At 67.4% G+C, this 115,343-nt stretch carries 103 protein-coding genes and 2 tRNA genes (2 of these 105 running past the window's edge); 28 read left to right on the forward strand and 77 right to left on the reverse strand.

The annotated features are described in order from the left end of the window. From METY_RS01065 to METY_RS01155, 19 genes are all read right to left on the reverse strand, one after another. On the reverse strand, window positions 1-622 hold the 5' portion of the coding sequence (locus tag METY_RS01065; protein WP_200819567.1) for an AMP-binding protein. It extends 992 nt beyond the left edge of the window; the window shows 622 of its 1,614 coding nt (coding positions 1-622); its start codon is at window positions 620-622; the stop codon falls past the left edge of the window. Window positions 623-660: 38 nt separating this feature from the next. Then, the gene (locus METY_RS01070) at window positions 661-1,164 is read right to left on the reverse strand and encodes an RNA pyrophosphohydrolase (RefSeq protein WP_103119544.1); all 504 of its coding nucleotides are present in this window, start codon (window positions 1,162-1,164) and stop codon (window positions 661-663) included. 7 nt (window positions 1,165-1,171) lie between these two features. Further along, window positions 1,172-2,359, reverse strand: coding sequence for a divergent polysaccharide deacetylase family protein (locus tag METY_RS01075; protein WP_103119545.1), 1,188 nt, complete (start codon window positions 2,357-2,359; stop codon window positions 1,172-1,174). Between the two features lie 122 nt (window positions 2,360-2,481). Then, entirely contained in the window at window positions 2,482-3,810 is a 1,329-nt protein-coding gene (locus METY_RS01080) for a S41 family peptidase (RefSeq protein ID WP_103119752.1), read from the reverse strand. Beyond that, the gene (locus tag METY_RS01085) at window positions 3,810-5,129 is read right to left on the reverse strand and encodes a murein hydrolase activator EnvC family protein (RefSeq protein WP_103119546.1); all 1,320 of its coding nucleotides are present in this window, start codon (window positions 5,127-5,129) and stop codon (window positions 3,810-3,812) included. Before METY_RS01085 ends, METY_RS01080 begins: the two co-directional genes overlap by 1 nt. Before the next feature lie 89 nt (window positions 5,130-5,218). After that, a complete protein-coding gene (gene rlmH / locus METY_RS01090) occupies window positions 5,219-5,701 on the reverse strand; it encodes a 23S rRNA (pseudouridine(1915)-N(3))-methyltransferase RlmH (protein WP_103119547.1) in 483 nt (160 codons plus the stop codon). Window positions 5,702-5,714: 13 nt separating this feature from the next. Next, entirely contained in the window at window positions 5,715-6,095 is a 381-nt protein-coding gene (rsfS, locus tag METY_RS01095) for a ribosome silencing factor (protein WP_244593466.1), read from the reverse strand. A 151-nt stretch (window positions 6,096-6,246) separates the two neighbouring features. Continuing rightward, window positions 6,247-6,816, reverse strand: coding sequence for a nicotinate-nucleotide adenylyltransferase (locus tag METY_RS01100; RefSeq protein ID WP_103119548.1), 570 nt, complete (start codon window positions 6,814-6,816; stop codon window positions 6,247-6,249). Between the two features lie 65 nt (window positions 6,817-6,881). Next, a complete protein-coding gene (locus tag METY_RS01105; RefSeq protein WP_103119549.1) occupies window positions 6,882-8,165 on the reverse strand; it encodes a glutamate-5-semialdehyde dehydrogenase in 1,284 nt (427 codons plus the stop codon). A 197-nt stretch (window positions 8,166-8,362) separates the two neighbouring features. Continuing rightward, window positions 8,363-9,487, reverse strand: a complete 1,125-nt coding sequence (proB, locus tag METY_RS01110) for a glutamate 5-kinase (protein WP_103119550.1) — start codon at window positions 9,485-9,487, stop codon at window positions 8,363-8,365. After that, complete coding sequence (locus METY_RS01115) at window positions 9,484-9,873, reverse strand: type II toxin-antitoxin system VapC family toxin (protein WP_244593485.1); 390 nt, start codon at window positions 9,871-9,873, stop codon at window positions 9,484-9,486. Before METY_RS01115 ends, proB begins: the two co-directional genes overlap by 4 nt. Window positions 9,874-9,878: 5 nt before the next feature. Further along, entirely contained in the window at window positions 9,879-10,154 is a 276-nt protein-coding gene (locus tag METY_RS01120; protein WP_103119552.1) for a type II toxin-antitoxin system VapB family antitoxin, read from the reverse strand. A gap of 41 nt (window positions 10,155-10,195) precedes the next feature. Beyond that, entirely contained in the window at window positions 10,196-11,242 is a 1,047-nt protein-coding gene (obgE, locus tag METY_RS01125) for a GTPase ObgE (RefSeq protein WP_103119754.1), read from the reverse strand. Between the two features lie 235 nt (window positions 11,243-11,477). After that, complete coding sequence (locus tag METY_RS01130) at window positions 11,478-12,017, reverse strand: DUF3833 family protein (RefSeq protein ID WP_103119553.1); 540 nt, start codon at window positions 12,015-12,017, stop codon at window positions 11,478-11,480. A gap of 69 nt (window positions 12,018-12,086) precedes the next feature. Next, complete coding sequence (locus tag METY_RS01135) at window positions 12,087-13,205, reverse strand: GNAT family N-acetyltransferase (RefSeq protein WP_103119554.1); 1,119 nt, start codon at window positions 13,203-13,205, stop codon at window positions 12,087-12,089. Window positions 13,206-13,337: 132 nt separating this feature from the next. Then, a complete protein-coding gene (rpmA, locus tag METY_RS01140; RefSeq protein ID WP_103119555.1) occupies window positions 13,338-13,613 on the reverse strand; it encodes a 50S ribosomal protein L27 in 276 nt (91 codons plus the stop codon). Window positions 13,614-13,638: 25 nt separating this feature from the next. After that, window positions 13,639-13,962: a 50S ribosomal protein L21 gene (rplU, locus tag METY_RS01145; RefSeq protein WP_103119556.1), complete on the reverse strand. Its 324-nt coding sequence runs from the start codon at window positions 13,960-13,962 to the stop codon at window positions 13,639-13,641. 192 nt (window positions 13,963-14,154) lie between these two features. Then, window positions 14,155-14,514 carry a hypothetical protein gene (locus METY_RS01150; RefSeq protein WP_103119557.1) on the reverse strand — a complete coding sequence of 120 codons (360 nt, stop codon included), beginning with the start codon at window positions 14,512-14,514 and terminating at the stop codon, window positions 14,155-14,157. Window positions 14,515-14,565: 51 nt separating this feature from the next. Then, on the reverse strand, window positions 14,566-15,255 hold the full coding sequence (locus METY_RS01155) for a TIGR02117 family protein (protein WP_103119558.1): 690 nt from the start codon (window positions 15,253-15,255) through the stop codon (window positions 14,566-14,568). Window positions 15,256-15,365: 110 nt separating this feature from the next. Here METY_RS01155 and METY_RS01160 point away from each other — a divergent pair. Then, window positions 15,366-15,440: transfer RNA gene (locus tag METY_RS01160), tRNA-Gly, on the forward strand. 255 nt (window positions 15,441-15,695) lie between these two features. Here the strand turns inward: METY_RS01160 and METY_RS21335 are convergent. The 7 genes from METY_RS21335 to METY_RS01195 all read right to left on the reverse strand — a co-directional run bounded on the left by METY_RS21335 (window position 15,696) and on the right by METY_RS01195 (window position 23,589). Then, on the reverse strand, window positions 15,696-16,127 hold the full coding sequence (locus METY_RS21335) for a DUF6527 family protein (protein WP_346433145.1): 432 nt from the start codon (window positions 16,125-16,127) through the stop codon (window positions 15,696-15,698). Continuing rightward, on the reverse strand, window positions 16,055-17,452 hold the full coding sequence (locus METY_RS01170; RefSeq protein ID WP_103119559.1) for a ThiF family adenylyltransferase: 1,398 nt from the start codon (window positions 17,450-17,452) through the stop codon (window positions 16,055-16,057). The genes METY_RS21335 and METY_RS01170 overlap by 73 nt, the downstream gene beginning before the upstream one ends. A 1-nt stretch (window position 17,453) precedes the next feature. Next, window positions 17,454-18,320 (reverse strand): multiubiquitin domain-containing protein, encoded by an 867-nt coding sequence (locus tag METY_RS01175; RefSeq protein ID WP_103119560.1) that lies wholly within the window; start codon window positions 18,318-18,320, stop codon window positions 17,454-17,456. A gap of 85 nt (window positions 18,321-18,405) precedes the next feature. Beyond that, window positions 18,406-21,762 (reverse strand): ATP-dependent helicase, encoded by a 3,357-nt coding sequence (locus METY_RS01180; RefSeq protein WP_103119561.1) that lies wholly within the window; start codon window positions 21,760-21,762, stop codon window positions 18,406-18,408. A 3-nt stretch (window positions 21,763-21,765) separates the two neighbouring features. After that, window positions 21,766-22,368 (reverse strand): hypothetical protein, encoded by a 603-nt coding sequence (locus METY_RS01185; protein ID WP_146035635.1) that lies wholly within the window; start codon window positions 22,366-22,368, stop codon window positions 21,766-21,768. After that, window positions 22,314-22,976 carry a hypothetical protein gene (locus METY_RS01190; protein ID WP_103119563.1) on the reverse strand — a complete coding sequence of 221 codons (663 nt, stop codon included), beginning with the start codon at window positions 22,974-22,976 and terminating at the stop codon, window positions 22,314-22,316. Before METY_RS01190 ends, METY_RS01185 begins: the two co-directional genes overlap by 55 nt. 346 nt (window positions 22,977-23,322) lie before the next feature. After that, window positions 23,323-23,589, reverse strand: coding sequence for a helix-turn-helix domain-containing protein (locus METY_RS01195; protein WP_103119564.1), 267 nt, complete (start codon window positions 23,587-23,589; stop codon window positions 23,323-23,325). A 111-nt stretch (window positions 23,590-23,700) separates the two neighbouring features. Between METY_RS01195 and METY_RS01200 the strand changes: the two genes are divergently transcribed. Both METY_RS01200 and METY_RS01205 read left to right on the forward strand, forming a co-directional pair. After that, window positions 23,701-24,435, forward strand: coding sequence for a hypothetical protein (locus METY_RS01200; protein WP_103119565.1), 735 nt, complete (start codon window positions 23,701-23,703; stop codon window positions 24,433-24,435). A 151-nt stretch (window positions 24,436-24,586) separates the two neighbouring features. Next, window positions 24,587-25,036: a hypothetical protein gene (locus METY_RS01205; protein WP_146035636.1), complete on the forward strand. Its 450-nt coding sequence runs from the start codon at window positions 24,587-24,589 to the stop codon at window positions 25,034-25,036. 231 nt (window positions 25,037-25,267) lie between these two features. Here the strand turns inward: METY_RS01205 and METY_RS01210 are convergent, their stop codons facing one another. From METY_RS01210 to METY_RS01265, 15 genes are all read right to left on the reverse strand, one after another. Then, a complete protein-coding gene (locus tag METY_RS01210; RefSeq protein ID WP_103119567.1) occupies window positions 25,268-25,468 on the reverse strand; it encodes a hypothetical protein in 201 nt (66 codons plus the stop codon). A gap of 1 nt (window position 25,469) precedes the next feature. Then, entirely contained in the window at window positions 25,470-26,696 is a 1,227-nt protein-coding gene (locus METY_RS01215) for a tyrosine-type recombinase/integrase (protein ID WP_146035637.1), read from the reverse strand. A gap of 348 nt (window positions 26,697-27,044) precedes the next feature. Then, complete coding sequence (locus tag METY_RS01220) at window positions 27,045-28,838, reverse strand: virulence-associated E family protein (protein ID WP_146035638.1); 1,794 nt, start codon at window positions 28,836-28,838, stop codon at window positions 27,045-27,047. Between the two features lie 12 nt (window positions 28,839-28,850). Continuing rightward, window positions 28,851-29,216: a hypothetical protein gene (locus METY_RS01225; protein ID WP_103119570.1), complete on the reverse strand. Its 366-nt coding sequence runs from the start codon at window positions 29,214-29,216 to the stop codon at window positions 28,851-28,853. Continuing rightward, the gene (locus METY_RS20750; protein ID WP_146035639.1) at window positions 29,216-29,461 is read right to left on the reverse strand and encodes a helix-turn-helix transcriptional regulator; all 246 of its coding nucleotides are present in this window, start codon (window positions 29,459-29,461) and stop codon (window positions 29,216-29,218) included. Before METY_RS20750 ends, METY_RS01225 begins: the two co-directional genes overlap by 1 nt. A gap of 41 nt (window positions 29,462-29,502) precedes the next feature. After that, complete coding sequence (locus METY_RS20755; RefSeq protein ID WP_146035640.1) at window positions 29,503-30,408, reverse strand: hypothetical protein; 906 nt, start codon at window positions 30,406-30,408, stop codon at window positions 29,503-29,505. 249 nt (window positions 30,409-30,657) lie between these two features. Continuing rightward, window positions 30,658-31,869, reverse strand: coding sequence for an HNH endonuclease (locus METY_RS01230; protein WP_103119571.1), 1,212 nt, complete (start codon window positions 31,867-31,869; stop codon window positions 30,658-30,660). Between the two features lie 213 nt (window positions 31,870-32,082). Further along, window positions 32,083-34,764: an RNA-binding domain-containing protein gene (locus METY_RS01235; RefSeq protein ID WP_146035641.1), complete on the reverse strand. Its 2,682-nt coding sequence runs from the start codon at window positions 34,762-34,764 to the stop codon at window positions 32,083-32,085. 302 nt (window positions 34,765-35,066) lie between these two features. Beyond that, window positions 35,067-35,225, reverse strand: coding sequence for a hypothetical protein (locus METY_RS20985; RefSeq protein ID WP_160147279.1), 159 nt, complete (start codon window positions 35,223-35,225; stop codon window positions 35,067-35,069). A 414-nt stretch (window positions 35,226-35,639) separates the two neighbouring features. Continuing rightward, window positions 35,640-36,500, reverse strand: coding sequence for a transglutaminase-like domain-containing protein (locus tag METY_RS01240; RefSeq protein ID WP_103119573.1), 861 nt, complete (start codon window positions 36,498-36,500; stop codon window positions 35,640-35,642). Window positions 36,501-36,634: 134 nt separating this feature from the next. After that, window positions 36,635-38,128 carry a carboxypeptidase M32 gene (locus METY_RS01245; protein WP_103119574.1) on the reverse strand — a complete coding sequence of 498 codons (1,494 nt, stop codon included), beginning with the start codon at window positions 38,126-38,128 and terminating at the stop codon, window positions 36,635-36,637. Window positions 38,129-38,401: 273 nt separating this feature from the next. After that, the gene (gene addA, locus METY_RS01250; RefSeq protein WP_103119575.1) at window positions 38,402-41,788 is read right to left on the reverse strand and encodes a double-strand break repair helicase AddA; all 3,387 of its coding nucleotides are present in this window, start codon (window positions 41,786-41,788) and stop codon (window positions 38,402-38,404) included. After that, complete coding sequence (addB, locus tag METY_RS01255; RefSeq protein ID WP_103119576.1) at window positions 41,785-44,877, reverse strand: double-strand break repair protein AddB; 3,093 nt, start codon at window positions 44,875-44,877, stop codon at window positions 41,785-41,787. The genes addA and addB overlap by 4 nt, the downstream gene beginning before the upstream one ends. 47 nt (window positions 44,878-44,924) lie before the next feature. Then, on the reverse strand, window positions 44,925-46,001 hold the full coding sequence (locus METY_RS01260; RefSeq protein ID WP_103119577.1) for an ATP-binding cassette domain-containing protein: 1,077 nt from the start codon (window positions 45,999-46,001) through the stop codon (window positions 44,925-44,927). 4 nt (window positions 46,002-46,005) lie between these two features. Then, a complete protein-coding gene (locus tag METY_RS01265; protein ID WP_103119578.1) occupies window positions 46,006-46,878 on the reverse strand; it encodes an undecaprenyl-diphosphate phosphatase in 873 nt (290 codons plus the stop codon). A 157-nt stretch (window positions 46,879-47,035) separates the two neighbouring features. Here METY_RS01265 and METY_RS01270 point away from each other — a divergent pair, with 157 nt between their 5' ends. From METY_RS01270 to METY_RS01290, 5 genes are all read left to right on the forward strand, one after another. Continuing rightward, window positions 47,036-47,728, forward strand: a complete 693-nt coding sequence (locus METY_RS01270) for a glutathione S-transferase family protein (protein WP_103119579.1) — start codon at window positions 47,036-47,038, stop codon at window positions 47,726-47,728. Window positions 47,729-47,897: 169 nt separating this feature from the next. Beyond that, window positions 47,898-49,031, forward strand: coding sequence for a tRNA epoxyqueuosine(34) reductase QueG (gene queG / locus METY_RS01275; RefSeq protein ID WP_103119580.1), 1,134 nt, complete (start codon window positions 47,898-47,900; stop codon window positions 49,029-49,031). Further along, window positions 49,028-49,888: an SDR family oxidoreductase gene (locus METY_RS01280; protein WP_103119581.1), complete on the forward strand. Its 861-nt coding sequence runs from the start codon at window positions 49,028-49,030 to the stop codon at window positions 49,886-49,888. Before queG ends, METY_RS01280 begins: the two co-directional genes overlap by 4 nt. A 137-nt stretch (window positions 49,889-50,025) precedes the next feature. Continuing rightward, the gene (locus METY_RS01285; protein WP_103119756.1) at window positions 50,026-50,418 is read left to right on the forward strand and encodes an MAPEG family protein; all 393 of its coding nucleotides are present in this window, start codon (window positions 50,026-50,028) and stop codon (window positions 50,416-50,418) included. Window positions 50,419-50,495: 77 nt separating this feature from the next. Next, window positions 50,496-51,944 carry an acetamidase/formamidase family protein gene (locus tag METY_RS01290; RefSeq protein ID WP_103119582.1) on the forward strand — a complete coding sequence of 483 codons (1,449 nt, stop codon included), beginning with the start codon at window positions 50,496-50,498 and terminating at the stop codon, window positions 51,942-51,944. Between the two features lie 43 nt (window positions 51,945-51,987). Here METY_RS01290 and METY_RS01295 read toward each other — a convergent pair whose 3' ends face one another. From METY_RS01295 to METY_RS01305, 3 genes are all read right to left on the reverse strand, one after another. Beyond that, window positions 51,988-52,737 carry a glucose 1-dehydrogenase gene (locus tag METY_RS01295; RefSeq protein ID WP_103119583.1) on the reverse strand — a complete coding sequence of 250 codons (750 nt, stop codon included), beginning with the start codon at window positions 52,735-52,737 and terminating at the stop codon, window positions 51,988-51,990. A gap of 92 nt (window positions 52,738-52,829) precedes the next feature. Further along, window positions 52,830-53,120, reverse strand: coding sequence for an ArsR/SmtB family transcription factor (locus METY_RS01300; RefSeq protein WP_103119584.1), 291 nt, complete (start codon window positions 53,118-53,120; stop codon window positions 52,830-52,832). A gap of 75 nt (window positions 53,121-53,195) precedes the next feature. Further along, window positions 53,196-53,585 carry a YybH family protein gene (locus tag METY_RS01305; RefSeq protein ID WP_160147280.1) on the reverse strand — a complete coding sequence of 130 codons (390 nt, stop codon included), beginning with the start codon at window positions 53,583-53,585 and terminating at the stop codon, window positions 53,196-53,198. A gap of 257 nt (window positions 53,586-53,842) precedes the next feature. Here METY_RS01305 and lepA point away from each other — a divergent pair, with 257 nt between their 5' ends. Beyond that, window positions 53,843-55,648, forward strand: a complete 1,806-nt coding sequence (gene lepA, locus METY_RS01310; RefSeq protein ID WP_103119757.1) for a translation elongation factor 4 — start codon at window positions 53,843-53,845, stop codon at window positions 55,646-55,648. 15 nt (window positions 55,649-55,663) lie between these two features. On the opposite strand, the gene METY_RS01315 is transcribed toward lepA, so the two are convergent. From METY_RS01315 to METY_RS01345, 7 genes are all read right to left on the reverse strand, one after another. Beyond that, a complete protein-coding gene (locus METY_RS01315) occupies window positions 55,664-56,923 on the reverse strand; it encodes a GGDEF domain-containing protein (RefSeq protein ID WP_103119586.1) in 1,260 nt (419 codons plus the stop codon). Window positions 56,924-57,004: 81 nt separating this feature from the next. Continuing rightward, window positions 57,005-57,454, reverse strand: coding sequence for a very short patch repair endonuclease (locus METY_RS01320; protein WP_244593468.1), 450 nt, complete (start codon window positions 57,452-57,454; stop codon window positions 57,005-57,007). Continuing rightward, a complete protein-coding gene (locus METY_RS01325) occupies window positions 57,451-58,605 on the reverse strand; it encodes a DNA cytosine methyltransferase (protein ID WP_103119588.1) in 1,155 nt (384 codons plus the stop codon). The genes METY_RS01320 and METY_RS01325 overlap by 4 nt, the downstream gene beginning before the upstream one ends. 52 nt (window positions 58,606-58,657) lie before the next feature. Continuing rightward, window positions 58,658-58,849 carry a YegP family protein gene (locus tag METY_RS01330; protein WP_103119589.1) on the reverse strand — a complete coding sequence of 64 codons (192 nt, stop codon included), beginning with the start codon at window positions 58,847-58,849 and terminating at the stop codon, window positions 58,658-58,660. Between the two features lie 85 nt (window positions 58,850-58,934). Further along, window positions 58,935-62,186, reverse strand: a complete 3,252-nt coding sequence (locus tag METY_RS01335) for an error-prone DNA polymerase (RefSeq protein WP_103119590.1) — start codon at window positions 62,184-62,186, stop codon at window positions 58,935-58,937. Further along, window positions 62,183-63,736, reverse strand: a complete 1,554-nt coding sequence (locus tag METY_RS01340) for a Y-family DNA polymerase (protein WP_103119591.1) — start codon at window positions 63,734-63,736, stop codon at window positions 62,183-62,185. The genes METY_RS01335 and METY_RS01340 overlap by 4 nt, the downstream gene beginning before the upstream one ends. Then, window positions 63,657-64,508, reverse strand: a complete 852-nt coding sequence (locus tag METY_RS01345; RefSeq protein ID WP_103119592.1) for an ImuA family protein — start codon at window positions 64,506-64,508, stop codon at window positions 63,657-63,659. The genes METY_RS01340 and METY_RS01345 overlap by 80 nt, the downstream gene beginning before the upstream one ends. A 190-nt stretch (window positions 64,509-64,698) precedes the next feature. On the opposite strand from METY_RS01345, the gene METY_RS01350 reads away from it, so the two are divergent. Then, the gene (locus METY_RS01350; protein WP_103119593.1) at window positions 64,699-65,943 is read left to right on the forward strand and encodes a putative DNA modification/repair radical SAM protein; all 1,245 of its coding nucleotides are present in this window, start codon (window positions 64,699-64,701) and stop codon (window positions 65,941-65,943) included. After that, on the forward strand, window positions 65,940-67,382 hold the full coding sequence (locus tag METY_RS01355) for a UdgX family uracil-DNA binding protein (protein ID WP_103119594.1): 1,443 nt from the start codon (window positions 65,940-65,942) through the stop codon (window positions 67,380-67,382). The genes METY_RS01350 and METY_RS01355 overlap by 4 nt, the downstream gene beginning before the upstream one ends. On the opposite strand, the gene METY_RS01360 is transcribed toward METY_RS01355, so the two are convergent. Together METY_RS01360 and METY_RS01365 are read right to left on the reverse strand one after the other, a co-directional pair. Beyond that, window positions 67,361-68,599 carry an MFS transporter gene (locus tag METY_RS01360; RefSeq protein ID WP_103119595.1) on the reverse strand — a complete coding sequence of 413 codons (1,239 nt, stop codon included), beginning with the start codon at window positions 68,597-68,599 and terminating at the stop codon, window positions 67,361-67,363. The two genes, METY_RS01355 and METY_RS01360, sit on opposite strands and share 22 nt — an antisense overlap. Window positions 68,600-68,900: 301 nt before the next feature. Further along, on the reverse strand, window positions 68,901-69,653 hold the full coding sequence (locus METY_RS01365) for a DUF3750 domain-containing protein (RefSeq protein WP_103119596.1): 753 nt from the start codon (window positions 69,651-69,653) through the stop codon (window positions 68,901-68,903). A 159-nt stretch (window positions 69,654-69,812) separates the two neighbouring features. Between METY_RS01365 and METY_RS01370 the strand changes: the two genes are divergently transcribed. Further along, window positions 69,813-70,139, forward strand: coding sequence for an MliC family protein (locus METY_RS01370; protein ID WP_160147281.1), 327 nt, complete (start codon window positions 69,813-69,815; stop codon window positions 70,137-70,139). A gap of 18 nt (window positions 70,140-70,157) precedes the next feature. On the opposite strand, the gene METY_RS01375 is transcribed toward METY_RS01370, so the two are convergent. Then, on the reverse strand, window positions 70,158-71,267 hold the full coding sequence (locus tag METY_RS01375; protein WP_103119598.1) for a GGDEF domain-containing protein: 1,110 nt from the start codon (window positions 71,265-71,267) through the stop codon (window positions 70,158-70,160). Between the two features lie 327 nt (window positions 71,268-71,594). Here METY_RS01375 and METY_RS01380 point away from each other — a divergent pair, with 327 nt between their 5' ends. The 3 genes from METY_RS01380 to METY_RS01390 all read left to right on the forward strand — a co-directional run bounded on the left by METY_RS01380 (window position 71,595) and on the right by METY_RS01390 (window position 74,751). Further along, window positions 71,595-72,113: a MarR family winged helix-turn-helix transcriptional regulator gene (locus tag METY_RS01380; RefSeq protein WP_103119599.1), complete on the forward strand. Its 519-nt coding sequence runs from the start codon at window positions 71,595-71,597 to the stop codon at window positions 72,111-72,113. A 45-nt stretch (window positions 72,114-72,158) separates the two neighbouring features. Further along, window positions 72,159-73,235 carry a hypothetical protein gene (locus METY_RS01385; protein ID WP_103119600.1) on the forward strand — a complete coding sequence of 359 codons (1,077 nt, stop codon included), beginning with the start codon at window positions 72,159-72,161 and terminating at the stop codon, window positions 73,233-73,235. A 247-nt stretch (window positions 73,236-73,482) separates the two neighbouring features. After that, entirely contained in the window at window positions 73,483-74,751 is a 1,269-nt protein-coding gene (locus METY_RS01390) for a polysaccharide pyruvyl transferase family protein (RefSeq protein WP_160147282.1), read from the forward strand. Between the two features lie 52 nt (window positions 74,752-74,803). Here METY_RS01390 and METY_RS01395 read toward each other — a convergent pair whose 3' ends face one another. The 5 genes from METY_RS01395 to METY_RS21715 all read right to left on the reverse strand — a co-directional run bounded on the left by METY_RS01395 (window position 74,804) and on the right by METY_RS21715 (window position 80,723). Continuing rightward, window positions 74,804-76,360 (reverse strand): polysaccharide pyruvyl transferase family protein, encoded by a 1,557-nt coding sequence (locus tag METY_RS01395; RefSeq protein WP_103119602.1) that lies wholly within the window; start codon window positions 76,358-76,360, stop codon window positions 74,804-74,806. A 635-nt stretch (window positions 76,361-76,995) separates the two neighbouring features. Beyond that, a complete protein-coding gene (locus METY_RS01405; RefSeq protein ID WP_103119604.1) occupies window positions 76,996-77,880 on the reverse strand; it encodes a XamI family restriction endonuclease in 885 nt (294 codons plus the stop codon). Further along, a complete protein-coding gene (locus METY_RS21710; RefSeq protein WP_103119605.1) occupies window positions 77,852-79,030 on the reverse strand; it encodes a DNA cytosine methyltransferase in 1,179 nt (392 codons plus the stop codon). Before METY_RS21710 ends, METY_RS01405 begins: the two co-directional genes overlap by 29 nt. A gap of 387 nt (window positions 79,031-79,417) precedes the next feature. Next, window positions 79,418-80,212: a recombinase family protein gene (locus METY_RS01415; RefSeq protein WP_346433146.1), complete on the reverse strand. Its 795-nt coding sequence runs from the start codon at window positions 80,210-80,212 to the stop codon at window positions 79,418-79,420. A gap of 304 nt (window positions 80,213-80,516) precedes the next feature. Continuing rightward, entirely contained in the window at window positions 80,517-80,723 is a 207-nt protein-coding gene (locus tag METY_RS21715) for a hypothetical protein (protein WP_444849064.1), read from the reverse strand. On the opposite strand from METY_RS21715, the gene METY_RS01420 reads away from it, so the two are divergent. Both METY_RS01420 and METY_RS21720 read left to right on the forward strand, forming a co-directional pair. Further along, window positions 80,628-80,825 (forward strand): helix-turn-helix domain-containing protein, encoded by a 198-nt coding sequence (locus tag METY_RS01420; protein ID WP_444849063.1) that lies wholly within the window; start codon window positions 80,628-80,630, stop codon window positions 80,823-80,825. The two genes, METY_RS21715 and METY_RS01420, sit on opposite strands and share 96 nt — an antisense overlap. Window positions 80,826-80,899: 74 nt before the next feature. Then, window positions 80,900-81,169: a helix-turn-helix domain-containing protein gene (locus METY_RS21720; RefSeq protein ID WP_160147283.1), complete on the forward strand. Its 270-nt coding sequence runs from the start codon at window positions 80,900-80,902 to the stop codon at window positions 81,167-81,169. Window positions 81,170-81,544: 375 nt separating this feature from the next. On the opposite strand, the gene METY_RS01430 is transcribed toward METY_RS21720, so the two are convergent. Together METY_RS01430 and METY_RS01435 are read right to left on the reverse strand one after the other, a co-directional pair. Continuing rightward, window positions 81,545-83,218 carry a site-specific integrase gene (locus METY_RS01430; protein ID WP_160147284.1) on the reverse strand — a complete coding sequence of 558 codons (1,674 nt, stop codon included), beginning with the start codon at window positions 83,216-83,218 and terminating at the stop codon, window positions 81,545-81,547. Window positions 83,219-83,321: 103 nt separating this feature from the next. After that, window positions 83,322-83,397 (reverse strand) — tRNA-Ala (locus METY_RS01435). 179 nt (window positions 83,398-83,576) lie between these two features. On the opposite strand from METY_RS01435, the gene METY_RS01440 reads away from it, so the two are divergent. Both METY_RS01440 and METY_RS01445 read left to right on the forward strand, forming a co-directional pair. Further along, complete coding sequence (locus METY_RS01440; protein ID WP_103119610.1) at window positions 83,577-83,867, forward strand: YggT family protein; 291 nt, start codon at window positions 83,577-83,579, stop codon at window positions 83,865-83,867. Next, window positions 83,864-84,184, forward strand: a complete 321-nt coding sequence (locus METY_RS01445; RefSeq protein ID WP_200819568.1) for a DUF167 family protein — start codon at window positions 83,864-83,866, stop codon at window positions 84,182-84,184. Before METY_RS01440 ends, METY_RS01445 begins: the two co-directional genes overlap by 4 nt. Before the next feature lie 29 nt (window positions 84,185-84,213). Here METY_RS01445 and ppa read toward each other — a convergent pair whose 3' ends face one another. Together ppa and METY_RS01455 are read right to left on the reverse strand one after the other, a co-directional pair. Further along, window positions 84,214-84,747 carry an inorganic diphosphatase gene (ppa, locus tag METY_RS01450; protein ID WP_103119612.1) on the reverse strand — a complete coding sequence of 178 codons (534 nt, stop codon included), beginning with the start codon at window positions 84,745-84,747 and terminating at the stop codon, window positions 84,214-84,216. Window positions 84,748-84,863: 116 nt separating this feature from the next. Continuing rightward, a complete protein-coding gene (locus tag METY_RS01455; protein WP_020187863.1) occupies window positions 84,864-85,370 on the reverse strand; it encodes a GNAT family N-acetyltransferase in 507 nt (168 codons plus the stop codon). A gap of 153 nt (window positions 85,371-85,523) precedes the next feature. Between METY_RS01455 and trmD the strand changes: the two genes are divergently transcribed. Beyond that, window positions 85,524-86,243, forward strand: a complete 720-nt coding sequence (trmD, locus tag METY_RS01460; protein ID WP_103119613.1) for a tRNA (guanosine(37)-N1)-methyltransferase TrmD — start codon at window positions 85,524-85,526, stop codon at window positions 86,241-86,243. Between the two features lie 73 nt (window positions 86,244-86,316). Then, entirely contained in the window at window positions 86,317-86,736 is a 420-nt protein-coding gene (gene rplS / locus METY_RS01465) for a 50S ribosomal protein L19 (RefSeq protein ID WP_020187861.1), read from the forward strand. 239 nt (window positions 86,737-86,975) lie between these two features. On the opposite strand, the gene METY_RS01470 is transcribed toward rplS, so the two are convergent. From METY_RS01470 to METY_RS01480, 3 genes are all read right to left on the reverse strand, one after another. Then, a complete protein-coding gene (locus METY_RS01470) occupies window positions 86,976-87,434 on the reverse strand; it encodes a hypothetical protein (RefSeq protein ID WP_103119614.1) in 459 nt (152 codons plus the stop codon). A 31-nt stretch (window positions 87,435-87,465) separates the two neighbouring features. Beyond that, window positions 87,466-88,695 carry a 23S rRNA (adenine(2503)-C(2))-methyltransferase RlmN gene (gene rlmN, locus METY_RS01475; protein WP_103119615.1) on the reverse strand — a complete coding sequence of 410 codons (1,230 nt, stop codon included), beginning with the start codon at window positions 88,693-88,695 and terminating at the stop codon, window positions 87,466-87,468. A 91-nt stretch (window positions 88,696-88,786) separates the two neighbouring features. After that, window positions 88,787-89,422: a TetR/AcrR family transcriptional regulator gene (locus tag METY_RS01480; RefSeq protein WP_103119616.1), complete on the reverse strand. Its 636-nt coding sequence runs from the start codon at window positions 89,420-89,422 to the stop codon at window positions 88,787-88,789. A gap of 869 nt (window positions 89,423-90,291) precedes the next feature. Between METY_RS01480 and METY_RS01485 the strand changes: the two genes are divergently transcribed. Both METY_RS01485 and METY_RS01490 read left to right on the forward strand, forming a co-directional pair. Beyond that, window positions 90,292-91,548: an HlyD family secretion protein gene (locus tag METY_RS01485; protein ID WP_103119617.1), complete on the forward strand. Its 1,257-nt coding sequence runs from the start codon at window positions 90,292-90,294 to the stop codon at window positions 91,546-91,548. Window positions 91,549-91,577: 29 nt separating this feature from the next. Beyond that, on the forward strand, window positions 91,578-93,245 hold the full coding sequence (locus METY_RS01490; protein WP_244593469.1) for a DHA2 family efflux MFS transporter permease subunit: 1,668 nt from the start codon (window positions 91,578-91,580) through the stop codon (window positions 93,243-93,245). 7 nt (window positions 93,246-93,252) lie between these two features. On the opposite strand, the gene METY_RS01495 is transcribed toward METY_RS01490, so the two are convergent. From METY_RS01495 to METY_RS01505, 3 genes are read right to left on the reverse strand one after another with little or no spacing between them, the layout of a single operon-like run. Further along, window positions 93,253-93,729 (reverse strand): hypothetical protein, encoded by a 477-nt coding sequence (locus METY_RS01495; protein WP_103119618.1) that lies wholly within the window; start codon window positions 93,727-93,729, stop codon window positions 93,253-93,255. A gap of 46 nt (window positions 93,730-93,775) precedes the next feature. Further along, window positions 93,776-95,056 carry an NAD(P)/FAD-dependent oxidoreductase gene (locus tag METY_RS01500; protein ID WP_103119619.1) on the reverse strand — a complete coding sequence of 427 codons (1,281 nt, stop codon included), beginning with the start codon at window positions 95,054-95,056 and terminating at the stop codon, window positions 93,776-93,778. A gap of 10 nt (window positions 95,057-95,066) precedes the next feature. Further along, window positions 95,067-96,467 (reverse strand): glutamine synthetase family protein, encoded by a 1,401-nt coding sequence (locus METY_RS01505; RefSeq protein ID WP_103119620.1) that lies wholly within the window; start codon window positions 96,465-96,467, stop codon window positions 95,067-95,069. Between the two features lie 392 nt (window positions 96,468-96,859). Here METY_RS01505 and METY_RS01510 point away from each other — a divergent pair, with 392 nt between their 5' ends. The 5 genes from METY_RS01510 to METY_RS01530 all read left to right on the forward strand — a co-directional run bounded on the left by METY_RS01510 (window position 96,860) and on the right by METY_RS01530 (window position 102,476). Continuing rightward, a complete protein-coding gene (locus METY_RS01510) occupies window positions 96,860-97,966 on the forward strand; it encodes a polyamine ABC transporter substrate-binding protein (protein WP_103119621.1) in 1,107 nt (368 codons plus the stop codon). A gap of 207 nt (window positions 97,967-98,173) precedes the next feature. Next, window positions 98,174-99,334 (forward strand): ABC transporter ATP-binding protein, encoded by a 1,161-nt coding sequence (locus METY_RS01515; protein WP_103119759.1) that lies wholly within the window; start codon window positions 98,174-98,176, stop codon window positions 99,332-99,334. Between the two features lie 10 nt (window positions 99,335-99,344). Continuing rightward, a complete protein-coding gene (locus tag METY_RS01520; protein ID WP_103119622.1) occupies window positions 99,345-100,277 on the forward strand; it encodes an ABC transporter permease in 933 nt (310 codons plus the stop codon). Further along, on the forward strand, window positions 100,274-101,095 hold the full coding sequence (locus METY_RS01525) for an ABC transporter permease (RefSeq protein ID WP_103119623.1): 822 nt from the start codon (window positions 100,274-100,276) through the stop codon (window positions 101,093-101,095). Before METY_RS01520 ends, METY_RS01525 begins: the two co-directional genes overlap by 4 nt. A 283-nt stretch (window positions 101,096-101,378) precedes the next feature. Continuing rightward, window positions 101,379-102,476, forward strand: a complete 1,098-nt coding sequence (locus METY_RS01530) for a glycosyltransferase family 32 protein (protein WP_103119624.1) — start codon at window positions 101,379-101,381, stop codon at window positions 102,474-102,476. Window positions 102,477-102,550: 74 nt separating this feature from the next. Here the strand turns inward: METY_RS01530 and METY_RS01535 are convergent, their stop codons facing one another. The 8 genes from METY_RS01535 to METY_RS01570 all read right to left on the reverse strand — a co-directional run. After that, window positions 102,551-103,648 (reverse strand): polysaccharide pyruvyl transferase family protein, encoded by a 1,098-nt coding sequence (locus METY_RS01535; RefSeq protein WP_103119625.1) that lies wholly within the window; start codon window positions 103,646-103,648, stop codon window positions 102,551-102,553. Between the two features lie 122 nt (window positions 103,649-103,770). Further along, a complete protein-coding gene (locus METY_RS01540; protein WP_103119626.1) occupies window positions 103,771-104,835 on the reverse strand; it encodes a polysaccharide pyruvyl transferase family protein in 1,065 nt (354 codons plus the stop codon). Window positions 104,836-105,129: 294 nt separating this feature from the next. After that, a complete protein-coding gene (locus METY_RS01545; RefSeq protein ID WP_103119627.1) occupies window positions 105,130-108,234 on the reverse strand; it encodes an efflux RND transporter permease subunit in 3,105 nt (1,034 codons plus the stop codon). Continuing rightward, on the reverse strand, window positions 108,231-109,316 hold the full coding sequence (locus tag METY_RS01550; RefSeq protein WP_103119628.1) for an efflux RND transporter periplasmic adaptor subunit: 1,086 nt from the start codon (window positions 109,314-109,316) through the stop codon (window positions 108,231-108,233). Before METY_RS01550 ends, METY_RS01545 begins: the two co-directional genes overlap by 4 nt. A gap of 509 nt (window positions 109,317-109,825) precedes the next feature. After that, entirely contained in the window at window positions 109,826-110,410 is a 585-nt protein-coding gene (locus tag METY_RS01555) for a TetR/AcrR family transcriptional regulator (RefSeq protein WP_103119629.1), read from the reverse strand. A gap of 119 nt (window positions 110,411-110,529) precedes the next feature. Then, entirely contained in the window at window positions 110,530-111,753 is a 1,224-nt protein-coding gene (locus METY_RS01560) for a M20/M25/M40 family metallo-hydrolase (RefSeq protein ID WP_244593470.1), read from the reverse strand. A gap of 2 nt (window positions 111,754-111,755) precedes the next feature. Further along, complete coding sequence (locus tag METY_RS01565) at window positions 111,756-113,528, reverse strand: hydantoinase B/oxoprolinase family protein (protein ID WP_103119631.1); 1,773 nt, start codon at window positions 113,526-113,528, stop codon at window positions 111,756-111,758. After that, window positions 113,525-115,343: the 3' portion of a hydantoinase/oxoprolinase family protein gene (locus METY_RS01570; protein ID WP_103119632.1), read on the reverse strand. 275 nt of this gene lie beyond the right edge of the window; the window shows 1,819 of its 2,094 coding nt (coding positions 276-2,094); the start codon falls outside the window, past its right edge; its stop codon occupies window positions 113,525-113,527. The genes METY_RS01565 and METY_RS01570 overlap by 4 nt, the downstream gene beginning before the upstream one ends.

A 115,343-nucleotide genomic window follows, 5' to 3' on the forward strand; every position in this document is an offset into this window, starting at 1 on the left:
CCCGGCCGGCGTGCAGCGCGCCCTTGGCCGCGCCGGTCGTGCCGGAGGTGTAGATCATCAGCGCGGGCGCTTCGGGTCCGAGCTCGACCTCCGGCGCCGTCCCACCCTCAGCGAGCAGGGCCTCGTAGCCGAGCGCGTCGCCGTCGGCGCCATCGACGCAGACCACGATCTCGAGCGCCGGAGCGGGCGTCGCCATGCCGGCCAGCCGCTCGATTCCGGCCGCCGTGGTGACGACGGCCTTGGCGCCGGCGTCGGTCAGGCGGTGCGCCAGCGCGTCCGGCCCGAAGGCGAGCGCGAGCGGCATGGCGATGCCGCCGAGCCGGGAGATCGCCACATGGGCGACGATCGCCTCCGCCCCTTGCGGCAGCATCACCCCGACTCGATCGCCCCGCATGACGCCGCGCGCGGCGAGGCCTGCGGCGAGCGCATGCGACGCCGCGCGGATCTCGCCGTAGGTGGTCGGGGCGAGCGCCTCGCCGGGCCGTTTGACGAGCACCGCGACGCGGTCGGGCTCGTCGATCGCCCAGCGGTCGCAGATGGCTTCTGCGATGCTGAAGCGCGCCGGCAGGTTCCAGTCGAAGGCGGCGCGGAGCCGGTCGTAGTCCCTGATTTCCGGCAGCAGCACGGCGTCCCCGCCGAGCCGCGCCGGTTCTCCGCCGCTCACGCGTCGGACGCCTTGACGACCGGCGCGAAGGCCTTGAGCACCTCGTCGTAGACGCCGCGCTTGAACGGCACGATCAGCTCCGGCAGTTCGGCCAAATCGGCCCACCGCCAGTCCGAGAACTCGGCCTTGTGGCCGCCGGGCGAGGCCACGTTGATCTCGGCGTCGGGCCCGGTGAAGCGAAAGGCGAACCAACGCTGCGTCTGGCCGCGGTAGCGCCCGGAGCGGGTGCGCGCCAGCACCTCCGGCGGGAAGTCGTAGGCGTACCACGCGGGGGACTCGGCGATCAGCTCGACCGACGACACGCCGGTCTCCTCGTAGAGCTCGCGCTTCGCGGCCGTCAGCGGCTCCTCGCCCCGGTCGATGCCCCCCTGGGGCATCTGCCACTCGTAGGCGCGGACCTTGGGCTCGACGTCGCCTCCCTTGCGCCGGCCGATGAAGACCTGGCCTCCCGCGTTGACGAGCATGATGCCGACGCAGCGGCGGTAGGGGAGATCGGTCATGGGCGGGTCACGATCGGGTCTGCGCGCCGCCGGCGGCGCTGACGGGGACGAGCGCGACGCCGCGCTCCGCCAGGCCCGCCCGCCAGATGTCTACGCGTTTCAGGAGCAGGGGCGACAGCGTGGCCCACCCGACGGCGACCTTTCCCGAACGCGCTTCGCGTTCGAGGCGGGCGAGCGCCACGTCCACGCCCTCCGCGTCGGACTCGGCGTCGACCACGACGGCGGGACGGGCGAAGGGCAACCCCGCTTGGCCGGCGATCGGCGAGGCCTTGTCGGCGCGATTGGGCGCGCCGCCGATGAACATCAGCCCGCGCCGGGCGAGCTCCACGAAGATCGGCTGCAGCGCCGGCTCGGTCTCGAGGAAGCGGGCGCCGGCGAGGGGGGCCAAGCCGACATAGCCTTCGGCGCGGCCAAGGGACCAGCGCAGCCGCTCGAGGTTGGCGGAGGCCGGCAGATTGGTCAGCAGCGTCTGCGGGCCGGGGTCGTTGGCCGGGTAGTCGAACGGCTCCATCGGCGCCTGGAGCAGCACCTCGCGGCCGCCCCCGCGCGCCTTGGCGACGAGATCGGCGACGTCCGACCCATAGGGCGAAAACGCGACCGACACCTCCGCCGGCAAGGCCGCCAGCGCCTGCAGCGTCGCCTCCCGGCCGACGCCCAGTCCGCCGACGACCAGAGCGACCCGCGCGCCATCGCGCGCCTCCGCGCCGCGGGCGTAGGCGTCGAGCGGCCGCCGGCCGTCGGCCGCGACGCGCGGCAGCCCGCCGTAGCGGCTGTCCTCCAGAAGCGCCTTGTCGATCTCGCCCGGGGCCGCCCGCGCGCCGCTCTGGGCCGTGCGCCCGTCCTCCGCGCCGGGCACCCGAATGATGACCGGGCCGCTCTTCGGCATGGGATCGCCGGGCCGCACGATCGGCACTCCGTCGCGGGACGTCTCTTCCGGCTTCGTCGCGGCATGGGCTTCGGGGGCCGCGGCCTCCGGGGCGGCCGCGCCGCGCCGCTCGATCGCCGCCGTCACGACGGGCTGGCCGCCGAGCGGGTCGGTCACGACGATCGCCCAGACGCCGCCGAAGGCCAGGATCGCGAGGGCTGCGGCCGCCACCGCCGCCGCCGGGTCGACGCGCGGACGCCGACGCGCGGCCGCGGCCCGCGTCTTCGCCAGTCTGCCCTCAACGGGCTTTTCGAGATCGTCGTGGGTCATCGCCCCGGATCGCTGCGCGCCGTCCCGGTTGGCGCGCTGCGAATCATAGCGGATTCGTGACGCGGCCGCCTCAGGCTTTCGCCGGAGACGGCCGCGGAAGATGAGGGTCTTTGGGAAGACCGTCAGTTGGCGCTGGAGGACTTCGCCGCCGGCGGGAAGTTGGCGTTGCTCTGGATGCCGCGCAGCAGGTCGAGCGCGTAGTTGAGCTGCTTGTCGTCCTTCTTGTCGGCCGGAACATAGGCCGACGAGCCGGACGCCTCGTCGTCGCCGTTCTTCAGGTGGCCCTTCAGGCCGGCCTCGCCCTTGGTCTCGTCCTTGCCCTTCACGTCGTCGGGGATCTCCTGGACGCTCTCGATGTCCGGGACGATGCCCTTGGCCTGGATCGACTTGCCCGAGGGCGTGTAGTAGCGCGCGGTCGTCAGGCGGATCGCGCCGTTGCCGCCGAGCGGGATGATGGTCTGAACCGAGCCCTTGCCGAAGGAGCGGGTGCCGAGCACCGTCGCGCGGCGGTGGTCCTGCAGCGCGCCGGCCACGATCTCGGAGGCCGAGGCCGAGCCGCCGTTCACCAGCACGATGATCGGCTTGCCCTTGGCGAGGTCGCCGGAGCGCGCGTTGAACCGCTGCGATTCGTCGGGGTTGCGGCCGCGGGTGGACACGATCTCGCCGCGCTCCAAGAACGCGTCGGAGACCGCGATCGCCTGGTCGAGCAGGCCGCCCGGGTTGTTGCGCAGGTCGAGCACGTAGCCCTTGAGCTTGTCCTTGCCGATCTTCTGGTCGAAGTCCTCAAGCGCCTTCTTCAGGCCCTCGAAGGTCTGCTGATTGAACTGGCTGACGCGGATGTAGCCGATGTCGTCGCCCTCGACGTTGAACTTCACCGAACGGATCCGGATGACGTCGCGGACGATCTTGATCTTGACCGGCTCGGCGGCGCCTTCGCGCTGCACCGTCAGCTCGATCGGCGTGTTGACCGGCCCGCGCATCTTCTCCACGGCCTGGTTCAGGCTGAGGCCCTGGATCGACTTGCCGTCGAGCTCGGTGATGATGTCCTTGGCGCGGACGCCGGCGCGCGCGGCGGGCGTGTCGTCGATCGCGCCTTCGACGCGAATCTGGTTCTCGAACATCTGCACTTCGATGCCGAGGCCGCCGAACTCGCCGGAGGTCTGCGTCTGCATGTCCTTGAACGCCTTGGCGTCCATGAAGCTCGAATGGGGATCGAGCCCGGAGAGCATGCCGTTGACGGCCGATTCGATCAGCTTGGCGTCGTCCGGCTTCTCGACGTAGTCCGAGCGCACGCGCTCGAACACGTCGCCGAACAGGTTGAGCTGCCGGTAGGTGTCAGCGTTGCCTGCCGCTTCCGCGGCGGAGCCGAAGAACGCCCGCGGCTGAAGCGCCATGCCCGCCGCGGAGGCGCCGAGGACGGCTCCGAGCAGGACCAGGGAAACCTTTCGCATCATCCGCCTACCTTTTCGCCTGGGACGCCGGCCCACCATGGGGTCGGGTCGATCGAGCCGCCGTCCTTGCGGAACTCGACATATAGCACGGATTTCTGAGCTCCGGCTGCGGCGGTCGGCGTCGCTCCGGAAGGATCCCCGCTCATCACGGCCACCGGTTCGCCCGCGAGGACGAACTGCTTGAGCCCGACAGTGATCCGCTCCATTCCCGCAAGAAGGATATGATAGCCGCCGCCGGCGTCGAGGATCAAGAGTTGCCCGTAGGAGCGGAACGGCCCTGCGTAAACCACCCAGCCGTCCGCGGGCGCCGTGACCGGCGCGCCGGGCCGGGCGGCGAGCGAAAGCCCCTGTTCCGCGCCGCCGGCGCCGTTCGGCCGGCCGAAATCGCGCAGCTTCTGACCCGCCACCGGCAGCGGCAGCATGCCGCGCGTCTCCGCGAAGGGCAGCGCCGGCGCGAGCCGCGTGGCGTCGTGGAGAGCCGCGAGATCGACCTTGCGCCGCGTCTCGTCCCCTGCCGGGCGACCGGCCGCCGCCGCGGCCTGCGCCGCCTCGGCCGCCGCGCGCGCGCCGGCGACCTCCTGCTCGACGCGGGCGACCAGCTCCTCGAGATCCTTCACGTCGCGGGCGATCGCCTGCGCCCTGGCGGTCTCGCCCGCGAGATCGGTCTCGCGGGCGCCGAGGCGGCGCTGGCGCTCGTCCATGAGCGCGGCGAGGCGCGCGCGTTCGCGTCCGAGGTCGGCGAGTTCGCCGGCCAGCTCGTCGCGCTCGTCGGTCATCATGGCCTTGAGCCGGGACATCTCGCGCAGGTCCGAGCCGAGCGATTCGGCCTCCGCGCGCATGTCCGGCACCACAGCGCCCAGCAGGATCGCGGAGCGCACCGCCTCCAAGGCGTCGTTGGGGCGCACCAGCAACGCGGGGGGCGGCTGCCGCCCCATCCGCTGCAGGGCGGCGATCACCTCCGCGAGCACGTCGCGCCGCGCGAGCAGCGAGGCTTTCAGCTGCCGTTCCGATTCGGCCATCTCGGCGATGCGCGTCTCGCGCTCGGCGACCTGAGGCTCGCGCTGCCGAATGGCGCCGGCGGCGTCGATCAGGGCGGCCTGCAGCTTGCCGCGCTCGCCCTTCAGCGCCTCGATCTCGGCTGCGATGCGCTGACGCTCCTCGTCGGCCGCCCGCAGCGCGTCGCGCTTCTCGTCGAGGGCCTTGCGCTGGTCCTCGGAGACGGCCGGCGGCGGCCGGTCCTGGGCGCGCGCGAACGCCCCCGACGCCGCGGCCAAGGCGGCGCCGAGCCCGAGCGCGCGGAGAAGGCGAAGTCGGCTCATGGGAGGATTTGAGCGGCCTGAGGCTTAAGGTTTCGCTAACCACACCTGCCGGGTTTTCGGCCGGCCCGCAACGGGGCCGCCGTCGCGGCTCAGGAGCGATGGTAGGGATGGCCCGCGAGAATGGTCGCGGCGCGGTAGAGCTGTTCGGCGAGCAGCAGGCGCACGATCTGGTGCGGCCAGGTCATCGCTCCGAAGGCGAGCTTCGCCGCGGAGCGCGCCAGAAACTCCTCGGCCAGCCCGTCCGCTCCGCCGATCACGAAGGCCACCCCCGCCGCGCCGTCGTCCCGCCGGCGGCCGAGGTCTGCGGCGAAGGCCTCGCTGGTGGGCGACCTGCCGCCCTCGTCCAGCGCGTAGATCAAAAGTTCGGGATCGAGCGCGGCGGCGAGCGCCGCGGCTTCGTCCCGCTTGCGGTCGTCCGGCCTGCGGGCGCGGCTCTCGTCGAGTTCCACGATCTCCGGCGCCGAAAGCGCGATCCCGCGGCCGACCTGGCCCGCGCGCTCGACATAACGGCTCACGAGCTCGCGTTCCGGTCCGGCCTTCAGCCGGCCGACGGCCGCAATGACGAGACGCATCGCGGCGCGGCGGTCAGGACGCCGAGACTTCGACCGGGCGGTCGGCGGACCACATTTTCTCGAGGTTGTAGAAGGCGCGGACCTCCGGACGGAAGACGTGAATGATCACGTCGCCGGCGTCGATCAGCACCCAGTCGCAATGGGGCAGCCCCTCGACCAGGGCCTTGCCGTGCCCCTGGGCGCGGAGCTCCTCGACGAGCTTGTCGGCGATCGAGCCTACATGCCGGTTCGAGCGACCGGTGGCGATCACCATCTCGTCGGCCAGCGCGGATTTTCCGCGCAGGTCGATGACTACGGTGTCTTCCGCCTTGTTGTCGTCGAGCACATCGAGGATGAGGTGAAGCAGCGCCGGGTTCGCCGCATCGGGCGTTCCGCCGCCGATATGAGGCGCCATCAACGGCGTCTCCTTCAGCGCTATGGTGGACAGGGGTCTTCGCCTTCCGTCAGCCGTCCTCTTAAGCCGGAGGCTTCTCCGACCGCTTCCACATTAACGGTTTCGCAGGCACTTTTTCAACCGCCTGAGCCGAGGAAAGCGCCCGCAGCGTTCACGAATCGTGTCGGGCGCCGCGCAGCGCGGTGGACGACAGCGGCGAACGGGGGCCGTGCAGGAAGGTCCAGGCCGGCGGCGGCGAGCCGGCGAGTTCGGCCGCGGCGGCCTCCGGAACGCGCCGTCCCGCCATTCGGGCGGCCGCCCGGGCGCGGATTGCGGAAAGCGTCGCGCCGGGGCGGTCGACCACGGCGATCGGGACGGTGGCCGCGATCGCGCGCCAGCGCTCCCACATGTGAAACGTCTCGAGGCTGTCGGCTCCCATGATCCACACAAAGGCCACGCCCGTGGCCCGGCGGGCGAGATGCGCGATCGTGTCGTGGGTGAAGCGGGCGCCGAGCGCGTCCTCGAAACCGGTGGCGACGATGCGCGGATGGCGCGCGACCGCCTGGGCCGCCGCCACGCGCTCCCCCACCGGCGGCAATTTTGCGTTGTCCTTCAGCGGATTGCCGGGCGTCACCAACCACCACACCCGGTCGAGCCTCAGCCGCTTCATGGCGGTGAGCGTCGCTAGCCGATGGCCCGCGTGCGCCGGATTGAACGAGCCGCCGAACAGGCCGATTCGCATGCCCGGAGCGTGCGGCGGCAGCGCCGGCGTGCCGACGCGACCCGCCGCGCCCCGGGCCCTGCGGTTCACGGACGAGTCTGGCCCGTCCCGCGGACGCGGTAGTTGAAGGTCGTCAGTTGCTCCAGCCCCACCGGCCCGCGGGCGTGCAGGCGGCCGGTCGCGATGCCGATCTCGGCCCCGAAGCCGAATTCGCCGCCGTCCGCGAACTGGGTCGAGGCGTTGTGCAGCACGATCGCGCTGTCGACCTCGGCCAGGAAGCGCGCCGCCTCCGCCTCATCGGCCGTGACGATCGCGTCGGTGTGGTGCGAACCGTAGGCGTCGATGTGCGTGAGCGCGCCCTCGAGGCCGTCGACCACCCGCACCGCGATGATCGCGTCGAGGAACTCGGTGCGCCAGTCCTCGTCGGTCGCCGGGGTCACGCGCGGATCGACCAGCCGGGTCTCCGCGTCGCCGCGCACCGCGCAGCCGGCGTCGAGCAGGTCCGTCACCAACGGCGCCAGGTGGCTGGCGGCGACGGCGCGATCGACCAGCAGCGTCTCGGCGGCTCCGCAGACGCCCGTGCGGCGCATCTTTGCGTTCATCAGGATCGACCGCGCCATGGCGAGGTCCGCGCCGGCCGCGACGAAGACATGGTTGTTGCCGTCGAGGTGGGCGAACACCGGCACCCGCGCCTCCGCCTGCACGCGGGCGACGAGGCCCTTGCCGCCGCGGGGCACTATGACGTCAATGTTGCCGTCGAGGCCAGCGAGCATGGAGCCGACCGCCGCGCGGTCGCGCGTCGGCACGAGTTGGACCGCGTCCTCAGGCAGGCCGGCCTCGGCGAGGCCGAAGGCGAGCGCCGCTTGGATCGTGGCCGAGGAGCGGAAGCTGTCCGTGCCGCCGCGCAGGATCGCGGCGTTGCCGGCCTTGAGGCACAACGCGCCGGCGTCGGCGGTGACGTTGGGGCGGCTCTCGTAGATCACGCCGATGACGCCGAGCGGCGTGCGCACGCGCTCGATCGCGAGGCCGTTCGGCCGCGTCCAGGCGGCCGTCGTCTCGCCGACGGGGTCGGCCAGCGCCGCGACGGCTTCGAGGCCGTCGGCCATGCCCTTGATCCGGGCCGGGGTGAGCGTCAGCCGGTCGAGGAAGGACGCGGCGACCCCGGACGCCCGGGCGGCCGCGAGGTCCGCCTCGTTCGCGGTGAGGATCTGGCGCTCGGTCGCGAACAGGCGGCGCGCCGCGGCCTTGAGGGCTTCGTCCTTCGCCGGTCGGGCTGCGAGCGCGAGCGTCTTCGCGGCGGCGCGGGCGCTCCGGCCCACCTCCAGCATGATGGCGTCGATCTCGATGAGCCGTTCGGCGGCGGCGGACATGACTGCACCTCCAAGGGAACGCGCCCTTTAGCGCGTTTCGGAAGCCGCGTCATTATGCGGCGAGCGCTGAACGGACCTGCATGCGTTCCCAAGCCATTCGCGCGTCATGGTCCGGCTTGACCGGACCATCCATGTCGGGCGTCGCGCTCGACGCCGCCGGTGGGTCCTCCGGTCAAGCCGGAGGACGACGGCGCGCTTTACGCCCCCGTCAGGACGAGATCGTCGCGGTGGATGATGGCCGGCCGTCCCTTGAAGCCGAGCACCTGCTCGATCTCGGCGGTCGGCTTGCCGCGCAGGCGGTTCGCGTCGCCGGAGTCGTAGGACACCAGACCGCGCGCTACCTCGACGCCGTCCGGCGCGCGCACGATCACCGCCTCGCCGCGCGAAAAATGTCCGTCCACTCGGACGACGCCGGCTGGGAGCAACGAACGCCCGCGGTTCAGCGCCGAGGCCGCGCCGGCGTCGACATGAATCTCGCCGCGCGGCGAGAGCACGCCGGCGATCCAGCGCTTGCGGGACTGGGCCGGATTGTCGTGCGGCAGGAACCAGGTGCACCGGCCGCCCTGCTCCACCACCGACAGCGGGCTGTCGACCTTGCCCGAGGCGATCATCATGTGGATGCCGGCGCCGGTCGCGATCCGGGCGGCCTCGACCTTGGTGCGCATCCCGCCGCGTGAAAACTCCGACGCCGCGCCGCCTGCGATCGACTCCACCGAGGCGGTCACGCGCTCGACGATCGGGATCAGCGTGGCGGTCGGGTCCTGGGCGGGGGGCGCCGTGTAGAGGCCGTCGATGTCGGACAGCAGCACCAGGCAGTCTGCGCTCGCCATCGACGCGACCCGGGCCGCCAGACGGTCGTTGTCGCCGTAGCGGATCTCTGAGGTCGCGACGGTGTCGTTTTCGTTCACGACCGGGATGGCCTTCAGCGCCAGCAGGCGGGCGAGCGTGGCGCGCGCGTTGAGGTAGCGCCGACGCTCCTCGGTGTCCCCGAGGGTGAGCAGAAGTTGACCTGCGGTTAGCCTGTGGTCGCCCAGAACCTCGGACCAGGCGCGGGCCAGAGCGATCTGTCCCACCGCGGCGGCGGCCTGGCTGTCCTCCAGCCGGAGCGCGCCGCGCGGCAGCCCGAGCACCGTGCGGCCGAGCGCGATCGCCCCCGAGGACACCACGATCACCTCCGCGCCGCGGGCGGCGTGGCGCGCGAGATCGGCCGCGAGGCTTTCGAGCCAGGAGCGCTTGAGCGCCCCCGCGACCTGATCGACGAGCAGCGCCGAGCCGATCTTGACGACGATGCGGTTGAAGGAGGCGAGCGAGGGAGCGGTCACGGGCGGTACGCAGGCTCGATGTCGGTGTGGACGAAGTCGTCGCCCTTGAAGAGCAAAGGCGCGTTATGAAACTTCGCGATCGCATAGCTCATGCAATCGCCGAAGTTGAGCTTGGCGGGATGGCCGCGGCCACGGCCATATCTCTGGAAGGCTTCGGCGGCCAGTCGGTAGTGGTCCGCCGTGAACGCGACGACCGTCACCGCCGGATTGGAGGCGATGTCGTCGATGAAGCGATCGGCGCCGTCCGACATCAGCGATTGAAGAACGATCCGGGTCTCGAGAAGGGTCGGAGCGCCGACGAGCGCCTCGGCCACGCCTATGACCTGCGCGAACGCTTCCCCTTCCGACTCGTTCTTCGCAATCGCGACGAGAGCCGACGAGTCCACCGCGATCAACGCGGAAGACCTTGCTCGTCGTACATGTCGTTCATCACGTCCTCGACCGAGACGCCCGGCTTCATGTTGGCTTTGGCGCGCCGGGCCGCGGCGCGTAGGGCGTCGATGTTGGCCTTCTGCGTAGCGGTCACTTGCGAAGCGTCCCGGAATTTCGCGCCATGCGCGCGAAGGGCGTCAAGCACGACCTCCGCGACCGGCTTGCCGGTGATATCCGCGACGTTTCGAGCGATTTCATAAGCCTCATCGCTCCGAACGTTCAGCTGCCGGGCCATGCTAGCTCTCCCTTACCGGGAGCTAGCCTACACCCGCGCCGTTACGGCCGCCACGCCTCCGCCGCGATCTGCGGCATGGCTTCGGCGGCCTCGACGCCCTTGGCCTCGTCGATCACGCCGAGCAGCTGGCGCAGCGTCGCCTCGATCGCCTCGCCGGACTGGGCGGACAGCACGACCGGGGTCGTCTTCGCCGCGCGCTTGAGCCGCTGGAGCTGCTGCTTGCGAAGTTCGGGCGAGAGCGCGTCGGCCTTGGACAGCGCGACGATCTCGGGCTTGTCGGTCAGCCCGCCGCCATAGGCCTCGAGCTCCGCCCGCACCACCTTGTAGGCGTCGCCCGCGTGCTCGGAGGTCCCGTCCACCAGATGCAGCAGCACGCGGCAGCGCTCGACGTGGCCGAGGAAGCGGTCGCCGAGGCCGACGCCCTCGTGCGCGCCCTCGATCAGACCCGGAATGTCGGCCATCACGAACTCGCGGCCGTCGACGCCGACCACCCCGAGGTTCGGGTGCAGCGTGGTGAAGGGATAGTCCGCGATCTTCGGCTTCGCGGCGGAGACGGCTGCGAGGAAGGTGGACTTGCCGGCGTTCGGCAGGCCGACGAGGCCCGCGTCTGCGATCAGCTTCAGCCGCAGCCAGATCCAGCGCTCTTCGCCCTCCTGGCCGGGGTTCGCCCGGCGGGGCGCCTGATTGGTCGAGGTGGTGAAATAGGCGTTGCCGAAGCCGCCGTTTCCGCCCTTGGCGAGCACGTAGCGCTGGCCGACCTCAGTGAAGTCGAAGAGCAGCGTCTCCTCGTCCTCGTCCAGGATCTGGGTGCCCACCGGCACCTTCATGATCACGTCCGCCCCGTTCGCGCCGGTGCGGTTCTTGCCCATCCCGTGGACGCCGGTCTTGGCCTTAAAGTGTTGCTTGAAGCGGTAGTCGATCAGGGTGTTGAGGCCCTGTACGCACTCCACGATGACGCTGCCGCCGCGACCGCCGTCGCCGCCGTCAGGACCGCCGAACTCGATGAACTTCTCGCGCCGGAACGAGACGCAGCCCGCGCCCCCGTCGCCGGAACGCACATAGACTTTGGCCTGGTCGAGGAATTTCATGAACGTCGCTTCGTCGTCTGGCGTGTCAGGCGCGCGAGGGCTCGCGACAAACGCCTCATGCCCGCTTTTGGCGGGCGTCCACGACTTGAGCGTCGCGTTCGACGTCAGGGGAGGCTCGTGGACGTCCGCCAAAAGCGGGCATGGCGGCGTGCGGCCGTGCGCGGCAGCCGGCCACCGGCCAAACTGCTTTCGCGCAGGCTCTAGCACATTTCGCGCGCAAGCGAACGTCCGAAGGTCAGCGGCGCGGGGCGGCCATGCGGATGGCGATGTCCACCGTGCCGATGGGCACGCCGAGCTTGGACACGCGGGCCTTGTTCTCGACCGCGCCGGGGCCGCGCAGCACCAGCGTATCCTCGAAATGCACCTGCGCCGTGCTTCCGCCGGTCTTGAGCTTCACGTCGTAAGAGAGCCGCAAGGTGTTGCCGCTCTCTACGCCCGTCGCGACGCCCACCACGTCGTCGCGACGGCCCTCGTAGCGGCCGGGACCGACGCGGCGGAAGCGCCAGACGTGGCGCTCGGTCTCGCCATCGGCGTAGGCGATGTCCTCGGCGAGCTCGAGCCCCTGCGCGGTGCGGCGGCCGTTGAAAACCACCTTGAACGGCCGGGTCGAGCCGGTGAGCGTGTTGCGGAACACGCCCCGCCCCGTCCCCCGGCCGGCGAAGGTCCGCTCGAGCGCGAAGGCGGGGCCCGAACCATCTTCGCCGGCGACCTTCGGCGCGCCGGCGCAGGCGGTGAGACCGAGCGGAAGGGCGAGAGCGGCAAGGAGACGGCGCATGGACGATGCCTCCGGCGACGGGACGGTCGACGTGGATACGTCGTTCCCGCCGCCGCGGATGCCGCGCCTTCAGCCCCCGAACGCCCGGACGTCCGCCGCGGCCCACTCCCGGAACGAGAGGAAGGTGTCGCGATCGAGGCGGAAGCGGTCCGCCGCCAGCGAGCCGCCGGACGCCGGCCGCACCAGAGTCGAGCCCTCCCACTGGAATCCGCAGCGGATCAGCACCTGGCGCGAGGCCCAATCGCTCGCCCGGCAATTGGCGCGCGCGGCTTTGGCGCCGCCGCCGAGGAAGGCCGCCTCGAGCGTCGCCCGCGCCGCCTCCACCATCAGCCCGCGGCCACGGTGGGCCGCGCCGAGCCAGAAGCCGAGCTCGACCACGCCCGGCTCGACCGACCGCCAGCCGACGCCGCCCACCACCGTGCGCTCCTCCTTGAGCCGCAGGATCAGGCTGAGGTTGGTCGGCCGCATCTCGCGCGCCGCCCGCAGGACGAACGCCTGGGCTTCCGCCGTGAGGGCGAGTTCGGCGAAGGGCGCGGTGGCGAGGCCGATCGGCGCCTCGGCGGCCCGCGCGATCTCGGCGACGTCCGCGCGCGTGGGCATGCGCAGGCTGAGGCGCGGGGTCTCGATCGCCGGCTGGCCGTTTGTCCAGGCGGCGCGTTCAAGCGTCGAGGTGGCGAGCCGCACGGTCGCGCCGCGCGCCTTCGAAAACGCATCGGTCTCGCCGGTCGGCCGGAACCCGAGCCGCGCCAGAAGCCGCCCCGAGGCGGGATTGTCGAGCATATGCCCAGCGTCGATCGTCGCGAGGTCTGTCGCGGCGAAGGCGAAGTCGAGGAAGGCCCGCACCGCCAGCCGGCCGACCCCGCGGCCCTGGAACGGCGCGGCCAGCCAATAGCCGAGCTCCGGCGTCGCCCCGGAGGCGTCGATCGCGACGACGCCTCCGAGCGCGCCGTCCACCGAAACGCCGGCCGCGAGCATGTCGCGGCGGTCGGCGACGCTTTTCAGCCAGGCCTCGGCGTCGTCGAGACCGTAGGGATGGGGGACCTGCGTGAGGTTTCGGGCGACGGCGAAGTCGCCCAAGGCCGCGGCGATCGCCGGGGCGTCGTTCAGGGTCAGGCGGCGGAGGCGGACGATCGTCTCCGCGGTGGTACAGTCTTCGAGCAACAGACCTTCATCGAACAGCATCGACATCGAACCGGACCTTCCGAAACGGCGACGGGGGAGAACGGTCGCCCGTCTCCCCCGTCGGTCCGGACCTATTCGGTCCTGTCGTGATCCGCCGGGGGTCTTGGGCCCGGCGGGAAGCGTCGCTTCAACCCGCCGTCATTCCGCAGCTTCGGCCGCCTGGGCGGCAGTGACGTTCACGTAAGTGCGGCCGTTGGCTTTCGATACGAACAGCACTTGGCCTTCGACGGTCGCGAACAGGGTGTGGTCCTTGCCCATGCCGACGTTGACGCCCGGATGCCACTTGGTGCCGCGCTGACGCACGAGGATGTTGCCCGGAATGACGCGCTCGCCGCCGAACTTCTTCACGCCGAGGCGCCGGCCTTCGGAGTCGCGGCCGTTGCGGGAGGAGCCGCCTGCCTTCTTGTGAGCCATCGGAGTTCTCCTTTTCTCGAGCCGGTCAGTTCTTGGAGGCGCCGGTCAGGCCGACGATCTTGACGATCGTATGGTCCTGACGGTGGCCGCGCTTGCGCTTCGAGTTCTGGCGGCGGCGCTTCTTGAAGGCGATGACCTTCGCGCCGCGCGCGTGCTCGACGATTTCGGCCGCGACCGAGGCGCCCGAGACGAAGGGCGCGCCGAACGTCACGTCGTCGCCCGAACCGATGAAGAGAATCTCGCCAAAATTCACTGTGGAGCCGGCCTCGCCCTCGAGCTTGCCGACCGTGATCACGTCGCCTTCGGCGACCCGGTGCTGCTTGCCGCCGGTCTTGATGACTGCGAACATCGTTTCAAAGTCCCGTGTTCATAACGCGCTCCCGAGGCGGAATGCCCTTGGCGCGGCTTTTTGTCAGTCTGGGTCGTGTCGCCCAAACGGAATGGCGCGGATGAGAGGTCCCACCGCGCCAGCGCGTGTCTCTACAGCGGGAGCGGGCTTCCGGTCAACCGCGAAGGCGCGTCGCGGAGCCCCGTTCCGCTATCAAGACGCGGGCTCCATCGTCCGCGGCCGCAGCGGCGCCCGCCCGTGCGCCTGTTTGATGTCGGCGATCTCGTCAAGCATGACGCGCAGAGCCCGGAGGGCGCGGTCCTCCTCGGGCGTCAGCTTGCCCTTCGGCTCGAAGTGAGTGACCAGCACGGCCAGCGCGTCGCCGATGCGGCCGAGCTGGCGGCCGTAGCTGCCGACCGTGTCGATCACCTCGGCCTCCACCTCCGGCGCCTTCGACAGGCCCATGTTGACGGTGAACAGGCTGAAGCTGTTGCCGACCATGTTGAAGGCCGACGTGAAGATGCGAAACGCCTGAGTGACGTCGCCCCCGAGCGGCATCCGAAACGTCGCCATGAGTCCCTCCCCCGCAGGAAGGCTCCATCTCACGCCCATGGGGCGGCGACGTCAAAGCCCCTTCATCAGCGGGGCCGCGAACGGCGTCCAGGCGCCGACCGGGACCCCGCCCGCGCGCAGCATCTCCCCGGCCCAAACGTTGCAGGTGCGGACCGGCGAGAACGCGCCGACGGCCGCGAAGTAGGCGTCGCCGTAGCCCTGCGTCGCTCCCGCCAGAGGCTGGACGCGCCCTTCGGCGTCGCGGGCGAACGAGGCCTCGATCCGCGCCGTCATGGCGGCGTAGAGCGGCGCGGCGATTTCGACGGTCCGGACGTTGGCGCTCTCCGCGCGGATGCGCGCGACGGGCAGGACGTGCATCACCGTCAGGTCGAAGGCGAGCGCCCGCGCCATCGCGCCGACCGAGAGGTCGCTCAGCGCGCCGATCTCCGTGTAGGCGGCGCGCGAGCCCCAGCCGAAGGCGACCCAAGGCGCGGCGCGGCCAGGCGCGGCGATGGGGGACGCGTCGAGTAGAGGCCGCCAGTCCTTCGACGGATCGACAGTCGGGAGCACGAGATCGACGTGGTAGCCGTTGTCGACGACGAAGATCGTGACCCGTCGGCCGGCCATGGCCGTCGCCAAGGAGCCTAAGGGGATCGACCCGGTCGCAGCGGCGGCGAGATAGAGCAGCCCCGCCGCGGCGAGAGCCTCGACCAGACCGAGCAGCCCCGCCACGATCGTCCGCGCCGCGCGCGCTCCGTCCACAGGCCTCTCCGCGGTTCAAAAAAAGCGATGTTACCCGCCTTGCATTCCTCCGGCGGCTGCGGCATAGGAAGCGCCTCGTCGGCGGCAGCGTCGACGGTCGACGAAAGCGGGCGGGCGTAGCTCAGGGGTAGAGCACAACCTTGCCAAGGTTGGGGTCGTGGGTTCGAATCCCATCGCCCGCTCCAGTCGACCAAACGACGAAAGCCGCGGGTAGCTCCGCGGCTTTCGTCGTTTTTGGCGGTTGGCGGCGGGGAAGGTTCGAGAGGAACATTAGAGCCGCGGTTACGCCTCGGTTACAGACCACCGGCGGACAACACCATTATAGGGTTGCGCGCCTTCGAGATCGTCATGGAGCGGTCTTGACCCGGTGCAGACCTTCCGCCCTGCCTATTCGAATGTCCGCTCGGGAGGCGAAGCGGCCCCGGAAGCGGCGGCATGCGCTAGGATCTCGGCCTGCCATCCTTGCACCAGTCGATGCGGCCGTGCCTGATCCAAAAATGGCACCCGCAGTCGTTCTGTTGATGGACGGACGGCTTGACGGTCGGGCGGCCGAACCAGTCCAGGGCGATCTCCCATCGCGGTCTACGCTTCTGGCTTAGCGAAAGCGGGATCGTCGCTCCGCACCCGCCGGGGCATTTCAGGCAAGCCCATTTCTCGAATCCGCCGTCGACCACGTGCACGACCTCGCCGGGCCTGAGCTCGGGTTCGGACGGATACGACCGTGCCCGGCTCGCCAAGAAATCGAACTCGATGAAGCCGAAGCGCCGCAACGTCCTCGCAATGAACCTCTTCAACATTGCTAGCCGATCCTGTGCAGGAAGGGCGCCACGTCGGCCCGGCCCCAAATCTTCGGGGTCGCGCACTGCTCGCATTCCTGCCGAGGCGAGCAGGTCGTGGTTCGCTCCTCGATTGCGTCGAAGCGGCGGCGGCGTTCGGGCTTCATCCCCTCATCGCCGCGGAAGGCTGTCAGGGCATGGAGCAATTCATTGACGGCCATGCAGGCTGTTTCCGTGGTGAAGGTCACGACGACCGGCGCGGGGTCGCCGCCTCCGGAGACGTAGGCCTCCGCCTTCCGGCGCTCGAACTCGTCGGGGCCGGTGCGGCGCAGGGCTTCGTCGCGCGCTCGCACGGGATCGATCAGTCCACGGCAGAGCAGGCAGGGCGTCCCAGACGCCACCACGGTCACGCGGCCGGCCATCTCGTAGGGCCGGTCCTTGCTCTTCGGGATGATCCGGACGCCCATGTCGATGACCGGTATGCCGTAGTAATACGCCAGCCTGTTGAGGAAGAGCCGGCCATCGTGATCGTCCGTGCAGCCGAAGATCACGTCGCATGAGCGCATGGCATCGCGCACGTCCGCATCGCCGACCCATCCACGGAAGGTGGCGACCTGCACTCCGATCTCGGCCCCGCGGATCTCGCGGGCCAGGACGTCGACCTTCGACGCCTTCGCCCTGACGTCGTCGAGACGCGAGCCGTGGACGCGATTGAGGTTCGTCAGCTCGATCGTGTCGTCGTCGACCAGGAGGAGATGGCCGATCCCGAGCCGCGCCAGCAACATGGCGGTCGGGCTTCCGGTGCCGCCGCACCCCACGATCCCGACGCGCAGGCTGCGAACGAGCGGGTTAAAGGCCGGGCCGAACAGGCGGGCCTGACGATCCAGCACCTCCTCGACAGGCATCGCCCCGACGCCGTGAAGGATGAGCTTGCGCCCCGAGACCAGGACCCGCTCGCACGCCTCGGAGCGGTCGGGGCTCGTCCAATGCCGCGCGCAGATCGAGCCGTCGCCGCCCATGACGACGCTGGCGAAGCCGTGCCCATCGCCGGAGCGGTTCGAGACAATCCTGAGGAGGTCCTTCTCGTTGCGGTCGTCCTGGTCCGAGAAAAAGGCCGTGCTTCCGGGATGGGTGTGGGCGATGCCCAGGACCAGGCCGCGCTCCTCAGCATTTTTGAGGAGTCGGACGAAAGACCGCGTTGACCAGGTGACGTGAACGCCGGAGGCGGAGACGCGATCCTCGTCAGGCACCGGAACCACCTCATGGGAGACCAGCCGTCGCCTGCGCAGGCCGGTCCAGGGGTCCGACGCGATGTCGGCCACGCCGAAGAGAACGTAAGCCGCGGCCTCGGCGCCGTCGGCCGAGGAGAGAAGCGCGCGAAGCTCGGCTTCGTGCCCCTCGATGAGGATCATGTCGATCATGTCAGGCCGCCTCCGCGAGGGCGCGCTCGATGCGCTTGACCATCGTGTGGATGCCATCGATCCCGGGCCGCCACGTGTTGTTGTGCCGCGACCAGCGCTGCCAGATCTGGCCGCGGAAGGGGTGCTGCTGATCGGCCGCGCGCGGATACCTGTTCGCGCCCCGCAGCTTGAGCCACGGCAGGCAGTAGAACATGTCGGGCGGGCAGTCCGGATATCCCGGCGGCAGAACCACCAGGATATCGGCGGAGGCGGCGTCGAACTTGCCGTCCGGCAGCGCGATGCCCTTCAGCACCACGCCCGCCTGACCCGGCTGGCTGCCGTCCTCGTAGGCGATGCCGCGACCCTCGAGATAGGCGACGTCGCGCGGGGGCAACACGATCGAGAGGCCCTCGGTCGTCTGCGCGATCGCGGTGAAGAACTTCTCGACGCCCGCCTTCGACAGGTCGACCAGGTCGCCGTCGCGGATGAGAAGATCCTCGCCGCCCCGGATCTCCTGATAGACGTCGTGGGTGCGAGGGTCGACGCCGGCGTTCTTCTTAAGGACCAACCCGCTGATCAGGTTGGGACCCCATTCGCCCTCGCGATCGTCGATCTTGAAGCGGAAGGAGCGATCGGTCCGGAAGACCAGGACCTTCTCGGCTCCCTTGGCGCGGAGATCGAACAGCTCTTCCTGGCGCAGGGTCTCCAGCGCGCCGTCCGGAAGCAGGGCGATCGCCAGGTGCTCGTCGACGGGCCGGGCGCCGGCCGCCTCCAGGATCTGGCGCCCGGTCACGATCGGATCGGGGATTGCGATGCGGCGGAAGTCGAGCTCGGCGTTGCCGATCAGGATCTCGAAGTGGGGCGAAGGGGGGTGGGTGGAGTGGTTCATGACGACCTCGTCTCGATGTCTGGGCGGCGGATGCCGACCCTTCCATTCGAGTAGCGAAGCGAGCTGGGCGGATTCGGTAATCGCCCTAAAAAGAATCCTCCGATGTGCAGACGAAATAGTATTGGCAGGTCGGGCATTCCCTTCCCGGCGAGGGAGTGAAGTCGCCTTTCTCTATGCCCGCGATGGCGTCGGAATAGTCCGAGACCGCCTTCCCGCCCTTCGTCGGGACGATCGGCACCCTGCCGGCCTTAGCCGGGTAAAAGGCTTCAAGGTCGATCCTGCGGCCCGGGAACGCCTGCGCGGCGGCGACGCCCATCAAGGCCCACTCGGCCTTCTCCTCCTCAGACTTCGACTTGCGACCGGTCTTCAGCCGCTGCGCCACGACGCCGGAGGCCGTTTCCAGAACTCGGTCCGGCCGCAACGTGATCGTCTTGCCGCCCAACGCGGCAGTCCATTCCGTGCCCACGTCCTCACCCTCTACCAAAGCCGACACCGAGCCTTCCACCATCCGTCTCGCCTCGGCGCGGTAGAGCGGCTCGAAACCATGCTTGGGGCCGTGTTCGGCCCAGATCGCCTCCAGCTGCTCGATCGCGGCGGCAGCGGTCACGGTCCGACCCTTCCGACGTTCCTCGAAGATCCATCGGACGGTTTGCCTGACACAGCCATGGAACCGGAGATAAGCGCTGTCCTCCTCGCCGCCGCGAAGGCCATCGAGCACCTCGTAGCGATACCGGGCCGGGCACTTCATGTAGATATCGAGATGCCGGCCCTGATGGATTTCCTGCGGGACCGTGGGAGACATCGGCTCGGACCGCTTGCTCCCTGTGGCGGTCGCCACGGTTCGCGATGCGGGCAGCACTCCGGGCATCCGCTCCAGGAACTTGGAAGGGTTGCAGGTCTGGCTCTCTGTGTAGCGCGCCGCGCTGCTGATCGACATCACGTCGCGGGCTCGCGACAGGGCGACGAAGAAGAGGCATTCCGTCTCGGCGTCGTGCTGGTCCTTCGATATTTCCAACCGTTCCATCCCGACCGGCGCGGGGCAACGCTGCGGGCGTTTGGGCCCCGGCACCGTGCGCGTCGCGACCTGCGGGAGGTGAACGGCGCGGAACTCCAGGCCCTTCGAGGCGTGCACCGTCATCATACGGACCGCGGGGATGCCGCTGGCCTCGGGCGGCACGATCCGGAATTGCCGGTCGTCGTCGAGCCTCTCCAGCCTGCGGATATCGTCAAGCAGCTTGCGTCGACCAGCGACCGACCGGTTGGCGTCGTAGTGCTCGCGGCAGAACTTGAGCAACTGGTAGATGGCGACGAGGCGCTGCTGGGAGCGGACGTCGCCGACTTCCAGTATGGGACGAAGGTAGTCGCTGGATTCGAGGAGATAGTGGCTGAGCAGGTGCCAGGCGCTCGTCTTCCACTCGACGCCGTCGAGGTGCCGCGCCAGGAGCTTCAACGCCTCGGAGCTCGCTTCGCTAAGGCCCGGAACCTCGTCCGCTTTCGCGCAGGCCGCGATGACCTCCTGACCCGTCTCCCGCGCATGCCGCAGCAACGCCACGGCGTCGGACCTCGACACGCCGTATTGGGGGAACCGGGCGACGCGGACCAACCCGACACCGCCTCGATCGCTACCCAGCGAGACCAGCGAGAGCAGGTCGCGAATCTCCGGTCGCTCGAAGAGGTCGCCGAGATAGAGGACCGGAACGCCGAGATCCTGAAGCGCCCGGCCGAACCTTGCCAGGCACAGATGGGTCGTGGCGAGGATTGCCTGATCCTCGTAACCGATGCCATCGCCCTTCAGCCGCTCGATCTGATCGCGTATCGCCGTGGCTTCTGAGGCCAGGTCGGGCGCATGGAGGAGATCGACGAAGCCGACCCTGCCACGCTTCGCCCTCCAGGTCGCCGCCGGCTTCGGGGCAGCCGCCATCTCTGCCCCGAAGCGTGCGAAGGCCCGAACCACCGTCTCGCATGATCGGTAATTGGTCTTTAGCTGCCGGCGCTGGGCCCCGGTGTATCGGTCGGTGAACCCCATCGCATTCTGGGGGGCGGCGCCGCGAAAGCGATAGATCGACTGCCGAGGGTCGGCGACGACCCAGAGACGCTTGCCGCTCTCGGTGATTTGGTCGAGCAGCTCGGTGCTGGCGAAGTTGACGTCCTGATACTCGTCCACCAGCACATGGCGATGCTTGGCCATGACGGTCGCGCGGACCTCGGGCCTCTCTCGCAGCAGCAGGACCGAGCGATAGACGAGGTCGCCGAAATCGACACTGCCGTCTGCTGCCAAGGTGCGTTGGTAGATCTCGTAGACCTCGCCGACCTCCACGGCCTTCTCGGCCCGCTCAATGTCCTGGGCGGTCGTCGCGGCGGCGAGCGCGGCACGTGCGGCCGCAAGGTAGTCATGGTCGGAGATCATCTCGTCCTTGGCCCGGGAGATCGCGCGTAGGATCGGGCGAAGTTCAAGCGTCGGGTCCCACAGGTTCTGGAAATGGTCGAGCCGGAGCTCGCCGAGCACGCTTTCCAGCAGCGCCAACTGTCCGGATTCGTCGAGGACCTTGAAATCGGCAGGCAGGCCTGCAGCGTGGCAGTGCAGCCGAAGCAGTTCAAGACCGTAGGCGTGGAAGGTCCCGACCCAGATTAGGGGCGCGGCGACAGCATCCACCCTCTCGACCCTCTCGATCATCTCGGCCGCGGCCTTGTTCGAGAACGTCAGCGCGAGGATCGACGACGGCGGCTCGCTTCGGGCGAGCAAGTGCTTGATCCGCGAGATCAAGGTCCGCGTCTTGCCCGTCCCCGGACCCGCGTCGAGGATCAGGGGACGCTCGTCCCATTCGGCCGCCTCGCGCTGCTCGGGGTCCAGATCGAACGTGACGGCCGACCTATCCTCAGCCTCCTTCGGTGGCGTCAGCGGAGGCAGGAGCAACGCCCGGATGGCCTGCATCCGAACAAACTCGACGGGCAAGCCGAGGTCGTTCGCGATGGACGAGGGGCGCTCCTTTCCCTCGAAAAGCCACTTGCGAAGCTTGTCCGCGGGCAGCAGGAACTCCTGCGCGAAGATGTCCGCTTGGACTTCCTGCCGCTCGCGGGGGGAGTAGGCGACAACACGGTCGCTTCCCGTCTCGATCGGCTGACCGCCGAACCCTGCCTCGGTCGATCGGATCATGAAGGCGGTTTCGTCGTGAAGGACGAAATGACCGAGTTCGTGAGCCGCCACGACGGCGCGTTGGCGGCCATCGAGATTGGCGGCCAGCCGAACGAAGCCGTCGTCCCTTTCCAGCGCCCCGAGGACGCCGACGCCGTATACCGTCCCCGGTTCGAAGTTGTCGGTCTGCAATCCGGCCTGTTTCAGACCCTGCGCCACCAACTCCGCCGCCGCGTCGGACGATGCCTTGTTCCTGGCCTCCGCGTGCCGCTGGCGCGCCTTGAGACGAACATCGCGCCAGACGTCCATGCCCTATTCCTCGTCTTCCTTGAGCCAGAAGGCTTTCGCCTCGTCGGTCATCTCGGAGGCTTCGATCGCCTCTTGCCAGCTGCGCTTCCGACCCTCCCTCGGGCCGTTCGCAGCCTTGAAGGCGGCAACGGCCGGCGGCTCGCTGGAGGCCCTGGCGACGTCCAGCATCCACCGAGCCACCAGGCCGAGCTTCTCCGCGCCGACGCGGGCGAAGCGCTTTGGAATGCTTGCCGGTTCGATCCGCCCGGCGTTGATGTCCGAGACGATCGACCGCGGAACGGTCATCGCGTCCGCGAGGTCCCGCAACGACATCCCGGCACCCTGCGCGACCGCCCTCAGGGTGGGCATCGGCCTCGGCGCTGCCTCGACGGCGGCCTGCGGGCGGATGGAGGCCAACAATTCCATGTCGGCGATCTCGACCGCATGGCTGCGGATCTCGTTCGCGTATTGGGGATAGCGGTTGGTCCACTCCTTCAGGACTTTCGGCGTGACTACGTCGACGGCCTGGTGAAATTGAAAAATCACCTCATCGAGCTCCTCGGAAGAGGTTGTCATTTGCTTGCTCCCAACAATTCGAAAATGTCCGCTCTTATCCGATCGACCCACGTCTTGATCGTTTGAGGGCTTTTTCCGAGCAACACGGCGATGCTCTCGTCCGGATCGGACGAGGTATACTTGAAGCCGTTGAGGTGAAGTGCGAACGCCTTTCGATGGAGCGGGTCCAACCGCTCCAGGATGTCGGCGGCAATTGCCAACTGCTCCGGACTGAGCCGCGTGCTGTCGGCCGGGTCGAAGGTGCGGCCGGTTTCGTCATCCTCGACGGGAAACTGCTCGACCCATTCCTTCTCGCGAAGCGACGGGCGCAGACGGTCGGTGAGCCGTTCCCTTAGCTTCTTGTAGAAGCCTTTTTCAAACCCTACCCCATCCTTCGAGGTGGGATCCAGCAGGGCCTCGTTGAGCTTCCCGATGACTTCCTCGATGATCTCCGAGCCGCCATCCAGGAGATCGCGTCGGACACGTTGGCGCAGGTATCTCCGAGCCCGGCCTTGGAGATGCTCAAGGAGCCTTCCCCTGGTCCGTTCGGTATCGGGTCCGGCCATCTCCCGAAAGGCCGCGACGATCTCGACGGCCTTGCGGCGATCGAGGTGCCCGTCCTCGCTCAGCGACCGCCATTCGTCCCACTTCCCGGCATCCTGCCCTGTTAAGTCGTTCAATAGACACCCCCCTGGTCAAGCGGCGTCCTGTTGCAGTAGCGATGCAACGACAAGCCATTCGGTAGTTGTTCGCAAAATTATTGTTTGAACGGGAGATTCGCGCAATCGGAGCTCCCGGGCGCGATGCCGCCACCGTGGCGTGGGCGTAAGCTTCATCGATGCCAGTCGAGCGAGGATCGCGGTAGCTGATACGGCCAGCGCTTCACGGCGCTTGTTCGCTTAATAGAGTATGACATCAGGATGTTGTGGCCGCCGGACCGACCTTTTTTATCTTAACGGCAGCTGTCGGGCTCCAAGCGCATTCGAGTGGTTTTGCCCGAAGGTCCGCTGATGGCACATTTCACCTTCAAGCGCTTGTCATGCCTGGATTTACCTTGGAAGGCCCGCCTTCCGCCGCCTGCATCAGCGCGTAGGGGTCAGCGCCGATTGCGCGGGCAAACTCGACAAACTCCGCTGCATCCAGCCGCCTCTCACCGAGCTCGACCTTTGAAATAAAGGTTTGACGCTGCCCCACGCGACGGCCCACCTCTGCCTGGGTGATACCAGCGGCCTTCCGGGCCTGGACCAGCGAGGCCACCATCCTTTGGTACAAATCGGATCGAATGGAGGTCAAGGAGGTGACGCCGGTCGTTAAACCGACCCCTCAATGACACCCGAAATTTGAGTACCCCAAAACCGGGTATTCAATCACTCTGCCTCGACGTTCCAGCGATTCGAGGCGGCCGTGAAGGAGCAGTATGTCGGCGACATCAACGACTACCGAAAGTACGCCCTTCTCCGCGTCCTAGCCGCCGGTGGACGTCACCGGGTTGGCGTTTGCTGGATGATGACGCCTTCGGACGGCAGCGCGGATGGGAACGTCCTCTCCTATCTCACCAAGCCTGAGCGATTTCGCGCCTTCGATTCCGACCTCTTCGATCTCCTTCGCTCCACTGTTAACGACGTTGGCGGCCGCCGCCTCTCCGCGATCGAGGCAGGGGAAGCCATCCCCAGCGCGACCTACTACAACGCCCAACTCCCGCGCGAGCGCGAGGCTCGGTCCGCATATTGGCGGAATTGCCTGGCCTCGTTTCGGGACCGAGACCTCGTGTTTCTGGACCCGGACAACGGGCTTGCAGTCGCCTCGACGGCCAAAGGCCGGAAGAACTCGGACAAGTATATTTTCCTCGACGAGGTCGCCGCGTTTTACACGGCTGGTCAGTCGCTGCTGATCTATCAGCACTATCCGAGGATTGACCGGGTCAGCTTCGCCGCGGCTTGCGCCAGCAGCCTAAGAGCGATCGCTTCTGACGCCGAGGTCTGGCGCTTCAGCACCGCTCACGTGCTCTTCCTTCTACTCCTTCGACCTGACGCGCCCGCCAGCTTCATGATCGCAGTCAAGGAAGCGGCGTCGCGTTGGCCTGCGGCGTTCATTCATGGCGCAAAGATGACCCCGGCCCGGGGTAAGGCCGGCCCATAATTGATCTGACGTTTTTCAGATGATTTACTTTTCGTTTATTGGAGTCGGTATGATGTATAAACGCTGGGTCGCACTCGCTTCCGCACTTTTGACTTCAGCTTGCAATCCTTCCAATCGAACGGCGACGCTTGAGAGCGCAGCGGCTGGAGCAATGCGCACCGCGGGTCCCGGCGATACGGTTTTGGATTTTCGGCTCTCAAGGCCCCTTCCGAACGCCTTCGGTGGCGCGGACATTTTCGGCCGCACGACGAGCGCCGGACGTGTCGTGGTTCGTTTCCTCGGCGTGGAGGGCGGACGAGCGGCGCTCGAGCGCTCCGACCTCATGATCGAAACCAACGCTACGACGATGAACCAGACGCCACTCGTCGTGCCGCACGCATCGCGCACGACGGTGGCGGGAATGGTCGACGGAAGGCCCGTGTCCGGCGTGGCGACCTCGACCGACTACGCGGTGGTCGGACCGCGGCCGACGGCGCAGATCGCCACCGCCCGAACGCCGATCCGTTTGATGCTTGCCGCGGGCCAGAGCGTCCCCGTCGAAGGCCGCACGCTTCGAATCCTCCAGGTTCAGGCTAACTCAGTGACCTATCGCATCGACTGAGATGTTGGGTAGACGACCCGGGAATATTTTGCAGGCCGGTTCGGGTCCCCCGTCATATCGCGCTGACCCTGCATGGGGGGAGGGTTGCGGCATGCCGCCGGGAGGGGGGGCCTGCGCAGCGCGGGAGCGCGCCACCAGGGCGCCCGCGCTGTGGCGCGGCCCCTGACCCGCCCAGGCACCCCGGCGGCCGTCCGCGTACTACGGGAGCCCCGACGCGGGGCCCCTGGCGGCTTAAGTGCCGGCGTGTAGCACCGGATGCACGGTGATCATGTAGCCGTCGGTCTCGCACGCGCCGAACTCTGCGAGCGCCTCGACCAGCTCGCCCGGAGCGATGCCAGAGATCAGCGCCGCCTCTTCCATGGCAAGGACGTCGAGCGACCCGGTCGCGCAGCACCGGACCTCAAGCAGCAGGTCCGCGGATCGATCCGCCACTTCACCCATAGACCTGCTCGAGCGCGGTGATCGCCGCCGCCCCTCCCCTCACCGCCTGGGTGTAGTGGCCGAGCGTCACGGTCGGGTTCGCGTGTCCCGCGATCTGCGCGACGAGCCCGACCTCGATGCCCTGGGCCTGCAGCGTCGAGATGAACGAATGTCGCGCCGAGTGCGGCGTTACGTACGGCAGCTTCAGGCGTTCGAAGGTCGGCTCCCAATAGCGCTTTCGGAAGTTCTGGTAGAGCAGCGGCCCTCCACCGCCCAGCCGAGGCTTCGGCCAAGGCTGGAGACGTCCAGGGCCGGGAAACACCCGGTGCAGCTCCTTGTCCTTCCGCGGGCACCGCAGCCGCCAGGCGAGCAGCAGCTCACGCAACGTTGCGCCCATAGGGATCTCGCGCGTGCCGGCCTCGGTCTTCGCCATCTCCGTCAGCGACCCGTCACGCTCCTGGATGCGGCGGATGCGAATGACGTTCTTGTCGAAATCGACCTCCTCCCACAGGAGACCCAATTGCTCGCTCGGCCGCGTTCCGGCGAGGAACGGGAAGGCGTAGTAGATGCCGAACTCGTCGTCGCGTGCAGCCTGGATCACGTCGCGGATCAGTTCGCTGGTGAGAATGGCCTTCTTCGGCTTGTGGCGGGCCCGAGAGAGGCCGGTCGGCATCGTCGGCGCACGGACTTTAAAGTCCTCCTCAGCGAGCGCCAGGATCGACTTCAGGTGGGCCTTGGCGCGGTTGGCGGTGTAGACGCCGCACTGGTCCACGACGCTCCGGTGCCAGATCCGGATTGCCGCGGTGGTGATCTCGTTCAGCTTCACCTCGCCGAGCATCTGAACGAAGGTCGCGCCCTTGGGCTTCACCTTGGCCGCAGTGTACTCCGCGCGTTCTCGGGGCGTACCCACCAGCACGGGCCCACGAATGACGGCGCAGACGACCTCGTAGCCCTTGAGCGTCGTCGCCTTCACGTTCCCCTCGCGATCGGCGAGCCAGTGAGTGATCGCCTCCCCGATCGTCGGTACGGTGCGCTCGTCCACGTAAACACCCTCGGCGACTTGCATCTGCAAAGCCCGCTGCCGAACCTCGGCGTCACGCTTGCGCTCGAAAAACTCCTGACGGCGGCGACCTCCGTTCGGGTCGAGATAGTTCAGCACGTAGCGATCTTGGATCACGATCGCCCCGCTCTTGAGCTTCCGCTTGCGCATCCGCTTCGTGAGACTAACGGAGAAGTTCATGAGGTTGATCCTGTCGAACAAGGACTGGATTAATACGAAAACACGCCGAAGTAACCCGCGCAATTAATCGCCGACCGGCCTGCAGATAGTGCAAAATATCGCGAGATGTAACCGACAACGTAACCACGGCCGCGCCAAACTTTCGAAGCCAAAGAGATGTTTAAACTCGGGGCTATTCGGATTCGGCGCTCACCGAGGTTGAAATCGTAACCGTGGCGGGGTGGCGGGTGTGGCGTGGTACAGCCGCGTGCGCCCGGCCATACCGCGTCAGCAGCCCGGCCAACACCGCAGGACTACCAGCTGCCCGGCAGCTCCTGCGGTCCATGCCACACCCGCCACCCCGCCACGCTAGTAGGGGGGTGATTGGCGTATCGTGTCATCCTGATGGTCTTGGCGTTTTGGGCGAAGATAGCCGCGAACCGTCTGGTGGCCTTGCCGGAATTTGCCGGCCTCCCATCCGAGTTTTTTCATCACCATCGATAGGCGCTTCGTCTGGTGTTGAGCTTGGCGGTCGGGCGGAATCTCTAGAACTTCGCGCAATAAATGCACGGTGGCGACGCGCGCCGTCTCACCTTGCGCGATTCCGTTCACTGCCGAGAGCATCTCGATCCAAGGATCTTCCTCCAAGCGGCCCTCCTGTTCGGCGGCGGCCGCCGCCCAAAGCTCCCGCGGCAATTGGATTGACGCGCCGTTCGCTTCTGAGACTGCCGCTTCGGCCCAAAGTTGGTCGCGGTCTCGCTCCAGCGCGACCAGATCAATGGCGCTGGTTTGAACCGGCCAAAATCGCCGATTGCCTGTTTGGTCGCGGAGATATTTGCTCTCATTGGTCGTACCCACCAGGATCGACTGGCGAAGTCGTAGCTCGACAAACCGCCCGTAGGCTGGTCGGCTACGGTCAAGCGACCGTGAGGCGAAATTTTTAATCTTGTTAACCTCCGCTTTGCTCATACCTTCAACTTCACCCAGTTCGTAGATCCAGACGCCCTCAAGCAGCTCCATCTGAGTCTTCGAATCCTGCGTAAGAATTTCCTGATCCGAATGGTTGTCTGGGCCAGCAAGTATTTTCAGGCTCGACGACTTTCCCGTTCCCTGGGGGCCTTCAAGCACCACGATCTGGTCGAACTTGACGCCTGGACGCCTGACGCGGCGCACCGCTGCGATGAGCATGATCGAGCCGATCGCCGCATTCAGCGGCGTGTCATCCGCGCCCAGATAGGTGACGAGCCAACGGTTCAGCCGGGGCTCTCCATCCCACTCCAGCGACTGAAGCATCTCCAGAATGGGATGGAACCTATTCTCGAGGCAGAGCAAATGAACCGCTGCGTAAATGTTGTCGGGATGGGGATCAAAACCGAATAATTCGATGACAAGACTCCGAATAACCACACAAACATCGTCACCGATCTGACCCTCATATTCTTCAACAAGCTTGCCGTTCACAAGCTTCCTGTGGCGAAATTGATCAAAACTGAAACTCAGTCCGGTCCGTCGCAAAGCGACGACAGTGTTGCGGAACGTGGATCTCGGCACTTTTCCACGGAGATCGGGCCATCCGTCGGCGCACGCGGCCCGGGCCGCACGTGCCTGTTTAAACGCGTAGGCAGCCTGATTCCGCTTCTCCCGAATTGATTCAGAAACGCCCAGCTGTGGGTTGAGCAGAACGCCCGCGATAAACTCATCGGAACAGCCGGCACGGACGAGTGCGCACGCGACGTGGAACACTGCCTCGCTCCGCGAGGGGAAACGCGCCCCCGGGGATCCCATTGGTAAGTCGGGGTCGTCGCCATTCTCGATGATCGTACGTGTCTCGGCGGGCACGTCGGCTGGGATCTGATCCAATGAGACCAACTCGATTGCGGAAGGAGACCCCGGCACCGCCGCGATTGCTCCTTTTGGGCCGGCCGGCCCTGGATCGTCAGCCGGAAAGTCTTTTATTTCATACAGTCGGCTCCAATCGACCTCCACAAGCTTTGCTAAAGCCGGCTCCCGGCCTGCCTTCCGTTTTGTCGCATTTGGAAGGTTGATCGTGCCCGGTAACCGCATAATGCGGTCAACGTTATGGCATTTGTCGCCGCCAAGATTCTTCGCGATGACCTGATTACACCGCTCCGCCCGATCGAAATCAGACGACGGCGAGTTCAATAACCAGAACGCCTAGTAGCCGCCCCCTGACATCACAATCGCCGTAGGAGGAGGTTCGTAAGCCTCGATGCGCCGCCGGGCGGAGAGGTCATCGACATCGACGTGTAATGCTATGATTTCAACCACGTCGCCCTTCTTGGCTTTGGCGTTTCTCAGTCCTGAACGTAGTTCGTTGACGTGAAAGTATATGTTAGCCTCTCCTTGCTGCTCATTGATCCAATCTGCAAGCTCTTCTTCCTGGTCTTTCTTGAAACTCGCCGCATGAAGCTTACCGTCCGGCGGGATTGCTACAACGTGCCAGGGTCCGTCCGGCTGCATTTTTTGGAGGAAGCGGAAAGCCTCGTCGGTGTCCGGTTGAAGATCGAAGTAATCATCCATCACACTCCTCCTCGACGGGAGGCGTTGATGAACGCCACGACTTCGGACAGCCGTACCAGCCGACGAGAGTTGAACGGCGCGTAGCTCGGCAGCGCGCCCCGTTTTATTGCTCGCTGGATCTGCCAATATGGGAGGCCGAGCGCGGTGGCCGCTTCGGCGATTGTGATCAGTTTTTCAAGCTTCGGTCGCTCTATCTGCGAAAAAAGGGGATTGTGTGCGTTATTAGTTTCAAATTTCGCCGACATAGGGAGCTCCTCTGGTTTGAGGCTCCTTGTCCGCGGAAAACTTACCTGAGGCCCGCCACCCCCCGGGGGCGCCGAGTCTGCTCGAACTCAGTACGACTGAGTGGCGGCAGTACGGCGGGCGTAAGAAGAGGGTGTCGCAGCATTTTCTTTATAGCGCCCTCGCCGAGTTTTATGAAATTGTCGCCGATGTCTTCGCCCGATGCGACCCTTCCACTGCTGTCCTTCACGTCGGGAATAAGTCGCGCAAACCAGTCTTTAGGGTATGGTCCCCATGGCGCGAGACGCTCGCGGCGTATATCAACACACAAAGATCGCAAACTTTCGACCGCAATTCCACGAAACTCCGGCGTAAGCGATGGCGCGTTTGCTCTTATCCAGTGCGCGTACCAATGTTTTTGAACTTCAACACTTTTAGTCATGCCGGCTAACGCTTGTTTTATCGTTACCCCGCCTGCTTCACCTGTAAGCGATAGCATGCAGTAGCGTTCATACAGCGCGTGTAACCGAGCCCAGGCGGTAATAAACAATTGGGTCATCTTACGTTGAGCAATCGCGTCGGCTGCGATCTGCAATACGTCCATCCGGTCCATGACGTTCGCCGCGGTGTGCGCCGGTACCTTTAAGCTCTCCGGAACTAAAATACCGATTTCGTAGGCGAGTCCGGCCCACAGCTCGCGAGTCATCGAGCCCACAGGCGCATGAATGTAAAATGCTGCACCATAGTCAAACTTAGTTTGCATTGGATTATCGACGAGGCCGTAAGTGAGATAGTTCAGCCGAACCCGCTCGTATGCGCTATCATCAAGAAGTTCGAAACCTTCGAGATTTCTTTGAATTTCGCGAAATCTTTTTTCAATTTCGATCCAGTCAATAGCATTATCTTCAGACGATCTATTGCGATCTAACTCATTCTCACTTTGCTTCGATTTATATGATCTGCAACGCAAGGTATGTTCTCCAATTAATTGGTTATATCGGTCCTCAGAGGAGCACCATCCGCCCTCCCACGTCCATGTAGCCGCACTACCGTGAAAAGAACGGATATTAGCGACGCGGTGCATAGCCAGGCATACGAGCGGAAATAGCGCGGTCTTGAATACCGAACCAGAATTTACATAGAATGGAGTGCCCTCTTAGCAAGATCATCACCGCCGCTTCACACGTTCGCAATCGTCTCTTGCAACAGCAAGTCCGATTTATGCGCGGCCATCGGCGACCCACTCCTTCAGCTCATGCAGTGTATATGGGTCAAGAGGGCTCGCACTCTTTCTGTGTGCCCGCCGATGACAAGTTGGGCACAGCACAAGGAGATGCTCCGGTAACGTCGTTCGCTTTCCTATTGCCAAAGGCGTAGGGTGGTGAACGTCAAACATCGCGCCGTCCTTGTGGGTGAAGCCGCAGGCCTCACACGTGATCGCCCCATAGCGCATTCGGTTTTGATGCTTGACTTCTCTGGCTAACCTTCGATCTCGTTCGACGGCCAGCTGTTGCTTTAGCACCCGCGCGCCTTCTTCCGCTCCGGACGCCGGTATCGTAGGGAGCCGCGCGGTCACCAGTCTGGGCTTTCCCGAGTCATAGAAATTTCCGGGAAGCGGGAGACCCACGCGCTCAACTGGCAACCCATGTAGCGCTGCCCAGAGCTGCTTCATTGCCTGTTCGGGATGTACAATGCCATCTTGCGAGCCACCGAGGATGGTGCGGTCTGCGAAACCGAGATCTTCGACAAGGCGAGGCGCCCCGGCGAAACGCCACACATCGTGGAGCGCTATAGCCACCGGCCATTGCGCTAATCGGCCGACCTCCTCCGGGTCTGTGATCAGGGTGCTTGTTAATCCGTATACAAGGGCTAGCCGGGCGACATTGAGCACCCTACCCTCGTATCCTTTTTGGACGTTTTTGCCGCCACCGATGGTGATGACGTAAGGGCGTGTCGTTGCCCGTTTAGCCGCGCCGGCCGCCACCTGAAAGTAGCTCTTATCGTTAATAGTGCCGCGCGCACCGAAACACAGTACGTGAGAGCTGAGCGGACCGAAAACAGCTTTAACGCCTATAATTTCATCAGAACCCGAAACTACATCGGCCAGCCGTTCAAGCGCCTCCGAACTCGGGGCGCCTCCGCTGGTCTCGATGATTCGGCGCAGGCGCGCCTCGTTCGCGGGCCCAACGTCGCCCGCGGGCTTGTAGCCGGAAATGCGGGGCCGCCCCAACAAGTCCATGACGTACGAGATATTCTGCATGCGATATTCGACGGAGCCACTCGACCGTCCCGCCAGCGGACCGGCGAGAAGACGCCGACGATGCTCTGATTTTGAATAAGGGGTGCCGGCAAGCTCGAGTAGTACCATTTCCGAATAGGCTTTGACCGCGGCGTCAAGCTCCGCATCTGTCCACTCCATCTCATCCGCCATCTTTCCACCCTTCCGCTAAGGGGCGACACGCTTACTTCGCGCTACAAAATGCATCGCTCGACCCAGAATGGCGATCTGAATGATGGTAGATCCGATGGTCTTTGTTGTATCTCGATGGGCTTGCTACTCACGTCGTTTGGTGAGCTCACCACCATGACATCAAGCACGACTTCCGCGCACAATATGATAGCAGCTAATTGCGTCGGCTGAATGTTACGCGACCAGCCGGGCTCCTCGATGGGCAAGGTCAAGGCGTGCCCGCGCGAGCTCGTCAAAGACCGACGACTGTGTCAGACCATAATCTCTCAGCTGTCTCTCTAACCGTACCAAGCGGCCTAATTGCCTGTTGAGGATATGGCAGGCTGTTGTGTCGATTACCGAGCGGCCCTCGACATCACTCCACCAAGCTTGAAGTGCAACAATGCCTACGCGGACCAGATCGACTAAGGCCACATCGGACTCCGCTAACTTCCATATACCGTCGAAAACGTTGAGCTTGTCACCGCTCCTTGGATTTAGGCGGTCGAGAGCAACAATGTATTCGCGAGCATAGCCAAATCTATGTGAATTCAATTCATCGAATTGGCGCTTCTCCAACCGGAGACGAGAAAATTTCTTTGATATTCTTTCTACAGCGCCGATTGCCAGCTCCGCGACTCTTGCGTAATCACCTCGCTCCTTGGCAATGCTAATCAGTTCCGAACAGGCGCGAATATGGGCGTAAAGCGGGACATCATGAGCCCTATCGTTTGAGGACCAGGACGAAACCATGTCGAGGAGAACCTGCCAGTCCTTCAACTCAATTTTTGTGTTTATTGCGTCGGCCATTAGCTCCGGCCTTGTACAACCGAGGCGTCTGGCGGCATCAAACTCGCGGTCCGCGTCGGCGGTGCGTGGCGGAGACTGCCGAAGAAGAGCTTGGCCGAGAACATTGGCCACATCTCCGCTTTTTGGGAATTTCGTCCGGAGTTCTTGAGCTACACGCAGTGCTTCGTCCGCCCGGCCAACGTTCCATCCAGCCACGACCCTCCGGATTCCAGCCCCAATTGACCGGTTGTCAGTATTACTTCGCTCCTGCGCCCTGGCGCAGGCCTGCTCGACAGAAGCAGCTTGTGACCCAAGATGTGACCGGAGGAGCTCCGTAACTGCAGATAGATCGCTTGGCGCAAAGATAACAGAATCGCCGCTTTCCTTGGTCGATGTTGATATTAAATGATAGGACTGCAGATCCGAAACACGGTCCCGCACCACTTTGGGTGTCACCTCCAGTATGCTTGCCAGATCATTGACGCTGGTCTCGCCTAACAACAAAACGGCATAAAGAAGCCGGCCCTGCGAACCTCCTAGGCGGCTTATCTCACGCTGAAATGCAAATCTCCGAACCTCCTCACCCTCTTGCCCCTTCCATGTCTCGATCGCAGTAGCGAGATTTTCGCCCAATTTCACCAATCGCACGACCGAAGCTGCAAACAAGGGCGACCCTGACGTCGCGACATAAAGGTCTTCCATATTCTTCCCGGAAATGCCCGCGATCTCAAAAACCTCACAAATATTACTAACAAATCTACTAAAACTTTCATACTCAAGCCCAGCGATCTTTACTACAGCAGTAGGCGGCATGCCCTGGTCTATTCGGGATGTCATCAGAATACGGCTGCACGGAATGTCGCGACCCACCGTCCTGAGAGCTAGGCCGTTCAAGGCTGCAACCATCTCCTTTTGCTCGTCTGGTGCAAGCGAATCAATGTCGTCGATTATGAGCAGGCACGTATAATTCTGAAATGCATCGACCACGCGGTCTGCAAGTTCGTCCAGCGAGGGCTCGTCGATATCAGGCGAGATTTGGTGCGAAAGAGTCTGAAGTATCGCCTCGTAAAGTTCCTCAAGATTGCCAAAATCAACACGGCTCGCTTGGATAAGATGCCCCCGCAAAGCCGAATACGTCCTCTGCTTGGCAGTGAGCCATATAACCCATTCGATCTCACCACCGCCGCTTGCAACCACCTCCTCAGCGAGGCGGTACGCGACGGAGGTCTTACCGAGTCCTCCGATCCCGGTAACAAGACGCACGGGGCTTCTCGGGTCCGAGAGCCAGCTCCTTAACGACGCCAGTACGTCCGTACGGCCGACGAACTCAACGAGGTCGGGATCCCGCGCGGGTAGAGCCGAAACCACTGCAGGACGGTTGCGTCCACCCGGCGCTTCTGGTGGCGAACGGTCCGCATGAAGAAATTGCCAATCTTCACTCGTAGCCGAGGCGGGACGACATTCATCGCGGATGCGGACGTATGTTTCCTCATTGAAACAACGCTTTCCGTTCGGTTTTTCCGGTCCCATCTTCTTGAATCTAACTGGCGCAACCCGAGCGGGTCGACGAGGCACGAGCATAAGGGCTAACCGTGCTGTACCAACTTGTGTGGACATTTCAAAAAACCGGAATGAGCACTCGATGCTATTCCCCGTATAGCTTTCTAGACGCCTGTTAAAATCTCCGAGATCAAAATCGCCAATACAATTTTTAATGCGGCTGCTTCCCTTATCCGAAACACCAAACAAAATGTATCCGCCGTACGAATTGTGGAATGCGACCACATCTTTTATAATGTCGCCTATCTCTGATTTGTGAAGTTTTCTGTCCTCGTCAGTTGGCTTGTTTGGGAGGCAAGGCAACTTCTCCTTGTAGTCCCAAAGCTGCGACTCGTAATCGTGTGGCTTTCCTGACGGCAACAGCTCAGCTACGATTTCATCATCGAGTTTTAAGTCGTCGACCCACAAACGTAATTTAGCTACGAGCGATACCTGCGCATTGGCTAATTTCGACGTCGCAGGCTTGCTCGACTTCTGATGCGCACGTAACGCCATTACAATTGGTTCCCGTCGACCGAAATCGCTCACTGAGGACGTCCCCGCCGCATATCGGTGTTCAGTGCGCCAAGCGGGTCTCTCAATCTCGATAGCAGCACAATCGAGCCGGCTGGTGAAGCGCTTGGTGGATGCAGCCCGCGTATCGGGGGGACAAAGGCCCCGACTGCTACCGCACGCGCCGGCAAACGGGCGTGGAGGCTGCGGAGGTAATCGAGCTAATTACCATCGAAGTCTCCTGCGGCCGTCGGCGAGCCGTTAACATCAAAGTGCGTTATCGAAAGGCTGCTAGCCGAGTTTGAGCATGGCCGAGCGCGGTCGCAAAAGGAGTAGGATTACACCTGCGCCGCTCGGATCACGCCCACCACCTCGGACAGCCTCACGAGCTTCCGACTGTTGAAGGGCGCGAAAGCTGGCACCACGCCGGCTTTCACCGCTCGGCGGAGAGCGTAGTGCTGGATGCCCAGTTGTCGGGCCGCCTCCTGAACCGTCAAGAGGGGCTCTGGCGGCGGGCCACATCTACGGGCTCGTTACTTTGGACGCTCTTCGTCATATCGACTCTCCCTCGCTAGCTTCGGAGAAATCGATCGCGCGCTGAGCACCCGCAGAGTTTACGGGAGGTTGTGGGCTAGAAGCGGCGGTTACGCTCACAGCCCTCTTCTGCTGTCCGAAGCGTGGCGCGGCCTGGCGCTCGGGTGCAAATCGAACCTGCCGCTGTTTTGAACTGTGGCGTTACGTCTCGTCCTGGCATCGGCCCTAACGCCTTCCACCCGCGAGAATATTCTCGATTGCCAAGGTTGGGGTCGTGGGTTCGAATCCCATCGCCCGCTCCAGTCGACGTCAAGCGCATGAAAAAGGCCCGCCTCGCGCGGGCCTTTCGCGTTTCCGGGCCTCCGGCCTAGCTCTCGTCAGATCTGGCGGCCGTTGAGGTTCGGGTCCTGGGTGCTGATCGCGTCCGTGGTCCGCGGTTCGGGCTCCGGCTGGCCGTCGGCGCGGTCGATCCAGATGCGGATCGGCCCCGGCTGCATGTTGCCGAAGGGCGTCGCGAAGGCGATCTCGGCGGCGTCGCGGCCGACGCCGATGCGCACGAGCCCGTCGAGCGCCGCCTGGCGCGTGCCGTCGAACAGCCACCATCGGCCGTCGAGATAGGCCTCGAACACGGCGTGGAAATCGGACGGCGACAGGCCGAAGGCGTAGCAGCTGACGAGCCGCGCCGGGATGCCCAGCGCGCGGCAGAAGGCGATGCCGAGATGGGCGAAGTCGCGGCAGACGCCCGCGCGCTGCACCAGGATCTCCGTCGCCGTGGTCTCGGAGTCGCTCGAGCCGCGGACGTAGTCGATGTTCTGGTAGATCCAGCTGCAGATCGCGCTGACGCGCATGTGACCACGCGGGAAGTCCCCGAACTCGCGGAGGGCGAAGGCGGCCAGGCGATCGGACGGCACAAACCGGCTCGGCAGCAGATAGGGGAGAATTTCGAGCGGCAGGTCGCGGATGTCGGTCTCCTGCACCGTCGTCGGATCCGCGCGGTGGACGTCGAGGTCGACCTCGGCCTCGTAGGCGAGCGAAAACTCGCCGGGCGAGGCCAGCGCGCGGACGTAGCGGTTGCCGACGTCGGGCGCGACATAGCTGAGCTGCTCGACCTGGGGCGAGAACGACAGCCGGTCGACCAGCCCGACGTGGCGCGGGAGCTGCGCCACCTCGACGTTGAAGATGAACACCGTCTCGTCGACGATCTTGTAGGCGAGCTCGCAGCCGAGCTTGAACTTCATGGCGGTCTCCGTGGCGCCGGGGGCGGGCAAGGCTCCCGGCGGCGGGAGGACCCCGAGGCGGCGAGAGAGCGCGCGCCTAACGCGCGAGCGGAGCGCTGGTTCCGGGGCCCCCGGAACGCGCTCCGCCGCTGGCCTCAGCCCTCGTCGAGGTAGCGGCGCTTGAGGTGCGCCTTGAACACGCCCGCGTCGAGCGGGCGGCCCGTCGCGCGGGTGAGGAGCTCGTCGGTCTCGTAGAGCGAGCCATGGGCGTGGACGTTGGCGCGCAGCCACGCCACGATCGGGCCGAAGTCGCCGCGCCCGATCGCAGGCAGGATGTCGGGCTCGGCCGTCCGCGCGGCGTCGAACAGCTGGGCGGCCGTCATGGCGCCCAGCGTGTAGGTCGGGAAGTAGCCCCAGCCGCCGGAGGGCCAGTGGATGTCCTGCAGGCAGCCGACCTTGTCGCTCGGCGGCGTGACCCCGAGCAGCGCCCTCATGCCGTCGTTCCAGGCGGCCGGGAGGTCGGCCAGCGGCAGGTCGTCGGCGATCAAGGCCTTCTCCAGCCGGTAGCGCAGGATGACGTGTGCGGGATAGGTGACCTCGTCGGCGTCGACCCGGATGAAGCCGCGGCTGACGCGGGTGTAGCGCCGCCACAGCGCGTCCGCCTCCCAGGCCGGGCCGGAGCCGCCGAAGGTCTCGCGCATCAGGGGCGCGGCGAAGGCCACGAACTCCTTGCTGCGGCAGGCCTGCATCTCGATCAGCAGCGACTGGCTTTCGTGCACGCTCATGCCGCGGGCCGCGCTCACGGGCTGGCCGAGATAGGCCTGCGGCCGGCCCTGCTCGTAGAGCGCGTGCCCGGTCTCGTGCAGCACGCCCATCAGCGCGCTCGCGAAGTCCGATTCGTCGTAGCGCGTGGTGATGCGGACGTCGTTGTCGGCGCCGCCGCAGAACGGGTGGGTAGAGACGTCGAGCCGTCCGCGCTCGAAGTCGTAGCCGAGCGCGGCCATCATGCGGAGACCAAGCGCCCGCTGCTTGTCCACCGGGAAGGGTCCTTGCGGCGCCTCGTCCTTCGGTCGGCGCGCCTGCGCCGCGATCACCTCGTCGGCGAAGCCCGGCAGGAAGGCCGCGAGGTCGTCGAACAGCGCGTCGATCTTGGCCGCGCGCCCCCCCGGCTCGTAATCGTTCAGCAGCGCGTCGTAGTCGCCGAGGCCGAGCGCCTCGCCCTTGGCGCGGGCGGCCTCGCGCTGCAGCCGCAGCACCTCGGCGAGATAGGGCAACAGGCCGGCGAAATCGGATTCCTCGCGCGCCTGGCGCCAGCGCATCTCGCAGGCCGAGGTCGCCTTGCTGGAGGCCTCGACCAGATCCGCCGGCAGCGCGGTGTCTTGGGCGTAGACCCGGCCGATCTCGCGCAGGTTCGCCTTCTCCCACGGCCCGAGCCGGTCGTCGTTCGCCGCGGCCTCCAGCCACTCCTTGACGCGGGGGTCCGTCGCCATGCCGTGCCGCAGCACGTCGAGCAGCGCGACGCTGTCCGCCCGCGTCTCGGCGGCGCCCTTCGGCATCACGGCGGCGTTGTCCCAGTGCAGGATGCCGAGGGCGTTCGACAGCGCGGAGACGCGGCCGAAATGGGCGGAGAGCTCGGAATAGGCGGTCATCGGCGGGAGAACGTCCAGTTTCGCGGCGGGAGGCTCATCCAGAGCAAGCCTCGCCGCCGGGTCAAGGGGATAGGGCGCGCCGGACGCGAGACGGGCTGGGCTACCAGTAATCCCGGCGTCTTCGAGAACGAGTAGCCCATGCACCGGCCTTGAGGCTGGCTCAGACGCATCCCGTTTCGGGAGGGATGGCCGACCTCCGTGCTCACTCTTGGCGCGCCGCGTTTCTGGGTCCCGGCTCAAAGCCGGGCGCGGCGAGGGCGGGACTCCGACAGGTCACCCGCCGAGCACGTCCAGCCGGGGCGCGGCGGTCCACAGGATCGCGGCTTTCACCGGTCGGTCCGGCCAGATCTCGGCGAGCAGTTCGGCGTAGGCGGCGAGCTGGGCGGCGTATCCGGGTGGGATCGCGCCCGGCGGCGGCGGACGGCGGTCGGTCTTGTAGTCGACGACCAGGATCTCGGCGTCGGTGACGGAGAGACGATCAATGCGGCCGGAGACGGCGCGGCCGTCCCGGAGCCGGCCGACGATCGGGACCTCGCCACGGCCGGCGCCGGAGAACACCGCCGCGAAGGCGGCATCGCCGACGACGGCGAGGGCCGCCGAAACGCACTCAGCCTTGAGCGCGTCGTCGAGCCCCGGCGCGCGCTGGCTGAGCCGCGCCGCAGCCTCGGACCTGCGCTCCGGCGCGACCTCGGGGAGCGTCTTCAGCAGGCGGTGGAGCAGCACGCCGCGGGCGCGGGCGGCCTCCGCGCCGGGGCCGGCGGGCGCGGGGCCCGCGTCGTCCTCGGCGACCAGGGCCGACGGCGAGAGCGGCGGACCAGGCGCCTCCTCGTAGCCGGCGGGCGCGAACAGCCAGTCCGGCGGCCGGTCGTCCGCGGACGCCTTCTTCTCATCGGTCCCAGCGGCGGCGGCAAGCGGGCCGCCGCTCGCGAGCCGGTAGAGCGTCCCGCCCTCCGGAAGCTCGACCGTCTCCACGCCCTCGGCCGCGGCGAGGCCTTCGCGGACGAGGTCGTACCAGGCGCCCTCGGGTCGCGTACGTCCCGAGTCGTGTCCGCAGACGATCAGCCGGTCCTTCGCCCGCGTCATGGCGACGTAGAGCAGCCGGCGGTGCTCGGCCTCGGCTTCGGCGCGGACCTGCGCGCGGGCGGAGGCGAGCGCGGGCGGGTCGTCCTCCTTGCGCCCGGCCCAGACCGGGATCTTCGGGGCGCCGTGGCCGGCGCCCGCGCGCGCAACGTCGATCAGCGCGGAGCCACGGCCCGAGGCCGCGCCGCCGCAGGTGTCGGCCAGCACCACGAGCCCGGCCTCGAGGCCCTTGGCGCCGTGCACCGTCATCACCCGCACCTCGCCCGAGGACACGTCGAGATCGCGCTTGATCTCGGCCGGCGCCGCCCGCATCCAGCCCAGGAAGCCGGCGAGCGTCGGGGCGTGGGTGGACGAGTGGTCCTGCGCGAGGTCGAGGAAGGCGTCGAGCGGGTCGTCGACCTCGTGGCCGAGCCGGGCACGGTAGGCTTTGCGGGCGCCGCCGCGGGCGATCAGGTCGGCGTAGAAGGCGAAGGGCGTGCGGCCGGCGGCCTCGTGGGCGAGCACGGCCAGGCGCTCATGCGCCGCCCGCGCCCGCGGAGGCCCGTCCGCCAGCGCATCACGCAACCGCGCCCCGCCCCGGCCGGGCGCGATCGCCAGCAGGTCGTCGTCGGTGAGGCCGAACAGCGGGCTCTTCAGTGCGCAGGCGAGCGCGAGATCGTCGTCCGGCGTCGTCAGAGCGTCGCCGAGCGCCAGAAGGTCCATGACCGCGATGTGCTCACCGACGATCAGCCGGTCAGCGCCCGCCACCGGGACGCCTCTGCTTTTCAACGCCCGCAGCACCGCCTCGAACAGCGCCTTGCGCTGGCGGACGAGCACGAGGATCTCGCCCGCGGGCGTCTCGCCCGACGCGATCGCGCGCGAGATCTCCTCGGCGATCCTGTCGGCGAGGCGCACCACGGCGCTCGCCGGCCTGACGGCGTCGAACGGCGCGTCCCAAGCCTCGTCCGCATGCGCCGCCGGCGCGGCGGCGACCAGCGGCCAGAGCTCGACGGAGCCCGGCGCGCCCGTGCGCGTCGTCGAATGCGCGGTGCCCGCCGCGTCCGACGACAGGCCCTTGCGCGCGCTCTCCAACGCGAACACGGCGTCGACGCCGGCGAGGACGGCGGGCGTGGAGCGAAAGCTCTCCTGCAGCCGCACGTCGTCGAAGCGGAGGTCGACGGCCTCATGTCCACGAGTGTAGGCGCTGCGGACCTCGCCGAAGATCGCAGGCTCCGCGCCCTGGAAAGAGAAGATCGACTGCTTCTCGTCGCCGACCGCGAACACCGTGCGCGTCGCGCCGCCGCGCGCCCCGGCGCCGGCGAGGAATTCCTCGGTCAGCCGCCGGACGATCTCCCACTGCGCCGGGGCGGTGTCCTGCGCCTCGTCGACCAGCACATGGTCGAGCCCGCCGTCGAGCTTGAACAGCACCCAGGCCGACTCCGTGCGGGCCAGCAGGTTGCGGGTCTTCGCGATCAGGTCGTCGTAGTCGAGCAGCGCCTCGGCCGACTTGGCGCGGGCGTATTCGGCTGCGGTGGCCTCGGCGAGCGTGAGCAACGCGCGGGTGCGGGCGACGATCCGCGCCGCCGCGCGGCGCGGCAGCAGGGCGGCAAGCCGCTCGCGCTCGCCGTCGAGCAAGATCGCAAGGTCGGGAAAGGCGGCGCGAGTGGCCTTGGTGACGAACCGGTTCGGCGCCCGCGGCTGGCCCGTCGCCGTAAGAAACACGGAGAGATAGGCCTCCCGCCGCTCGCCCTCGTCGCCGGCGGCGACCGCCTTGAGGAAGCAGGTCGCGAGATTGGCGTCGGTGGTCGAGCCGTCCGCCAGCGCGCGGGCGATGGCCGGCCATTCCTCGGCCGGCAGGCCGGCGCCGAGGATCGCGGCCTCCAGCGCCTCCGCGTCCTCGTCGCCGGAGAGTTCGAAGGTTCCGGCCAGCGCGCGGGCCGCGCCCTCCGGGTCCCCGACCGCGGGGTCGTCGAACAGGCGGCGCAGGTCGTCTCGGCCCGCGACCGCCTCAGCCACGGCGTCGTCGATGGTCTGCGCGGCGACGCGCGGCACCAGATGGGCCAGCGCCGCGCCGACCGGGCCTTGCGGATCGCGCGCCGCGCGGGCCAGCACCCGGGCGCGGGCGCGGGCCATCATCTCGGCCTGGTCGCGCTCGTCGATCTCGGCGAAGCCGGCGGGCACGTTGGCCTCGAACGGGAACTGGCGTAGCAGGCGGCCGCAGAAGGCGTGGATGGTGTAGATCTTTAGCCCGCCCGGCGTCTCCAGCGCCTGGGCGAACAGCCGGCGGGCGCGGGCGAGATGGGCCCGCGACGGCCGAGCGCCTTCGAGGCCCGCCACCTCCGTCGCCAGCGCCTCGTCCGGCATGGTGGCCCAGCCGCGCAGGCGCTCCACCACCCGGTTCTGCATGTTGGCGGCCGCCGCCTTGGTGAAGGTGAGGCAGAGAATGCGCGCAGGGTCCGCCCCGGCCAGCAGCAGACGGACCACGCGCTGCACCAGCACGTAGGTCTTCCCCGAGCCGGCGTTGGCCGAGACCCAGGCCGAGGCGCGCGGGTTCGACGCCAGCGCCTGCCGCTCAAGCGTCGCGGCGCTCGGACCGCTCATTCCCCATCTCCTTCCCCATCCGAGGCGCCGCCGGTGGCGGACCACTCCTTCACCCGCGCGAGGTGGGCGTAGGGGCCTTCCGGGCGCGACAGGAAGGTGGGATGGGACAGCGAGCGGTAAGGCTCGGCCTCGTCCTCGAAGCGATCCACGACCTGCCGGAATCGCGTGAGCGCCTTGGCCGCGACGTCGGCGAGCGGCTCGTCCTTGGCCCGTACGTCGACGACCTCGCCGGCGGGATCGCGGCCAGTGAGACGGACCAGCGCGAGTCCGCTCGGCGTCCCGCCGTTGGGCGCGGCGTCGGCGAAGCCGCCGACGGCGAGCAGCGCGGCCTCCAGCGGCAGCTGCGGCGCGAAGCCCGCGAGCACCTGCTTCACCGAGGCGGCGCGGCCGGTCTTGTAGTCGAGGATCGCGAAGCTCCCGTCGTTCAGCGCGTCGATCCGGTCGGCGCGTGCGGTCAGCGCGAACTCGCGGCCCATGCGCGTCGTGAAGCGGTGGGCGGCGGTCTGCTCCACCAGCGTGCGCGCCACGAAGGGCGCGCGCGCCCGCTCGAAGCCCAGGAACCAGTCGACGATGCGGGCGTAGCGCGGCCACCACAGCAGACGCGCGTCGTCGCGCTCCAGCAGGGCGCCGAAGGCGGCCTCCCCGAAGCGCAGCAACGCGGGCCGGGCTTCCGGATCCGCCGCCGTAAGGCCGCTGCGGGCGAAGGCCTCCAACGCGGCATGAATGACGTCGCCCAGTTCGCGCGCGCCGGGTTCGGGCCCCACGGGGCCGAGCTCGTCCAGCCGGAGCACGGAGCGGGCGTAGAGCGAATAGGGATCGCGCAGCCAGGTCTCGACGGCGGTGACGCTGATCTGGAGCGGGCGCAGCTCGAGCTTCGGGCGCGGCTCCGGCGGCCGAGGCGCGGCCTCGCGCGGGGCCTCGTCGAGCATCTCCGCCAGCCGCGTCAGCCGCGCGCCCCGGGCCTTGGCGGCGGCGTGGGCCGCGGGCGCGGCCACAGCGGCGAGCCGCTGCAGCCAGCGCGACGGGATGGTCGGCGCGCCGCCGGCTTTCGCCGCCCGCGTCAGCGTCACCTCAGGCGCGCCAAGGCCCTGGACGAAGTCGTGCGCGGAGAGGCCGATGCGACGCTCCGGCGGCGCGAGACCGAGCTGCGCCCTGAGCGGCCGGTTGATCCAGGCGTCGCTCTGCGGCGTCGGCGGCCAGACGCCTTCGTTGAGGCCGCCGAGCACCATGTGGTCGACCTGCAGCAGCCGGGCTTCCAAGGGGCCGAGGATCCGGAGCCGCGGATGCCTGTCGCGCGGCGGCCGCACGACCCGTCCCGCCATCAGCGCGACCAGCACCCCGGGGAAAGCCCTCGGCGCGATCGGCTCCGCCTCGAGCGCGGCTTCGCCCAGCTCCTCGAGGAACTGCGCGACAGCCTCGGCGTCCTCGCCCTCCGCGTCGCCGGCGATCTCCGCGTAGGCGCCCGTGAGCGCGGCTGCGAGGCTTTCGAGCGGCGCGGTCGGCGCCTCGAGGGCGCTTGCGAGCGGACTGAGGGCCGCCTCGAGGCTGTCGACCAAAGCGCGGGCCGCGGCGCGGTCAAGACCGCCGAACCTCTTCGCCGGACCGTGACGGCGCTCGCCCTCCTGCGGCTCCCGCAGCGCCCGGCGCAGGGCGTCGAAGCCCTGACCCGGCAGCGCGTCGCGGAACGCAAGAATGTCGAGCGCGTCGGTCGCGCGGGGGCCAAGGCCGGAGGCGTCCCCGAGGCGGCAGCGGGGGTGGCGCAGCAGCGCGAGCAGCGGCGCCGGGCGGGGATCGAAGGCGGCCTCGGAGACCAGCCGCAGCAGGCCGCCGGAAGGCGTCGCCTTGAGCGCCGCCCCCGCGCTGTCGTCGATCGCGACGCCCCAGCGGGCGAGTTCGGTGGCGACCCGCGCCGCAAGGCCGCGGTCAGGCGTCACAAGGGCGGCGGTTTTGCCGGGCGTCGCGAGCGTCTCCCGCAGGGCGACCGCGATGGCCGCGGCCTCGCCGCGCGGATGGGGCGCATCCACCAGCGCGACGCCGTCGAGCGAACCGACGGCTTCGAACAGGTCGCCCGAGGCCGCGCTCCAGAGGTCGGTGGTCTCGGCGGGCCGCAACGCGTCGGCGGCGAGACGCGCGCGGGCCGCAAGCGCGGGGGGCGCGGGCGCGAGTTCGCGCACCTCGGCGCGGCTGACGCCGAGCGCCTGCGTGAGGCGCGACAAGCCCCGCTGCGGATGGCCGTAGAGGCCGGGCGCGTCGCCGTCGCGCAGGGCGGTCCAGGCGGCCTCATCGAGGCCGTCGCGATCAAAGCCCGGCAGCACCACGGCGCCCCATGGCGCATGGGCGATCGCCGCGATCAGGCGGCGGGTGGCCGGCGCCGAGCCGGTCGAGCCGGCGGCGATCACCGGACCGGTTCCGGCGGCGACCTGCGCGGCCGCAGCGTCGAGCTGAAGCCTGCGGCGCCGGCTGGGATCGAGTCGGCCGATCTGTTCGAGGTGCTCGGGCCAGGCTTTCAGCGCCACCTGCAGGAAGGATTGGGTGATCGCCCAATAGCGGTCGTGTTCGCCCGGCGCGAGGGCGCCGAGCGCCGCGACGTCGACCTCCTCGGTCTCGATCTGGTCGATCAGGGCCTCGAGTTCGGCCGCGAGATGGATCGCCTCGGCCGCCGTCGCCGGGATCAGCGGGCCGTCGTCGTCGCTGAGGCGCAGCATGGAGCGGTCGAGCGCGCCGGCGAAGCCGAACACCAGCCGGGCGAGCGCCAGCCGCCGCTCCAGCGGGGCCGCGGCGGGCGGCAGTTCGCCGTCGGCCTCCGCGACGTCCTCCGCGGCGCCGGCGTCCTCATCGACGTCGCCGAGCGGCGCGATGCGCGGCAACAGCGTAGCCCGACCGTCGAGCTCGGCCAGGAACGCGTCTCTGAGCGCGCGGGCGGCGCGGCGCGTGGGCAGGAAGATGGTGGCCTCGGCCAGCGCCAAGGGGTCGCCGCGCGGCGCGAAGCCCGGCACGACCGTCCCGTCGAGGATCCCGCGCGCCAGCGTCGCCAGGAACGGCGCGCCGGCGGGGATCGTCAAAACGTTGGGGGCGCGGCCCGTGCTCATGGGTCGGGCGAGCCTAGACCGCCGGTCCGATTCGCCTCAAGCGCCGCTCAGACGCGGTCTTCCGTGACCGCGTCGAACATGTGGAGGTCGCGCCGCTCCGCGCCGAGTATCAGACGCGCTCCCGGGGCGAGATCGTCCGGGGCGGCCGCGCCGAAGCGCGCGGCGACGGGGACGCCGCCCACGAGACCTTCGATCCAGGTTTCCCCGCCGAGCCGCGACACGGCGGTCACGTCGACCGGCAGACGCGCGCCGTTTTCGGGCGGCAGGCCCTCGCCGATCGGAAACAGCCGCTCCGGCCGGACGCCCAGCAGGCCGTGGGTCTTGGCCGTCATCACGCTCGCCGCCCCGAGCCAGGTCCCATCCTCAAGCGAGAGCCCCGTCTGGTTGGCGCGCACGGGCAGCACGTTCATCCCCGCAGGTCCGGTGAGCCGCGCCACACGGACGTTCGCCGGGCGACGGTACAGCTCGTCCGGCGCCCCGACCTGCAGAACCTCGCCCGTATCGAGCGCGACCTGCAGGTCCGCTGTGCGCAGAAGGTCATCGCCAGGCCGGGCGGCGACCACCGCGACGGCGCCGGTCTCCGCCAGATGGGAGCGGAGAGTTCTGACCGCGCGAGCGCGGTCCTCAAAGCCGAGCGCCGCGAAGACGCCGTCGACCACGATCGCGCCCGGCCGGCGCGCGAGCGCCTGCGCCAGCGCCGCGAGGGCGCGGGCCGACGTCGAGACGTCGCGGGCGCGGCGGGCGAGCAGTGGGCCAAGACCGAGCGCATCCGCGAGCGCCAGCGCGCGCGTCTCCGTGGCGCGGCCCTCGGCGCCGAACCGCGGCAGCCCGCGGACGACGTTTGCGTAGAGGTTCGCGCGCGGCCTCAGCCGGTCGGGCGCGACCATGGCCGCGAGGCCGGGCGCGGCGGTTCCGAACGAACGCAGCGGCGTCTCGCCGATTGCGATCTCGCCGCTCGTCGGCCGTTCGACACCCGCGATCAAGCGCAGCAGCGTCGAGGCCCCGGCGCCGGCCGGGCCGGTGACCGCGCACAGCGCGCCGGCCGGAACGGCGAAGGACGCGCCCTTCAGCACCGCGTCCCCGGCATAGATTTTGACGACGTCGGCGAGCGTGAGCGCGGGCATCGCCTCAGCCGTAGACCAGGACGCCGGCGAGGCCGGCCGAGCCCACGATCAGCCGCCACCAGGCGAAGGGCGCGTAGCCGCGCTTCGAGATGAAGTCCAGCACGTAGCGAACCACCACCAGCGCCACGAGGAAGGCGCAAACGAAGCCGACCGCGACCAGCCCGATGTCGTCGAGCGAGAGCACGTTGCGGTTCTTGTAGAGGTCGTAGGCGAAGGCTCCCGCCATGGTGGGCATGGAGAGGAAGAAGGAGAACTCCGCCGCCGCCCGTTTGCTCGCGCCCATCAGCAGCGCGCCGACGATCGTGGAGCCCGAGCGCGACACGCCGGGGATCAGCGCCAGGCACTGGCACAGGCCGACCGCGAGGCAGAGCCAGAGCGGGAAGCGCATCGCGTCGTCGAAGCGGGCGCCGTCCCGCGGACCGTCCACCCACGCGTGAGCCGGCCCATCGACGCCTCGCACCTCGTAGTGCTGGGTCGGCGTGCGGGCGTCGACCCAGAGCAGCACGAGGCCGCCGACGATCAGCGCGACGCAGACCAGCGCCGGGGTCTCGAACAGCACGTTCTTGATGAAGCCGTGCAGCGCCGCGCCGATGACCGCCGCCGGCAGGAAGGCGATCAGCACGCCGAGGACGAAGCGCCGCGCGGAGGGGTCGGTCGGGATGCGCCGGGCGACGTCGATCAGCCGCTGCGCGTAGACCAGCAGGATCGCGAGGATGGCGCCGAGCTGGATCAGCACCTCGAAGGTCTTCCCCGTCGACTCGAAGCCCAGGAAGTGACCGAGCAGCAGGAGGTGCCCGGTGGAAGACACGGGCAGGAACTCCGTCAGTCCCTCGACGACGCCGAGAAGCGCCGCTTCAAGCAGGCTTGCGATGTCCATGACGTTGGAAACCCCTCGGCTCAGCGGCGATTCGCTGTTGTCCCACGACGACGCCGGTTCTATACGGGGTCCCCGCGCCGCGCCATCGAACGACCGGCGTTCCGGCAGGGCCGCGGCAGGCCGGCCACAGTTCAAAGCGCAAGCGTCCTCCCGGTCCATGGCGATCCTCTACCACCATCCCCTCTGCCCCCATTCGCGTTTCGTGCGTCTCGTCATGGGCGAGTACGGCCTCGACGCCGACCTCGTGGAGGAGAAGGTGTGGGAGCGGCGGGAGCCCTTCCTGCACTTGAATCCGGCGGGCACGACCCCGGTGCTGGTGGAGGCCTCGATCCCCTCCGTGCCCGGCGCCGACGTGATCGCGGAGTACCTCGACGAAACCCGCGGCCTCGCCCTTGGCGACCGCCGCCTGCTGCCGGAGGCCCCGCGCGACCGCGTCGAGAGCCGGCGGCTCACCTCCTGGTTCAACCAGAAGTTCTTCGACGAGGTGTCGTCCCATCTCGTGATGGAGAAGGTCTACAAGCGCTTCATGCCGACCAACCTCGGGGGCGGCGCGCCGGAAATGGCCGCGATCCGCGCGGCGCGCTCGAACATCCGCTATCATCTGAAATATGTCGGCTATCTCATCCGGCAGCGGAACTGGCTCGCGGGCGACCGGCTGAGCTACGCCGACCTTGCGGCGGCCGCGCATCTGTCGGTGGTGGATTTTCTGGGCGACGTGCCGTGGGACGAGGACGAGACCGCGAAGAGCTGGTACGCGCGGGTGAAGTCGCGCCCCTCCTTCCGCCCGCTGCTCGCGGACGGAATGCCCGGCATGCAGCCCTCGCTGACCTACGCCAACCTGGATTTCTGACCTCGCGTCTGCGCCTCCCTGCTTATGGGGAGAAGACGCGGCATGCCCCAGCTTGTCCGGGGCATCCAGGTCTCAACTGCCTTGCCATCGCCGATCAGGCCAAGATCCCGCGGTCAAGCCGAGGGATGACGGCACCCGTGACCCTCGGACCGCGTCAGGACCTGCGCGGATGACCCCCGCCGCCCTCAAGGACGAGCTCCGCGCGCGCGCCGCCTCCTACGGCTTCGAGGCCTTCGGCGTGACGACGCCGGACGCCGTGCTCGCCGCCGGCGCGCGGCTGCTCGAGGCGCTGGCGCTCGGCCGGCACGGGAGCATGGCGTGGCTGGAAGATCGGGCGCAGTGGCGGGCGGACCCGCGCGCGCTCTGGCCGGAGGCGCGCTCCGTCGTGCTGCTTGGGCTGAACTACGGGCCGGACGCGGACCCCCGCCGCGCCCTCGAACATCCCGACCGCGCCGCGATCTCGGTCTACGCCCAGGGCGACGACTATCACGACCTGATCAAGGGCCGGCTGAAGCAGGTCGCCGGGGCTCTGGCCTCCGCCGGCCACGCGGCCAAGGTGTTCGTGGACACCGCCCCCGTCATGGAGAAGCCGCTCGCGGCTGCGGCGGGCCTCGGCTGGCAGGGCAAGCACACCAATCTCGTCTCGCGCGGCTACGGCTCCTGGCTGTTCCTCGGCGCGATCTTCACCACCGCCGAGCTGCCGCCGGACGACGCCGAGACCGACCGCTGCGGCTCCTGCCGGGCCTGCCTCGACGCCTGCCCGACCGAGGCCTTCCCCGCGCCCTACCAACTCGACGCGCGGCGCTGCGTCTCCTACCTCACGATCGAGCACGCCGGCCCCATCCCCCACGAGCTTCGGCCGAAGCTCGGCAACCGCATCTACGGCTGCGACGACTGCCTGGCCGCCTGTCCCTGGAACAAGTTCGCCGAGGCCGGTCGCGAGATGCGGCTCGCCGCCCGCGACGCCCTGCGCGCGCCGGAGCTCAGCCGGCTCGCAGCCCTCGACGACGCCGGCTTCCGGGCGCTGTTCGCGAAGTCCGCCGTGAAGCGCATCGGCCGCGACCGCTTCGTCCGCAACGTCGCGATCGCGATCGGCAATTCCGGCGACGCTAGCCTCGCCGAGGCGCTCGGTCCGTTGCTCGATGACCCCTCCGCGATCGTGCGGGGCGCGGGCGCCTGGGCGATCGCGCGGCTCGTCCCGCCTGCGACGCTCGCGCCCCTTGCCGCGCGGCGGCTTGCGACCGAAACCGACGAGGAGGTGCGCGCCGAGTGGCGCGCAGCGCTTGACCAGGAGGCGGCTTGAGACGGCTCGTCGTATTCGGCTGCGGCTACACCGCCCGCCGCTTCGTCGCCCTGCACGGGTCCGCGTTCGACCGCGTGGACGTGACCTCGCGCTCGGATGAAACCGCGGCGCGGCTGGCCGCCGACGGGCTCGCCGCCCATGTGTTCGACGGCTCGGAACTGACGCCTGCCCTCGCCGAGGCGGCGCGAGCCGCGACCCACGTGCTGGTCTCGGCGCCGCCGGACGCGCACGGCGACCCCACCTTGCGCGGCGCCGGCGCGGCCTTGTCCGCGGCGGCTGGGCTGGCATGGGTCGGTTACCTCTCCACCATCGGCGTCTACGCCGACGCCGGCGGCGGCTGGGTCGACGAGACCACCGAGCCCGAGGCCGACAGCGAGCGCGGCGCCCGGCGCATCGTGGCGGAGCGCGAGTGGCTGGCCTTCGGGCGGGAGCGCGGCATCCCCGTGCAGATCTTCCGGCTCGCGGGCATCTACGGCCCCGGCCGCAGCCAGATCGACAACCTGCGCGCCGGGACGGCCAAACGCTTGGTGAAGCCCGGCCAAGTGTTCAACCGCATCCACGTAGACGACATCGCAGCGGCCCTCGCCGCCGGCGTCGCGCACCCCGGCGCCGGGCCGATCGTCAACGTCACCGACGATGAGCCGGCCGCCCCGCAGGACGTGGTGACCTACGCGGCGCGCCTGATCGGCGTGGAGCCGCCGCCGGAGACGCCGTTTGAGACCGCCGCGATCTCCGAGATGGCGCGGAGCTTCTACTCCTCCAACAAGCGCGTCGCGAACCGCGTGCTCAAGGAGGAGTTCGGCGTGCGGCTGGCCTATCCCACCTATCGCGAGGGGATCGCGTCGCTGGCGGAATGAGCGCAAGAGCGCGACGTTCCGCCGGCAGCGGGGAACGTTGCGCCTGAGGCGTCGGTTGGGAGGACACGGGACCGAGGACCGCTGGTCCGCGTCCGCCGCTACGAACCGCAGAGCCCGGAGACGCTCTTATGACCCCGCTGGCGTTCCCCGCCCTCACCGCCTTCTACGGCGCCCTGCTCGCGCTCCTGTTCGTCGGCCTGTCCGCCTGGGTGGTCGCGGGCCGGGTGGGCGACGACGCGCTGCACGGCGACGGAGGCCATGAAGGCCTCGCCAAACGCATTCGCGCCCATGGCAACTTCGCGGAGTACGTGCCTTTCGCGCTGCTGCTAATCGGGCTCTACGAAGCGGGCGGCGGCTCCACGGGACTCGTGCGCGGGCTGCTGATCGCGCTGCTGGTCGCGCGGCTGCTCCATCCAATCGGGATGTTCGCGCCGAAGAACGCGCCGACCCAGTTCGTCTGCCGCGGCGGCGGCATCCTCGCCACCTTCGGCGTGCTCGCCGTCGCCGCCGTCGCCCTGCTTCTGCGCTGACCCCGACTGGCGCCGCGCTTGCGTGCCGTTCTCGCGCCGGGCCCTCGCCCGGCCTGAAAGACGGGAGAACGCATGCCATGTGCCGCGGCGACGACGCGACCTGCCCACAATTCGAGCTGCATTACCGCGCCTTCCGCGAGGATCTTGATCATGAGCGCCGCGGCTTCCTGAAGAGCGGCTTCGTGGCCGCCGGCGGCCTCGCCACGTTGGGCGCCGCGGGCGCCTCTCTGGTGACGCCGGCTTTGGCGCAGGCGACCGCGGCCCGCGCTCCCGGCGAGCGCAAGCACCATTACCTGCCGGCGAACGCCGACACCGTGCATTGGGGCTACTTCTCGAAATCGCTGAAGCCGCGGGTCGAGGTCGAGAGCGGCGACATCGTCACCATCGAGACGCTGACGCACCACGCCTGCGACGACCGCGAGCGGATGGTCGAGGGCGACGAGGGCGCCGAGAGCGTGTTCCTCTGGACCAAGGAGAAGAAGGGCGTCGACCGGCGCGGCGCCGGGACCACCGATCCCAAGCTCTACAAGAAGGGCTCCGGCGAGGGCCAGGGCGTGCACGTCATGACCGGGCCGGTCTACGTCCGCGGGGCGGAGCCGGGCGACGTGCTCGAAGTGCGCATCCTCGACTGCGCGCCGCGCCCCTGCGCCAACCCGAAGTTCAAGGGCAAGGCCTTCGGCTCCAACGCCGCCGCCTGGTGGGGCTACCACTACAACGACATGCTCGACGGCGCGAAGCGTGAGGTGGTGACGATCTACGAAGTGGACGCGGGCGGCGCAAAGAGCTGGGCGCAGGCCGTCTACAACTTCAAGTGGGTTCCGCAGACCGATCCGTTCGGCGTCGAGCACATGACGATCGACTATCCCGGCGTGCCGGTGGATCACTCTAAGACCCAGCGCAACTTCGACGTTCTGAAAGGGGTGCGGGTGCCGATCCGTTCGCACTTCGGCACGCTCGGCCTGGCCCCGGCGGAGGCGGACTTCGTCGACACGATCCCGCCGAACTACGTCGGCGGAAATATCGACAACTGGCGCATCGGCAAGGGCGCGACGATGTACTACCCCGTCGCGGTCGAGGGCGGTCTGCTCTCGGTCGGCGATCCGCATGCGAGCCAGGGCGACAGCGAGCTCTGCGGCACCGCCATCGAGTGCTCGCTCACCGGCGTGTTCCAGCTGATCCTGCACAAGAAGGCCGACCTCGGCGGCACGCCGCTGGAGAAGCTGAACTACCCCATGCTGGAGACGAAGGATGAGTGGCTCGTCCACGGCTTCTCATTCGCAAACTACCTGAAGGAGCTGGGGCCGGAGGCGCAGTCCGCGATTTACGGCAAGTCCTCGGTCGACCTCGCGATGCGCGACGCCTTCCGCAAGATGCGCCACTTCCTGATGACCACGCAGAAGCTGACCGAGGACGAGGCGGTCTCGCTGATGTCGATCGGCGTGGACTTCGGCGTCACCCAGGTGGTGGACGGCAACTGGGGGGTCCACGCGGTGGTCAAGAAGGACATCTTCGCCGGCCGCGCGTGACGCCGACCGCGGGCGCGGCGTCCGACGCCGCGCCCTTAGTTGCTCAGCGCTGGCCGCCGGAGGCCGCGAGCGTCTCGCCCGTCACCCAGCCCGAGGCGTCGGAGGCCAGGAAAACCGCGACCTTGGCGATGTCGTCCGGCTGGCCGAGACGGCCAAGCGGGGTCGAGGCGATCATCTGCTGCTCGAACTCGCTGCCGATGACGCCGGCCGCATGGGTGCCTTCGGTCTCGACGCCGCCCGGATTGACGGCGTTGACGCGGATCTTCTTCGGGCCGAGTTCCGCGGCCAGGATCCGGGTGAAATGATCCACCGCTGCCTTGGTCGCGCTGTAGACCGAGACCGTCGGATACACGCCGCGGCTCGCGACCGAAGAGACGTTGACGATCGCGCCGCCCTCCGGACCGAAGCGCTTGGCCGCCTCACGGATCCCGAGCAACGAGCCGAGCACGTTGATGTCGAACTGGCGGCGGTAATGCTCGACCGTAAGGTCCTCGATCGCGCCGAACTGGTAGACGCCGGCGTTGTTCACCAGCACGTTCGGCCGTCCGAACGCCGCCTCCGTCTCGTCGAACAGACGCAGCACGTCCGCCTCTTTCGAGACGTCGCCCTGCACCGCGACCGCCCGGCCGCCGGCCGCCTGAATGTCCGCCACGACACGGTCGGCGCCCGCTTTGTCGGAGGCGTAGTTCACGACCACGGCGGCGCCCGCGGCGCCGTACGCCCGCGCTATGCCCGCGCCGATGCCCTTCGAGGCGCCGGTCACGATCGCGGTCTTGCCCTTGAGTTCGCTCATTGGATTTCCCCTGCAGCGAGTTGTTTCGATAGTTAGATGAATGTCGAACTATCGGCCCGCAAGGGGCCCAACCGGGGATTTTTTATGGGCCCTCAGATTGCGGCCAGACGCGAGAGATAGGCGGCGAGCACCTCGCGATTCAGGGTCAGGCTGGCGCACCGGCCTTCCCGATGGATCTCGACGAGACCGGCGGTCTCGAGCTCCTTCATGTGATGCGACAGGGTCGCCGCGCTGATGCCCTGCGCTTCGTGCAGGGCCGCGCAAGGGGTGGGCTCGGCGTTGCCGCCGATCTCCTTCAGGATCTGCACCCGCCGCGGCTCCGCCAGCGCGCGCGCGATGCGCTCGAACTGGCGGTCCGGCAGAGTGTCGTCGCTCTTTGTCATGACGGTTAGGTAGTGCGTCCCGAACGAAAGTGTCGAGACGCCGCGGCATGGCGGCCGCGCCCTTGGCGAAAACGCTCAGTCGGCCACGAGCGAGTCGACGCAGACCTTCCACTCGCCGGCGATCTTCTTCCAGACCACGAGGTACTTCCCGGAGTTGTCGGTCTCGCCGCCCTCGCCGCCGGTCTTGAAGGAGTAGGTTCCGACCTCGAAGGCCATGGCCTCCGCCGGGTCCACGTCGATCGTCGTCGGGCCGAAGATCACGGTGTCGTTGGTGGCGGCGAGCAGGCCGCCCCAAAACTCGGCGATCGCCGCCCGGCCCGAGATCACCGGCGCGCCCGCCACCAGGATGCGGCCGTCCTCCGCATGGACCTCCGCGATCTTCGCGGCGTCGTTCGCCCGGACGGCGCCGAGCCAGACCTCGATGGCGGAACGGATTTCCAACTCGGAGTTCGACATGGGGGACATGATTCTCTCGTCTGCGAGGAGATGCGCGGCGCGCGTGGAAGGAGAGGGACCGATGCGGCGCATCAAGACCGCCGGCACGCTACGACAGGACGCCCGGAGCACACAGCCTAAGATTGCGTCATGCCTGCGTGCGAAGCGGCGGCGTCGGCCGCTCCGGCGAACCTCGGCCCGCGGGACGTCCCCTGCTGGCCTCGGCGAACCCCCGGCAGCCCCCTCATTCCCTTGCCGTGGGGCGCCGCGCCTGCTATCCGCCGCGCATGGCCGCCGAACCCCAGACCAACATCCGCAACTTCTCGATCGTCGCTCACATCGACCACGGGAAGTCCACCCTCGCCGACCGCCTGATCCAGACGACGGGCGGCTTGCAGGCGCGCGAGATGACGGAGCAGGTGCTCGACTCGATGGATATCGAGAAGGAGCGCGGCATCACCATCAAGGCGCAGACCGTGCGCCTCACCTACCCCGCGCAGGACGGCCAGACCTACATCCTCAACCTGATGGACACGCCGGGCCACGTGGACTTCGCATACGAGGTCTCGCGCAGCCTCGCGGCCTGCGAGGGGTCGCTGCTGGTCGTCGACGCCAGCCAAGGCGTCGAGGCGCAGACGCTCGCCAACGTCTACCAGGCGCTCGACAACGGCCACGAGATCGTGCCGGTCCTGAACAAGATCGACTTGCCCGCCGCCGAGCCCGAGCGCGTGAAGGAGCAGATCGAGGAGGTCATCGGCCTCGACGCCTCCGACGCTGTGCCGATCTCGGCGAAATCCGGCCTCGGGATCGATCTCGTGCTGGAGGCGATCGTCAAGCGTTTGCCGCCGCCGAAGGGCGACCGCGCGGCGCCGCTGAAGGCCATGCTGGTCGACAGCTGGTACGACACCTACCTCGGCGTCGTGGTGCTGGTGCGCATCGTGGACGGAGCCCTCAGAAAGGGCATGAAGATCCGCCTGATGGGCACGGGCGCGGTCTACGACGTCGACAAGGTCGGCGTCTTCACGCCGAAGATGACGGACGTGGCCGAACTCGGCGTGGGCGAGATCGGCTTCCTCACCGGCTCGATCAAGGAAGTGGCCGACACCCGCGTCGGCGACACCATCACCGAGGACAAGCGCCAGACCAAGGACATGCTGCCGGGCTTCAAGCCGGCGCAGCCCGTGGTCTTCTGCGGCCTGTTTCCCGTCGACGCCGCCGACTTCGACGATCTTCGCGCCGCCATGGGCAAGCTGCGCCTCAACGACGCCAGCTTCTCGTTCGAGATGGAGTCGTCGGCCGCCCTGGGCTTCGGCTTCCGCTGCGGCTTCCTCGGCCTGCTGCACCTCGAGATCATCCAGGAGCGGCTGGAGCGCGAGTTCAACCTCGACCTGATCGCGACGGCGCCCTCGGTCGTCTACAAGATTCGGCTGACGGACGGCTCCGAGATCGAGCTGCACAATCCGGCCGACCTGCCCGACGTGATGAAGATCGAGGAGATCGCCGAGCCCTGGATCCGCGCGACGATCCTCACGCCCGACGACTACCTCGGCGCCGTGCTGAAGCTCTGCCAGGACCGGCGCGGCCTGCAGATCGACCTGTCCTACGTCGGCAAGCGCGCCATGGTGGTCTACGACCTGCCGCTGAACGAAGTCGTCTTCGACTTCTACGACCGGCTGAAGTCGATCTCGAAGGGCTACGCCTCGTTCGACTACAACATCACCGACTACCGCGTGGGCGACCTCGTGAAGATGTCGATCCTGGTCAACGCCGAGCCGGTGGACGCGCTCTCCATGCTGGTGCACCGCACCCGCGCCGAGGCGCGCGGCCGCGTGATGTGCGAGAAGCTGAAGGAGCTGATCCCGCCGCACCTGTTCGTCATCCCGGTGCAGGCCGCAATCGGCGGCAAGATCATCGCCCGCGAGACCATCCGGGCGCTCCGCAAGGACGTGACCGCCAAGTGCTACGGCGGCGACGCCAGCCGCAAGCGCAAGCTGCTCGACAAGCAGAAGGCCGGCAAGAAGAAGCTCCGCCAGTTCGGCCGCGTCGAGATCCCGCAGGAGGCCTTCATCGCCGCGCTGAAGATGGACGAGTGAGCGTCTGTTCCGGTCTCAGGCGAACTCCACCTCGACGTGACGATCGGTGAGGCGGACCACCCGGCAGGCGTGGGTCACCTCGTCGGCGCCGATGGCGAGATCGAAGCGATCCGGCAGGCCGGCGACGCTCGATACGTCGACGCCGGCGCCCCGGTCCGAAAGAGTGCGCACGGTGCAGTCGATGGTCGACGCGCCTCGGTTGAACAGGATGCGCCCGCCCTTGAACACGCGGCGGCGCGCCTCCGCCGGCGGCTCGACCGGCCGCGCCGCGACGCATCGGTCGCGCCCCTGCCTCTTCGCCATATAGAGCGCCGCGTCGGCCTCGCTCAGCAGCGCGTCGACGTCGAGGGTGCCCGACAGGCGGGAGGCGACGCCGAAGCTGGCGGTCATCCGCACGGCGGCGGCGCCGAAGGCGTAGGTCTCGGAGCCGATCGCCTCGCGCAGCCGCTCCGCCACCTCGAGCGCCGCGCGCGGACCGGCGTACGGCAGCGCCACCGCGAACTCCTCGCCGCCGAGGCGGCCGATAAAGTCCGAGGTGCGGAGCTGGCCGAGGCAGGCCGCGACCGAGCGCTGCAGCACCAAGTCACCGCTGGCGTGGCCAAAGCGGTCGTTGATCGTCTTGAAGTGATCGAGATCGATCGCGACGAGGGAGAGATCGTGGCTGTGCCGCGCCGCGAGGTGCAGCGCGCGTTCCGCCTCGTCGCGAAAGGCGCGCCGTGACAAGGCGCCGGTCAGGGCGTCGGCGTTTGCGAGAAGCCTGAGCTCCATCTCGTCGATGACGACCTTCGCGAGATCGTCAAGGATCCTGATCTGTTCCTCATCAAACGCTTGGGGCTTTGTGTCCCATATGCAAAGCGCGCCCAAGACATGTCCGTCGTGGGTGCGCAGCGGCGCTCCGGCGTAGAAGCGCAGGTGAGGCTCGCCGGTGACCAAGGGGTTATCCGCGAACCTCGGATCGTTCGCCGCATCGTGCACCACCAGCGGCTGTCCTTGCAGCACTGTGGCGTGGCAAAGCGCCGGCCCGCGCGGCGTCTCCTGCGCGTCGAACCCGATCCGCGACTTGAACCACTGCCTATGGCCGTCGACCAAAGTGATGGAGGCCGCGCAGGTGCGGAATATCCCCTTCGCCAGACGCGTGAGGCGATCGAACGCTTCCTCGCGCGGCGTATCGAGGATGTCGTAGCGGGCAAGCGTCGCAAGCCGCGCCGCCTCGTCCCCGGCGAGGGGCGGCGGCGGGGCCTGCGGCGCGCCGTTCGACTGAATCAAAGAAGCCATAGGACCTCGCAAGCGAACGCACACACGAACGCGCTCTGCACCCTAGCGCCGCAATTCCTTATCGAGCGTTTCGGGGAACGTTCAACACGTCGACGAACCGCAGCCCGCCCCTTGGTCCAGAAAGTCCCGCAAGGCGCGATCGATCGCGCCGGCGTCCCTAAGTTCGCATTCCCACAGAACGAGGAATCCCCAACCTTGGGCGGCGAGATCGTCCAGCGCGCGGACGTCACGGGCGCGGTTGCGGTCGATCTTCGCGCGCCAATACTCCGCGTTGGTCTTCGGCATGCGGCTTCCGCGCGCGCAATCGTGGCCGTGCCAGAAGCAGCCGTGCACGAAGATGACCTTCCGGCGCGCGGGAAAGACGAGATCCGGGCTGCCCGGGAGGTCCTTGCGGTGCAGGCGAAAGCGATAGCCCAGAGCGTGGGCGGCGCGGCGCACCAGCATTTCGGGCTTGGTGTTCCGGCCTTTCACCGCCCGCATGACGGCGGAGCGGGCTTCGGGGGTCTGCGGAGGCGCGGGGTTCCGGTTCACGCGGTGCGCCGCGCGGCCACCCCGCGGCCGAGCAGCGGCTCCAGCAGTTCGTGGGCGAGGAACCGCACCACCGGCACGGCGACGCCGTCGCCCGCAAGCCGGTAGGCGTCGTTGTAGTTCGAGGGCAGCGCGTAGGCGTCGTCGAGCCCCATGAGGCGGGCGGCCTCGCGCGCCGACATCAGCCGCGAGCGCACGACGCCGTTCTCGACCACCAGCAGCGTCTGCCGGCTGGAGCCCCCGGCGGGCGTGCGCAGACAGCCGGCGACGCCGTCGAACCGCGCCTCCGCGCGCTGCACCTTCGCCCCCGACGCGTCGAGCCGCATGCGGCGGTAAACCGCGCCGACCCGGCGGAGCCCGGAGGCCTTGAGGCTTTCGATGCGGGCGCGGTGGAGCGGCGCCATCAGCGCGAGCAGGGCCTCGGTTTCGTGCGGCTCGCGCCATCGCACTCCGGCGGGCTCGTCCTCGACGATGTCCTCGAGCGCGCGCGCATTGACGCGCGGCGCCTGCAGGCGCCACCAGATCCAGGCCTTCTGCGCTTCGGGACCAAGCGCGGCGTGGGCGGTGTGCAGCGCCTTCGGGCGGAAAGCGGACGGCGCGCCGGGGACCGGATCGACGGCCGAGGCCGGCAGATCGACGTCTTCGGCGATCGCCACGATGAAGAGGCGCGGGCGCGACTGCGGGAGGAACAGAGCGGCGTCCACCACCAGCGCGCCGAACTGGTAGCCGGCGTCGCTCAGCGCGGCGCCGATAGACGCGAAGTCGCGCCCGCCACGCGAGGTCAGCGCCCCGCAGACGTTCTCGAGCACCAGGGTCTTCGGCGCGCGGCCTTCCGCCTTGAGCCCGAGGATCGCGCTCCAGAAACCCCAGAACGCGCCGGAGCGCGCGCCGGCGAGGCCGGCCTTGGCGCCGGCGAGCGACAGGTCCTGGCAGGGAAAGGAGCCCCAGGCGAGATCCGCCCGCCCGGGGAGCATTGCGGGCGTCACGGCGTGGACGTCGCCCACGTGCAGGTGGTCCCCGCCGAAGTTCGCGCGGTAGGCGGCGGCCTTCTTGGGGCTGAGATCGTTCGCGAACAGGCAGCGCCAGCCGGACCCGAGGCCGACCCGGGCCATGCCGCCGCCTGCGAAGAACTCATAAAAGGTGAGTTCGCTCACGCGGCGGCCCCCTGTCGCCCGGCCCGTGCGACGCCGTCGCGTTCAGCCGGGGTCAGGCGACCTCCGTGGTGGTGTCCACCACGTCGGCCTGCGGCGCGTTCTTCTTGATGGATTCGATCGCGCTCTTGGCCGAGGCCTTGGTGGTGTAGCCCTCGGAGCCGAACATCGGCTCGCCGTTCGACGCGACGAAGCGGAACCGGAATTCACCCTTCTTGTCTTTGTAGATCTCGAACTTTGCGGCCATTTGCGCCTCCCGGGATTGGTCTCAACGCCCCGACTCGCAGGCTATGACCAAGCTTGCGCGGCCGCCAAGCGGGAAGCCGCGCGCATCAGTGGAAATCGCGCGATTTCGGCAGAATGCGCACGTCGCGCGGGTGCGCGCGCGGCTGCTGCGGGCGGTCGGGCTGCGGACGGCGCACCTCGTCGGCCCGCGCCAGCGGCGGCTCAAGCCGCCGACTCGACAGGCGGGAAAGCTCGTGGGTGCGGTCGACGAGACGCTCCGCCACCAGATGGACGATCCCTTCGGGGCTGCGCTGGACGCGTCCCTCGATCTGGATCAGCCGGGCGGCCATCACCTCGCGGCGAAAGCGGAGGAGTACGGCCGGCCAGACCACGGCGTTCGCAACCCCCGTCTCGTCGGCGATGGTCATGAACACGACGCCCTTGGCGCTCCCTGGCTTCTGACGGACGAGCACGACGCCGGCCGTCGTCAGCCGCCGCCCGTCCCGGGCGTTCCTGACGTCCGTGCAGGAGACCGCGCCCTCCCGCGCGAACAGGTCGCGCAGGAACTGCATGGGATGGCCTTTGAGGGAGAGCCGGGTCGTCTGGTAGTCCGCGACCACATGCTCCGACAGCCCCATTTCGGGAAGCGCCTCGCTCCCTTCCTCGGCGCCGAGGTCCGCCGCGTCCGCCGCCTCGAACAGGGGCAGCGCGACGTCGTCCGGCAACCGCCGCACCTCCCAGAGGGCCGCGCGCCGGTCGAGCCTCATCGAGCGAAAGGCGTCGGCGTCGGCGAGCTTGACCAAAGCGGCCTTCGGCAACCGCGCCCGCCGCTTCAGATCGTCGATCGAGGCGAAGCCGCCCCCGCGCGCCGCGACCAGCGCCTCCGCCCAGTCCTTCCGAAACCCGTCGATCTGCCGAAAGCCGATGCGCAGGCGCAGCGCGTCGTCCGGCCGCTTCTCCAGCGTGTTGTCCCATTGGCTGACCGCGACGTCCGCCCCACGGGTCTCGACGCCGTGCTCGCGGGCGTCCCGCACGATCTCGGCCGGGGCGTAGAACCCCATGGGCTGGGAGTTGAGCAGCGCGCAGGCGAAAGCCGCGGGATGCCGGCATTTCAGATAGGAGGAGATGTAGACCAGCTTGGCGAAGCTCGCGGCGTGGCTCTCGGGAAAGCCGTAGGAGCCGAAGCCCTCGATCTGCTTGAAGCAGTTCGCCGCGAACTCCGGATCGTAGCCGCGCGCGATCATGTTCCCGACCATCTTGTCCCGGAACACGCCGATATCGCCGAGGTTGCGGAAGGTCGCCATGGCCCGGCGCAGGCCGTTGGCCTCCTCGCCGGAAAACTTGGCCGCCACCATGGCGATGCGCATGGCCTGCTCCTGGAACAGCGGCACCCCGAGCGTCTTCCCCAGCACGTTCCTCAGTTCGTCCGGGTCGTGCGGCGGTCCGGGCTCGGGGTACACGACCAGCTCCGGATTCCGGCGGCGCTTGAGATAGGGATGGACCATGTCGCCCTGGATCGGCCCCGGCCGCACGATCGCGACCTGGATGACGAGGTCGTAGAACTCCTTCGGCTTCAACCGCGGCAGCATGTTCATCTGCGCGCGGCTCTCGACCTGGAACACGCCGAGCGAGTCCCCGCGCGACAGCATGGCGTAAACGTCCTTCTGGTCCGGCTCGATGGTCGCGAGCTCGAGCTCTTGACGTTCGTGGACGCGGATGAGGTCGAAGGCCTTGCGGATGCAGGTCAGCATCCCGAGCGCGAGCACGTCGACCTTCATCATCCGGACGGCGTCGATGTCGTCCTTGTCCCATTCGATGAAGCTGCGGTCCGGCATCGCGGCCGGCCCCACGGGCACGCATTCGTCGAGCCGATCGTCGGTCAGCACGAAGCCGCCCACGTGCTGAGACAGATGGCGCGGAAATCCGACAAGCTCGCTCGCGAGCTTCAGCGCCGGCAAAAGATAGGGGTTCGACGGGTCGAGGCCCGCTTGGCGGACCTGCGCCTCCGTCAGCCCCTCGCCCCAGCTCCCCCAGACCGTGTTGGCGAGCGCGGCGGTCAGGTCCTCGCCCATCCCGAAGACCTTGCCGACCTCGCGCACGGCGCTGCGCGGCTTGTAGTGGATGACCGTGGCGACCAGCGACGCGCGCTCACGGCCGTAGCGCGCGTAGATGTGCTGAATGACCTCCTCGCGCCGCTCATGCTCGAAGTCGACGTCGATGTCCGGCGGCTCCGAGCGCTCCTTGGATAAAAACCGTTCGAACAGGACGTTGGACTCGGCCGGATCGACCGCGGTGATCCCGAGCACGTAGCAGACCGCGGAGTTCGCCGCCGACCCGCGCCCCTGGCAGAGAATGCCCTGCGCCCGCGCGTAGGCCACGACGTCATGCACGGTCAGGAAGTAATGCGCGTAGTTCTCGCGCTTGATGAACGCCAGCTCCTTGGCGACCAGCTTCGCCACCTCCGGAGGCGTCCCCCGGGGATAGAACCGCTCGAGGCCCTCGCGCACGAGGTCGCGCAAATGGCCGTGCGGCGTCTTGCCGGCGGGCACCGGCTCGTGCGGGTAATTGTACTTCAGGTCCGCGAGACTGAAGACGACCTGCTCCGTGAACCGCAGCGTCTCCGTCACCGCTTCCGGCGCGTCCCGGAACAGCCGGGCCATTTCGACTCCCGGCTTCAGGTGCCGCTCGGCGTTCGCCTCCAGCCTGCGGCCCGCGCCGTCGAGCGTCACGCCCTCGCGGATGCAGGTGACGACGTCGAGGAGCGGGCGCCGGTCGGGCGTGTGGCAGAGCGGCTCGTTGGTGGCGAGAAGCGGGACGCCGACGCGGGACGCCAGGCGCTTCAGCCGGGCAAGCCTGCGGGCGTCGTCGCCGCGCCGCGGCATGGCGGCGCCGAGCCAGGTCGCGTCGCGGCCCGTCTCCTTCAGCGCCGCGAGCGCGCGCTCCGTCTCGCGGCCGGGCGCCCGCGACGGCATGACGATGGCGAGCAATCCCTCGCGCCACGCCAGCAGGTCCTCGAAGAACAGGCGGCACTCGCCCTTCGGGGCGCGCCCCTTGCCGAGGCTGAGCAGACGGCAGAGCCGCCCCCAGGCGGCGCGGTCGCGCGGATGGACGACGACGTCGGGCGCATCGTCCTCGAATACCAGACGCGCGCCCACCACCAGCTTCGGCGTTGGTTGCGGCAAGTCCTTGTTGCCGAGCGTCGCATAGGCGCGGACGACGCCCGCGACGGAGTTCACGTCCGCGATCCCGATGGCCTCGAGCCCATAGAACGCCGCGGCCGCGACGTACTCCTCCGGCCGCGAGCCGGCGCGGAGGAAGGAGAAAGCCGTCATGGCGGCGAGTTCGGCGAAGGCGGTCATCCGAACAGGCCGTGCAGGAACCAGCGCGGATGCTCCGCCTCACGGACGTAAAGCCCGTCGCGGTAGAGCCAGAACCGGGCGCCTTCCGCGTCCTCCACCCGAAAGTAGTCGCGCGTCAGCGCGCCCGGGTCCCGCCGCCACCATTCGAGCGCGATCCGCTCCGGCCCCTCCGCGCGGGCGACCGCATGCGCCACCCGCCGCCACAGGAAACGGATCGGCGGCCCGTCCGGCACCTCGGCCAGAACCTCGATCGGCTCTGGATCGGCGAACAGCCGCAAGGGGCGGCGCGGCGGCTCCGCGAGGGACGGAGCGGGCCAGTTCGCCGCACGCGCAGCCGATCGCCCGCCCCCGGCCGACATGGCCTGGGCCGGGCGCGCCCGCACTTCGCCCTCCGGACGATGAACGTCGCCGGCCAGGAAGCGCAGCACGCGGCGGCGGCCATGGCGCGCGGCGAGCCGGTCGACCAGCTCCGCGACCGCTCCTTCCTCCGCCGCGCCCGGATCGAGGCTGACGGCCTCGGGGGCGAGCGGCTCGACAGCGAGCGCCGACAGCCGGACGAGATCGAAGCCGAAGCCGGGATCGATCGGATCCGCCAGCGCGTCGAGCCGCTCCCTGAGGAGCCGCAGCAGCATCTCCGGATCCCGCGTCGGCCGGCCGGTCGCGACCGAGATCCGCGAGACCTTGCCGTCGGCGCGGAAGAAGGCGGCCTCGACGCGGGTCACGCCCTCGCCCGCGGCCTCGAGCCTGCCGGCGAGCGCGCCCGCAAGCGCCCGGCACGCCGCGACGACCGCATCCTGGGTGAGAACGGGGTCGGGAAACCGGCGCTCGATCATCCGCGCCGGCGCGGGGCGCCGTGGCGAAATCGGCGGATCGACCCTGCCGAGCGCCTGGTCGAGGGCCGCCACGAGACCGGAGCCGAACCGCGCGGCGAGTTCGCCCCGGCCGCGGGCCGCGAGTTGGCCGAGCGTCGTCAGGCCGGCGCGGGCGAGGCCGACGCGGACCGCCTCGGCGGGCCCCAGGGCCGCGACCGGCAGCGCCGAAAGGCGCGCGCGTTCCTCCTCCGGCGTCGCCACGCCCCCGGCCGTGAACCAGGCCAGCGCCCGGGCGACGCCGGCCCCGCCCGCGACCGTGACGCGGGCGGTGAGGCCCTGGCGCGCGAGCGCCTCAGCCACATCCTGCGCCATCGCCGCCTCGCCGCCGAAGAAATGCGCGCAGCCCGCGACGTCGAGCAGCAGGCCATAGGGCGGATCGAGCGCGACGAGCGGGGTGTAGCGGTCGCACCAGTCGGCCACCGCCGTGAGCAGGGCGTGATCGGCCGCGGCGTCGGCCGGGACCACGCGCAGGTCCGGACGGATCGCGCGCGCCTCCGTCAGCGGCAGTCCGGGCCTCGCGCCCGCGGCCTCCGCCGCGGCGTCGACGGCCACGATGCGGAGCGTCGCGCCCTGGCGCTCGACGATGACGAGCGGGCGGTCATCCGGCGCGTCGGAGCCCGCCGCCCGCTCCCGCCGCCGCACCCGTTCGACGGGCAGGTTCGGCAAGGCGACCGCCATGATCCTCCGCGCCGGGATTGAGGCTTCCGGCGTTCCGTGCGGCAACGGCGAAGCTACGCTCATGGCCGTCCCACCCAAGCGTCCACCGCCCGAGGCCGCCGCGACGGTTGCGCACCAGTTCGACGTGAAAGCGCGGTCGTCCCCAGTCCTCCTCTCCAGGAGGCGAGGCTGCGGGGGCGACCCGCCAGCGCGTCTCCGCCGCCGAGAATCCCACGGGCGCGGCGAGCGAGGGGGCTCCCGCCCGCACCACGATCGCCGGCACGCCGGAGCGGCCGGCGGCGAGCGCCAGCCGCCGCACCGCGACGCGGTCGAACGCCGCCAGACGACCGAAGGGCTCGATCAGCGTGACCGCGAGAGCCGGGCAGGCGAGCGCGGCTTCCGCCGCGCGCAGCGTCGCCGCCTCGTCCGGCGCGCGCACCACCACCAGCCGGTCGGGATCGAAGCCGAGCTCCGCCAGCCCCATCGGCCAGGGCTCCCCGGTCTCGCGCCCGGACATGTCCTGTCGGATCCATACCGCCGTCCTCCCCCGCCGTCCCGCCTTGACGGCGAGCGCGACCGCAAAACCCGTAGCCGCCACGGCCCCCGCCGCGGACGCGCCCGACACTGCGTGCAGGGCTCCGCGCCGGAGCCCGCCGCCGAGCGCCGCGTCCATCTCGGGCACGCCGAGGACGATCCGCTCCTCCGCGCCGAGAGCCCCCGACGCGTCGGCCTCGATGCGGGCCACAACCGTCCTGAGCGCGTCGAGCGTCTCCGCCGCAGCGCGCGTGGTCATCGTTGAAATCCGCAAAAGTTCTTGTTCTGTTCTCTTATAGAGAGCGCCTCAAAACTGAGTCAAGACGCCGCACACGAGACCGCGGGAGCCTCCTGTCCCCCACTGTCGGGAGACTCACCGGAGCACCTCTTGATCGGAACAAATATCGAACATATGGTCGGCATCAAGCTGGGAACAGAGAAAGAACTCCGTGGACATCACCGCCAAGCTCGCCATCCTCGCCGACGCCGCGAAATACGACGCGTCCTGCGCCTCGAGCGGCACGGACAAGCGCACTTCGGCGGGGTCGAAGGGCGGCCCGGCGCGCGGACTCGGCTCCACCGAGGGGGCCGGCATATGCCACTCCTACGCCCCCGACGGCCGCTGCATCTCGCTGCTCAAGATCCTGCTGACCAACGCCTGCGCGTTCGATTGCCTCTATTGCGTCAACCGCGCCACCAGCAACACGCCGCGCGCCCGGTTCACGGTCGAGGAGGCGGTGACGCTCACGCTCGACTTCTACCGGCGCAATTACATCGAAGGGCTGTTCCTCTCCTCCGGCGTCATCCGCAACGCGGACTACACGATGGAGCAGGTGATGCGGGTGGCGAAAAGCCTTCGCCTCGACCACGGCTTCAAGGGCTACATCCACCTCAAGACCATTCCGGACGCCGCGCCCGAGCTGATCGCGGAAGCCGGCCTCTACGCCGACCGGCTGTCGATCAACGTCGAGCTGCCCAATGAGACCAGCCTGAAGCGCCTCGCGCCCGAGAAGGATTTGCGCGCCGTCCGCCGCACCATGGCCGATCTGCGCGGTCGGATCGAGGAGGCGAAGGAGCCGACCGCCGCCGGCCGCGCCCGCCCCCCGCGCTTCGCGCCCGCCGGCCAGAGCACCCAGATGATTGTCGGCGCCGACGCCTCCGACGACCGGGCCATTCTGACGACCTCCGCGAACCTCTATGGCTCCTACCGGCTGAAGCGGGTCTATTTCTCCGCCTTCAGCCCGATCCCGGACGCAAGCGCCGCCCTGCCGCTGGCCGCGCCGCCGCTGGTGCGCGAGCACCGGCTCTATCAGGCCGACTGGCTGATGCGGTTTTACGGTTTCAACGTCGCCGAGATCACCGAAGGCGGCGGCATGCTGGACCTCTCGATCGATCCGAAGCTCGCCTGGGCCCTGCGTCACCGCGAGCAGTTCCCGCTCGACGTCGCCCGCGCCTCCCGCGAACAGCTGCTGCGCACGCCCGGCCTCGGCAAGACGGTGGTCGACCGGATACTGTCGGCCCGCCGCTTCCGGATGCTGAGGGTCGAGGATCTCCGCCGCATGCGCGCGCCGCTCGCCAAGGCCCTGCCCTTCCTCAAGCTTGCGGACCACACCCCCTCGATCACGACGCTCGAAAGCGAGCGCCTGATCGAACGCTTCGTTCCCCAGCCGCGGCAGATGGCGCTCGCGCTGTGAGCCCGCGGCGGATCGCGCTCGCGGGGCCCTCGGACGTCGCAGGCTGGCGCGCGGCCGCCCGCGCGCTGGCCTCCGAAGGCGTGCACCCGCACGACGTCGTCTGGACCGTGAACGGCGATGGCGGCGACCTGTTCGCGGCGCCTGTCGCGACGGAGGCGCCGCCGCTCGCCCCCTCCGCGCTCTCGGTGCCGCGCGCCTTCCTCGATCTGGCCGAGGTCGCGCTGCTGCACAGCGATCCCGGCCGCTTCGACCTCTGCTACCGGCTGCTGCTGCGGCTCGCCGCCGACCGCACCCTCCTGGGGGACGCCGCCGATCCCGACGTCGTGCGCGCGCACGGCCTCGCCAAGGCCGTGCGGCGCGACAAGCACAAGATGACCGCCTTCGTTCGCTTCCGGGAAGTCGCGCGCGATGACGGCGCATGGTTCGTCGCCTGGTTCGAGCCGGAGCACCACATCGTCGAGGCGACCGCGCCGTTCTTCATGCGCCGGTTCGCGGCCATGCGCTGGTCGATCCTGACGCCGGAGCGATCCGCGCATTGGGACGGCGCCACGCTCGCGTTCGGCGAAGGCGGCCGTCGCGCCGACGCGCCGGACAGCGACGTTTTGGAGGACGCCTGGCGGACCTACTACGCCAGCATCTTCAATCCCACCCGGCTGAAGGTCCACGCCATGCGAGCGGAGATGCCGCGGAAGTACTGGCGCAACCTTCCGGAGGCTTCGCTCATTCGTCCCCTGATCGCTTCGGCGGCGAAGGCGACGGCCGACATGGTCGCCGCCCCCGCGCCGGAGCCGAAGAAAGGCCAGCGCATGACGCCAATCGAAGCCTCCCCCGACCGCGGCGAACCGTCCTCGCTGCAGGCGCTGCATGACGAGGTCGACGCGTGCCGCGCCTGCCCGCTGTGGGAGCCCGCGACCCAGGCGGTGTTCGGCGAAGGGCCGCCCACCGCGACGGTCGTCGTCGTGGGCGAGCAGCCCGGCGACAAGGAGGACATCGCCGGCCGTCCGTTCGTCGGCCCCGCGGGCGCGCTGTTCGACAAGGCCGCACGGGAAGCCGGCCTCGAACGCGACAAGGTCTACGTCACCAATGCCGTGAAGCACTTCAAGTTCGAACCGCGCGGCAAATTCCGGCTGCACAAGACGCCAGGTCCGACCGAGATCAACGCCTGCCGTCCCTGGCTGGAGCGCGAACTCACCCTCCTGAAGCCTCAGCTCGTGGTGGCGATGGGCGCCACCGCAGCCCGAGCGGCGTTCGGAAAGCCGGTGAAGGTGGGCGAGCACCGTGGGCGCATCGCCCGCCGCGACGGCGCGCCGGACGTGCTGGTGACGGTGCATCCGTCCTATCTGCTGCGCCTGCCGGACGAAGCGCGTAGGGAAGAGGAGTACCGACGCTTCGTCGACGATCTCGCTCTCGCGGCGAACTATCTCGCGGAAGCGGCCTGACGGGAGTCCCGTTTCTCATACCAGAACGACGTCCCGGCGAGGGCCAGCCCGCCGAGCGCGAGCCCGGCGCCGACCCAGCCCGGCGCCGTCCAGCCGAGACCGGCCGCGATCGCGACGCCGCCGAGCCAGGCGCCGATCGCGTTGGCGAGGTTGAAGGCCGAATGGTTGAGCGCCGCGGCGAGCGTCTGCGCGTCCGCCGCCACGTCCATCAACCGCGTCTGGAGCGCCGGCCCGATCGCAATGCAGGCCCCGATCAGGAACAGGTTGATCGTGGCGGTCCACAGCGTGGCGGAGCCGTAGACGAAGCCGCCGATCACCACCGCACTCCAGACCAGCGTGCCGAGAATCGTGGCCTTGAGCGCGCGGTCGGCGAGCATGCCGCCGACGATGTTGCCGGCGATCATGCCGAGGCCAAGGACGGCGAGCATGACCGGCACTAGGCGCGCGGGGAGACCGGTCACCTCCGTCAGCGTGGGCGAGATGTAACTGTAGACCGCGAACATGCCGCCGAAGCCGACGGCCGCCACGCCGAGCGTGAACCAGACCTGGGGCTTCGCGAAGGCGCCGAGCTCGCGGCGGGCGCTCGCGCCCTCCGCAGCGGCGATCGCGGGCAGGAAGGCGCGCACGAGCGCCGCCGTTAGGAGGCCGAGCGCCGCGACCGCCATGAAGGTCGCGCGCCAGCCGAGGGCCTGCCCGAGCCAGGTGGCGGCCGGCACGCCCACCACATTGGCGGCGCTCAGACCCAGCATGACGTTGCTGACCGCCTGCGCGCGCTTGTTGGGCGCGACGAGCGACGCCGCCACGAGCGCAGCGACGCCGAAGTAGGCGCCGTGCGGCAGACCGGCGACGAACCGTCCAGCATTGAGCGAGAGATAGCCCGGGGCAAACGCGCTCGCGAGATTGCCAAGCGCAAAGAACAGCATCAGCCAGACCAGCAGCGCGCGCCGCGGGGCCTTGGCGAACAGCACGGCGAGCAGCGGCGCGCCCACCACGACTCCCAAGGCGTAGGCGCTGATCATATGGCCGGCGGCGGGGATCGAGACTCCGATGTCCGTCGCGACGTCGGGCAGCACGCCCATGGCGGCGAACTCGCCGGTGCCGAGCGCCAGACCCCCGACGGAAAGAGCCGTGAGGGCGAAACGGGCGCCATAGGGCGCGCTCGGAGCGCGGTCGGCGGCGTAGGGTTCGGCCGTGATCGCCGCGTCGGAAACGGACATGAAGCCCTCCGGAAAAAAAAGGGCCGGCGAAGCCGGCCCAAGTCTAGGGAGGAAACGCCCAAGGAGGGCTGGGCCAGCGCGAACGCCGGCCGCGACGATCGGTATACCGGGGTACTCGCCATGCTGCAACGCAGCGGATTGCAGGGCAGTCATGCGCTAGCGCACAGGGCGGAGGTGCAGCCACCTGACTGTCAAACAACGGTCATTCAAGGCAGGCCACACTGCTGCAGCGCAACGACTGCGGGCATCGTCCAATAGATCACATCTATTAATATCGCGCTTGCCGGGCATGTGCGGGCCGTCAGGCGCGAGCGAACCCGAACCGTCCAAGGCCTGGCAGGTTGATCGCGGGGCTTCGGAACTCGAGACCGAACACCGCGCCGAGGATGTTGATCTCCAAGCCTTCCATCCAGCCGAGCGTCACCCCGCCATAGCCGCCCGCCGTGAACCGCAGGCCCGTCTTTGAGGGCGTCAGGGCGACCCAACGTCCGTCATAGGGAAAATCCTTCCCCAGCGCGGTCGTCGGCAGTTTAGCGTCGAGCTCCGGCACCGCCGCCATCACGGCGGCCACGAAGGTGTTCGAGTTCGGCCCCGGCCAGGCGCGGTAGTCGCCGATCGCCGCGAACCCATAACCCGCGATCGCCTCGCGGATCTTAGGGATGGCCCGTTCCGCCAGAGCGCCGTCCGCGGCGAAGACGAGTTCCGGCGCGCGGCCGAACCAACGGCCGTCGGCCACGAAGCCGTTGACGCGGATCGGCTGGCCCCAGGCTGTGTAGTCGTAGCGCGTGTAGGCGTCCGCGCCCTTCGGCTTCACCACGATCCAGCAGTGGGACGCAAAGATCCCCCGCCAGCGCACGGTGCGCGCGGCGAACACACGCACCACCGCCTCGGGCTGCTGGGCCGCCGGCGGAAGGAGCCCCGCGCTGGAGCGGTCCGCGGTCTGCCAGTCCCGCGGCCCGCTCCCCATCGCGTACAGCAGCGCGGACAGACCAAGCGGCAGCAGGAACAGGACAACGAAGCTGCCGGCGAGCACGCCGAACATTCGGAGAATCATGCGACCCAAGGCGTGAAGAGGTGAGGCTGCGTCCGATCCGGCGCGACGCGAACATAGGCGACCCACACGCGCAGCGGGAGCTACGCGCTCGATTTCGTGATGAGGCGTATAACACCGCCGAATCGGGCTGCGGCCCGCGTACGCGGCAGGGAGTTTGCGATGCGTCGCTTCGCTAAGGCTTTGGTCGCCCTCGCGGCCGTGGCCGGTTCGGGATGCTCGACGGAGGCGCCCCGGCTCCGGGCGCCCCTCGCCGAACCGGTCGATCCCGTGCGCTACGCCTGCAACGACGGCTCGTTCCTCTCGGTGCGATTCAAGGCCGACGCGGCGGACGTCACCATGGTCGACGGCGAGAAGGCTCTGCTGTCGCGCCTCGGCGCGGCGTCCGGCGCGCGTTACGCGGCCGATGGATTCGAACTCTGGAGCCGGGGCGACACGGCCACATGGACGGCGAAAGGAAGCCCGGCGACCGCATGTCTCGCCACATGACGGCGTGGGGCGCGCGGATCAGACGCAGTCGAGCCCCCGGTCGGTCGCGATCACGCAGCGCGATTTGCCCGCGAGCTTGGCCTGATACAGCGCGGCGTCGGCGACCTGCAGCAATTCCGGCAGCTCTTCGCCATGATGGGGCGTCAGCGCGACTCCGACGCTCACGCCGATGGTGACCGCCATTCCGTCCCCGAGATCGTAGGGCGCGCCGACCTCGCGGATCAGCCGCTCGCCGAAGGCCGGCGCCTGCGCCCGCTCGACGTCGCGGGCGATGATGACGAACTCGTCGCCTCCGATCCGGGCGGCGACGTCGCCGGCGCGGAGCAGGCCCTTGAGCCGCGCCGCGGCCGCCTTCAGCAGCCGATCTCCAGTGGCGTGGCCGTAGGTGTCGTTCACGGCCTTGAAACCGTCGAGGTCGAGATAAAGCAGCGCCAACTGATGGCGCTCGCCTCGGCTGACCGCGTCGACCGCCTGCGTCAGGCCATCCCGGTTCGAAAGGCCCGTCAGCGCGTCGTGCCGTGCGCGGCGATCGTTCTCACGCTCGGCCTCCATGGTGTTGACCAGAAGGCCGTTCAGCCGATAGGCGGCGAGCCGCATGCTGATGAGGTAAAACGGGATCTGCACCAGCGCCGCCAACATCGCCGGCTCGCCGGAGAAGGGCGCCGCCAGGCAGATCGGCCCAAGGCTAAGCGCGATCATCAGCGCGACGAGGCGCGGGGCCGCGAAATTCCGGAAGCAGATGCCGCCGACCATCGCCGCCGCGGACATGCAGGCGATCGTCGCGGAAACCCAATCCCCGCTCAGCACGCAGACCGCCGCCCCGTAGCCGACGCTCGCCGCCCAGACCACCGACAGCAGGAGATAGACGTCGGTGGGCGTCCCCTGCCCGGCTCCGGCGCGCCGGAACGAGATCACAAGCACGGCGAGGCGCGCGACGCCGATCACGATCTCCGCCACGAACCACGCGATCAACAGAGGCTGTCCCAGCCGCGCCGCTACGATCCCGGCGATCAGGATGCTGTTGAACACCCCGCCCGCGAAGATCGGCAGCGTGCCGTGCAGGCTGGCGATCAACGCCCGACGGATCTCGGGCGGCACGTCCTGCCCGGCTTCGGTTAGCCAGCGCATGACCCGCCATCGCGGGAGACTGAAGAGGCCTTTGGGTCCCATGCCGCCAAAACCGGTCGCCGGGATTTGCCGGCCATTAACTATGGAAAGCTTCCATGACCATGATTCCGGCCGCGCTCAAGCCTAAGCTGTAGGCGTTCGCCTGAGATTGCGGCTCCGAGCTGCAGCCGCGCCATGGCGCCGTTCCGGACGTTCCTCTTCTCGCAGGCTGATATAAAGATCTGACGCGCTTGGCCTATCCGCGCAGGGCGCACGCGCGAAACCGTTCGACGCCGCGGCCGGCTTCGCCCTAGATGTTCGCTTTCGGGCAACGCCAGAAAGACTTTGATGACCGACGCCGCCGTGCAGACCACCGATTCCGACGACATGACGGCTGCGGAAACGGCCAATCTCTTCGAGTCCGTCGTCGACATCGCGCTCGCGATCAAGGCCATCGCCACGCATCTCTCGGAGATGGAGGCGCTGAAAGCGCACGGCCTGACCTTCGAGGACTACTGCGTGTTGAATGCGATCGCGGCCTCCCCGGGGCGGAAGGCGGCGGCGATCGCACGGGAGGTCGGCCAGTCTCGCCAGCGCTTCCAACAAATCTCCGACGACTTCCGCGCGCGGGGGCTGATCCAGAAAGCGAGTTCGGAAGAAACGCCGAGGGCGAGGCTTCTGACGCTGACCGAAACCGGCCGCGCGGCGCTTGAGGCGGTCGCCGCGCAAGGCGAGGCGCTCGACGTGCATCTCGACCCCCGCGAGCTTCGCCACGTGGCGATCGCCCGGCGCGCGCTGGTGCGGCTCGACCGCAGCTTCGCCGAAGGATTGGGGCTGAGAGCGAAGAGGGACAAGAAGGCCAACTGACTCGGCAGGCGAAACGCTGCGCGCCATAAGGAGACGGAGGCCGCGATGGGCCAGCCAATCGATCCCCGAACGATCGACGATGCGCTCAGCGCGCTGATGCCTCCCGAGGGCGCCCTCCTCGTGGTGACGGGCGATATCGACATCGCGCTCGGCGGACGGCTGGCCGCCGGCCGGGCCGCCATCCGCCGGACGCCGAGCTCATTTTCCGCTGAGGAAGCGCTCGCAGCGCAACCGGACCTCGGCGTCTGCGTCCTCCGCGAGCCCATTGCGGGTTTCGATCAAGCCGGCGAAACGCTGCAAACGCTCGCGGCGGCCGGGCTGCCGACCATCGTCACCTTTACGACCCCAAGCCCCGTCGAGCAGGATGACCCCGGGATCGCCTCAGGCGCTGCGGCGCTCGGCTTTCGCGCGACGGCGGCCGCCATCCCCGCAGAGGGCCTTACCAGTTTCCTGTTGCTGCCGAGCGGCGAAATCACCAATGCGGCGTGGTGGCGCAGCCAGGACGGTCAGAGGTTCGTCAAACGCCGCCGCAAGCGTGGCGAGCGCATGCTCGCGGACGACACCATGCGCGACGGCGCCGTCGTGTGGCGCTCGTCGCCCAAATGGGAGGACCGCTCGGTCGTCGTCGCGTCGCTTATTCCGGACGATCTGGCGGTGCTCGATCTCGGCTGCGGGAAGATGTTCATCGAGCGTCACCTGCGAATGCGGGCATATGCGCCGCTCGACCGCATGGCGCACGACGAACGGACCCTCGTGGTGGACATGAACCATGACGACCTGCCGACCGACGCGCTGGCGGCCGCCGATCTGGTGATCGCCCTCGGCGTGTTCGAGTACGTCGTGGATCCCGAGCGCCAGTTCCGGACGGTCTCCGCGGCGGGGAAGCCGTTTCTGCTGAGCTACAACGTTGGCGAACTCCGCCGTCGCGACGCCGGCGACGCCCAGTTGACGGACTGGCGGAACGACTGGACCACCGTCGAGCTGATCCAGAGGCTGATCGCGAGCGGCTTCGCGCTTGAGCGGCTGATCGACTATGGGCCCCGGCAGCGCATTCTCGTCGCTATCCCGCGGGCCGGCGACCGCCGGGACTGGTGGAGCCGACTGGGAGCGCCGAAGACATGATGCGTCCCCGGCCGCACGTCATGCGTGCAGGGGATGATCGGGCGTGCTGCCCGGCGCTTCCATTTGGGACCGGCAAACCGCTCTTCGAAAGCTTCGGCGCACCCGCTATGCCCGGTGTGGCGGCGGGGAGGAGCCTGCTGTAGTCTCCCGGCCCGAGCGCGGCGGCGGGACCTGCCGGAGTGACCGCAGGGCGGGACGCGCCTCGGCGGACCGTCGGGAGCCAGGCCGCGGAACCAAGGAGATGTCGATGTCGAGTAAGCCTTCCGTCGTGCTGCTAGGATTTTTCGCCCGCGGCAACGCCGGCGACGAGGCCTTCCTCCATGTGCAGCACGATCTGCTGAAGGACGACTTCCACGTCATCGTGCCGATCGAACATAAGAACGCGTGCGAAGGCTTCCAGAGCTGGGAGCCGTACAACCAGTGCGAGATCATCAATTACGACGACGTGCCGCGCGTCTATGGCTCGGACGTCGCCGCGCTGCACATCGGCGGCGGCTCTCTGCCGTTCGGTTTTTCCGGGCAGTTCCTGATGTCCGCCCTCGACGCGCAGAAGCGGACGATGATCACGGGCGTCGACTCCTCGGTGAAGTCCGCGCTGGGCCGCGACCACATCCGCTTCGACATCTACAACCGGCTCGACCTGTTTTCCGTCCGGACCACCAAATCGATCTTCAACCTGCGAAAGGCCGGCGTCGGCGTGCACCACGGCGCGGACTGGGCGCTCGGCCTGAAGGCGATCGAGCCGCCGGCGCACAAGCGCGGCGGAGCGTTGGTCACCCTGCGCAACTTCGGCACGCCGGACCAGGAGCACATCGACGCCGTCAATCGCCTGCACGCCTATCTAGAGCGCCAGGGCCACAAGGTCCGCTACCTGCCCTTCGCGCCGGACGACCAGCGCTTCATGAAGTTCTTCCCCACGGCGAACGCGGACAACACCGAGGTCTGCTGGCATGACCCTCGCCAGGTGAAGGGCCTGATCGGCGCGGCCGACGTCGTCGTCAGCGTCGGTCGTCTGCACACGCTGATCATGTCGATGACCTCGCAGGTCCCGACGCTTGCGATCGACCCCAAGATCATGGTCGAAGGCAAGCACATCCTGAACCGGAAGAACGTGTTCTTCTGCGAGGAGGTCGGCCTGCCGTTCTACTACTCCGTCGACGACATGATCGCGGAGTATGGCGACGACTTTAACAGCCGCGTCAAGGTGATCGACTTCGCGCCGGATTACTACGAGCGCCTGAAGCAGCAGTTCGATCTGGTGCTGAAGACGGCGCGCGGGGACGCCGACGTGGACAAGAGCTGGCGCGCCGGGGCCGCGGCGGTTCCCTCGTTCGCGGGGGCCGCGGCTCCGGCCGGCGCGCCGCTCCCGAAGCGGGCCAAGGGATCGGACTCCCCGGACCGGGCGGCCGCGCGCGAGGCAAAGCGCGAAGCCAAGCGCCGGGAGCGCATCCGGGCGAAGGAAGAGAAGCAGGCCGCCAAGGGCGGGGACGTCGCCAAACGCTCCGACGCCGCCTGATCTCGCACAGGAGCCCTCGATAGGGCGGCGCGCCTAACGCGCGCCGTGCCGTTTACCCGCGGTCGAAGGCGCGGCGGATCGTCGAAATCATCGTCTCAAGGCGTTTCTGACCGTCGCGCAACGCGATCTTGCCCGAAGGCCGGGCGCGGCCGCCCGAGATGACGGCCATCGCGGCGTCGATGTCCGGCACGTAGTCGATGTCCAGTTCGGCCGCCATAGCGGCGATCTTGGCGAAGGAGGCGGGATCCTGGTCTTCGACCAGCGGCGGACAGATCTGCATCACCGGCGTGCGCGTGGTGGCCGCGAAGATGGTCGGATGGAGGCGGCCGACGCTGATCATCAGGCCGCTTGAGGCGATGAACTGCTTCACCCGGCGCGAGTTCCACCAGTGCCTCTCGCTCGGCGCTAGGCGATCAAGACCGAGGTCAGCGGCGAACTTGTCGTCTTCCGCGCAAAACGGCATCAGCGTCGGCTCATAGCCGTTCGCCGCCAGCTCGCCGATCAGCCGCTCCACCTCGCGCACATACTGATACGACACGACCTGCAGCGGAAACTCGCGCAATGTCACGAGCGCGCGCCGCTCGTTCGTCGTGACGTCCGTCGCCTTGTCTGTGACGAGACGCAGAGCCCAATCGGCGCCGTAGGTCACCTGCCGTTTGGCGAGGCGGGCCTGCTCGACCGCGGCGGCCGAGCGCAGCGCGACGACGTTGAACAGCCTGATGTAGCTCTGCAGAGCCGCGTCCGCGGCGGGCCCGCGGTGAAACCGGCTCGCCGGCAGGTCGGTGCCGGCGAACGCGATGGGAATGCCGGCCGAGCGCGCGGCGATGACCTGATCCGCCACGAAACCGATCGGCAACCCACCCCCGCCGACGATCATGGCGCGCGCGGTCCGGGCCGGATCGGCCAGGTTGCCCTGATGGATCCGCTTGCAGCGCTCGTAGGGGTACCAGTTCCAGTAGCCCTCGGCGGCGCCGTGCTCGTCGAGGCTCACGATCACGTCGTAGTCGCGCGAAAACTCCTCGTAGATCACCTGGAACAGCGCTTCGTCGCCGCAGTTGCCGCGGCCGAAGAAGCCCGCGACCAGAAGCGCCGGGCGATCGTCGGGCGACGCCAGGGTGACCACGTCGGCTGCGCTGCGATAGCCCACGTCGGAGACGGCGGCGCCGTCCATGCCTTTCGGGACCAGCAGGTACAGCGCGCTGTCAGCCTGGAAGAAGCGCCAGAACACGTCGAAGCCGGCCGCGGTGGCGGCGTTCTCGAAGGCCGCCACCGCAGCCGAACGCCCGACGTTGTCGCCGCTGCGCGGCGCCGGCGTGGAAGCGAGCACGGGGATGCGCGCCTTGGCCAATCGCCGCAGCAGCCCCTTGTCGTCGCGGACGGAGCCGAACACCCCCAGCGCCGTGATCAGGTCCGCCGCCGGCAGTTCAAGACGCGCGAAGTTGGATCGTGGCGTCTCGGATTCGAGCGCGACGACGTCGCGACCGTCCCAGGAACTTGGCTTCAGATGCGCCTCGATCGCCGCCCGCTCGCCGCCGAGGTCCAGCACGTTCAGCCCGCGTCGCACGAACCGGCTTGCGAACCGCGCCTGCGCCTCAAGTCCTTCCGCCATCGGTACTCCTCGTCCGCACGCAGCGGGCGCACGCCGACACGCAGCGACCGGCTCACCTTGGGTGTGTAGCCGCAAACCCGCCCGCCCCGGAAGCCCTTTTGCTATGTCGTGGCGTCCGGCGCGCCGTCCGGGCGGCTCCGTCCGCCCGAGCCTCTCCAGAGACGCCGCGCGGGCGCCAGCGCCTCCGCCTGCGGGGCGCGGCGCTTTATCTGCGGAGGGTCGGAGGTCGGACGGACGACGCTGACGAGCGTTCCGCGCCCGAGCGCTTCGGTGATCAGCGTGACGCTGCCGCCGGCTTGCAGAACCACAGGGCTCGTCAGGCGAAAACGCGCTCAGCATTGGGGCTTACGTTCGGGAGGCTGGTGGAGCCGAGGGGAGACTCACCGCGCTGTGATAGATCACTGATTTTCCGTGCTTTTTAGGCATGGGTGAATATCACGGTGGACCTACATAGTGGACCTACTTGATGTCGTGCAAGGGGGGCAAATTCAGGTCTCTTTTGACATATTGGCTCTTTTCCTGCTTTGGTATTTTATTGGGAGTCTTGTTGCCACTATGCTACATGGTGTTTACTATTTATGCGAACGCATCCACATGCCGAATACATAATTTACATAAATTCGCAGGTAATGATATTAATCGAGAACGAATTGGATCAAAGGTTTTAAGTCATGCTGCCAAAATAACGCTACATTTTGATTATTTTGCGCGTCAGATAAGCATTTTAGATCATAGACGCCGGCGAGAAGGGCACCCGTTACAACTTGTGAACCGTACGCGTTCCTCCAAGTTTCCGCCTTACCACCAACCTCGCGCTGCAATCGCTTCCAACTATTCTTTGGACCATTGGATACTTTGCATTCCAAGGCAAGAAGCCGACCGTCTTTTAGGCGAATAGGAATGTCGCATTTTGCCGACCCAACCTTTCGCTCCCGGGAGAAGTGCGCTCGTGCCAATCCGTCGAGCGCAGCAAGTGGTCTTCTCGAAGCGTCGATAGTCAGTTCGGCGAGGACAAGAGCCTCCGACACCGCGTCCTCTTGCTTTTTAGATGCCCCTCCCCGCCGGCTCGTACCAAGCCGCTCGTGGGCGAGCAGGGTCGCCGTCGCCATTACGGCCGCGTCTCTTTCTTCCGTGGAAGGTATCCGCCCAGCGAGAACCCAAGGAAACCGTTTCAAATCGACGAGATCCGAAATTACCTGCGCTGACTTTTCCGCATAGTTCTTAGGTACATTCTTAAATTTTTTGCCCACTAACGTCCAAAGGTCTTCTTCACTAATCCGCGGCGCGCACATGTAACGAAGGATCTGCCACAGCCCCTTTCTCGACAATAGGTCCTGCCCTTCGATCTTTGTAAGATCCTCCGTGGCAGACAGAGCCGCGCGAATCTGCGGCTCTACGATGTCCCATGTGCCATGATACGCAGCAGGGCCTTCGTTTTGACGTTCCGCTATAAAGCGTAGCTCCGCTAAATCTCTATCGGTCTTCAGCTCCTCATCCGACCATCTCAGCGGATTTGCCATTCAGCTTCTCGCGTGCGGCCCTGCGATGGGCACCGTTCGTGATTTCCTCCATTTCGGTGTAACGAACTCGCTTGCTGAAACAAGAGGGCCAACCAACCGATTTTCCGTTGCCACGGCCAACCGAGTGGGCTGCGGCGAATAGCTCCCGCCCGATCGCTCTGCCGATATCGCCCTGAACAGCGTTGCCAATTTGCCGGAACCGCGAAGCTAAGGACCGTCCGTCAAAAACCCAATCTGTTGGAAATCCCTGCAGGCCCGCGCACTCCCTCCATGTCAGCCGTCGTAGATCTGCTTGACTAGTTCGCAGCCAATCCGGTGTCGAAGCCGCTCGTATTGTCCGACTGGGAACCGTCAAATCGGCAACAAAACAATCCTGTCGGTAGCCCCAATGGCCGCTGGGTCGATTGGCCTCAACGAGCCCGACCGACCGAAGGCCCGTGCCTGGTTTCAGAGCCATAAGCTCTGCTACGCGGCGACCTTTCGGCCGAACGACGTCGGCAGCGTCGGGAGCTCGCTGGGCCGCTAGAAATTGACCAAGCGTTCGCCATGGCGAAAGGCTTTGGCTACCGTCGCGACAATGACTTGGGAGCGGGAAGTGAGGGGGCGTCTCTTTGTACGCCGCGATCATGTACAGTCGGACACGTCGCTGAGCGGCTCCGAAATCGGCCGCGTTAAGCAAGTCAAACCGGCACGCATAACCTAAATTTTCAAACTCCGACTGTATTTCCCGTAGAATACCGCCGACATCCCCGTGCGCGCCCTTAGCTGTTACAAGACCAGCGACATTCTCAAACAAAATAAATCTTGGCCGGGTTTCTGCGGCGATCCGAACGAACTCTTTAAAAAGCTGCCCACGCGGATCGTCCAGCCCTTTCATTCGCCCGGCGGAACTAAATGGCTGACATGGCGGCCCCCCCGCTAATAGGTCCAGACGCGTCCCTTCGGGTAGCAGGTCGCCCCCTCTGACGTCGCGGATATCAGCGTGAACGACGTTGCAACCTCTCAGGCGGCCAGCTGCGCGATTGCTTCGTAGCGTTTGAACCGCATCACGATCAATCTCGACGGCCGCTAATGTTCGCCAACCGGCCTCTTCCAAGCTCGCCGAGAGGCCGCCAGCACCAGCAAACAGGTCAATTGATGTGTACGCCACAGCCTGCGCTCCCGAACAGAACGCGAACTTTCTAATGCGATTTGGCTACGGATTGATAGGGGGCAGGCGGCCACTCCCGTCCAAAATTTCTTGCAAGCCCCTGCACGCGCCGGCTCGCTTTTGAGAACTCGCCGCGGTGCATAGTTCACATGGCCTTTTTAGGGTACCCGACCCGATGACTCTCGCAAAAATAGGCTGAAATTTTGGTCACATCGGAGAGAGGGAGGGGGCAGCCGCCTAGCTCCGTTTTCAATAACAAGTACCAAAATGAGCACACGCGTCGGCCTTAGTCGCATACATCAATGGCAAATAATCTATGTCTCTCGTATTACTCTGGTATTACAGCTTTATAGGGAGCGTTATCGCGTCGAGGCGCACTCCGGTCTCCTACCACTGTTTATTTTGCAATAAATAATTCGTATCTAACTTCGCTATGCGGACCATGAGCCGTTGGGCTTGTGTCGGAGACCATTTTAGCCCTCGCCGAGTGGTTACGCCCATCTCATTAAGCTTGCATGCCACCGCACTTGAGCTTGCGCTGAAGCCCATCGCATTAATGGTCGGTGCCAGATCTGCGGCAAAGAGGTCCGCATTGCGCGAGCGGGTGCTACGTCCCTTCTCACGGTCGCTGTCCGTGGCTATTCGCCCCCGAAATCCGCCCAAGACAGCTCCCCGCGTTTTTGCGGCTGCTAGCGCTGCTTGAGTGCGCTCCGAGATCATTTTGGCTTCGTGCTCAGCGACTGCTGCGAGAATATGAATTGTGAGACGATTAGCTTGAGGAAAATCGCAAGCTTGAAACTCAACGCCACTCTCCATGAGGTTGGATACGAACGCGACGCTTCGCGCCAACCGGTCAAGCTTCGCGATGACTAGTCTTGCGCGATGAAGGCGACAGGCGGCTAGCGCAAGACGAAGCTGCGGTCGATCCGCTCGGGTTCCACTTTCAACCTCGACGTAACTACCAGCTAGTAGGTTTTGGGGATCCCTAAGATAACGGCACACAGCCTCTCGCTGCGCTTCTAAGCCCAAACCTGACCGTCCTTGCCGAACGGTACTAACTCTGTAGTACGCAATAAAGCGATCTATCGGCATTTTAACCTTCACATTGCTAGCAACGAACGTTGCTAAGAATGTAAAACGTATGCGAGGTCCAAACAATTCTAGATCGAGCGCCCGAGCCATCGCTGACAAATAACTTTACCGATTGAGATAACGCCCCATTTCTTCGTTACCTCGACGTTGTTCCCCGCATAGCTGTCTATCATAGGTGGCCGACCGGCAGGCGTAAGGCAAATTCTTATCGGCTGTCTGCGCTGGTCCGCCTTCCCGGCTGACGTGTGGTGCCGACGTCGACTGAGGCGTGCTCGATCTCTTGCCACACGACGAGGCCATCATCAAAAGCCCCAACGCGATCACGAGCCAGACGATCTGCATAACGACACCTCCAGGAGCCCAACGGGACATGTCCGATATACCAGGTCTATAGTCATTGGTTTTCGTCCTCGCAAGCTGGTCGCTTGCGCCGATGGATGGAGCGGCTCTTGTTGCCTGGAATTTGCGGCGGCTGCGGGTGTCTCTTGGCATCTCGCAGGAAGCCTTGGGAATCGACGCGAAAATCGATGTTTCGTACGTAGGCCGCCTGGAGCGGGGCACGGAAAATCCAACGATTGGCCTGTTGGATCGGCTCAGCCATGTCCTCGGGGTCCACGTCTCAGAGCTTCTTCAAGAGCCAGACCCGCTAGCTGATCCCGCCCCACGTTTGAAGCCGGGAAGAAAACCGCGAGGCCAGCGGTAGCTCGTGCAAACGTTTGCAAGCCGCGCAAAGGCCGCGAGGGGTGATACCTTATCCCGTATGGAACCTGCGTTCTCGTGAGTTTACGGTCCCAACTATCGTATAATCTCGCGAGAATCCTGCGAGAAAAGAACATTTCGCAAGCCGCACTTTCGCGAGTTGCGGATGTCGACCGTGGGTTGATTGGAAAAATCCTCACGGGCAGCGCAAATCCGGGACTTGAGACGGTAGAGAAGCTTGCTCAAGCACTAGGAGTGTCAGCTAACAAGCTTCTGTCACTCCCCCCGATTCGGAGACCGGGCGCGGCTAGGATTTCTCGTCCTAAGCAATTCACGAGGCAGAAGTAGATTATAATCGACAGTATATTGAAATTATACATTATACCGCGCGCCCGCGAGGGGAGGTATTACATAATATGCGGTATCTAAGGCGTGAAAGAATGAATACAGCTATCGCGGTATTACGAAACACGGTGTGTTCGCGAAGCGAATACACTGTTTCGTAATACGTGCCGAGGCGGGAACGCCTCGTCGCGACAATCGCACTTGCAGTGGTTTGGTGCCGCGTTTCCGCGGAAGCGGAGGGAGGGCGCAATTTCGGCATTCGCGGGTTACAGGTATGAGATCCTCACTTTTTCCAAGTTGGGCTCTGGCGGTGCCTCTAACCCCCCGCCTGACGGCCTTTACGGCACGCCCCCACCCTACCTAGCAACGCCTACGACGTCAGACGTGAAGACCGGATAGGTCCAAACCGTCAAACCTCACTTTTGTAATCTCTTCGGCGAGCGTGCGTGGCTTGTGGCCCTGGCCGTAGTTGTCCTCGGTCTTTCCGCTTGACCATCCGCCGAGAGCGCGCACCCGCTCGGGCGATATGTCTGCCTCACGCAGTGCATCCCGGAAATTATGTCGAAAGCTGTGGAAGGATGTTTTTGGGGTTTTTGCCCCCACCGATTGGAGAAAATTGCCGAACCACTTGCTAAAATTATCGCTGTAATATCCAGTTTTAGCCTCAGTGATCTCGGGAAATAGTCTACCTTCGTCGCCGCAAACGTTTGCAACGTATTTGATAAGACCAATCCTCACCAACTCCGGGTGTATAGGAACGTATCTTATACCAGCCTCTGTTTTTACCCGCCGATTTCCCTCCGCTGATACCTTTATTACGAGAGCCCCACTAAGCTCAGCGATGTCAGCCACGTTCAGCTGGCAAATTTCTTGGAGCCGAAGGCCTGAGAACAAAGCGATGAGCGGGATCCAGAAACGACCGCGACGAGGCCGGCTTTTTCCAACCTTATTGTATCCACCCCCATCGTCGATGCAGCCGGTATAGATTGGAGCATTAAATATGCGCACTAACTGTTCGATCGTAAATGCGTGCCTCGCATCATCTGCAGCAAACGACGCATCCTTGATACGTATGTTCGTGGCGGGATTTGATCCGATCAGTCTTTCCTCGACCGCAAATTCAAGAAGATGTGACAATGCGGATAAGTAGATATTTGCACTCACGGCACTCATCGGCATCATGCTTTGAGTCCGCGCCAACGCGGCAGCTTCCTTCAACGACATCGCGGGAAACCTCTTTCGAGCGTTTGGCGGAAGGGTGCTGAGCGTATTACGAAATTGACGAACATTATCGCGGGATATGTTCGCCACTAAAGTGTCCGGTCCAATCAATTCCTCAATTAATTCAATTTGCGATCGCCTCTTTAGGATTGTCTTTGGCGCGACATTATCAGTACGGTGTTCATTATATTTTTTGATTAGATTTCTGACATTAACTGGAATCATCTGCGTTAGATCATAATCACCTTTTGTAGATACATAGAACTCATCTGATCCGTTCGAGCTGTAATCGGCCTTGAGTCGTTTTAACTGACGCAAGGCATTTTCTCTCAGACCTCTTCCGATTAGGTCGGACAGCCGTCTAAAAGCGGGACTGTCCATCTTCACGGTCAAGCCATTTGCTCTGGCTAATTCTCCGATGACGGATTGGACCGTCTGTGTCGTGACGTCATCCGTGGCGTCCCCAAAACGGTAGATGTCCTGCTGCAGTTGCAGCTCGAATTCTCCCGGAGTGATATTCACATAGCCCGCTCGGTCCTCGATGGACCGTTTTTCGACGCTATGGAACCACTCTAGGGCGAGGTAGTCGGCGTGCGCGACGGTAAGCGGAGAGAATGGCTTGTTTTCGAACTGGCGGCGCGCCTTCGCGATCTCGCCATCGATTCGCTGACTGTAGGAGGCCGCGAGCCGTTTAGCTTCAGCGTAGTCGGAGGTTCTCAGACTGAAGCGATATTCAACCCGGTTGAGGAGCGGGCGAAGAGCCTCAGGAACCTTGGCTCGAAAGTACCAATTTCCGTATCGTTTGAAGAGCCTGGGGTAGCGTGAGGCCATGGATGATTCTGCGCTCGGTGGACCCGTGGAGTGGACCCAATCTAGCAGAAACGGCATTCTTAAGCGATAAAACCGTTCAGAATTGAGCGATTTTCGGGAGCGGTGGTGGAGCCGAGGGGAATCGAACCCCTGACCTCTGCAGTGCGATTGCAGCGCTCTCCCATCTGAGCTACGGCCCCGCATCCCGAAGGCGCGCCATATACGAGGCCGTCCCGGACTCTGTCAAGCGACCGGCCCGCCGTCGGCGGCGGGCCTTGGCAGAAGCGGCCCGCGGCTCCGCAGGGCGCGCGCCTTGTCGGGCCGGTCCGTCGCCGCTATCACTCGATCGTCTTCCCCGGACCTTAGGATCGACCGCCGGATGCGCGCTGTTCTCGACGTCGTTCTGCTCGCCCTGCAGCTCTACACGTGGCTGCTGATCGCCATGGCGATCCTGTCCTGGCTCGTGGCGTTCAACGTCGTGAACACCCGGAATTCGGTGATCGCCGCGATCTGGGACTTCCTGATCCGGATCACGGAGCCTGTTCTCAGGCCGATCCGAAACATGCTGCCCAGCATGGGCGGAATCGACATCTCGCCCATCATCCTGCTGCTGATCATCTTCTTCATCCAGCGGGTGATCGTCCTCTACCTCTACCCGAGCGTCTACTGAGCGCGACGCCGTTCCGCGCCGGCGAGGCCAAGCTCCATGTGCGCGCGCGGCTGACGCCGCGCGGCGGCCGCGACGCGATCGACGGAGTGGAGCTTCTGTCCGATGGGACGGCGGCGCTCGCCGCTCGGGTGCGGGCCGCCCCTCAGGACGGCGAGGCCAACGCGGCGTTGCGCGCGCTGCTGGCGAAGGCCGCGGGCGTGGCCCGCTCGTCCGTCACGCAGACCGCAGGCGCGACGAGCCGGATCAAGACCTTCGAGATAGACGGCGACCCGGCCGCGCTCGAGGCGCGGCTCCGGGCCGCGGCGGGCGCGGCCTGACGGGCGGGGCCGCCGGAGAAGTCGGGCCGTTACTTCGCGGCCTTGGCGCGCTCGATGGCGTCGAGGATCATCTGGCGCGCTTCTTCCGCGCCGCCCCAGCCCAGCGCCTTCACCCACTTGTCGCCTTCGAGATCCTTGTAGTGCTCGAAGAAGTGGCTGATCTGGTCGAGCGTGATGCCCGGCAGGTCGGAGTAGTTCTCGACCTTCTCATAGCGCCGGGTGAGCTTCGGCGTCGGGACGGCGATGATCTTCTCGTCGAGGCCCTTCTCGTCCTCCATCTTGAAGACGCCGACCGGGCGGCAGCTGATCACGGCGCCCGGCACGATGGCGCGGGTGTTCGCCACCAGCACGTCGATCGGATCGCCGTCGTCCGACAGAGTGTGCGGGATGAAGCCGTAGTTTCCGGGATAGCGCATCGAGGTGTAGAGGAAGCGGTCGACGACCAGCGTGCCCGACTCCTTGTCGAGCTCGTACTTGATCGGCTCGCCGCCGATCGGCACCTCGATGATCACGTTGACGTCGAAGGGCGGGTTGTTCCCGATCGAGATGGCGTCGATGCGCATGGCGTCGTGTCGTCCTTGGGTGTCGCGGGCGAGGGTCGCGCTTGAATAGCGGAGCGGCCCGCCGCGGCGCAAGCGCGCCGGCCGACGCCGCTTGGGAAAGCCGGAACGGTCGGGACCTAGCGCCAGACGAAGGCGAACTTCTCGAGCGTGACGTCGCCGAAGGTCTCGACCCCGCGGGCGGAGAGCTTGCCGCCGAGGCGCGCGTAGAAGGCGCAGGCGGGGTCGTTGGCTGCGAGCGACCAGGTCGCGGCGCCGGAGAGCCCCCGGGCGGCAAGATCGCCACGCGCCGCCGCGAACAGCCGTCTGCCCAGGCCGACGCCTTGGTACTCCGGCTTCATGTAGAGCTCGTAGATCTCGCCGCCGACCGCGAGCATGGAGGCGCGGTTGCGGCCCGAGCTGGCGTAGCCCACCGCCTCGCCGCCGAACATGAGGAGGCTGACTCGCGTGCCGCGCTTGAGGGCCGAGGTCCACCAGGCGGGTCCGCGCCGCTCGATCATCCGCTCGAGCTCCCGGCCGGGAATGAGGCCGCGGTAGGCGTTGCGCCACGCTTGGTCGTGCACGTTCGCGATGGCCGGGGCGTCGGCCGCACGCGCAGGTCGGATCTCGATCGCGACGGTGCTCACCCCTTGAGAGTAAGCCCCGTTCATCGCGCCGGACAAGGGGTGAATGGCGTCTTCGCGCTGCGCGGCGCCCAGCGCGGTGGACGCCGGGGGCCGGGCGGGCGATAGGAGGCGTTCAACCCCTTCCCGGATCGCCATGGAGCGTCCGTCCAGCCGATGTGGCGCGCGACCGTCCTCACCCTCTACCCCGCCATGTTCCCGGGTCATCTCGGCCATGCGCTCGCCGGCCGCGCGCTGGGCGGGGCCTGGTCGCTGGACGCGCGCGACATCCGCGACCACGCGCACGACCGCCACCGCTCGGTCGACGCGACGCCGGCCGGGGGCGGCCCAGGGATGGTTCTGCGGGCCGACGTCGTCGGCGAGGCGCTCGACGCGCTTCCCGGGGACGATCGCCCGCGCATCCTGCTCACGCCCCGCGGGGCGCCGCTCACTCAGGCCCGCGTCCGCCGACTCGCGGCGGGACCGGGGGCGGTGCTGCTCTGCGGGCGCTTCGAAGGCGTCGACCAGCGCGTGATCGAAAGCCGGGCGCTGGAGGAGATCGCGGTGGGCGACGTGGTGCTGTCGGGCGGCGAGGCGGCCGCGCTGCTGCTGCTGGACGCCTGCGTCCGCCTGCTCCCAGGCGTGATGGGCGACGCGGCTTCGGGCGACGACGAGAGTTTTGAGGGCGATCTGCTGGAGCACCCGCACTACACCCGGCCCCGCGCGTTCGAAGGCCGCATGATTCCCGACGCATTATTGTCAGGCGATCATAAAGCGGTGGAACGCTGGCGGAAGCTCCGCGCGCGCGCGGACACGCGCAAGCGACGACCCGACCTCTGGGCGAAATATGTCGCACGCACGACAGGGGGCGTCGACAAGCCCGATAAAGTCGAGTAGTAGACCGGCCACTCACGAGATTCCCTGAAACTTCTCGTGCGCCTCGCGATGCGAGAGACGCGGAGACGACGCCATGAACATTATCGAACAGCTCGACAAGGAGCAGATGGAGGCCGTTTCGGCCAAGCGCGAGATCCCCGATTTCGCGCCGGGCGACACGGTCATCGTCAATGTGAAGGTCAAGGAAGGCGAGCGCGTGCGCGTTCAGGCCTACGAAGGCGTGGTGATCGCGCGTTCGGGCGGCGGCCTCAACCAGAACTTCACCGTGCGGAAGATCTCGTACGGCGAGGGCGTGGAGCGCGTGTTCCCGCTGTTCTCGCCGCTGATCGACAGCGTGAAGCTGGTCCGTCGCGGCAAGGTGCGCCGTGCTAAGCTCTATTACCTGCGCGATCGTCGCGGCAAGTCGGCGCGTATCGCCGAGAAGACCGACCGCAGCCCTAAGGGCTCGGTGAAGGGCGGCAAGGCCAAGACGGCGGTCGCCGCCGCCGAGTGATCTGCAGGCGGGCTTAGCCCCGTCGGCGTTGGAACTGAAGACGGCGCGTTCCTCAAGGGCGCGCCGTTTTCGTTTGTGCGTTCGTCACGTGATGCGCAGGTCTCGTATTCGGCGACCGAGTTTCGGACCGCTAAGACCAACGCGCGCAGCACGGCGCAAGCGTCAACCAGTCATCGTATCTCTGGAAGGCCGCGCTTGAGGCCGTCCCCCACTTGCTCACAGGAGCGGTAGGCGGATCTTCAGTGCGGGGGCTGGGAAGGCGGCGCTGGCTCCGGCTCCACCACGCCCGCGGAACGACCGGCCACAAGCCAATGGACGAGGCCGCCGACAAAGCCGCAGGCCAGCACCTGCACGGGCTGGAACAGCGGGCCGTCGACGCCCGATGGCAGCAACGCCCAGGGAAGAGCTGCGGTGAGAGCCCCGACGACGGCGTAATAGGTCCAGGTGCGGATTGCGAACATCTCGCCGATGATGACCGCGACCATCGCCGGCGCGCCGACCAACGGGGCGAACAGAAACGCCATCGTCCACGCGCCGACGGCGAAGTCCATCCCAAGCAGAGCCACCTCGTCCGGAAACAGGGCGACGTCGCCGAGGGCGCTCGCGGAGATCGCGGCGAGCGTCGCGAACCCTGCGAGGAGGCCGCAGACGAAGCCGACGGGCGCGAGCAACAGACGCAGGGCGATTTGGGCGAGCATCGCCCTCAACGCTCCGAGACGTCGGAAAGTCTCACTCCGCCGCCTCGAGAGCCAAACGCTCCTTCGCCCGCAGCCGCTTCGTTTCGGACTTCAACTGGCCGCAGGCCGCCGAGATGTCGCGGCCGCGCGGCGTGCGCACGGGGCTGGCGTAGCCCGCGCGAAACACAATCTCCGAGAACCGCTCGATCGTCTCCCAGTCCGAACACTCGTAGGGGCTGCCGGGCCAGGGATTGAACGGAATCAGGTTGATCTTCGCCGGCACGCCCTTGAGCAAGCGCACCAGTTCGCGCGCCTCGGCCGGGCTGTCGTTGATCCCCTTCAGCATCACATATTCAAACGTGATGCGCCGAGCGTTCGAAGCGCCGGGATAGGCGCGGCAGGCGTCCATCAGCTGGGCGATCGGGTACTTCTTGTTGATCGGCACCAGCACGTCGCGGAGGTCGTCGCGCACTGCATGGAGCGAGATCGCAAGCTGGGAGCCGGTCTCTTCGCCAAGCCGCCGCATCTCGGGAACGACCCCCGAGGTCGACACCGTGATCCGGCGGCGGCCGAGGCCCAGCCCCTCCCCGTCGGCAATGACCTCGATCGCGTCGCGCACGCCGTCGAGATTGTAGAGCGGCTCGCCCATGCCCATGAAGACGATGTTGGTGACGAAGCGCCCGCCGTCTTCCGGGACGACCGCGCCGTCCGGGGCCGCGCCTAACCAGTCCCCCAAGCGGTCGCGCGCGACGACGACCTGCGCGACGATCTCGGCCGCGGTCAGGTTGCGCACCATCGTTTGGGTGCCGGTGTGGCAGAACGAACAGGTCAGCGTGCAGCCGACCTGGCTCGACACGCAGAGCGTCCCGCGGCCTTCCTCAGGGATGTAGACCGTTTCAATCTCGGCGCCGCGGTCGTGGCGGCCGGTCGAGGGCATCCGCAGAAGCCATTTGCGGGTGCCGTCCACCGAGATCTGCTCGGTGACGATCTCCGGCCGCGCGAGGGTATAAGCCTCCGCCAGCACCGCGCGAAGATCCTTGGACACGTTGGTCATGGCGGCGAAATCCGCCACGCCTCGGTTGTGCAGCCAGTGGTTAAGCTGCGTCGCACGCATCTTGAGCTGCCGTTCGGGGACGCCGGCGTCCGCCAGCGCCGCCATCAGCCGGGCGCGCGTAAGGCCCACGAGCGAGGGCTTCCCGGCGGCGGGCGCGACGGCCGACGCGGCGCCGGCGCCGACGGGCGCTGCGTTGGGATTGCCACGGGTGAGGTCGAGCGCGGTCATGATGAGGCTGTCGGCGACGGCTTGATGTTCTGAAGAGGCGGGAGCCCTAGCACGAAACGGCCCGCGACGCGACCCGTCGGGCCGCGCGCGCTCACGCGCCCTGTTTCGGTCCGTACGCGGCGAGAAACACCTCGACCGCCCGCCCGACGACATAGCTCACCCGCTCCGGCGGCGGAGGCGCCTCGCCCCCGATCAGCACCGGCATCATCACTGAACTGTGGCACATCGTGAGGAACTGCCAGGCGGCGAGTTCCGGGTCCGAGACTGTGAGATCGCCCTGCGCGTTCTTGGCCTCGAGCCAGGCCGCCAACCGCGCCGCGCCACGCCGCGGACCTGCGCCCAAAAAGAGCTGGCCGATGTCCGGCTGCCGGTCCGCCGCGCCGATCACCATGCGCACGGTGGAGACATGCGACGGCTCGACCATCGCCTCGATGAAGCTCAGCCCGAGACGCCGCAGAACCTCCCGCACGTCGTGATTGTCAGCGTCGAGCTCGAAAAGGCGCTCGGCGGTCAGCGCGCATTGCGCCTTCACCAGCGCGGCGAACAGGTCCTCTTTGCTCTCGAAGTAGACGTAGAGCGTGCCCTTCGACACGCCCGCCGCCTTGGCGATTTCGCCCATGGAGGCCCCGTCGAAGCCCTGCGCCAAGAACACGCTGCGCGCCCCGTCGAGGATCTGGCGCCGTTTGGCGCTGTCGAGATGGTCGGGAACCAGAGCGGCGTCCGTCACGGTGTCTCTCAATTCTCCCGGCGGCACGCGCCGGCTCGTGCTTGATTGAATCCGCGCTCAGACTCAAAGCGAGCCAAAGCCGTGTGGAGCGCTAGTCTGTCGCCGCCGATGGGGCGGGGGCGACTTAATTGCTCCGTTGCGATCGACGCCTCAGCTCTGAGCAATCAGTGGCGCAATCCAACTGTGGTGAGGGCATGAGACGCCGTTTCGTTGGCCTAAATTGACCGAACCGTTCGGTCAACTTAGGCGTCCTACGCGCTCGCGTCCAGTTTCGGTTCTGATGGTCGCGGCTTTCGGGCTCATCCTGACGCATCCGAATGCCCCCAACGCGCCGCTTAAGCTTTCCGCGATCCCTCGCGCGATCATCCGCGCGGGCCCCAAAGCACCTCGCTCCAGACTGCCGTCCTCCGACATCTGCTCCTTGCGTGGCCCGCAAGGCAGCACCGCATTTTATGCAACCCTTGGTCCGCCGGTCAGCCTCCTCACCCCGCGGCGTTCGGGGGCGGAGGGATCCGAGCGGACGTAATCGGCAACACCCGAAAACACACGGGGTTGAGCCCCACTCCCCCAGTCCGGCTAAGGACTTCGCCGCTTCCATCCAGACGCGCTTGGGAGCCCATGAGGCCCTGAACGTCGCCGCACCAGCGGCAGCACCGCTCACGCCGGAACAGAGTTGTGCGCACGTCACACGAGCCCGCCCGAAATGACCGAACGGTTCGGTCAATGTTGCCAAGCCGCATCGCGGGCGCTAGCTTGTGTTGACTGAACGGTTCGGTCATCCGCCTCCGCCTCCCTCTCGGGGTGATCCGGGCCGTTCAGTCATCTTTGTCGCTCCCTCGGGAGCCTTGATCGCCCCGGAAACCAACCTGATGGCGACTTCCCGGCCTGACGTTTCCCGCTCCGCTACTCCGTCGCGCCCCCGGCTGGTCGCAGGCGCGCAGCAGGAGGTCGCACGCCGGGACGTCGGCACGACGGTGGGCGAGCAGCCGCGGGCGGAAGCGCCGGCGAACCCGGAGCAGGCCGCCACCAAGGTGCCGTCCGCGTCCGGTCCTCCGAAGCGTTCGCGCAAGACCCTGATCTTCGGCGCGGTCGCGGTCGTCGCGGTGGTTGCGGGCCTCTGGTACGGCTACGACTGGTGGACGACCGGCCGCTTTATGGTCGAGACCGACGATGCCTACGTGGGCGCCGACATGGCCGTGATGGCGCCCAAGATCTCCGGCTATGTCGCGACCGTGTCCGTCGAAGACAACGCGCGGGTCAAAGCCGGGGAGCCTCTCGTCACGCTCGACCCGGGCGATTACAAACTTTCGCTCGACGCTGCGAACGCCAAGATCGCCACCCAGCAGGCCTCGATCCTGCGGTTTGACAGCCAGATCGCGGCCTCCGCCGCGCAGATCGATCAGGCTCAGGCGCAGGTCGACAGCGCCTCCGCCGCGCGCGACCGCACGGTCGCGGACTTCGGGCGCGCCCAGGCGCTGGTGAACTCGAGCTACGGCAGCCGGCAGAACCTGGACCAGGCGCGCGCGGCCCGGGACCAGGCGGTGGCGTCCTACGCGTCCGCGGAAGCGGGCGTGACCGCGGCCAAGGCGAACCGCGACGTGCTTGTGGCGCAGAAGGCGGAGGCGAGGCGAACGCTTGGTGAACTCGAGGTTAACCGCGCGCAGCGGCAGCGCGACTACGACGCGACCGTCATCCGCGCGCCGTTCGACGGCGTCGTCGGCAACAAGGGCGTTCAGACCGGCGACTACGTGACGCCGGGCAAGCGCCTGCTGGCGGTGGTGCCGCTCGACCGCGTCTACGTCGACGCGAACTTCAAAGAAACCCAGCTCGTGGACCTCGCGCCCGGCCAGACGGCCCGGCTCGCGGTCGACGCCTATCCCGAGCACGACGCGACCGGCGTGGTCGACAGCCTGGCGCCGGCCGCAGGCGCCGTGTTCAGCCTGCTGCCGCCGGAGAACGCCACCGGCAACTTCACCAAGATCGTGCAGCGCGTACCCGTGCGCATCCGCGTTTCGGCCGAGGACGTCGCGAAGGGCCGGCTGCGGCCGGGACTCTCCGTCGTCGCGACCGTCGACATCCGCACCACGCCCGCCACCCCATCCAGCGCGTCCGCAGGGACGCGCTGACGAGACCCCGCGCCGGGGAGCTCTGAGTCATGAGCGACGACGTCCTTCCCCCAGGCGGCGGAAGGCCTGCAGGCGAGACCCGCGTCCCCCACGCGTCCGCAGGCCGCGCTCATGGAGCCCCCGGCGCGGGACCCCCTTCCGGGGGCGCCCCGGCCGAACCGATCGTCACCCCGCGCCGACTGATCGCCTTCCTCGCCCTCGTCTTCGGCATGTTCATGGCGATCCTGGACATCCAGATCGTCTCGTCGTCGCTGGCCGAGATCCAGGCGGGGCTGTCGGCGAGCCCGGACGAGATATCCTGGGTGCAGACGAGCTACCTGATCGCCGAAGTCATCATGATTCCGCTGTCGGGCTACCTCGGTCGGGCGCTTTCGACGCGCGTGCTGTTCTCAATCTCCGCCGCCGGATTCACGCTTGCGAGCGTTCTCTGCGCGACGGCCACGACCCTGCCGGAAATGATCGTCTACCGCGCGCTCCAAGGGTTCATCGGCGGCGGCATGATCCCTACCGCCTTCGCCGCCGCCTACACCATCTTCCCGAAGCGCCATCAGCCGGCGATCATGGCGCTGGTCGGGCTGACCGTGACGCTCGCGCCCACCGTCGGACCGACCATCGGCGGCTATCTCACCGAGCTGTTCTCCTGGCACTGGCTGTTCCTGATCAACGTCGTGCCGGGCGCTGTGGCGACCCTCATCGCCTGGACGATGGTGGACTTCGACGAGCCCGACCTCGGCCTGCTCAAGAACTTCGACTACGCCGCGCTGGCGGCGCTCGCGGCCTTTCTGGGCAGTCTCGAATACGTGCTGGAGGAAGGCGCTCGCGACGACTGGTTTCAGGATGAGACGATCCGGGTCCTGACTGTGGTCTCGGTCGTCGGCGGGATCGCGTTCTTCTGGCGCTGCTTCGCGGCGAAAGACCCGCTGGTCGACCTTCGGGCCTACGCCGACCGCAACTTCGCCGTCGGCTCCCTGCTGACCTTCGCCATGGGCGTCGGCCTCTACGGCATGACCTACCTCTATCCCGTCTTCCTTGGCCGAGTGCGAGGTTACGACTCGCTCCAGATCGGCGAGACGGTGTTCGTCACGGGCATGTTCATGTTCATGACCGCGCCGGTCGTCGGCGTGCTCTCCCGCAAGGTCGACCCGCGCTGGCTCATCGGCGCGGGCTTTCTGGGCTTCGGCGTGTCCTGCCTCGACCTGACGTACATCACCAAGGACTGGGCCTTCTGGGACCTGTTCGTTCCCCAAGCGCTCCGCGGCGTCTCGCTGATGATGTGCATGGTGCCGATCAACGTGGTGTCGCTCGCCACCCTGCCGCCGCAGAAGCTCAAGAACGCGAGCGGGCTGTTCAACCTCATGCGCAACCTTGGGGGTGCCTTTGGGCTCGCCTTCATCAACACGTTCCTGAACGAGCGGCAGGACCTGCACATGCTGCGGCTGCGCGAGAACGTGACCTGGGGCCGCGCCGTCGCCGAGGAACAGCTCTCGGCCATGACCAACGCGTTCAGCGCCCGCCTCGGCTCCGACGCTGAGCTTGCGGCGGTGAAGCAGGTGTCGAACATGGTGCGGCAACAGGGCTTGGTGCTGGCCTTCGCCGACCTGTTCTGGGCGCTCGCGATCCTGTTCGCGGCGCTCGTCGTGCTCGTCCCGCTGGTCCGGAGACCCAATCCGAACAGCCCGGCTGCGCCGGCGCATTGACCGCCACTCACTCGGGCGGCGTTTTCGTCTCGGCCCGCCTGATGGACCACGCCAACCAGGCCCAGTAGACGAGAAAACCGCCGATCCCGAACGTCACGGCGACGCCTCCGAGCGTGATCCGGCCGGCCCACCACAGGGCGACGCCCGCGCAGCCGAGCGCAATCCCCGACAGCAACATGAAGAGCGTGGGTCCTGGCGCGTCGAACGGGACGCTGGCCTCACCCCGCCATTCGACGCCGTCGACCGCCCAGGCCTCGGCGCGCAAGGCTTCGGGATCCGCGGCCGCTCCGACAGAGGTCGTTCGACCACGCCGCGAGACGCCGAGGATTGGTCCGGCCCGCGCGGCGAGGGCGAGCGCCGCCACAACCGACACGCAGGCCCAGGCGGCGCCGCCCATCACCGCGATCATGTCGTAAGCGCCGTCGCGGAACGCGAGCCAGTAACCGGCGATCGAACCGAAGACCAACGCGACGGTCAGGAACACCGCGGCGGCGATTAGGGCTACAGAGCGCCCTTGATCTCGCGAGGGCTCAGAGTCGGTCACGGAGCGCGAAATAGCTCATGGCGGCCACGAGGATGGGCTTCCGGAGCCAGGTTCCGCCTGGGAACGCCGGAACAGGGAGCCGGCCCAAGAGGTCGAAGCTTCCGAGCTGGCCGGCGACGGCGTCCGCCAGGATCGTCCCGAACATCGGGCCGAGCAGCACACCCTGCCCCGAATAGCCTGCAGCCACCAGTACGTTCGGCGCGACCTGTCGCACGAAGGGATGCCGCGTCGGCGTCACGCCCAGCACGCCGCCCCAGGCATGGTCGAGCCGCACGCCCTTCAACTGCGGGAACACCTTCTCCAAGTGGCCGCGGACGATCGGGGCCACGTCCTTTGGAAGCGTGGTGGAATAGGTTTCGCCGCCTCCGAAAAGCAACCGGCCGTCCGGCGTCGGGCGGAAGTAATAGACGACGAAACGACTGTCGGAGACCGCGGCGCGGCTGGTCAGCGCGTCCTGCAGGCGCTCGCCGAGCGGCTCCGTCGTCGCGATGTGGTTCGCGATCGGCATGACGTGGGATTCGACCGCCGGCTGCACCCCGTCCAGCAGGCCGTCGGTGCAGATCAGCGCGTGATCGGCGATGACCGTGCCTTCGGCGGTCTCCAGCACCACGCGGCCGTTTGGCTTCAGACTAAGAACGCGGGAGCCCTCGTGCACTGTGGCTCCCGCCGTCTCCGCCGCGCGGGCGAGGCCGAACGTCAGCGCCAGAGGATCGAGATGGCCGCCGCCGTGGTCGATCGAGCCGCCGTGGTACTGGTCGCTTTTCACCAGCGCCCGCAAGCGGTCGCGGTCCAGCGGCTCGACATGGGGATAGTCATAGTCGCGCGCGAGCTTCTCGGCGTAGCGATGGGTTTCGCGGACGTAAGCCGGCTTATGATCGGCGTGGATCAGGCCTTGCTCATAAGAGCAGGCGATGTCATGGCGGTTGATCAGCTCCTTTAGGAGCGCCTTTGCGTCTTCGGCCATGTCCCACAGCTTGCGGGCGTCGTCGCGGCCGACGACCCGTTCGAGCTCGTCCTGCTCGTGGCGCTGCCCGGTGTGAACCTGACCGCCGTTCCGCCCCGAGGCGCCCCAGCCGACCCGCGCCTGCTCGAGCACGACGACCCGCGCGCCGCGCGTCGCCAGACGCAGCGCGGCGGACAGCCCCGTGAAGCCGGCGCCGACGATCGCGACGTCGGCCCGGTTCTCGCCCCGCAAAGGCGGACGCGGTCGAGGCGCCGGGTTGACCGCGGCGTAGTAGGAGGCCGCAGGCGGGAAGACGCCCGTCACAATGTGGCCCTCACACGTTCAGCAGCAGGTACTCCCGCTCCCACGGGCTGATGACGCGCATGAAGGTCTCGAACTCGGCGCGCTTGATCGCCGCGTAGGTGGCGGTGAAGGTCTTGCCGAACACGTTCTGCAGCGCCTCGCACTGCTCGAAGGTGGCGACCGCCTCCAGCAGGCCGCGCGGCAGGTCGTAGTCGAGGCCGTGGGCCGAGCCGTCGATCGGCTCGGACGGGGTGAGGCCCTCCATCATCCCGAGATAGCCGCAGGCGAGCGATGCGGCGATAGCGAGATAGGGGTTGGCGTCGGACGACGGCACCCGGTTCTCGACGCGCCGCGCCGAGGGCCCCGAGGGCGGCACGCGGATCCCGGTCGTGCGGTTGTCGTAGCCCCACTGCACGTTGATGGGGGCCGAGGACTGCCGCGTCAGCCGGCGGTAGGAGTTCACGTAGGGAGCCATCACGCACATCACGGTCGGCAGATACTTCTGCGTGCCGCCGAGGAAGGAGAAGAATTCGGACGAAGGCTTGCCGTGCTTGTCGGAGAACAGGTTGGCGCCGTCCGCGTCCACCACCGACTGGTGGATGTGCATGGCCGAACCCGGCTCGTTCGCGATCGGCTTAGCCATGAAGGTGGCGTAGATGTTGTGCTTGAGCGCCGCCTCGCGGATCGTGCGCTTGAACATGAAGACCTGGTCGGCCAGAGCGAGGGGGTGCCCGTGCCGCAGGTTGATCTCCATCTGCGCCGCGCCCTCCTCGTGGATGAGCGTGTCGATCTCAAGCCCCTGGGCCTCGGAGAAGTCGTAGATGTCCTCGAACAGCTCGTCGAACTCGTTCACAGCCGAGATCGAGTAGGACTGCCGCCCGGTCTCCGGGCGTCCCGACCGGCCGATCGGCGGCTCCAGGGGATAGTCGGGATCGGTGTTCGGCTTGACGAGGTAGAATTCGATCTCCGGCGCGATCACCGGGGTCCACCCCTTGTTGGCGTAGAGGTCCACCACACGCTTCAGCAGCTGGCGCGGCGAGACCTCGACGGGGCGGCCGTCGCGGTGGAAGGCGTCGTGGATGATCTGCGCCGTCGGGTCGGAGGCCCAGGGCACCACCGCGAGCGTGGAGAAGTCCGGCTCGAGCACCAGGTCGCTGTCCGCCGGGTCGCCGCCGCCGGGCTCGTCGTCGGCCGCGTAGCCGCCGGAAATGGTCTGGTGAAAGATCGAGGACGGCATGTTCATGGTGGGCGAGGCGAAGAACTTCGCCGCCGGCATGATCTTGCCCCGCGCGACGCCGGCTTGGTCCGGCACGACGCATTCGAGCTCCTCGATGCCCCGGTCGAGCACCCACTGGCGCGCGTCCTCGGCCGACGCCGCGCCCCTACGGTCGGCGATCGCCTCCTTGAGGCCGCTGCGCTTTTTCTTGCTCATCAAGCACCTTCGAGATGGCGCCGCACGGCCCCCGTCCCGCTCGACGAACGGAAGAGGCCGTCTCACGGCTTGACCCGAGCCAGCGGACAAAGCGACGGCGCGCAAGGCCCGGAAGGGCCTGTCGCTGCTTGCGGCGCGCTCCGGATCGGGTCGATCGCAGGAGGTCGAGGAGCGCTCGCGAGGCGGTGCGGATCCGCCCGACGCCGGATCCTCCGACGCGCCTCAAGCCTGCCTGAGGGCGCGGACCAAATCAATCGCTGCGGCGCCGCATCGATTCGAGGCATGGCGCGCGAGCGGGCAGAGAATGTGTTGTGCGCGTCACGCGCCAAGGCTAGCGTTGCCGTCGACGGCCGTCGCGGGGCGGTCCATCCGGGGATTTGGAGAAGCGACGAATGACGTCGAAACGTTTGGCGCGATCGCTCATCGCGGCGTGCGGCTTCGCTCTGGCGTTGACAGGGCAGGCGCTGGCGCAGGCGAAGGAAGTGCGGATCTACAACTGGTCGGACTACATCGACGAGCAGATCCTGAAGGACTTCGAGGCGGAGACCGGCATCAAGGTCGTCTACGACGTCTTCGACTCCAACGAAATTCTCGAAACCAAGCTTCTCGCCGGCAAGACCGGCTACGACGTGGTGGTGCCGACCGCGACCTTCCTGTCGCGTCAGATCAAAGCCGGAGTTTTCCAGAAGCTCGACAAGTCCAAACTTCCGAACATTTCAAACGCTTGGCCTGAGATCTATCAGCGCATCGCGAAGTACGATCCGGACAACGCCTACTCCATCAACTACATGTGGGGCACGACCGGCATCGGCTACAACGTCGACAAGGTGAAGAAGGCGTTCCCCAACGCGCCGACCGACAGCTGGAAGCTGGTCTACGACCCTGAGAACCTGAAAAAGCTGAAGGGCTGCGGGGTCATGTTCCTCGACAGCCCCGAGGACCTTCTGCCGTCGGTCATGACCTATCTCGGCCTGCCGCCGGACTGGTCGGACGTGAAGAACGTGGAGAAGGCGGCGGAGCACCTCGCCAAGCTGAAGCCCTACGTCACCAAGTTCCATTCCTCGGAGTACATCAACTCCCTGGCCAACGGGAACATCTGCGTGGCCGTCGGCTATTCCGGCGACATCTTCCAGGCCAAGAGCCGCGCGGAAGAAGCGAAGAAGAACGTCAACGTCGAGTATTCGCTTCCGAAGGAGGGCGCCCAGCTCTGGTTCGACCAGATGGCGATCCCCGCGGACGCGCCGCACGTGGAAGAGGCTCACGCCTTCCTGAACTACGTCCTCCAGCCGGAGGTGGCGGCCAAGGCGACGAACTTCGTCTCCTACGCCAACGGCAATCTGAAGTCGCAAGAGTTCATCGACGAGAGCGTGAAGACCAACCCAGCGATCTATCCGACGCCGGAGGTGTTCGCGCGGCTCTACACCGTGCCGACGATCGAGGACAGCAAGACCCAGCGCGCCCTCACCCGCGCCTGGACGAAGGCGAAGAGCGGGCGCTAGGCCTAGCGCCGCCAATTGACGCGCGTCCTCCTCCGGCTTGACCGGAGGATTTATCCCATCCGTCAAGCGCCGCGTCGGGCGTGGATGGTCCGGTCGAGCCGGACCATCCTGCGGCGGAGACGCATCCTGCGCATGATCCCGGCTCCGCGTCGCTGCGACCGCGACGCCCTCAAGCATCTCCCTCTCCTCCCGCGGCTGGATGACCTCATGGCGCTGAAGCCCGCCCAGAAAGCCCTCGGTCCCATCCGGCGCTCCTTCGCGCCCTGGCTCGATCCGTCCGCGGTCCCGCTCATCCGCTTCGAGAACGTCGTGAAGCGGTTCGGCGACTTTACCGCCGTCGACGACGTGTCGATCGACATCCACGGCCGCGAGTTCTTCGCCCTGCTCGGCCCCTCCGGCTGCGGCAAGACCACGCTGATGCGCATGCTCGCGGGCTTTGAGGAGCCGACGTCAGGCCGGATCACGCTCGCAGGGCAGGACCTTGTCGGCGTGCCGCCCTACCGGCGGCCCGTGAACATGATGTTCCAGTCCTACGCGCTGTTCCCGCACATGTCGGTGGAGCAGAACATCGCCTTCGGCCTCAAGCAGGACAAGCTGCCGAAGGCCGAGATCGAGGCGCGGGTGAAGGAGATGCTACGGCTCGTCAAGCTCGAGCCCTTCGCGAGCCGCAAGCCGCACCAGCTTTCCGGCGGGCAGCGGCAGCGCGTGGCGCTCGCGCGCTCGCTCGCGAAACGACCCAAGGTGCTGCTGCTGGACGAACCGCTCGGCGCGCTCGACAAGAAGCTGCGCGAGGAAACCCAGTTCGAGCTGATGGACCTCCAGATGGAGCTCGGGCTCACCTTCCTGATCGTGACCCACGACCAGGAGGAGGCGATGACGGTCGCGGACCGGATCGCGGTCATGAACCACGGCAAGCTGGTGCAGGTCGCGACCCCTGGCGAAATCTACGAGCAGCCGAGCTGCCGCTATGTCGCCGGCTTCATCGGCGACATCAACCTGTTCGAGGCCGAGGTCGCCGCAAGCGCCGGCGGCCTCGTGACGCTGAAGAGCGCGGAGGTCGGCGCGACGTTCAGCGCCGCCGGCGAAGCCGCCCCCGGCGCCAGCGTGGCGCTCGCGGTGCGGCCCGAGAAGGTGCGGATATCGATCGATCCGCCGCCAGCGGACGCGGCCAACGTGCTCAAGGGCGAGGTCTGGGACATCGCCTACCTCGGCGATTGGACCGTGTTTTTGGTGAAGGCCGAAAACTCCGAAAAGATCGTCCGCGTCAGCCGCGCCAACGTCATGCGCAGCGAGACACAGCCGGTCGCCTGGGACGACAAGGTCCATGTCTGGTTCGCGCCGGACGCGGGCGTCCTGCTGTCGAGCTGAGGGAGCGGCCATGACCGACGCGTCCGCGCCCACGCCCGCCGGAGCCAGCCCCTGGGGGCGGCGGCTCGTCATCGCCATTCCCTATCTCTGGCTGCTGGTCTTCTTCCTCGCGCCGTTCTTCATCGTCCTCAAAATCTCGTTCTCCGACACGGTGATCGCGCAGCCGCCCTATACGCCGCTGCTCGACCTCGCGCAGGGTTGGCAGGGGATCAAGGACTGGTGGGCCGGGCTCGACGCCGAGAACTACGGCATCCTGTTCGAGGACGAGCTCTACGTCGCCTCCTATGTCTCGAGCCTGCGCATCGCCACCATCGCGACGCTGCTGACGCTGCTAATCGCCTATCCCATGGCCTACGGCATGGCCCGCGCGCCCAAGGGCTGGCGCCCGATGCTGCTGATGGCGGTCATCCTGCCGTTCTGGACCTCGCTGCTGATCCGCGTCTACGCGTGGATCGGGATCCTGAGCCCTGAGGGCCTGCTGAACGCCTTCCTGCTCGGAACCGGGATCATCTCCGAGCCGCTCTACATCATGAACACCGAGACCGCGGTCTTCATCGGCATCGTCTACTCCTACCTGCCATTCATGGTGCTGCCCCTCTACGCCAGCCTCGAGAAGCTCGACGACACGCTGCTGGAGGCGGCGGCGGACCTCGGCTCGCCGCCGTGGAAGGCGTTCTGGCAGATCACCGTGCCGCTCTCGCTGCCGGGCGTGATCGCGGGCTGCTTCCTCGTCTTTATTCCCGCGGTCGGCGAGTTCGTCATCCCTGACCTGCTCGGCGGCTCCGAGACGCTGATGATCGGCAAGACGCTCTACAACGAGTTCTTCATGAACCGCGACTGGCCGGTCTCCTCGGCGATCGCCGTGCTGCTGCTGTTGGTGCTCGTGCTGCCGATCGCGATCTACAACAACGTGCAGGCCCGCGAAGTGGGGGCGAAGACGTGAGAAAGGGGCTCTCCTCCGTCAACATCGTCGCGCTCACGCTGGGGTTCGCGTTCCTCTATCTGCCGATCGTGCTGCTGGTGATCTACTCGTTCAACGACAGCCAGCTGGTGACCGTCTGGGGCGGGTTCTCGACGCGCTGGTACGCGGCGCTGCTCCACAACGAGCAGCTGCTCGAGGCCGCCTGGGTCACGGTGCGGCTTGGGCTGATCTCGGCGACGCTCGCGACCGTGCTCGGCACGCTCGCCGCCGTCACGCTTACCCGCATGACCCGGTTTCCCGGCCGCACCCTGTTCTCAGGGATGGTCTATGCGCCCCTCGTGATGCCGGAGGTGATCACCGGCCTGTCGCTGCTGCTGCTGTTCGTGGCGATCGGCCTCGACCGCGGCTTCCTAACGTTGGTGCTGGCGCACGTCACGTTCTCGATGTGCTTTGTGGCGGTGGTGGTGCAGTCGCGGCTGATCACCTTCGACAAGAGCCTCGAAGAGGCGGCGATGGACCTTGGCTGCCCGCCGTTCAAGACTTTCCTGGTGGTGACGCTGCCCATCATCCTGCCGGCGATCGTCTCGGGCTGGATGCTGGCCTTCACGCTCTCGATCGACGACCTGGTGATCTCCCAGTTCACCACCGGCCCGAGCGCGACCACGCTGCCGATGCGGATCTACTCGTCGGTGCGGCTCGGCGTGAAGCCTGAGATCAACGCGGTCTGCACCATCATGATCGCCATCGTCACCATCGGCGTCATCGCCGCGTCGATCGCCACGAAGCGGGCGGAATCCGAGCGGGTGAAGGCCGAGCGCGCCGCCGCCGCGGGGCGGTGATGACTGGAGGCCAGGACGCGAACGAGGGGAAGAGAGCTTGAACCGCGCGGCGCCGTTTGGAGGCTGTCTGGGTGCCGTATTCATGATCGGGCGGGCGTTCCGACGCACGGCGCGCCCGCGGTCATGACTCAAATATAGCGTGCCGGCCAGTTCCGCTTGGACTTCAGCGCGTCGAGCTCGGGGAGCGCTCACGCATCCGATATTCCCCGTAAATCGACACCCGCAATCATCTTGCTGCTGTATTCGCGTTCATCTCCTACAACACATTGAAGGATCTTTCCGCATGGCGATGGCTGAAAATCTTGACTCCGACTCGGGGTCGGCGTCGACCCACGTTATGCCGTTCGAGATCAGGCGTCTGGCCAGCCGCCTCAATCCTGCGACGAACCCCCAGGACGTGGTCGCCGCGACCGTCGCCGAGATCCTGACGCTTGATCTCACGGACTACGAAGAGGTCGTCTATCTGGCGTCCGCCGCCATGAAGAACGAACATCATGACGCGACGGCCCACCTTCTAGAGAACGCCGTGCGGGTCCGCCCAGAGGGATCCATTCTGTCACGGGCCGGCTATACGGCGCGCGAGCACGCGCTGCGCTTCCGCCTGGCCCAGAAGAGCAGCGACTCCATCGTCGAGGCTGGACTGACGACGCTCCGTTCGCCCGAGCCGAGACACTTCACGCATCTCCCTCATGTCGGCTTCGATTTCATGCGCGAGGTCAGCGAGCATGGCGGCCGTGAGATCCCGCGCACGATCCACCAGATCTGGATCGGCGGAAGGGCGGCGCCGCAGCAGCCCCAGGACGAATGGGGCGAGTGGTGCGAAAAGTACGGCTATAGGTACCGCCTGTGGGATGAGGACGCCTGCAGGACGCTGAGCTGCTACTCAGGAGCGCCGTTCCGGAGCTTCTACGGCCAGAAGAGGTTTGCCGGCGCGGCCGACATCCTGCGGGCGGAGATCCTGGCGCTGCACGGCGGGCTCTACCTGGACATGGACATGTTCCCGGTGGACACGGGCTATTCCCTCCACGAGGTGCTGCCCATGCGCGGCATGCTCTGCCTCGCCTCGAAGTCCTATCGGAAGATGACGGCGGGCGGCCTCTACGTCACCAACTCCGTGCTCGGCGGCACGGCCGGGCACCCCGTGATGAGGCGCTATTTCGACGCCATGGAGCCGTCCTGGCGGCGGATGCCGCAGGAATCGGCCTGGTGGAGCGTCGGCGCCTGCCTGCTGACGGCCTCGTTGGTCGGCGCCTGCAACACGATCTCGCCCGACCACGTCGGCAGCCTTGGCAAAGCCGATTTCGATGATCGTCACAAAGCCCTGCGGGACATCAACAAGAAGAGAACGATGCTCTTCTTCAGCGCGAAGCCCTGGCGTTAGAGACCAAGCGGGCGTCGCCCGCTCGTCTAAGGCCTCCCGGTCGCCGCCCGGCGCGGGGCGACGACCGGCCCAGGTCAGTGGGCGTGCATCAGCGTCTGGATGCGCTTGCCGAGATCCGCGAGCATCGTTGGATAGTTGGCGAAGGGCTTCTTCTTCATCTTCGCCTGCAGCCGCGACAACCGCGCGCCGAGCTTGTCGGCCGTGAAGTCGTCCAGCAGTCCGCGATGATAGATGCCCTCCTCCATCCCGTCCTCGCGCAGGAGAAGGGTTGTCTTATGGCCGGTCTCCCGCGCGAACCAGAAGTCCACCGCGAAGGCGGGCACGTGCTCCGCCAGGGCGAACACGACGGGATGAAACCGGCCGAAGGACACCACAGCGCGGGCCCCGGCAATGACGTGTTTCGCCTTTTCGGGCTCGAAGTAGAGATCCTTGATCGTCTGGTCGCCGAAGCCCAGCTTCGCGGCGAGCTTGGCGTCGCCGGCGTCGAAGGGCACGATGACGATCTCGCACCCGAGGGAAGACGCGAAATCCCGAACGCCCTGAAGCCAAGGCGTGATGAGCTCGACGTCGTCCGGCGGCCGGGCGCGGAACGTGACCACGATGTAGTCGGAGCTGGGCAATGGCGCGGCCCAGGGTTCGGCCTTCAGGCCGAAGGCCCAGTCCGGGGCCCACTCGCCCGGCACGTCGTAGTGCGTCAGCACGTCGATCGAGAGCCGGTCGCGAACGGTGGTGACGTGCGCGAGCTTGAGCATGGCCCGGCTCGCCTCCACCATCACCGGGTCCTTCTTCGAGAAGAAGTCCTCGTGAATGTGCACGCCTGAGTGCACGATGGCTTTCCCGGCCCGCCGGGCGCAGATCATCTGGTTGTAGCCGAAGCCCAGCCCCAGGCCGCCGCCGCCCAGGAAAAACCCGCAGACATCCGGCTTCATGACCTCCCCGCGATTAAGGGAGTCGATGCACTTGGCCCCCTTGTACGGCCAGTGTGTGGTCGTCGCGTCGAGCGCCGGCGAGTTCAGTGCGAACTTGTACGAAAACTCGGGCCCGATGTGGCGGATGATGGAGTGCGAGAGCGCCTCGTCCCCCATATTGCCTTTCGCGAAGAACCCGCGAAGGACCACCTGCTTGGGCGACGACTTCGGATCGACTTTGGCGGCGGAAGTGGGTTTCGGCAATGTTCGGCTCCTGTCGCCGCGTAAGGATGTTCGAAAGCGATTCCTGAAAGCAAGCGCATTCCCGCAGCGGCGCCCTGAGCTTCAAGCGCTCGTTCGGGCGGGTCCAGACGCTCGGCGCGACGTTACGATTTCAGCACCTGGAGAATGTCGGCGGCCGCTTGGTCGACCGCGGCCTTGTGCCCGAGGAAGGGCTTCGAAAGGCCGCCGTCGCGATAGAGGCGGACGAGGCGAGCGATCTCCGCCGGCGTGAACTCGTCAATCCGGTCTGTGGGGAAATGGAAGTCCTCGAGGCCGTCCTCGACCAGCTGGAGGCAGGTCTTGTCGTCGGACCGCCCGGGCCGGACGGTGTCCAGGCTGAAGGTCGGAACGTCGTTCGACATTCCGAACACGAGCGGATGATAACGGCCGAGCGAAAACACCGCTTTCGCCTGCCCCAGCAGATACTTGACGTAGGTCGGCTTGCTGAAGAGGTTGCCCATCATCTCGCCCTTGATGTTCAAGGTGCGGGTGAGATTCTGGTCGCTCGCGTCGAAGGGAACGAGCGCCACGCCAAGCCCTTCGCCCGCGGCGTAATCCATGATGCTCTTCAGAAAAACCGCGGTCCGGGGATTGTTGCGGTTCGTGTCGGCCCGGACCGTGACGACGATGTAGTCGCCCTTGGGCTTGGGCCCCTCGGTCTGATTGAGGCCGAACGCCCAATCCGGAACGTACTTCGGATGCACGCCCAGCTTTTCCGCCACGACGATCGACCGGCGATGGCGCACGCTGAAGAAATTCGCGGCGCGCAGGAATGTCGACGTCACGTTGTTGAAGTCTGCAGAGTTCTCCGAGATAAACTCTTCCGTGATGTGAACGCCGGTGTGGATGATCTTCTTTCCGTACCGCCAGGCGAACATGTACTGATCCCAGCCAAAACCGAGGCCCAGACCGCCGCCGCCCAGGAGCAGGCCGGCAACGTCAGGCGCCGCCAAGGCCCCCCGGTTCAAGCTCCAGATCACTTTCAGCTTGTCGTACGGCGGTATCTTCGGCGTTATGAGTTTTTCTTTGACGTAAACAAGATTATTTGCAGATATAATTATTCTGTAATCCTGGGAAAAATACTGGATCATTGTAGCGAGCAGAGCTTCATCGCCACAGTTGTTGTTTCCGTAAAAACCGCGAACCACCAACCCAGGCAATTCATCCATCAGAGCAACGCCTCCTTTATGACAACACCGTAGTGACGGCGGCACTCCCCCTAGGAGACCGTCCTCAGAGCTATCATGATTGGCGGACCAGATAAACGGAACGCGGCCGTATTTTGCTGCATCGCAGCGCCGGTGTGTCCGCGCGGCGCCTTGGTCGCCGCTCGCCCATGACATGACGTGGGACCTTCCGCCGGAGAACGCGTGTCGTGGCCGAGCGAGCCGAGGCGGCTGCGCCTTCACCTTCGGCTCGTTCGGCGCGGACGAATATGAGGGGTTCCGCAGGCGAACGGAGGGTTACGCCATGCTTGGCGCCGCCGCTTGCGGCGCCGGGCTTGCGCCTGTCTCGGGTCGGATGCGGAACCAGATCGCGTAGAGCGCCGGCAGGAAGAGCAGGATGAGGACTGTGCCCGCCGCGGTCCCGCCGATCAGGGTGTAGGCGAGCGAACCCCAGAACACCGAGGTGGTCAGCGGCACGAAGGCGAAGACGGCCGCGAGCGCCGTCAGCACGACCGGACGCGCCCGCTGGACGGTCGCCTCCACCACCGCCTGATAGGGGTTCATACCCTCCTCCTTGTTGGTGTGGATCTGGCCAATCAGGATGAGCGTGTTGCGCATCAGGATGCCCGACAGGCCGATCAGTCCGAGGATGCCGTTGAACCCGAACGGCACGCCAAACAGCAGCAAGGTGGGCACGACCCCGACGAGGCCAAGCGGCGCGGTAAGGAACACCATGAACATCGCCGCGAAGCTGCGAACCTGAACGATCAACACCAGCAGAATGAAACCGATCATGACCGGGAAGATCGGAGCGAGAGCCGCGTTGGCCTTGTCCGACTCCTCGGCGTTGCCGCCGATCTCGATGCGGTAACCCGGAGGAAGCGCTGCTATCGTGGGCGCCAACGCCTTGAACACCTCAGCGGTGACCTGCGGCGGCTGTAGGCTCTCGTCGATGTCGCTCTGGACGGTGATGGTCGGGATCCGGTTTCGCCGCCGCGTCACCGGATCCTCGGGCCGCGTCTCCACGCGCCCGATCTGGGCGAGCGGCACCATCTGCCCACCGCTGTTGATGACGGTGAGGTCGCCTAGCCGGTCGAGGTCCGGCGCGGCGCCGAGGTCGCTGCGCACCACCAGCGCGACGGTCCGTATGTCCTCGCGGATCTGGCTGACGGTGGCGCCGCGCAGCAGAACCTGGAGTTGCTGCGAGACGTCCGCCGTGGTCAGCCCGATCGACTGCAGCCGGTCCTGGTCGAGCACGAAACGGGCCGTCGGCGCCCGTTCGCCCCAGTCCTGGTTGACGGTGCGGGTGTGAGGATTGGCCTGCATGACGGCCTGCACCTGGTTCGCGACGTCGCGCAGGACCGTGAGATCCGGCCCCATGACGCGAAACGCGACGGGGAAGCGGGCGTAGGGGCCGAAGACGAGCTGGGTGACGCGGACGCGACCTTCCGGCGCGAGGCCGTCGGCGACCGCTTGCCGTGCCCGGCGCTTCAGCGCCTCGCGCTGCTCTTCGCTCCCCGTCAGCACGATGATCTTGGCGAAGGAGGGATCGGGCAGTTCAGGGTTGTAGGCGAGGAAGAAGCGGGGCGCCCCCGCGCCCACGTAGGCCGTCACCACCTTGGCCTCCGGCTGCTTGAGCAGCCAGTCCTCGACGCGACGGGTGATCGCGCTCGTGACGTTGATCCCCGTGCCTTCGGGCATCTGGACTTCGATCAGCACCTCGGGACGATCGGAGGTCGGGAAGAACTGCTGCTTCACCGCGCCCATGCCGACGATCGCGGCGACGAACGTCGCCGCCACCATGCCCGCGACGACGAACTTGCGCCGGATCGACCAGCCGACGAGCCGGCGGAAGCGCTCGAACATGGGAGTCGCGTAGATCTGGTGGTGGGCGTCGCCTGGCATCTTCTTGATGTCCGGCAGCAGCTTCACGCCGAGGTACGGCGTGAAGGCGACCGCCACGACCCAGGAGGCGATCAGGGCGAAGCCGGTGACCCAGAAGATGTTTCCAGCGTATTCGCCCGCGCTCGACTTCGCGAAGCCCACCGGCAGGAAGCCGATCACGGTGACGAGCGTGCCGGCAAGCATCGGCGCGGCCGTGTGGGACCAGGCGTAGGTCGCGGCTTCGACCCGGTTCAGCCCCTCCTCGAGCTTCACCACCATGATCTCGATCGCGACGATGGCGTCGTCGACCAGGAGACCGAGGGAGAGGATCAGGGCGCCAAGCGTGATGCGGTCCAGCATCCGGCCCGTGACCATCATGACGACCAGCACGATCGCGAGCGTAAGCGGCACGGCCGCCGCGACCACGATGCCGACCCGCCAGCCCAGGCTGATGAGGCACACGATCATCACCACGGCGAGCGCCACATAGAACTTCAGCGTGAACTCGCCGATGGCCTCCTCGATGTTCACGGCCTGGTCGGTGACTTTCGAGATCGTCACGCCGACCGGCAGGTCCGCGCCAAGCGTCGTCTCGGCTTGAGCGAGCGCAGCGCCAAGGTCGAGGCCGTTCCAGCGCTCCTTCATGACGACGTTGAGGATCAACGCCTCCTCGCCGCCGTTGCGGACCAGCAGCGTCGGCGGATCTTCGTAGCCGCGCTCGACAGTGGCGATGTCGGAGAGCTTGAGAATGCGTCCGTTCGAGACGATCGGCGTCTCGCGGATGCGATCGAGACTGTCGAGCGCTCCGTCCAGACGCACGACCACCTCGGGGCCCGATGTCGTGACCGAACCGGCGGGCGTCACGGCGTTCTGCCGCTGGAGGGCGGCGAAAACGTCGCCGGGGCTGACGCCGAGCGTCGAAAGCCGCGCATAGGAGAAGTTGACGAAGATCTGCTCCGGGCGTTCGCCCACGATGTCGACCTTCTTCACCCCGGGCAGGTGCAGCAAGCGCTGGCGCACGGTCTCGGCGTGTCGCACCAGCTGCCGTTCCGGCAGTCCGTGACCCTTCAGCGCGTAAACCGCGAAAACGACGTCGGAATATTCGTCGTTGACGAAGGGTCCCAACGTTCCTTGCGGCAGCCGGGTCTTGAGGTCGCCGAGCTCGAGCTTCTTTCGCGCCTCGTAGAACTGCCCGGGCACGGCTTCGGGCGGCGTGGCGTCCAGAAACGTGACGGTCGACAGCGAGAGCCCCGGCCGCGCCAGGGTCTCGACCCGGTCGTAATACTGCAGCTCCTGGAGCTTCTTCTCGATCGGATCGGCGACGAGGGCCTGCATTTCCTGGGCGGTCGCGCCGGGCCAGACGGCCGTGACCGTCATCACCTTCACGGTGAACAGCGGGTCTTCCGCACGCCCGAGCTTGAGGTAGGCGACCAGGCCGGACACGATGATCGCAAGAATGAGGAAGAGCGTGATTCCGCGCTCGCGGACAGCGAGCGCGGACAGGTTCCAGCCGCTCATTGCATCGCGGCCTTCTGCTCGGCGATGCGGATCGGGTCGCCTTCGCGCAGGAACCGGCCGCCGGTGGCGACCACCGCCTCGCCGGGCGCGACCCCGCCGCTGAGCGTCGCGACGTCGGCCCCCAGGCGCTCGACCCTGACAGGTCTCCGCTGAAGTCGTGGCCCGTCCTCGATCGCCCAGACAAAAAAGCCGAAGCCGTCGTCGTTCAACGCCGCCAAGGGCACGCGCGCGGACGCCCCGTCTGGGGCCATGCTGAGCGTCACGGAGACGGTCGCGCCGAGCGGCGCCCGGGCGGCGTCACCGCCAAGCACGTAGCGCGCCTCGTAGGTCCGGGTGCGGGGATCGGCCGCGTCGGACAGCTGGCGCAGCTTCGCGGGCCCCTTCACCTCTCCGCCGTAGAGACTGGCCGCGGCCTCGGACCCGATGTCCGGCCTCACCGACTCCGGCAGGCTGATCGAAGCCTCCCGCGAACCGCTGTGGGCGACCCGCAGGACGGCTTGCCCGGCCGAGACGACCTGGCCCGGCTCCGCCAGCGTCTCGACGACGACGCCGTCTTCATCGGCCAAGAGGATGGAGTAGGCGCTCTCGTTCCGCGCCACCTGGGCCTGCGCCCGCGCCGCCTCGAGCTGCGCGTTGGCTGTGTCCAGCGCCGCCTTGGCTTGCTCGTAGCGCTGCTGGGTCGACCATCCCGCCTTGCGGAGCTCGCGGTACCGGACCTCATCGGCCGCGGCCTGCTTCTGAACGGCCTCCGCCGACGCCACCGCGCGCTCGCGTGACGTGATCGCGAGGTCGAGGTCGGTGCGGTCGATGCGCATCAGCGGCTGACCCGCCCGGACGCTCACGCCGGTGTCGACCAGGCGTTCGACGATCTTGCCGGGCACCCGGAAGCCGAGGTTGCTCTGGACGCGCGCCGCGACCACGCCGGTGAAGACCCGGCGCTGGGCCGCGGCTGGCTCCACCGGCGCCACCTGCACGATGCGAGGCGCCTGACGCGGGTCCGCCTGCGCCTCCGGCTTACAGGCGGCTAGCGCGAGCGCCGCGGTCGCAACGCTGATCAGGCAGGCAATGCGGACGCTCGGCATCGGTTCGTCCCCCTGAGACTTTACAAATTACGATCATCATATAAAAAGGCACGGCGTCGCACGCAAGCGGATTCTCGGCGACCTCCTCCGCGAGCCGTGGTCCGCGCGCTGCGCCGCTGCTGCGGTCGGCCTTCGGCCTGGGCGTGTCATGCGACCCAACGGTCCACGTCGGAGGCCGGCCGTGGCGCTTTTCCCAGCGCAAGCCCTTAGGCTGCGCGGCGGGACCATCCAGCGTGGGTCATCGCCGCGCTTAGCTGGCGCAATCGGCGGGGGGCGTCTGCTCGGGCGGCAGGCGGGGAGCGACGGCATGTTCGCGATCCTCCGCCGCGGGACGGGATCGTCCCGCAGCCTGCAGGTCTCGAACATCGTTGGCATACGCGGCTCCGGGCCGCCGCGGGTCAGCGCATTAGGCCGCCCGCCATAAAGCCTGCGACGGCGGCCGCCGGAGCGTGGGCCGGTCGCGCGGATCGCGGCTCATCGCCCCGATTGGCGCACGGCCGCCGCGGCGGTCAGGTCGGAAAGCTCATCTTCAGGCGCTCGCGGCAGACGTCGAGGACGCGCTCGGACAGCGCCTTGTCGTCCCCGCAGGCGCGCGCCAGCACGATTGCGCCGATCATCCCGGCGTAGAGCGCGAGCACCTCGTCGCTCGCCGTGTCGCCAAGGCCGAGCGCTTTGCTCAGGCGCTCGAAGGAGTCCCGGGCGCCATCGGCCATGGCCCGCTGGACCAGCGCGTCCCCGCGCGACGTTTCAGCCCCCAGCGCCGCGACGGCGCAGCCGCTCTCCGGACGATCGCGGTGCCCCGGCGCCACGTATTCGTCGATCACGGCCGCCACGCGTTCTTTCCCGCCGTCGCCAGACCGTTCGGCCGCGGCGACCAGGTGATCGGCCGTCTCGTGGAGCGAGCGACGCACAGCCTCGGCGATCAGCGCGTCCTTCGAGGGGAAGTGCGCGTAGAAGCCGCCGTGGGTGAGCCCGGCCTCCTTCATGAGGGCGGGCACGCTGACGCCGTCGACTCCGTCGCGCCGAAACAGGGCCGCAGCCTGCGACAGGATCCGCTCCCGCGTCGCGGCCTTGTGCTCCTTGCTGAGCGGCATCCGGCTGTCTCCCTTTCCGCGCGATCAGCAGAACAGGATCGCGCCTCATGCAGGGCGATTACAATATCATGTTATGATCATCATCTCAAAACTCTGGAAGGGGTGACCTCCAACCAGCGTCAGTCGGCAGTCTGCGCTAGGAAAAGCTCCGCGCTCAGTTCGAGCGCGTCGACAAGGGAGCGGAGCTCCTCCAAGCTGACATGCTCGTCCGCCGCGCCCATGTTGTTCGGCGTCAGCCCGCAGGTCACCGTCGGTACGCCCGCATAGCGGTAATGGCGCGCGTCCGAGGCTCCGACCCGCATGGTCCGGACAGGCCGCTCGCCAAGCACGGTCTCGCAGGCGGCGCTCACCGCCGCGACGATCGGGTGGTCCGGCGGGGTCCAGTTCGGCTCGTAGCGCCGCGTGATCTCCACCGTAACGCCGGGGATCGCCTCCGTGCGGCGGAGGATCTCGGCTTCGACGTCGGCGACCGTCACGCCGACCGGCAGCCGGACGTCGGCTGTCGCCTCGGCCTCGTCGGCGATCAGGTTGCTGAGGCGGCCGCCCCGGATGGTGCCGAAGGTCACGGTGACATGGCCGAGCGTGTGGCTCTCGCCGGCGCCTGACAGCGCTTCCGAGACCGGCGCGCTCGCGGCGATCGCGCGAGTGACCTCCTCCGGCGCCTGCACGGCGATGTCGCGCAACGCCTTGAGGCTTTGGATCGCGTCGACCAGCCGTTCGATCGCGCTCTCGCCGCGGTGGACATGGGCGGCGTGGGCGGCCTTGCCGGTCGCCTTGAGGGTCAACCAGATCATGCCCTTTTCGCCGAACCTCAGTACGCCCGGCGAGCCCACGTCGGCCGAGATCATCGCGTCGCCCTGCGCATAGGGAACCGTGTCGAGCATCAACTTCGTGCCGAGCACGCCCATGGTCTCTTCGTCGCCCGCGAAGGTCGCCACGACCTCGCCGCAGAGCGTCTTGCGCTTCGCGGCGAGCCGGGAGAGCGCGACCACGATCGCCGCGACCCCGCCCTTCATGTCGGAGACGCCGAGCCCGTAAAGCTTGCCGTCGCGCTCCTCGCCGTCCGGGTCCGCGTTCCAACCGGCGCCCAGGGGATAGGTGTCGAGATGGCCGTTGAAGACGAGCCGCTTGCCTCGCCGCCCGCCGCGGACGCGCAGCACGACGTTCGCGACGTGATCCGCGCTCTGGACGCGCTCCGCCTCGATCCCGTCGACGCCCCAGACCGCGGCGAGGATGACGTCCGCCGGGCCGTTGGTGTCGCCGGGGGGCGTCTCGCTGCGGGCGCGCAGCAGAAGCTTGGTGAGCTCGACGACGTCGATCCTATCCGGGCCGGTTGCGCCCATGGTCAGGCGGCCCTCAGAGCGGCCGTCGCCGCCGCGTCGATCGAAAAGTCCGCCGTCAGCGCGACCTTGTAGACCGCCTCGGCGCGCTCGCGGCTGACCAGCCCTTCGACGACGTCCCCGCGCACGCGTTCGGGATCGCGGGCCGCAGGGTCGCCATAGCCGCCGCCGCCGTTCGAGATCGAGACGACCTTCTGGTCCGCGCGGACCACGACCTGCTCCGCGGTGCCCAGCACGGAGACCGCGCCGTCGTCGGATTCGAGGTACTGTCTGGCCGAGAGCGACGGCAGGCCCCCGCAGGCGCCTTGCGCCGGATTCACCGTGCCGTCGCTGACGAAGCCGAGTTCAAAGTCGCAGTCCACCGGGCGGAACTCGGTGCGGATGCCGGGCGCTCCACGGAACGCGCCCGCCCCCTCGCTGTCCCGCGCGATCGAACGGCGCTCGACCAGCATCGGATGCAGCATCTCGTCGATCTCGACGCTGTCGTAGAACGGCATCCCGGCGTTCCCCATGCAGAACAGCGACAGCCAACCGTCCTGCACGGGCGTCCCAGGCCCGCCGCCGGCCGCGAGGATGACCTCGTTGATGAAGGCGTGGCCGTTGCGCGGATCCGTGCCCGAGATGACGCCGGCGGCGGGCGGCAGGCCTGCGCCGCCCTCCGCCATGCCGACGTTCGGGTCGATCTGGGCAAGCGCGCGCTGGACCGCGTTGGTGACGCGATCGCCGAGGTTGGTGGTGGCGACGGAGGTCGAGACCGGATGGCGAGGTATGCCCACGCAGCAGTTCTCGCGCAGGGTCACATCGATGCGGCGGAGCGTTCCGGCGTTCGGGATCACCGGGATCGGCAGACTGTTCAGCACGCCGACGAGAGCCGCGGTGCGGGCGCAGGCGTGGCTGAGGTTCACGCCGACCGGCACGCAGTCGATGTTGTCGGTCATGTCGACGAAGATGCGGCCGCCTTGCGCGTCCACCACCACGTCGGCCGTCGCCGGGATGCCGCCCTCGGGGGTGCCCGGAAGCGGGTCGTGCACGCAGGTCGCGCGGGCGCTACCCGAGTTCATCGTCCCGATGACCTCGACCATCCGGCGCTCGGACAGATCGAACCAGTCGCGGGCGTGGGCGGTGAGCGCGTCCCAGCCGAGTTCGCGCGCCATCTTGATGATCTCACGTTCGCCGATGCGCGCCGCGCCGACCATGGCGAGGTAGTCGCCGCGCCACTGGTCGGGCACGCGGATGCGCATCAGGCACATGTTGATGATGTCGGCGACGTCCTTGTAGCCGGTCTGCACCTTCACCGCCGGAAAGATCAGCGCCCCTTCCGCGTAGACGTCGCGCGCGAGGCCCATATAGGTGGTCGGCAAAGAATTCCCGCAATCGGCCTGGTGCGCCTTGGCCAGCACGGTGAAGCGGTGGACGCCCTCGTCGTCGAACACCGGCACGAGGATGGTGTGGTCGGCCGCGTGGCTGTTCCCGTGATAGGGCGAGTTGTGAAGAAAGGCGTCGCCGGGCTTCAACTCCGGATGAAGGTCGAGCATCGACCGCGCCATCAAGTCGGCGCCGCCGATCACGTGGATCGGGTAGCTGTCGGCCGCCGTCAGCAGTTCGCAGTCGGCGGTGACGAGCGCGCAGGAGAAGTCGCGCGCGGTGTTTATGACGCCTGAGCGTGCGGTGCGCAGCAGCGTGTTGGCCATCTTGCGCGTCACGCCGTCGAAGCGCTTCTGCATGATGGCGAGCTTGACGCCGTCGAAGCCGGCGGCTGGGGCGACGGAAGCGGTCACGCGGCGAACTCCCGGAGGCGGACGGCGGGCTGGACGAGGGGCTCGACCATGAGACCGCCGTCGGCGGTCTTTCGGGCGCGCGAGCCTGGCGCGAGCACGACCGTCGTGAAATTGCTTTCGACGACGGCCGGCCCGAGGACCGTGGTAGCCCGGTCCAGCGTCTCGAGCCGGTACGCGGGCGCGTCGACCCGGCCGGTCTCACGGAACGTCATCGGGCGCGACGCGGCGCCGTCGGAACCCTGGCCCGCCGGCAGGCGGATGGCGCCCTCGTCGGCGAGGCGGCAGCGCGCGAGCGCTCGCCAGCCCATGATCTCGACGTCGTCCCCGTCGTCGCGGAAGCCGAAGAGCTCTTCGTGGCGCGCGTGGAAGGCGACGACGAGGCGCGCCGCGGCGTCCGGCGCCTCGAGCAGGGCCTCGTCGAACGCGACGTCGATCTCCCAGACTTGGCTGGGATAGCGCGCCTCGATCGCGAGATCGACTTGTCGCTCGCGGGCCCGTTCGCCAGCGGACGCGAAGAAGGCCTCCGCCCTGCCGTTGAGCCCGGCGACGATCGCCTTCGCAACCTCGGCGTCGAAGGTTCCGGTCTTCATGAAGGCCACCTGCGAAAACTCCGACGTCAGCTCCGACATCATGGCGCCGGCGGCGCTCAGCGCGGCGCCGACGTCGGGGAAGATGATCGAGCGGCAGCCGAGCCGGCGCGCGATCAGCACCGCGTTGATGCCGGCCGCGCCGCCGCCGCCGATCATCACGGCGTCCTCGGGGTCGACGCCCTGCTTGACCGTGATGTCCTCGATCGCGTGGACCATGCTTTCGGTCGCAAGATCGACGATCGCGAGGGCGGCGTCCTCGACGCTCAATCCCAGCGGCGTCGCGACGTCGCGCTCGATCGCCGACCGGGCGGCGTCCACGGCGAGGCCCATCTGGCCACCCAGGAAGAAGGCCGGGTCGATGTAGCCGAGCGCGACGGCCGCGTCGGTGACGGTCGGCCGCGTTCCCCCACGGCCGTAGCAGACGGGCCCGGGATCGGAACGCGCGCTTTCGGGACCCACGCGCAGCAGGCCGCCTTCCACGATCGCAATCGAGCCGCCGCCTGCGCCGACGCTCTTCACGTCGACCGAAGGGAAGCCGGTGAGGTGGCCCTGGTAGATCGGCCCGAGCCAGGTCTCGCGGGTGCGCGGCAGCGTTCCGTCGCGCACGAGGCTGACGTCATAGGTGGTGCCCCCGGCGTCGGTGACGATCGCAGTCGTCGCGCCCTCGAGCGCCGCGAAGTAGCGGCCCGCGACAGGCGCCATCGAGGGGCCGGAGTTGAGCGCGAGGATCGGCCGCTCAGCGAGTTCCTCGACGTCCACGAGTCCTCCTTGGGACGTGACGGCGAAGATCTGGCCGGCCATTCCGCGCTTACCGAGCCGCTGCTTCAACGCCCGCAGATACGCGCTCATGATGGGTTTCAGCGAAGCGTCGATCGCGCAGGAGGAGGTGCGGCGATACTCGCGCACCGTCGGGTTCAGCCGATGCGCGAGCGTGAACGGGATTCCCGGCAGGCGTTCGGACAGAAGCTCCCCGACGCGCAGCTCGTGCGCCGGATTCACGATCGACCACAGCAGCGAGACCGCCACCGCCTCCACCTTCTCCTCCCTGAGCCGCTCGATGACGGCGAGCACGGCTGTTTCGTCGAGCTCGGCGTGCTCGCGGGCGTCGGCGAGGATGCGGCCGGGGATTTCGAAGGTGAGCGCGCGCGGGATGTAGGGGGCGGGATAACCGATCCGGTAGTTGAACGGATCGGTGCGCCCCCCCTCGCGGATGAGCAGGATGTCA

This window comes from Methylopila sp. Yamaguchi (assembly GCF_002897035.1).
In the GTDB taxonomy this organism is placed as follows: domain Bacteria; phylum Pseudomonadota; class Alphaproteobacteria; order Rhizobiales; family Methylopilaceae; genus Methylopila.

Coding starts and splice junctions, on each gene's coding strand:
- METY_RS01070 (WP_103119544.1), bottom strand. CDS start 1,164: ATGACCGATCTCCCCTACCGCCGCTGCGTCGGCATCATGCTCGTCAAC.
- METY_RS01075 (WP_103119545.1), bottom strand. CDS start 2,359: ATGACCCACGACGATCTCGAAAAGCCCGTTGAGGGCAGACTGGCGAAG.
- METY_RS01080 (WP_103119752.1), bottom strand. CDS start 3,810: ATGCGAAAGGTTTCCCTGGTCCTGCTCGGAGCCGTCCTCGGCGCCTCC.
- METY_RS01085 (WP_103119546.1), bottom strand. CDS start 5,129: ATGAGCCGACTTCGCCTTCTCCGCGCGCTCGGGCTCGGCGCCGCCTTG.
- rlmH (WP_103119547.1), bottom strand. CDS start 5,701: ATGCGTCTCGTCATTGCGGCCGTCGGCCGGCTGAAGGCCGGACCGGAA.
- rsfS (WP_244593466.1), bottom strand. CDS start 6,095: ATGGCGCCTCATATCGGCGGCGGAACGCCCGATGCGGCGAACCCGGCG.
- METY_RS01100 (WP_103119548.1), bottom strand. CDS start 6,816: ATGCGAATCGGCCTGTTCGGCGGCTCGTTCAATCCGGCGCACGCGGGC.
- METY_RS01105 (WP_103119549.1), bottom strand. CDS start 8,165: ATGTCCGCCGCCGCCGAACGGCTCATCGAGATCGACGCCATCATGCTG.
- METY_RS01120 (WP_103119552.1), bottom strand. CDS start 10,154: ATGGCCCGGCAGCTGAACGTTCGGAGCGATGAGGCTTATGAAATCGCT.
- obgE (WP_103119754.1), bottom strand. CDS start 11,242: ATGAAATTCCTCGACCAGGCCAAAGTCTATGTGCGTTCCGGCGACGGG.
- METY_RS01130 (WP_103119553.1), bottom strand. CDS start 12,017: ATGCGCCGTCTCCTTGCCGCTCTCGCCCTTCCGCTCGGTCTCACCGCC.
- METY_RS01135 (WP_103119554.1), bottom strand. CDS start 13,205: ATGTCGATGCTGTTCGATGAAGGTCTGTTGCTCGAAGACTGTACCACC.
- rpmA (WP_103119555.1), bottom strand. CDS start 13,613: ATGGCTCACAAGAAGGCAGGCGGCTCCTCCCGCAACGGCCGCGACTCC.
- rplU (WP_103119556.1), bottom strand. CDS start 13,962: ATGTTCGCAGTCATCAAGACCGGCGGCAAGCAGCACCGGGTCGCCGAA.
- METY_RS01150 (WP_103119557.1), bottom strand. CDS start 14,514: ATGGCGACGTTTCGGATGCCGCTCGGGGGCGACGTCACTCAGGCGTTT.
- METY_RS21335 (WP_346433145.1), bottom strand. CDS start 16,127: ATGCGAGCAGTGCGCGACCCCGAAGATTTGGGGCCGGGCCGACGTGGC.
- METY_RS01170 (WP_103119559.1), bottom strand. CDS start 17,452: ATGATCGACATGATCCTCATCGAGGGGCACGAAGCCGAGCTTCGCGCG.
- METY_RS01175 (WP_103119560.1), bottom strand. CDS start 18,320: ATGAACCACTCCACCCACCCCCCTTCGCCCCACTTCGAGATCCTGATC.
- METY_RS01180 (WP_103119561.1), bottom strand. CDS start 21,762: ATGGACGTCTGGCGCGATGTTCGTCTCAAGGCGCGCCAGCGGCACGCG.
- METY_RS01205 (WP_146035636.1), top strand. CDS start 24,587: ATGCGCACCGCGGGTCCCGGCGATACGGTTTTGGATTTTCGGCTCTCA.
- METY_RS01215 (WP_146035637.1), bottom strand. CDS start 26,696: ATGAACTTCTCCGTTAGTCTCACGAAGCGGATGCGCAAGCGGAAGCTC.
- METY_RS01225 (WP_103119570.1), bottom strand. CDS start 29,216: ATGGATGATTACTTCGATCTTCAACCGGACACCGACGAGGCTTTCCGC.
- METY_RS20750 (WP_146035639.1), bottom strand. CDS start 29,461: ATGTCGGCGAAATTTGAAACTAATAACGCACACAATCCCCTTTTTTCG.
- METY_RS01230 (WP_103119571.1), bottom strand. CDS start 31,869: ATGGCGGATGAGATGGAGTGGACAGATGCGGAGCTTGACGCCGCGGTC.
- METY_RS01240 (WP_103119573.1), bottom strand. CDS start 36,500: ATGAAGTTCAAGCTCGGCTGCGAGCTCGCCTACAAGATCGTCGACGAG.
- METY_RS01245 (WP_103119574.1), bottom strand. CDS start 38,128: ATGACCGCCTATTCCGAGCTCTCCGCCCATTTCGGCCGCGTCTCCGCG.
- addA (WP_103119575.1), bottom strand. CDS start 41,788: ATGAGCGGTCCGAGCGCCGCGACGCTTGAGCGGCAGGCGCTGGCGTCG.
- addB (WP_103119576.1), bottom strand. CDS start 44,877: ATGAGCACGGGCCGCGCCCCCAACGTTTTGACGATCCCCGCCGGCGCG.
- METY_RS01260 (WP_103119577.1), bottom strand. CDS start 46,001: ATGCCCGCGCTCACGCTCGCCGACGTCGTCAAAATCTATGCCGGGGAC.
- METY_RS01265 (WP_103119578.1), bottom strand. CDS start 46,878: ATGGACATCGCAAGCCTGCTTGAAGCGGCGCTTCTCGGCGTCGTCGAG.
- METY_RS01270 (WP_103119579.1), top strand. CDS start 47,036: ATGGCGATCCTCTACCACCATCCCCTCTGCCCCCATTCGCGTTTCGTG.
- queG (WP_103119580.1), top strand. CDS start 47,898: ATGACCCCCGCCGCCCTCAAGGACGAGCTCCGCGCGCGCGCCGCCTCC.
- METY_RS01290 (WP_103119582.1), top strand. CDS start 50,496: ATGTGCCGCGGCGACGACGCGACCTGCCCACAATTCGAGCTGCATTAC.
- METY_RS01295 (WP_103119583.1), bottom strand. CDS start 52,737: ATGAGCGAACTCAAGGGCAAGACCGCGATCGTGACCGGCGCCTCGAAG.
- METY_RS01300 (WP_103119584.1), bottom strand. CDS start 53,120: ATGACAAAGAGCGACGACACTCTGCCGGACCGCCAGTTCGAGCGCATC.
- METY_RS01305 (WP_160147280.1), bottom strand. CDS start 53,585: ATGTCCCCCATGTCGAACTCCGAGTTGGAAATCCGTTCCGCCATCGAG.
- lepA (WP_103119757.1), top strand. CDS start 53,843: ATGGCCGCCGAACCCCAGACCAACATCCGCAACTTCTCGATCGTCGCT.
- METY_RS01315 (WP_103119586.1), bottom strand. CDS start 56,923: ATGGCTTCTTTGATTCAGTCGAACGGCGCGCCGCAGGCCCCGCCGCCG.
- METY_RS01330 (WP_103119589.1), bottom strand. CDS start 58,849: ATGGCCGCAAAGTTCGAGATCTACAAAGACAAGAAGGGTGAATTCCGG.
- METY_RS01335 (WP_103119590.1), bottom strand. CDS start 62,186: ATGACCGCCTTCGCCGAACTCGCCGCCATGACGGCTTTCTCCTTCCTC.
- METY_RS01340 (WP_103119591.1), bottom strand. CDS start 63,736: ATGGCGGTCGCCTTGCCGAACCTGCCCGTCGAACGGGTGCGGCGGCGG.
- METY_RS01345 (WP_103119592.1), bottom strand. CDS start 64,508: ATGACCACGCGCGCTGCGGCGGAGACGCTCGACGCGCTCAGGACGGTT.
- METY_RS01360 (WP_103119595.1), bottom strand. CDS start 68,599: ATGTCCGTTTCCGACGCGGCGATCACGGCCGAACCCTACGCCGCCGAC.
- METY_RS01365 (WP_103119596.1), bottom strand. CDS start 69,653: ATGATTCTCCGAATGTTCGGCGTGCTCGCCGGCAGCTTCGTTGTCCTG.
- METY_RS01370 (WP_160147281.1), top strand. CDS start 69,813: ATGCGTCGCTTCGCTAAGGCTTTGGTCGCCCTCGCGGCCGTGGCCGGT.
- METY_RS01375 (WP_103119598.1), bottom strand. CDS start 71,267: ATGCGCTGGCTAACCGAAGCCGGGCAGGACGTGCCGCCCGAGATCCGT.
- METY_RS01380 (WP_103119599.1), top strand. CDS start 71,595: ATGACCGACGCCGCCGTGCAGACCACCGATTCCGACGACATGACGGCT.
- METY_RS01385 (WP_103119600.1), top strand. CDS start 72,159: ATGGGCCAGCCAATCGATCCCCGAACGATCGACGATGCGCTCAGCGCG.
- METY_RS01390 (WP_160147282.1), top strand. CDS start 73,483: ATGTCGAGTAAGCCTTCCGTCGTGCTGCTAGGATTTTTCGCCCGCGGC.
- METY_RS01395 (WP_103119602.1), bottom strand. CDS start 76,360: ATGGCGGAAGGACTTGAGGCGCAGGCGCGGTTCGCAAGCCGGTTCGTG.
- METY_RS01405 (WP_103119604.1), bottom strand. CDS start 77,880: ATGGCAAATCCGCTGAGATGGTCGGATGAGGAGCTGAAGACCGATAGA.
- METY_RS01415 (WP_346433146.1), bottom strand. CDS start 80,212: ATGGCTCGGGCGCTCGATCTAGAATTGTTTGGACCTCGCATACGTTTT.
- METY_RS21715 (WP_444849064.1), bottom strand. CDS start 80,723: ATGGCTGAGCCGATCCAACAGGCCAATCGTTGGATTTTCCGTGCCCCG.
- METY_RS01430 (WP_160147284.1), bottom strand. CDS start 83,218: ATGGCCTCACGCTACCCCAGGCTCTTCAAACGATACGGAAATTGGTAC.
- METY_RS01440 (WP_103119610.1), top strand. CDS start 83,577: ATGCGCGCTGTTCTCGACGTCGTTCTGCTCGCCCTGCAGCTCTACACG.
- ppa (WP_103119612.1), bottom strand. CDS start 84,747: ATGCGCATCGACGCCATCTCGATCGGGAACAACCCGCCCTTCGACGTC.
- trmD (WP_103119613.1), top strand. CDS start 85,524: ATGTGGCGCGCGACCGTCCTCACCCTCTACCCCGCCATGTTCCCGGGT.
- rplS (WP_020187861.1), top strand. CDS start 86,317: ATGAACATTATCGAACAGCTCGACAAGGAGCAGATGGAGGCCGTTTCG.
- METY_RS01470 (WP_103119614.1), bottom strand. CDS start 87,434: ATGCTCGCCCAAATCGCCCTGCGTCTGTTGCTCGCGCCCGTCGGCTTC.
- rlmN (WP_103119615.1), bottom strand. CDS start 88,695: ATGACCGCGCTCGACCTCACCCGTGGCAATCCCAACGCAGCGCCCGTC.
- METY_RS01485 (WP_103119617.1), top strand. CDS start 90,292: ATGGCGACTTCCCGGCCTGACGTTTCCCGCTCCGCTACTCCGTCGCGC.
- METY_RS01490 (WP_244593469.1), top strand. CDS start 91,578: ATGAGCGACGACGTCCTTCCCCCAGGCGGCGGAAGGCCTGCAGGCGAG.
- METY_RS01505 (WP_103119620.1), bottom strand. CDS start 96,467: ATGAGCAAGAAAAAGCGCAGCGGCCTCAAGGAGGCGATCGCCGACCGT.
- METY_RS01510 (WP_103119621.1), top strand. CDS start 96,860: ATGACGTCGAAACGTTTGGCGCGATCGCTCATCGCGGCGTGCGGCTTC.
- METY_RS01515 (WP_103119759.1), top strand. CDS start 98,174: ATGGCGCTGAAGCCCGCCCAGAAAGCCCTCGGTCCCATCCGGCGCTCC.
- METY_RS01520 (WP_103119622.1), top strand. CDS start 99,345: ATGACCGACGCGTCCGCGCCCACGCCCGCCGGAGCCAGCCCCTGGGGG.
- METY_RS01530 (WP_103119624.1), top strand. CDS start 101,379: ATGGCGATGGCTGAAAATCTTGACTCCGACTCGGGGTCGGCGTCGACC.
- METY_RS01540 (WP_103119626.1), bottom strand. CDS start 104,835: ATGGATGAATTGCCTGGGTTGGTGGTTCGCGGTTTTTACGGAAACAAC.
- METY_RS01545 (WP_103119627.1), bottom strand. CDS start 108,234: ATGAGCGGCTGGAACCTGTCCGCGCTCGCTGTCCGCGAGCGCGGAATC.
- METY_RS01550 (WP_103119628.1), bottom strand. CDS start 109,316: ATGCCGAGCGTCCGCATTGCCTGCCTGATCAGCGTTGCGACCGCGGCG.
- METY_RS01555 (WP_103119629.1), bottom strand. CDS start 110,410: ATGCCGCTCAGCAAGGAGCACAAGGCCGCGACGCGGGAGCGGATCCTG.
- METY_RS01560 (WP_244593470.1), bottom strand. CDS start 111,753: ATGGGCGCAACCGGCCCGGATAGGATCGACGTCGTCGAGCTCACCAAG.